At 35.9% G+C, this 101,715-nt stretch carries 92 protein-coding genes and 3 pseudogenes; 77 read left to right on the forward strand and 18 right to left on the reverse strand.

Translation table 11 applies throughout. The features are described from left to right. Positions 1-671: 671 nt before the first annotated feature. The 7 genes from ACTYA4_RS14740 to ACTYA4_RS14770 all read left to right on the forward strand — a co-directional run bounded on the left by ACTYA4_RS14740 (position 672) and on the right by ACTYA4_RS14770 (position 12,009). Positions 672-1,586 (forward strand): ABC transporter permease, encoded by a 915-nt coding sequence (locus ACTYA4_RS14740; RefSeq protein WP_443481347.1) that lies wholly within the window; start codon positions 672-674, stop codon positions 1,584-1,586. Positions 1,587-1,599: 13 nt separating this feature from the next. Beyond that, positions 1,600-2,481, forward strand: coding sequence for a carbohydrate ABC transporter permease (locus ACTYA4_RS14745; protein ID WP_443481309.1), 882 nt, complete (start codon positions 1,600-1,602; stop codon positions 2,479-2,481). A 267-nt stretch (positions 2,482-2,748) separates the two neighbouring features. Continuing rightward, positions 2,749-4,356, forward strand: coding sequence for an ABC transporter substrate-binding protein (locus ACTYA4_RS14750; RefSeq protein ID WP_443481308.1), 1,608 nt, complete (start codon positions 2,749-2,751; stop codon positions 4,354-4,356). Between the two features lie 273 nt (positions 4,357-4,629). Beyond that, on the forward strand, positions 4,630-6,105 hold the full coding sequence (locus ACTYA4_RS14755) for a glycoside hydrolase family 32 protein (protein ID WP_443481307.1): 1,476 nt from the start codon (positions 4,630-4,632) through the stop codon (positions 6,103-6,105). 450 nt (positions 6,106-6,555) lie between these two features. Continuing rightward, positions 6,556-7,434, forward strand: coding sequence for a radical SAM/SPASM domain-containing protein (locus ACTYA4_RS14760; protein ID WP_443481306.1), 879 nt, complete (start codon positions 6,556-6,558; stop codon positions 7,432-7,434). Positions 7,435-8,491: 1,057 nt separating this feature from the next. After that, the gene (locus ACTYA4_RS14765; RefSeq protein WP_445505703.1) at positions 8,492-11,035 is read left to right on the forward strand and encodes a glycoside hydrolase family 31 protein; all 2,544 of its coding nucleotides are present in this window, start codon (positions 8,492-8,494) and stop codon (positions 11,033-11,035) included. 131 nt (positions 11,036-11,166) lie between these two features. Beyond that, the gene (locus ACTYA4_RS14770; protein WP_443481304.1) at positions 11,167-12,009 is read left to right on the forward strand and encodes a peptidylprolyl isomerase; all 843 of its coding nucleotides are present in this window, start codon (positions 11,167-11,169) and stop codon (positions 12,007-12,009) included. A 396-nt stretch (positions 12,010-12,405) separates the two neighbouring features. Here the strand turns inward: ACTYA4_RS14770 and ACTYA4_RS14775 are convergent, their stop codons facing one another. Next, the gene (locus tag ACTYA4_RS14775; RefSeq protein ID WP_443481303.1) at positions 12,406-12,831 is read right to left on the reverse strand and encodes a YhfM domain-containing protein; all 426 of its coding nucleotides are present in this window, start codon (positions 12,829-12,831) and stop codon (positions 12,406-12,408) included. 54 nt (positions 12,832-12,885) lie between these two features. Continuing rightward, positions 12,886-12,990: a topoisomerase DNA-binding C4 zinc finger domain-containing protein gene (locus ACTYA4_RS14780; protein ID WP_443481346.1), complete on the reverse strand. Its 105-nt coding sequence runs from the start codon at positions 12,988-12,990 to the stop codon at positions 12,886-12,888. A 479-nt stretch (positions 12,991-13,469) separates the two neighbouring features. Between ACTYA4_RS14780 and ACTYA4_RS14785 the strand changes: the two genes are divergently transcribed. From ACTYA4_RS14785 to ACTYA4_RS14800, 4 genes are all read left to right on the forward strand, one after another. After that, positions 13,470-15,611, forward strand: a complete 2,142-nt coding sequence (locus ACTYA4_RS14785) for a TerB N-terminal domain-containing protein (protein ID WP_443481302.1) — start codon at positions 13,470-13,472, stop codon at positions 15,609-15,611. Continuing rightward, entirely contained in the window at positions 15,601-16,914 is a 1,314-nt protein-coding gene (locus ACTYA4_RS14790) for an ATP-binding protein (protein ID WP_443481301.1), read from the forward strand. The genes ACTYA4_RS14785 and ACTYA4_RS14790 overlap by 11 nt, the downstream gene beginning before the upstream one ends. A gap of 6 nt (positions 16,915-16,920) precedes the next feature. Beyond that, positions 16,921-19,047, forward strand: coding sequence for a DEAD/DEAH box helicase (locus tag ACTYA4_RS14795; RefSeq protein WP_443481300.1), 2,127 nt, complete (start codon positions 16,921-16,923; stop codon positions 19,045-19,047). Between the two features lie 253 nt (positions 19,048-19,300). Continuing rightward, positions 19,301-19,783 carry a hypothetical protein gene (locus ACTYA4_RS14800; RefSeq protein WP_443481299.1) on the forward strand — a complete coding sequence of 161 codons (483 nt, stop codon included), beginning with the start codon at positions 19,301-19,303 and terminating at the stop codon, positions 19,781-19,783. A 210-nt stretch (positions 19,784-19,993) separates the two neighbouring features. Here the strand turns inward: ACTYA4_RS14800 and ACTYA4_RS14805 are convergent, their stop codons facing one another. From ACTYA4_RS14805 to ACTYA4_RS14820, 4 genes and pseudogenes are all read right to left on the reverse strand, one after another. After that, positions 19,994-20,323: a hypothetical protein gene (locus tag ACTYA4_RS14805; RefSeq protein WP_443481298.1), complete on the reverse strand. Its 330-nt coding sequence runs from the start codon at positions 20,321-20,323 to the stop codon at positions 19,994-19,996. Then, positions 20,320-20,619 carry a hypothetical protein gene (locus tag ACTYA4_RS14810; RefSeq protein ID WP_443481297.1) on the reverse strand — a complete coding sequence of 100 codons (300 nt, stop codon included), beginning with the start codon at positions 20,617-20,619 and terminating at the stop codon, positions 20,320-20,322. The genes ACTYA4_RS14805 and ACTYA4_RS14810 overlap by 4 nt, the downstream gene beginning before the upstream one ends. 178 nt (positions 20,620-20,797) lie before the next feature. Continuing rightward, on the reverse strand, positions 20,798-21,916 hold the full coding sequence (locus ACTYA4_RS14815; protein WP_443481296.1) for an RNA-guided endonuclease InsQ/TnpB family protein: 1,119 nt from the start codon (positions 21,914-21,916) through the stop codon (positions 20,798-20,800). Positions 21,917-21,984: 68 nt separating this feature from the next. After that, positions 21,985-22,077 (reverse strand): annotated as a pseudogene (locus ACTYA4_RS14820) (MerR family transcriptional regulator); the annotation flags it as partial. Between the two features lie 313 nt (positions 22,078-22,390). On the opposite strand from ACTYA4_RS14820, the gene ACTYA4_RS14825 reads away from it, so the two are divergent. The 5 genes from ACTYA4_RS14825 (at position 22,391) to ACTYA4_RS14845 (ending at position 30,991) form a co-directional block, all read left to right on the forward strand. Continuing rightward, positions 22,391-22,945 carry a thioredoxin family protein gene (locus tag ACTYA4_RS14825; RefSeq protein WP_443481295.1) on the forward strand — a complete coding sequence of 185 codons (555 nt, stop codon included), beginning with the start codon at positions 22,391-22,393 and terminating at the stop codon, positions 22,943-22,945. 340 nt (positions 22,946-23,285) lie between these two features. After that, the gene (locus ACTYA4_RS14830; protein WP_443481294.1) at positions 23,286-25,802 is read left to right on the forward strand and encodes an AAA domain-containing protein; all 2,517 of its coding nucleotides are present in this window, start codon (positions 23,286-23,288) and stop codon (positions 25,800-25,802) included. A 93-nt stretch (positions 25,803-25,895) separates the two neighbouring features. Further along, positions 25,896-27,839, forward strand: a complete 1,944-nt coding sequence (locus ACTYA4_RS14835) for a DNA/RNA helicase domain-containing protein (protein ID WP_443481293.1) — start codon at positions 25,896-25,898, stop codon at positions 27,837-27,839. Positions 27,840-27,849: 10 nt separating this feature from the next. After that, positions 27,850-28,149 (forward strand): nucleotide pyrophosphohydrolase, encoded by a 300-nt coding sequence (locus ACTYA4_RS14840; protein WP_443481292.1) that lies wholly within the window; start codon positions 27,850-27,852, stop codon positions 28,147-28,149. A gap of 31 nt (positions 28,150-28,180) precedes the next feature. Beyond that, complete coding sequence (locus ACTYA4_RS14845) at positions 28,181-30,991, forward strand: DEAD/DEAH box helicase (protein ID WP_443481291.1); 2,811 nt, start codon at positions 28,181-28,183, stop codon at positions 30,989-30,991. Between the two features lie 35 nt (positions 30,992-31,026). On the opposite strand, the gene ACTYA4_RS14850 is transcribed toward ACTYA4_RS14845, so the two are convergent. After that, positions 31,027-31,419, reverse strand: a complete 393-nt coding sequence (locus ACTYA4_RS14850; RefSeq protein WP_443481290.1) for a (deoxy)nucleoside triphosphate pyrophosphohydrolase — start codon at positions 31,417-31,419, stop codon at positions 31,027-31,029. Positions 31,420-31,631: 212 nt separating this feature from the next. Here ACTYA4_RS14850 and ACTYA4_RS14855 point away from each other — a divergent pair, with 212 nt between their 5' ends. The 7 genes from ACTYA4_RS14855 to ACTYA4_RS14885 all read left to right on the forward strand — a co-directional run bounded on the left by ACTYA4_RS14855 (position 31,632) and on the right by ACTYA4_RS14885 (position 34,594). Further along, positions 31,632-31,889 carry a hypothetical protein gene (locus tag ACTYA4_RS14855; protein WP_443481289.1) on the forward strand — a complete coding sequence of 86 codons (258 nt, stop codon included), beginning with the start codon at positions 31,632-31,634 and terminating at the stop codon, positions 31,887-31,889. After that, a complete protein-coding gene (gene istB / locus ACTYA4_RS14860; RefSeq protein ID WP_443481288.1) occupies positions 31,886-32,641 on the forward strand; it encodes an IS21-like element helper ATPase IstB in 756 nt (251 codons plus the stop codon). Before ACTYA4_RS14855 ends, istB begins: the two co-directional genes overlap by 4 nt. Beyond that, positions 32,638-32,838, forward strand: a complete 201-nt coding sequence (locus ACTYA4_RS14865) for a hypothetical protein (RefSeq protein ID WP_443481287.1) — start codon at positions 32,638-32,640, stop codon at positions 32,836-32,838. Before istB ends, ACTYA4_RS14865 begins: the two co-directional genes overlap by 4 nt. Positions 32,839-32,999: 161 nt before the next feature. After that, positions 33,000-33,320 carry a hypothetical protein gene (locus ACTYA4_RS14870; RefSeq protein ID WP_443481286.1) on the forward strand — a complete coding sequence of 107 codons (321 nt, stop codon included), beginning with the start codon at positions 33,000-33,002 and terminating at the stop codon, positions 33,318-33,320. 59 nt (positions 33,321-33,379) lie between these two features. Beyond that, a complete protein-coding gene (locus ACTYA4_RS14875) occupies positions 33,380-33,667 on the forward strand; it encodes a hypothetical protein (protein WP_443481285.1) in 288 nt (95 codons plus the stop codon). 137 nt (positions 33,668-33,804) lie between these two features. Further along, complete coding sequence (locus ACTYA4_RS14880; RefSeq protein ID WP_443481284.1) at positions 33,805-34,170, forward strand: DUF7225 domain-containing protein; 366 nt, start codon at positions 33,805-33,807, stop codon at positions 34,168-34,170. Between the two features lie 10 nt (positions 34,171-34,180). Further along, complete coding sequence (locus ACTYA4_RS14885) at positions 34,181-34,594, forward strand: DUF6998 domain-containing protein (protein WP_443481283.1); 414 nt, start codon at positions 34,181-34,183, stop codon at positions 34,592-34,594. A 580-nt stretch (positions 34,595-35,174) separates the two neighbouring features. Here the strand turns inward: ACTYA4_RS14885 and ACTYA4_RS14890 are convergent. Then, positions 35,175-35,603 carry an ester cyclase gene (locus ACTYA4_RS14890; RefSeq protein WP_443481282.1) on the reverse strand — a complete coding sequence of 143 codons (429 nt, stop codon included), beginning with the start codon at positions 35,601-35,603 and terminating at the stop codon, positions 35,175-35,177. A gap of 61 nt (positions 35,604-35,664) precedes the next feature. Continuing rightward, complete coding sequence (locus ACTYA4_RS14895; RefSeq protein WP_443481281.1) at positions 35,665-36,246, reverse strand: TetR/AcrR family transcriptional regulator; 582 nt, start codon at positions 36,244-36,246, stop codon at positions 35,665-35,667. A 434-nt stretch (positions 36,247-36,680) separates the two neighbouring features. Between ACTYA4_RS14895 and ACTYA4_RS14900 the strand changes: the two genes are divergently transcribed. After that, a complete protein-coding gene (locus ACTYA4_RS14900) occupies positions 36,681-37,928 on the forward strand; it encodes an MFS transporter (RefSeq protein ID WP_443481345.1) in 1,248 nt (415 codons plus the stop codon). Between the two features lie 560 nt (positions 37,929-38,488). Here the strand turns inward: ACTYA4_RS14900 and ACTYA4_RS14905 are convergent. Next, positions 38,489-39,382: a LysR family transcriptional regulator gene (locus tag ACTYA4_RS14905; protein WP_443481280.1), complete on the reverse strand. Its 894-nt coding sequence runs from the start codon at positions 39,380-39,382 to the stop codon at positions 38,489-38,491. A gap of 207 nt (positions 39,383-39,589) precedes the next feature. On the opposite strand from ACTYA4_RS14905, the gene ACTYA4_RS14910 reads away from it, so the two are divergent. The 10 genes from ACTYA4_RS14910 (at position 39,590) to ACTYA4_RS14955 (ending at position 50,530) form a co-directional block, all read left to right on the forward strand. Then, positions 39,590-40,051, forward strand: coding sequence for a DinB family protein (locus ACTYA4_RS14910; RefSeq protein WP_443481279.1), 462 nt, complete (start codon positions 39,590-39,592; stop codon positions 40,049-40,051). A gap of 664 nt (positions 40,052-40,715) precedes the next feature. After that, a complete protein-coding gene (locus ACTYA4_RS14915) occupies positions 40,716-41,678 on the forward strand; it encodes a tRNA dihydrouridine synthase (RefSeq protein WP_443481278.1) in 963 nt (320 codons plus the stop codon). A 648-nt stretch (positions 41,679-42,326) separates the two neighbouring features. After that, positions 42,327-43,340, forward strand: a complete 1,014-nt coding sequence (locus ACTYA4_RS14920) for a LacI family DNA-binding transcriptional regulator (RefSeq protein WP_443481277.1) — start codon at positions 42,327-42,329, stop codon at positions 43,338-43,340. A 275-nt stretch (positions 43,341-43,615) separates the two neighbouring features. Beyond that, positions 43,616-45,001, forward strand: coding sequence for a sugar ABC transporter substrate-binding protein (locus ACTYA4_RS14925; RefSeq protein ID WP_443481276.1), 1,386 nt, complete (start codon positions 43,616-43,618; stop codon positions 44,999-45,001). A 131-nt stretch (positions 45,002-45,132) separates the two neighbouring features. Beyond that, positions 45,133-45,990: a carbohydrate ABC transporter permease gene (locus tag ACTYA4_RS14930; RefSeq protein ID WP_443481344.1), complete on the forward strand. Its 858-nt coding sequence runs from the start codon at positions 45,133-45,135 to the stop codon at positions 45,988-45,990. A gap of 16 nt (positions 45,991-46,006) precedes the next feature. Further along, positions 46,007-46,903, forward strand: a complete 897-nt coding sequence (locus tag ACTYA4_RS14935) for a carbohydrate ABC transporter permease (RefSeq protein ID WP_443481275.1) — start codon at positions 46,007-46,009, stop codon at positions 46,901-46,903. Beyond that, positions 46,900-48,009, forward strand: a complete 1,110-nt coding sequence (locus ACTYA4_RS14940; protein WP_443481274.1) for an ABC transporter ATP-binding protein — start codon at positions 46,900-46,902, stop codon at positions 48,007-48,009. Before ACTYA4_RS14935 ends, ACTYA4_RS14940 begins: the two co-directional genes overlap by 4 nt. Before the next feature lie 25 nt (positions 48,010-48,034). After that, on the forward strand, positions 48,035-48,862 hold the full coding sequence (locus ACTYA4_RS14945) for an inositol monophosphatase family protein (protein WP_443481273.1): 828 nt from the start codon (positions 48,035-48,037) through the stop codon (positions 48,860-48,862). Positions 48,863-48,877: 15 nt separating this feature from the next. Next, on the forward strand, positions 48,878-49,603 hold the full coding sequence (locus tag ACTYA4_RS14950) for a glycerophosphodiester phosphodiesterase (RefSeq protein WP_443481272.1): 726 nt from the start codon (positions 48,878-48,880) through the stop codon (positions 49,601-49,603). Positions 49,604-49,615: 12 nt separating this feature from the next. Next, positions 49,616-50,530, forward strand: coding sequence for a hypothetical protein (locus tag ACTYA4_RS14955; RefSeq protein WP_443481271.1), 915 nt, complete (start codon positions 49,616-49,618; stop codon positions 50,528-50,530). Between the two features lie 80 nt (positions 50,531-50,610). Here ACTYA4_RS14955 and ACTYA4_RS14960 read toward each other — a convergent pair. Both ACTYA4_RS14960 and ACTYA4_RS14965 read right to left on the reverse strand, forming a co-directional pair. Further along, positions 50,611-50,757 (reverse strand): annotated as a pseudogene (locus ACTYA4_RS14960) (zinc ribbon domain-containing protein); the annotation flags it as partial. A gap of 52 nt (positions 50,758-50,809) precedes the next feature. Then, complete coding sequence (locus ACTYA4_RS14965) at positions 50,810-51,100, reverse strand: helix-turn-helix domain-containing protein (protein ID WP_443481270.1); 291 nt, start codon at positions 51,098-51,100, stop codon at positions 50,810-50,812. A gap of 686 nt (positions 51,101-51,786) precedes the next feature. On the opposite strand from ACTYA4_RS14965, the gene ACTYA4_RS14970 reads away from it, so the two are divergent. The 20 genes from ACTYA4_RS14970 (at position 51,787) to ACTYA4_RS15065 (ending at position 73,460) form a co-directional block, all read left to right on the forward strand. Continuing rightward, positions 51,787-55,071, forward strand: a complete 3,285-nt coding sequence (locus ACTYA4_RS14970) for an SNF2 helicase associated domain-containing protein (RefSeq protein ID WP_443481269.1) — start codon at positions 51,787-51,789, stop codon at positions 55,069-55,071. Positions 55,072-55,458: 387 nt separating this feature from the next. Then, a complete protein-coding gene (locus tag ACTYA4_RS14975) occupies positions 55,459-56,328 on the forward strand; it encodes a YitT family protein (protein WP_443481268.1) in 870 nt (289 codons plus the stop codon). 436 nt (positions 56,329-56,764) lie between these two features. Further along, positions 56,765-57,358 carry a cell wall hydrolase gene (locus ACTYA4_RS14980; RefSeq protein WP_443481267.1) on the forward strand — a complete coding sequence of 198 codons (594 nt, stop codon included), beginning with the start codon at positions 56,765-56,767 and terminating at the stop codon, positions 57,356-57,358. A 188-nt stretch (positions 57,359-57,546) separates the two neighbouring features. Next, positions 57,547-58,113 carry a Uma2 family endonuclease gene (locus ACTYA4_RS14985; protein WP_443481266.1) on the forward strand — a complete coding sequence of 189 codons (567 nt, stop codon included), beginning with the start codon at positions 57,547-57,549 and terminating at the stop codon, positions 58,111-58,113. A 318-nt stretch (positions 58,114-58,431) separates the two neighbouring features. Further along, complete coding sequence (locus ACTYA4_RS14990) at positions 58,432-58,974, forward strand: sigma-70 family RNA polymerase sigma factor (RefSeq protein ID WP_443481265.1); 543 nt, start codon at positions 58,432-58,434, stop codon at positions 58,972-58,974. Then, the gene (locus ACTYA4_RS14995) at positions 58,961-60,022 is read left to right on the forward strand and encodes a DUF4179 domain-containing protein (protein ID WP_443481264.1); all 1,062 of its coding nucleotides are present in this window, start codon (positions 58,961-58,963) and stop codon (positions 60,020-60,022) included. The genes ACTYA4_RS14990 and ACTYA4_RS14995 overlap by 14 nt, the downstream gene beginning before the upstream one ends. 162 nt (positions 60,023-60,184) lie before the next feature. Continuing rightward, the gene (locus tag ACTYA4_RS15000) at positions 60,185-60,916 is read left to right on the forward strand and encodes a FadR/GntR family transcriptional regulator (protein WP_443481263.1); all 732 of its coding nucleotides are present in this window, start codon (positions 60,185-60,187) and stop codon (positions 60,914-60,916) included. A 23-nt stretch (positions 60,917-60,939) separates the two neighbouring features. Then, the gene (locus tag ACTYA4_RS15005; RefSeq protein WP_443481262.1) at positions 60,940-62,157 is read left to right on the forward strand and encodes a M20 metallopeptidase family protein; all 1,218 of its coding nucleotides are present in this window, start codon (positions 60,940-60,942) and stop codon (positions 62,155-62,157) included. 77 nt (positions 62,158-62,234) lie between these two features. Further along, positions 62,235-63,908: an ABC transporter substrate-binding protein gene (locus tag ACTYA4_RS15010; RefSeq protein ID WP_443481343.1), complete on the forward strand. Its 1,674-nt coding sequence runs from the start codon at positions 62,235-62,237 to the stop codon at positions 63,906-63,908. Positions 63,909-63,973: 65 nt separating this feature from the next. Continuing rightward, positions 63,974-64,930 carry an ABC transporter permease gene (locus tag ACTYA4_RS15015; RefSeq protein ID WP_443481261.1) on the forward strand — a complete coding sequence of 319 codons (957 nt, stop codon included), beginning with the start codon at positions 63,974-63,976 and terminating at the stop codon, positions 64,928-64,930. Between the two features lie 18 nt (positions 64,931-64,948). Beyond that, complete coding sequence (gene opp4C, locus ACTYA4_RS15020; RefSeq protein WP_443481342.1) at positions 64,949-65,875, forward strand: oligopeptide ABC transporter permease; 927 nt, start codon at positions 64,949-64,951, stop codon at positions 65,873-65,875. A gap of 15 nt (positions 65,876-65,890) precedes the next feature. Further along, positions 65,891-66,877 carry an ABC transporter ATP-binding protein gene (locus tag ACTYA4_RS15025; RefSeq protein ID WP_443481260.1) on the forward strand — a complete coding sequence of 329 codons (987 nt, stop codon included), beginning with the start codon at positions 65,891-65,893 and terminating at the stop codon, positions 66,875-66,877. Further along, positions 66,870-67,835, forward strand: a complete 966-nt coding sequence (locus tag ACTYA4_RS15030) for an ABC transporter ATP-binding protein (protein WP_443481259.1) — start codon at positions 66,870-66,872, stop codon at positions 67,833-67,835. Before ACTYA4_RS15025 ends, ACTYA4_RS15030 begins: the two co-directional genes overlap by 8 nt. A gap of 27 nt (positions 67,836-67,862) precedes the next feature. Then, positions 67,863-68,312, forward strand: coding sequence for a hypothetical protein (locus tag ACTYA4_RS15035; protein ID WP_443481258.1), 450 nt, complete (start codon positions 67,863-67,865; stop codon positions 68,310-68,312). Between the two features lie 142 nt (positions 68,313-68,454). Continuing rightward, positions 68,455-69,033, forward strand: coding sequence for a hypothetical protein (locus ACTYA4_RS15040; RefSeq protein ID WP_443481257.1), 579 nt, complete (start codon positions 68,455-68,457; stop codon positions 69,031-69,033). 475 nt (positions 69,034-69,508) lie between these two features. Beyond that, complete coding sequence (locus ACTYA4_RS15045; protein ID WP_443481256.1) at positions 69,509-70,489, forward strand: ABC transporter substrate-binding protein; 981 nt, start codon at positions 69,509-69,511, stop codon at positions 70,487-70,489. Beyond that, positions 70,486-71,178: a GTP-binding protein gene (locus ACTYA4_RS15050; protein WP_443481255.1), complete on the forward strand. Its 693-nt coding sequence runs from the start codon at positions 70,486-70,488 to the stop codon at positions 71,176-71,178. Before ACTYA4_RS15045 ends, ACTYA4_RS15050 begins: the two co-directional genes overlap by 4 nt. Positions 71,179-71,183: 5 nt before the next feature. Then, positions 71,184-72,230: an ATP-binding cassette domain-containing protein gene (locus tag ACTYA4_RS15055; RefSeq protein ID WP_443481254.1), complete on the forward strand. Its 1,047-nt coding sequence runs from the start codon at positions 71,184-71,186 to the stop codon at positions 72,228-72,230. Between the two features lie 344 nt (positions 72,231-72,574). Further along, positions 72,575-72,778 carry a hypothetical protein gene (locus ACTYA4_RS15060; protein ID WP_443481253.1) on the forward strand — a complete coding sequence of 68 codons (204 nt, stop codon included), beginning with the start codon at positions 72,575-72,577 and terminating at the stop codon, positions 72,776-72,778. A gap of 1 nt (position 72,779) precedes the next feature. Beyond that, positions 72,780-73,460: a type II toxin-antitoxin system VapC family toxin gene (locus ACTYA4_RS15065; protein ID WP_443481252.1), complete on the forward strand. Its 681-nt coding sequence runs from the start codon at positions 72,780-72,782 to the stop codon at positions 73,458-73,460. Between the two features lie 105 nt (positions 73,461-73,565). Here ACTYA4_RS15065 and ACTYA4_RS15070 read toward each other — a convergent pair whose 3' ends face one another. Beyond that, positions 73,566-75,311: an ABC transporter ATP-binding protein gene (locus ACTYA4_RS15070; protein WP_443481251.1), complete on the reverse strand. Its 1,746-nt coding sequence runs from the start codon at positions 75,309-75,311 to the stop codon at positions 73,566-73,568. A 426-nt stretch (positions 75,312-75,737) separates the two neighbouring features. On the opposite strand from ACTYA4_RS15070, the gene ACTYA4_RS15075 reads away from it, so the two are divergent. From ACTYA4_RS15075 to ACTYA4_RS15085, 3 genes are all read left to right on the forward strand, one after another. After that, positions 75,738-75,917 carry a DUF3934 domain-containing protein gene (locus tag ACTYA4_RS15075; protein ID WP_443481250.1) on the forward strand — a complete coding sequence of 60 codons (180 nt, stop codon included), beginning with the start codon at positions 75,738-75,740 and terminating at the stop codon, positions 75,915-75,917. A gap of 552 nt (positions 75,918-76,469) precedes the next feature. After that, the gene (locus tag ACTYA4_RS15080; RefSeq protein ID WP_445505704.1) at positions 76,470-77,069 is read left to right on the forward strand and encodes a cell wall hydrolase; all 600 of its coding nucleotides are present in this window, start codon (positions 76,470-76,472) and stop codon (positions 77,067-77,069) included. A 153-nt stretch (positions 77,070-77,222) separates the two neighbouring features. Further along, positions 77,223-78,071: an aldo/keto reductase gene (locus ACTYA4_RS15085; protein WP_445505705.1), complete on the forward strand. Its 849-nt coding sequence runs from the start codon at positions 77,223-77,225 to the stop codon at positions 78,069-78,071. Positions 78,072-78,246: 175 nt separating this feature from the next. Here ACTYA4_RS15085 and ACTYA4_RS15090 read toward each other — a convergent pair whose 3' ends face one another. Beyond that, on the reverse strand, positions 78,247-79,248 hold the full coding sequence (locus ACTYA4_RS15090) for a zinc-dependent alcohol dehydrogenase family protein (protein ID WP_443481247.1): 1,002 nt from the start codon (positions 79,246-79,248) through the stop codon (positions 78,247-78,249). 324 nt (positions 79,249-79,572) lie between these two features. Beyond that, positions 79,573-80,547 carry a YczE/YyaS/YitT family protein gene (locus ACTYA4_RS15095; RefSeq protein ID WP_443481246.1) on the reverse strand — a complete coding sequence of 325 codons (975 nt, stop codon included), beginning with the start codon at positions 80,545-80,547 and terminating at the stop codon, positions 79,573-79,575. A gap of 277 nt (positions 80,548-80,824) precedes the next feature. On the opposite strand from ACTYA4_RS15095, the gene ACTYA4_RS15100 reads away from it, so the two are divergent. From ACTYA4_RS15100 to pduL, 10 genes are all read left to right on the forward strand, one after another. Then, complete coding sequence (locus tag ACTYA4_RS15100; RefSeq protein WP_443481245.1) at positions 80,825-81,283, forward strand: hypothetical protein; 459 nt, start codon at positions 80,825-80,827, stop codon at positions 81,281-81,283. Between the two features lie 580 nt (positions 81,284-81,863). Further along, positions 81,864-84,236, forward strand: a complete 2,373-nt coding sequence (locus tag ACTYA4_RS15105; protein WP_443481244.1) for a polyprenyl synthetase family protein — start codon at positions 81,864-81,866, stop codon at positions 84,234-84,236. A gap of 401 nt (positions 84,237-84,637) precedes the next feature. Then, positions 84,638-85,204 carry a helix-turn-helix domain-containing protein gene (locus tag ACTYA4_RS15110; RefSeq protein WP_443481243.1) on the forward strand — a complete coding sequence of 189 codons (567 nt, stop codon included), beginning with the start codon at positions 84,638-84,640 and terminating at the stop codon, positions 85,202-85,204. Positions 85,205-85,224: 20 nt separating this feature from the next. Then, positions 85,225-85,812, forward strand: a complete 588-nt coding sequence (locus tag ACTYA4_RS15115; RefSeq protein ID WP_443481242.1) for a LysE family translocator — start codon at positions 85,225-85,227, stop codon at positions 85,810-85,812. 66 nt (positions 85,813-85,878) lie between these two features. After that, positions 85,879-86,022 (forward strand): small acid-soluble spore protein SspO, encoded by a 144-nt coding sequence (gene sspO / locus ACTYA4_RS15120; protein ID WP_443481241.1) that lies wholly within the window; start codon positions 85,879-85,881, stop codon positions 86,020-86,022. A 252-nt stretch (positions 86,023-86,274) separates the two neighbouring features. Then, complete coding sequence (locus tag ACTYA4_RS15125; protein WP_445505706.1) at positions 86,275-86,790, forward strand: sigma-70 family RNA polymerase sigma factor; 516 nt, start codon at positions 86,275-86,277, stop codon at positions 86,788-86,790. Next, positions 86,790-87,839: a DUF4179 domain-containing protein gene (locus ACTYA4_RS15130; RefSeq protein ID WP_443481239.1), complete on the forward strand. Its 1,050-nt coding sequence runs from the start codon at positions 86,790-86,792 to the stop codon at positions 87,837-87,839. Before ACTYA4_RS15125 ends, ACTYA4_RS15130 begins: the two co-directional genes overlap by 1 nt. A 236-nt stretch (positions 87,840-88,075) precedes the next feature. Beyond that, the gene (locus tag ACTYA4_RS15135) at positions 88,076-89,302 is read left to right on the forward strand and encodes a M20 metallopeptidase family protein (RefSeq protein ID WP_443481238.1); all 1,227 of its coding nucleotides are present in this window, start codon (positions 88,076-88,078) and stop codon (positions 89,300-89,302) included. A gap of 82 nt (positions 89,303-89,384) precedes the next feature. Further along, a complete protein-coding gene (locus ACTYA4_RS15140) occupies positions 89,385-89,588 on the forward strand; it encodes a hypothetical protein (protein ID WP_443481237.1) in 204 nt (67 codons plus the stop codon). A gap of 193 nt (positions 89,589-89,781) precedes the next feature. Further along, positions 89,782-90,351 (forward strand): phosphate propanoyltransferase, encoded by a 570-nt coding sequence (gene pduL, locus ACTYA4_RS15145; RefSeq protein WP_443481236.1) that lies wholly within the window; start codon positions 89,782-89,784, stop codon positions 90,349-90,351. Between the two features lie 119 nt (positions 90,352-90,470). Here the strand turns inward: pduL and ACTYA4_RS15150 are convergent, their stop codons facing one another. Next, positions 90,471-91,175 carry a DUF421 domain-containing protein gene (locus tag ACTYA4_RS15150; protein ID WP_443481235.1) on the reverse strand — a complete coding sequence of 235 codons (705 nt, stop codon included), beginning with the start codon at positions 91,173-91,175 and terminating at the stop codon, positions 90,471-90,473. A gap of 422 nt (positions 91,176-91,597) precedes the next feature. Here ACTYA4_RS15150 and ACTYA4_RS15155 point away from each other — a divergent pair, with 422 nt between their 5' ends. Beyond that, a complete protein-coding gene (locus tag ACTYA4_RS15155) occupies positions 91,598-91,819 on the forward strand; it encodes a hypothetical protein (protein ID WP_443481234.1) in 222 nt (73 codons plus the stop codon). A gap of 229 nt (positions 91,820-92,048) precedes the next feature. Here the strand turns inward: ACTYA4_RS15155 and ACTYA4_RS15160 are convergent, their stop codons facing one another. Next, positions 92,049-92,657, reverse strand: a complete 609-nt coding sequence (locus ACTYA4_RS15160) for a LysE family translocator (RefSeq protein WP_443481233.1) — start codon at positions 92,655-92,657, stop codon at positions 92,049-92,051. Positions 92,658-92,772: 115 nt separating this feature from the next. Here ACTYA4_RS15160 and ACTYA4_RS15165 point away from each other — a divergent pair, with 115 nt between their 5' ends. Both ACTYA4_RS15165 and ACTYA4_RS15170 read left to right on the forward strand, forming a co-directional pair. Next, positions 92,773-93,207 carry a hypothetical protein gene (locus ACTYA4_RS15165; RefSeq protein ID WP_443481232.1) on the forward strand — a complete coding sequence of 145 codons (435 nt, stop codon included), beginning with the start codon at positions 92,773-92,775 and terminating at the stop codon, positions 93,205-93,207. Positions 93,208-93,508: 301 nt separating this feature from the next. Then, positions 93,509-93,793 carry a DUF3784 domain-containing protein gene (locus ACTYA4_RS15170; protein WP_443481231.1) on the forward strand — a complete coding sequence of 95 codons (285 nt, stop codon included), beginning with the start codon at positions 93,509-93,511 and terminating at the stop codon, positions 93,791-93,793. A 278-nt stretch (positions 93,794-94,071) separates the two neighbouring features. Here the strand turns inward: ACTYA4_RS15170 and ACTYA4_RS15175 are convergent, their stop codons facing one another. Beyond that, the gene (locus ACTYA4_RS15175; protein WP_443481230.1) at positions 94,072-94,503 is read right to left on the reverse strand and encodes an Lrp/AsnC family transcriptional regulator; all 432 of its coding nucleotides are present in this window, start codon (positions 94,501-94,503) and stop codon (positions 94,072-94,074) included. Positions 94,504-94,827: 324 nt separating this feature from the next. On the opposite strand from ACTYA4_RS15175, the gene ACTYA4_RS15180 reads away from it, so the two are divergent. The 7 genes and pseudogenes from ACTYA4_RS15180 (at position 94,828) to ACTYA4_RS15210 (ending at position 101,689) form a co-directional block, all read left to right on the forward strand. Continuing rightward, a complete protein-coding gene (locus tag ACTYA4_RS15180) occupies positions 94,828-95,982 on the forward strand; it encodes a serine hydrolase domain-containing protein (RefSeq protein ID WP_443481229.1) in 1,155 nt (384 codons plus the stop codon). A gap of 195 nt (positions 95,983-96,177) precedes the next feature. Next, positions 96,178-97,299, forward strand: coding sequence for a tyrosine-type recombinase/integrase (locus tag ACTYA4_RS15185; protein WP_443481228.1), 1,122 nt, complete (start codon positions 96,178-96,180; stop codon positions 97,297-97,299). A gap of 14 nt (positions 97,300-97,313) precedes the next feature. Further along, complete coding sequence (locus ACTYA4_RS15190) at positions 97,314-99,428, forward strand: tyrosine-type recombinase/integrase (RefSeq protein ID WP_443481227.1); 2,115 nt, start codon at positions 97,314-97,316, stop codon at positions 99,426-99,428. Then, positions 99,421-99,801: pseudogene (locus ACTYA4_RS15195) on the forward strand (DUF6262 family protein). The gene ACTYA4_RS15190 and the pseudogene ACTYA4_RS15195 overlap by 8 nt, the downstream one beginning before the upstream one ends. Positions 99,802-99,945: 144 nt before the next feature. Further along, entirely contained in the window at positions 99,946-100,368 is a 423-nt protein-coding gene (locus tag ACTYA4_RS15200) for an SRPBCC family protein (RefSeq protein ID WP_443481226.1), read from the forward strand. Between the two features lie 42 nt (positions 100,369-100,410). Continuing rightward, the gene (locus ACTYA4_RS15205; protein WP_443481341.1) at positions 100,411-100,791 is read left to right on the forward strand and encodes a VOC family protein; all 381 of its coding nucleotides are present in this window, start codon (positions 100,411-100,413) and stop codon (positions 100,789-100,791) included. A gap of 460 nt (positions 100,792-101,251) precedes the next feature. After that, positions 101,252-101,689 carry a DUF3995 domain-containing protein gene (locus ACTYA4_RS15210; protein ID WP_443481225.1) on the forward strand — a complete coding sequence of 146 codons (438 nt, stop codon included), beginning with the start codon at positions 101,252-101,254 and terminating at the stop codon, positions 101,687-101,689. Positions 101,690-101,715 lie beyond the last annotated feature (26 nt).

A 101,715-nucleotide genomic window follows, 5' to 3' on the forward strand; every position in this document is an offset into this window, starting at 1 on the left:
TCTCTGATAAAAGGGGTTTTCCGAAGCTTATCACTCACTTTCCGCGGACGAACTGGCATGCCTCCTCGCTCGTACCTCACTGCAAGGTCTTTCCAGCCCGTTTTTTCGCTGGTGTCTCGCAAATTTCTTTCCAAAATCAACATTATCGTTTAACAGAGCCACTATTTTAAAATAAGGATGTGTTCAAATTCTATTGTTGATTTTGGGTACTAGGTTGATTGGAGCGGAAGGCGTGAGACTCCTGCGGGATAAGCGAGTCAAAGGGAGACCCCACAGGAGCAAAGCGACGAGGAGGCTCCCGGACCGCCCGCGGAAAGCGAACGCCTGAAGCGGAAATCAACAGAGTCTTTTTTTATCCGAAAATTTTAAACAAACGAAACCAAATATATTGAAATCTTCTAATATTGGAATTTGTTATATTTAAAGCAGAAAGAAACTTGCTAGCAGTTTATCAAAAATAGTCTAATTATATGATGATACACAAGCATTTTTTATTAAAGTAAATTGTAATCGCTTACAAAATACCAACTGTGTAGCATATTGGAAATTGGCCATTCCAATTTATCATAGGACTATTAAAAAATCATTTCTAATTTGAAGATAGGAGGGAGAGGCAGTTGGATCCATTAATAGAGATTCCAAAAGAAGAAACAGCTACTCAATCAAAAACGATTAAAAAATTCAAAAAGAACTTGGCGTATATAAGAAATAATTATTTTCTATATCTGCTGATTGCGCCAGCCGTAATCTTAACGATCGTATTTAAGTATATTCCAATGTATGGAGCAATAATTGCATTTAAAGATTTTAGTCCAATAAAAGGGATAACAGGAAGCGAGTGGGTCGGTTTAAAGCATTTTGTGAAATTTTTATCCTCCCCAAACTTTGAAACCATTTTTATGAGTACACTGAAACTAAGTTTATTTGGGCTTATTCTTAGTTTTCCTATTCCAATTATTCTAGCATTAATGATCAACCAAGTACGTAGAGCTTCTATTAAGAAGAACTTGCAGCTTGTATTGTATGCCCCAAACTTTATTTCGGTAGTAGTTATTGTCGGAATGCTGTTTATCTTTTTATCGCCAACAGGACCAATTAACAGCTTAATCAGCTATTTTACAGGAAAGCCGCTCATGTTTATGGCAGAGCCGGAATATTTCCGATCCATCTATATTCTTTCTGGAATATGGCAGACAGCAGGATGGTCTTCCATCATTTATGTAGCAGCACTGGCGAATGTAGATCCTGAACTTCATCATGCAGCGACTATTGACGGAGCAAGCTTGCTGCAGCGTATTATTCATATCGATTTGCCCGCGCTTAAGCCGCTGATGGCAGTACTATTTATCCTAGGTGCAGGAAGCATTATGGCAATTGGTTTTGAAAAAGCCTATTTAATGCAAACATCGATGAACATCCCAACATCGGAAATTATTCCTACCTATGTATATAAAATCGGGCTGCAGGCAGGAGATTATTCTTTCTCATCTGCTGTAGGATTATTCAACTCTGTTATTAACGTCATCTTGCTTATAATCGTGAATGCTATTGTAAAAAGACTAAATGAAGGAGAAGGATTGTATTAAGGAGGAAAAAAAGATGCATATAAAGCATACTGGATTTGATCGATTTATTATTACCTTAAACAGCATCCTATTATGTTTAGCTGTACTCGTTGTACTTGTTCCATTAGTTTATGTGACGATCGCTTCGTTTATGGATCCCACTGTCTTGCTCAATAAAGGACTTTCCATAAAGCCTTCTGATTGGAGCTTAGAAGGATACAAATTAATCTTGTCAAACGATGCGATGATCCGGGGGTTTTTTAACGCCATTCTCTATTCGGTTGGATTTGCAGTTGTAACGGTGGTTGTTTCGATCTTTGCTGCATATCCATTATCCATCGATGGTTTTGTCGGCAAAGGATTTTTCATGACCATGTTCATCATCACGATGTTTTTTAGCGGCGGGCTAGTTCCAACGTATTTAATTGTAAAAGATTTAGGAATGCTCAATACAATCTGGGCAATTATTATTCCTGGAGCAGTGAATGTGTGGAATATTATTCTCGCAAAAACTTATTTCAAAGGACTTCCATATGAGCTGCATGAAGCTGCGAAAGTGGACGGTGCCAATGATTTGCTGATTTTCTTTAAAATTGTTCTGCCTCTTTCCAAACCAATTATATTCGTATTAGCGTTGTATGCTTTTGTCGCACAATGGAATTCTTACTTTGATGCAATGATTTATTTAGAAGATCCGAATCTACAGCCGCTGCAGCTTGTATTGCGGTCCATATTAATTCAAAACCAAGCAGATCCTGGCATGATTAGCGATCAATTAGCGATGGCAGAATTGAAAAGGCTTTCAGAGATGATTAAATATGCAGCAATTGTTATTTCCAGCTTACCATTAATAGTTATGTATCCATTCTTCCAGAAATATTTTGAAAAAGGAGTAATGGTAGGTTCTTTAAAATAAATGATATTTACTAATAGCTTATTGGATTTTTATGAAATTCAAAGCAGCTATCAATTAAATAAAAAGGCTGTTTCCTCAAAGTTTGTTGTTTTTATATAAAACTTAGCAGCCTGCATACACGTAGACTCCTGTGGGAATGCGAGAAAGACGAGACCCCGCAGGAGCGTATGCGACGAGGAGGCTCGACGCTCGCTAAACGGACGAAGTGTATGCAGGCTGCGGTTTAAAAGCGAATAGCCAATAAAAAAAGATGGGAGATCACTATTTATGAAAAAATTTAATAAAGTGATGCTGACTGCATTTGCATCAGTATTGTTAACAGCAGGATGTTCAGATAAAAATGAAAGCGCTTCAAATGACTATAAACTATCAAATGTCGAATTTCCGTTAAAAGAAGAAGTAACATTGAACTTTATGACACAAAGTTCTCCATTAGCTCCAAAAGATCCTAATGATAAATTAATTTTTAAAAGATTAGAAGAACAAACAGGAGTCCATATTAATTGGAAAAACTATACAAATGAGTCGTTTGTAGAAAAAAGAAATATTGCGATCGCCAGTGGAGATCTACCTGATGCCATATTTGATGCTGGATACGGAGACTATGATTTATTAAAATTGGCAAAAGACGGGGTTATTGTTCCTGTTGAAGATTTAATTGAAGATCATATGCCGAATTTGAAAAAAGTATTAGAGGAAGCACCAGAATATAAAGCAATGCTGACAGCTCCTGATGGCCATATTTATTCCTTCCCGTGGATTGAGGAACTCGGCACAGGAAAAGAAGCGATTCAAGCAGTTGACTGCTTCCCTTGGATTAACAAAGAGTGGCTCGATAAATTAGGGCTGAAAATGCCAAAAACAACCGAAGAGTTAAAAACAGTATTAAAAGCATTTAAAACACAAGATCCAAATGGAAACGGCAAAGCAGACGAAATTCCAATGTCCTTTAGAATCAATGGCGGCGGTGAAGATTTAGCATTCTTATTTGGATCATTTGGATTAGGGGACAACTGGGATCATACGGTTGTCACAAATGATGGAAAAGTTGTCTATACACCAGCAGAGGAAGGATACAACGAAGCAATCAAATTCTTTAATGAGCTATACAAGGAAGGATTAATTGATGTAGAGGCATTCGACCAAGACTGGAATACGTATCTTGCAAAAGGAAAAGACAACCGCTACGGCCTTTACTTTACTTGGGATAAAGCGAACATTACAGGCATGAATGATAAATACGATTTAATGGGTCCGCTAAAAGGTCCAGATGGACAAATAAACGTAGCAAGAACAAATGGAGTGGGCTTTGACCGCGGAAGAATGGTCATTACTTCTGAGAATAAAAACTTGGAGCTAACAGCTAAATGGATCGACCAATTATATGATCCACTTCAATCAGTACAGAACAACTGGGGAACATATGGTGATGATAAACAGCAAAATATTTTTGAATTGGATAAAGAAGCAGGCATGTTAAAGCACTTGCCATTGGAAGGAACTGCACCAGTTGAATTAAGACAAAAAACTAGTGTGAACGGTCCGTTGGCAATCCTAGATGAATATTACGGAAAAGTAACAACAAAACCAGATGATGCTGCATGGAGATTAGATTTAATGAAAAAAGTGATGGTTCCATATATGAAAGCAGATAATAATTATCCGAAAGTATTCTTCTCATTACAAGAATTAGATAAGCTTACTTCTATTGAAACAGATTTAAGTGCATTTGTTAATAGAAAACGTGCTGAATGGATTACAAATGGCAAAGTAGAAGAAGAGTGGAATGATTATTTAAAAGAGTTGGACCGTCTTGGTTTACAAGAATGGTTAAAAATTAAACAGGGTGGATACGATCGATTTCATGCTCAATAAGTAAAAGGAGAGAGCTGTATAAAGTGTGCAGCTCTCTGGTTATGGAGATTAAATATATCTTTAGGCTATGTTAAAGCTCATTGTTAATTTTGGCACGATGTTGATCTTCGTTCCAGGCGTGAGACTCCTGCGGGAAAAGCGAGTCAGAGGGAGACCCCACAGGCGCACAGCGCCGAGGAGGCTCCCGAACCGCCCGCGGAAGGCGAACGCCTGAAGCGGAAATCAACAGGCAAGTTTAACAGAGCCTATCTTTAAAAAAGGAGTGTGTTTATCATGTTAAAAGGATATACAGAAAAATTCCGACCTCAATTTCATTATTCCCCAAAAGAGTGGTGGCTGAATGACCCAAATGGACTCGTTTATTTTAAGGGAGAGTATCATTTGTTTTATCAACACCATCCGGCAGGTAGGAAATGGGGGCCAATGCACTGGGGGCACGCTGTAAGCAAAGATTTAATCCAGTGGGAGGAGCTTCCGATCGCCCTTTATCCCGATGAATATGGAGCGATATTTTCAGGAAGTGCAGTAGTGGATTGGCATAATACAACCGGTTTTTTTCCAGATGAACCAGGGCTTGTAGCAATTTATACAAACCATAGCATGTATCCGGGTTCAGACCGCCCTTTCCAAAGACAAAGCATTGCATATAGCAAGGATAAAGGGAGAACATGGGAAAAGTATGTAGGAAATCCTGTATTAACAGATGAAAGCATTACCGACTTCCGCGACCCTAAAGTATTTTGGCATGATGAAACAAAGAAGTGGGTGATGATTTTAGCAACAGATCAGACTGTTACCTTCTATACGTCACCTAATTTAAAAGAGTGGGAGTATGCAAGTGAGTTTGGAAAATCAGCCGGCGCACATTTTGCTTTTTGGGAATGCCCTGATCTTTTTAAGTTATCAGTGGATGGAGATCCAGCAAAAGAAAAATGGGTGATGATTGTCAGTATTGGCGATAATCCAAATGAAAAAGAAGGGTCGAGAACTCAATATTTTATTGGCAGTTTTGATGGAAAAACATTTAAAAATGATCATGCAGATGAAACGATTCTTTGGTTGGATTACGGCAGAGATAACTATGCAGGCGTCAGCTGGTCAGACATACCGAGCAGCGATGGAAGAAGAATTTATATAGGATGGATGAATAATTGGCGCTATGCTAACTATTTGCCAACAGAAAAATGGAGAGGCGTCATGACACTGCCTAGAGAGCTGCAGCTAGTTTCAACAGAAGAAGGAATTCGCCTTATACAGAAACCAGTGGCAGAGATTCAAAAGATAAAAAAAGAAAGAAGTTATGTTGTGAAAGATGCTCTGATTTCATCGAAGCCGCTTCCTATTGATTTAAATCATTCATTACTAGAATTAAATATAGAATTTGAAAGTATTAATTCTAGTAAATTTGGAATAGAGCTTTATTATAATGAGCAGGAAAAAACAATTATTTATTATGATACGCATAAAAATATATTGTTTGTAGATCGAACAGAATCGGGAGAAAGTGATTTTTCAGATTCATTTTCCACTGTTCAAGAAGCCCCATTAAAAAATAAACATAATCGAGTAAAACTTCAATTATTTATAGATATATCGTCAATAGAGGTATTTGCCAACGATGGTGAAGCTGCCATTACAAGTTTAGTGTACCCAAAGAATGAGATAAAAAAAGCTATCTTGTTCTCTGTAAACGGAGAGACAAAAGTACCTTATTTAGAATGTATGGAGTTGGATTCTATATGGAAATAAGTGTGATTTTTATTTGGAATTAGTGCCTGTCCCCAATGTCATCAACTTAAGATTCTATAAATTGTAAACTCTATTTATGGGACACCCTTTATGTAAAAGAAATACCCAATTTGTTTGGAGAGGCGTCCGCTCGACTCCTACGGGATTAGCGAGAAAGACGAGACCCCACAGGAGCAAAGCGACGAGGAGGCTCGGCGCTCGCCCCGTGGAAAGCGAGCGGTAAGCCTCGGAGAACAGAACCGAAACCCTTACTTCCTAATCAGATACGTATTTTCCAGTTTTTTGAAACTTAGCTTGATGACATTGTGCTTGCCCTCAACTGAATAGAAAATGGTAATATTATTTTCCTTGAATAAGCATGTTTCCATTTATGAAAAAGTATGCTGTAATAAGGGATAGAACAATATTTTTATCCTGTTCTAAGTAGTGAGAGAATTGAGGGATTTGTGGTTGAAAAAGTTTAAGAAGTTTTACTTAGAGATTACTAGTGTATGTAATCTCGCATGCAGCTTCTGTCCACCGACAGAACGACAGAAGCAATTTATTTCTGTAGAGGATTTTTCTAAGAGATTAGACCAAATTAAACCGCATACAGACTACATTTATTTACATGTTAAAGGGGAGCCGCTGCTCCATCCTAAAATAGACCAATTGTTAGACTTAAGTCATGAAAAAGGGTTTAAAGTTAATATTACAACAAATGGAACATTAATTAATAAAAAGAAGGAAAAAATATTAAATAAACCTGCAATAAGACAGATGAACTTTTCTCTTCACAGCTTTGATGGCCATGCCGGCTCTACTGATAAGGAAGGATATGTGAGGAGTATACTTTCTTTTATTAAAGAAGCAACGAGTCAATCAGATATGATTGTTTCGCTGAGACTATGGAATCTCACGCAAGACAATGCGACGAATCTGGAAAGACAACGAAACAGACAATTGTTGGAAATTATTGAAAAAGAATTTGATTTAGACTATAAAATTGAAGAAAAAGTCACACCAGGAAGCGGCATAAAAATTGCAGACCGCATCTTCATTAATCAAGATTACGAGTTTCAATGGCCAGCGCTGCATGAAGAAGAGGATGACGGGAAAGGCTTCTGTTATGGCCTTCGAAATCAAGCAGGTATACTAGCAAACGGAACAGTTATCCCTTGCTGCTTAGATGGAGAGGGAGTCATCAACCTTGGAAATATTAATGATGCCTCATTTTCTGATATTATCGAAGGGGATAGAGCAAAAAACCTTGTAGATGGATTTTCACGAAGAGTGGCAGTAGAAGAACTATGCAGGAAATGCGGATATCGCAAAAGATTTGGAAAATAGACAGGATTGAGTAGTTAGATAGATTTATTTCAACCGATACGATTCAAAACAAAAGCGATGAGAAACCACTCTCATCGCTTTTGTTTATTTCACGGAGGCTTAAATGAAAAAACACATTCCTTGCTTTTGGTAGAAGATCAAGGAGAGAGAGAAAGATGGCTAAAGTGAATGCTTGTCATCAGTCGAAGTTTGTTTTATTTTGTCGGTTATTTCCCGAGAAATCAAAGACTAGTTATCAGCTATTTCACTACTTTTATTAAATGTTATCATTTTCTAAAATAATATTACAATTTTCGACTACAATTGATCATTCTCTATTTAGCCTAATTTAATGTTCTTATTTTGAATTTCAGTGGAAGGTGCATTATTTCGATGGAAAACAAAAAAAAAATCCCACCCTATAAGGATCTATATAAAAGCAACTGTATAAATCCTTTGTTTTCTATTAATTCCTTTTTAAGGGAAAAATATTTTTTTGGTGCCCTATTTCAATTATTAAACAATAAATAAGAGGTTGATATTCTAGAGTAACAGCTAGTAGAGCATAAAGTCCTTTAGTGCTCATGCTCTATATTTTTTCTATGAGTATTCATTTATTGAGTTAATTTAATCGTTTCTTTTTCTATAGAAAAAGGAACAGAATATGAGATGAAGTCAATATCTACGCTGTTTTATTCATCATTCAAGGATGGTAGAAAATATGTTTTTCCAATTTTGAGAGCGTGTTCAAAGAATCATAGGAGTTTTTTCCGATTGTTCCAATTTATTAGAATTGTTACTTTGAAGATGAGCAAAAGAGAACCGGTTCCATTTGGGTAAAGATCATTAGAGTGGGGGAATATAAAAAATCAATTTTGTGTTATCGATCTAGATTTATGAGCTTGCTCGTTTTTAAATCAAAATAGAGAGGGGAAAATTTATGAAACTAAAAAAGAAGAAATTAAAGAAAAAGTATACCGCTATGGCACTTGCTGCTTCAGTAGTTGCAAGTGGAACGATTACACCTCTAATTCCTAAAGCAGCGGCTGCAGAGTGGGTACATGAACCCGGAGCCCAAATGTGGGAAGGGAAGATGGTTGATGAGAACGGCAATGTGCAATTTGTGCATCCGGAAAGACCGCTAGATAAAAGCAATCTGCAAAAGCCAATGACGGTGCAAGGAATGGAAAAGCTTAATAATGGAGTTAAACTGAATTTGGGACAACAGGACGCTTATATCCGCTTGTTATCTCCTGATATGTCTAAAGTATCCATTTTAAATAAAGGCGATAAAGAATTTAACTCTGTGAGCATCGCCAAAACCAAATGGGACACTCCAAAGTTCCGAATCAAAGAAGACAACCAAAAGATTCTTTTGGTTTCAGAGAGCTTAACCGTTGATATTCAGAAGAGTCCGTTTGCGGTCAAATATTTGGACAAATCCGGAAATGTGATTAATGAAGATGGTAATCAAGGTGTTGGCTACGAAAACGGAAAGCCATACATATTTAAGAAAACGGATAAGGATGAAGCTTTCTACGGCTTCGGTCAGAAATTGGACGGATTAAACCATCGAGGCCAGGACATTCGAGTGTTTAACCGAGAAAATGATCAGACTCCAACATCACAATATACGTTTTCATCCTTTCCGTTTTTTATTGGTTTAAAAGGAGATAAAGCGTACGGAATGTTCTTCGATAATACATATCGTTCCTATTATAATATGGCAAAAGAAAGCGACGATTACTATTACTTCTGGGCTGATGGTGGAAAACTGACATATTATTTCATTAATGGACCAGAGATCAAAGACGTTGTAGACCGTTATACTGATTTAACAGGAAAGATGCAAATGCCTCCAGAATGGGCGATGGGTTTCCATCAATCGGCTTGGGGCTATCATCAAAAAGACGTGGAGCAAGTAGCTAAAATGTATCGAGAAAAGAATATTCCAATCGATGGTGTAATGCTTGATATCGAATGGATGGACGACTATAAAGACTTTATGTGGGGCTCCAAATTCCCTGATCCAGATGGAATGCATAAACGATTGCACGATTCAGGCTTCCATTCTACAGCAATCATCGATCCGGCTATTCGTGTTCCTGATCCTGGCCAACCGGAATACTTCTATTACACCGATGGAACGCAGAAAGATCTTTGGGTTAAAAATGCTGATGGCACGGACTATTTGGGTAAAGTTTGGCCTTGGGGAGTACCATCGAAATCCGTATTCCCGAATTTCTTGCAGCAGAAAACCCGCGATTGGTGGGCTCAGCAGCACTCAACGATGTTTGATAGAGGTGTAGACGGCATTTGGAATGATATGAATGAACCGGCTAATTTTAGTACGAAAGACTATTGGTCTTTACCGTTAGATACTGTTTTTGAAACAGACGAAGGCGTAAGAATGACGCATGAAGAAGCTCATAACATTTATGCGCATACTGAGGCACAAGCTACAGATGAGGCATTCAACACCTTAAAGCCAAACACTCGTCCGTTTATTTTGACACGTGCCTCATTTGCGGGATCCCAGCGTTACGCAACAGCTACATGGACTGGTGATAACTGGAGCAGATGGGAATTCTTAAGAGCATCGATTTTCCAAGACATGAATGTCGGTTTGGCAGGTTTCCCAATGGTCGGAAACGATATTGGCGGATTTGCGAAAAATCCTTATATAGGAGCTGTCCCTACACCAGAATTGTTTGCACGCTGGGTTGAGGTAGGTGCTTTTTATCCATTCTCTCGCGACCACTACAATAATGATGGAAAAAGTCCTATGGAGACAGACGCTAATCATAGTTTAGCTTGGCAAAGACAAGAGCCATGGCAGTTTGGCAAAGAAGTAGAGGACATCAGCCGTAAATACATTAATATGCGTTATGAATTGATGCCTTACCTGTATAACGCGTTCCAACGTGCACATGAAGAGGCAAGTCCAATTATGCAGCCGCTTGTATACCAATTCCAAGAGGATGCAAAAACACATAATATCCAAGATCAATTTTTGTTCGGCGATTCGCTTATGATGGCACCGATTGTCTATCAAGGTGCAACGTCCCGTGACTTATACTTGCCAGCAGGCGTAAAATGGGTAGACTATTGGACAGGCGAGGAGTTTGAAGGCGGACAAACAATTAAAAAAGAAGCCGATCTTGCAACTCTTCCAATCTACGTGAAGAAAGACTCGATTATTCCGCGCCGCGAAGTTCAGCAGCACACTGGTGAAAAACCGCTTACGAACTTGACGCTCGACACGTATCTAGAAAATGAAGCAATGTACAGCTTCTATGAAGACGATGCCAACACAGAGGATTACACAAGAGGCGAATACAATGTGACAAAATTTGAAGTAGAAAAGAAACGCAACAAGATTACATTCAAACAAAAACAAGAAGTAAAGAACTACAAAGATTCTAAAATTGAGCAGTATACATTGAAATTAAATAATGCAGAAAAACCTTCAAAAATTAAAGCTGGCCGCAATAAGTATCAAGAAGTCGGTTCATTAGCTGACACGCAAGGAAAAACAAATACCTACTTCTATGATGCAAACACAAAAGTACTTTATGTAAGCATCCCAGCTGATGAGAAAAAAGAAGTTCAAATTCGTTAATTTACAATCAGCATAGGTTGAAGAGGGGACTAATGAAATATTAGTTCCTTCTTCATTTGAAGCTGTAAATTAATCTGAAGAAAAGAGTTTAACAACAATAATGTAATTATACAATTAGGAGTGTTTTATAGATGAAAAAATGGTTGGCAACCCTTGGATTAGCAGCTGGAGTTCTTTCTCTTTCAGCGTGTAGCGCTAGCAACTCAGATACGATCGTTCAATCAAAGGCAGGTAACATAACGGAAGAGGAATTTTACAACGAATTAAAGGATAAGGCTGGTTCCCAAGTTTTGAAACAAATGGTTAGCATGATGCTTCTTGAAGAAAAATATAAAGTGACAGATCAAGAAATTAAAGACAAAATAGCAGATTTTAAAAAACAATCCGGAGGTGAGGAGGTCTTTAAACAGCAACTCAAGCAAAATGGGTTCAAGGATGAAAAGGAATTGAAAAAGTATGTGAAACAAGAATTGTTGGCAGAAAAAGCAGCAATAGACGGGGTGAAAATTTCCGAAAATGATGTAAAAAAAGAATTCGAGAACAAGTATAAAGAGGAAATAAAAGCAAGTCATATTCTTGTCGCAGACGAAAAAACTGCGAAGGAAGTAAAGGTAAAGCTTGATAAAGGAGAAGACTTTGCCAGTCTTGCAAACGGCTATTCCATCGATACAGGTACGAAAGCGAATGGCGGCGACCTTGGCTACTTTGTCAAAGGAAAAATGGTCCCTGAATTTGATGCCGCTGCATTTTCACTTAAAATCAACCAAATCAGTGGCCCAATAAAAACACAATATGGTTATCATATTATTAAAGTAACAGATAAGAAAACAAACAAATTAGAAGACAAAAAAGCGGAAATTGAAAAGGAACTAAAATTAGCAAAAGCACAGCCGCTTGATGCAACTATTTCAAAGCTTCAAAAAGAAGCAGACGTTACAATTGAAGATAAAGAGTTAGAAGATGTATTGAAGTAACTACTTTAAGTATGCTTATGTAAATAGGTTTAAATGACGAAATAGTCAATGTGTTTTGATTTTCATCGAAATACATTGGCTGTTTTTTTTGGCATGTTGAGGGAACCACTGATGCTACTGAGGATTTTATTGTTATTGATGAAATTCATTCTTTTATTAAATGGTAAAGGAATGTGATTAGCCTAATGATTTTCCTGAAAATACAACGGCAAAAAACGGTTTGAACCATTTGAAGATATGCGGTTGCTAACAAGAGAATATAAAGCGATTATCTTTTGCAACAGCAGAGGAGCTGTCGAAGAAACAACAGTTCACCAAGACTTTTATACAGAAATGGGGTCTGACCCCAGGTAAGTCTAAATACTAGTACGGATCCTCTATGTGCGTTACGTCCTTCTACTCGGTTACATATTTATTTAAGTCTTCGATAAGATTATTAGGCAATGTGTAAAGGGTATTTGTGTCTTTATCATTCATAATCGAGCCAGAATCAGAATTTAGCCATAATGAATATGTAAAAATCTCGTTATCTTCAAATGCGATGGTGAGAAGATAGTCAGGTGCGGCAACATTGACAATGCCGCTAACTTTTTTCGCTTTATTAATCGCATTAACAAATGTTTGTAGTTCGACTTTATCTTCTTGTTTATAAGATATTTGTGATAATTTAGTATCGTTCGTATCTTCACCAATTTTTGTAATAGTAGCACTTTCAATCACTTTTCCATCTAATTTAGTACTGTCGTTATTGCATCCGATTAACGACAGTATTAACAGTGTGGTTATGATGAATAAACTGAATTTCCGTATGAATGATAACAATTTAATTTGCCTCCTTATTCATTAACTTCTAGTATTTATTTTGAAACGGGAATTCTAAACAGCCTTCGTAAATCGGCACTTCGGAAACCCACTGCATCCAGTAAATGCCCCATTTTTTCCTTTTCTTACTATTAATTGACTTCCACAGCGAGGGCAAATATTCCTTTTTACCTTTTGTTTATTTCATCCTTTACCATATTTGTGGTTCTATTGTAACAAATAATATTGATAATTTTACCTTTAGTTAGTTAAAATTTACTGTAAAATGGTGTGGGTTTTAAGTAATTACCCTAGTCATCCTGCCAAAAATAGTTAATAATAGAACTAACAGCAAACGTTAAGGAATGATCAAAATGATAGTCTACGAAGCTACGAAATCAGAATTTTTGGGAGGTTTGTTTCATGATGAATAAGTAAATAATATATGCACGAACTATCAAAGCAGCAAAAACTAGCAGATGAAATAATCTGTAGTACATACAGGACTTTTATGACAAGAGGACAAAAAGTCTGCTTTATTTATTATACAGATCCAAACTTAGACTAATATATACAGGATAGACATCGAATAAGCAATCCACATTTTCAAGAAAATGAATTTATTACGATAAAGAAAAAATAATTGAGGAGTGTACATAATGGTTGCAAATCTAATAAAAGGACAAAAAGTGGATATTACGAAAACGAATCCTTATCTAAATAAATTAATAATAGATGTTAGCTGGAATGGGTCGAACGGAGTAGAATTGGATGCTTCTGCTTTTATGCTTGGAGAAAATGGGAAAGTATTAAGAGAAGAAGATTTTGTTTTCTACGGAAATGATGTATCAAAGTGCCAATCTGTATCGATGCGACAATCCTCCTCTCAAACAACGAATCAACAACTAGACATTCACCTGCAGCAAGTACCCAACGATATACATACCATTTCTTTTTGTTTAACGGTCTATCAATCGGAAGAAAGAAACCATTATTTCCGTGATGTTTCGCAAATGATAATAGGTGCATATGACGGATTAAGTCAGCGGCCATTCTTTCAATTTCCTTTGGATTTTTCTTTAGATAAAGAAAGTGCTATTGTTTTAGGTTCTCTCTATCGCCATAATGGACAATGGAAATTTCATGCGGTTGGCAGTGGCTTTTTTGGTGGACTAGCCGCATTATGTGAGGATTTTGGCATAGAGGTAGCGGAAGAACAGCCTATAGTAGAAGAACAAGAAGAGATAGAAGAGCTGCCGTTCGAGACAAATAATCTGGATAAATATGACCATTTGCAAACACCAAGAGAAATTCTAGTGATGATTGAAAAGTTAAAAATGCCGAAAAAAGCAGGAAGTAATTCCTTTTTTTCCTATGAAGTGTATTCTTCTCATTCGAAATTTATGGAAGATTCCATTAAATATGCAAATGTAAAGGGATCGCCATGTAAAGAAATACCTTTTCAAACCTATTGGGCAACTTTTAATGAGTTAAATCCTAATCAATTAAAATGGTATTTATTTTGGAGAGAAGAAGCGGCAAAAGGAAATTACATGGAAGTAGATTTAAGCTATATTTTTCTTTTTGCCTATGAATTAATTAATTACACCTATCATCAAAGTGCTTCTTTTAATATAAAAATGCTGATACGTCTTTATGAACATTATATAGACATGTATGAAAAACTAGAAAACTGTTTACCACGATGGATTGCCGATATGCTGTATGAATTAGAAGAAATAGATTTAGCCAAAGAATGGGATCAGCAAACAACAAAAGTGCCAAATCTTTATGGGAAAATTAAATATAATAAACATTCCCTTGAACAAATAACGATTCCTGCTTGGAAGCCGTATATTCGCAATTACCGGGAAACGATTTTTTTTCAGGCACATAAAAACAAAGTGTATAAAATCTTCAAAGAAAATATGCATTTAATAGAAGAGCATGTTCAAAGCAGTGGCAGAGAATTAGAAGATTACTGGTTTGAAAGAAAACAAACAAGGGATGTAAGAAACCTGTTTACTAGTGCAGTAATTGGGAGAGAAGTAAATCCTATTCATGTGTATTACCAACAGTATAAAGAAACCGAGAATTTATATAAAGAAGTAACTAATATTTTCCGACTTTCTGAAAATATTGCTCGAAAATTAAATGGCGAATCAAAAGAAATTAAAGTGGAGCTCGAGGTATTGCCGCCTGATATGAAACACATGATGTTAAATAAATATCAGCACTCTTCTTCACCGATTAACAGGTTCCAAGTAGTTCAAGAGAAGGAGGCTACAAATAAAGGCAGCAAAATTCCTCCTAAGCCAGAACAAAAAGAAGTTGAAAGAGAGTCTAAATTCAGTCTGAATTTAGATACAAATAGAATTAAAGAATTAAATCAACAAAGCACAAGATTGCAAAATATCTTTGAAGAACGAGCAAGTACATATAGAGAAGATCGTTCCCAGTCATTCTCATCTATAATGGGAAACACTATTAATCAAATGCATATAAGCATGCAGACCAATTATAGATCTAGCTTAGATCCTGATTTTATAACGGAGCTTTCTACGATGGAAAAAGAATTTCTACAGTTGTTTAAAAACGGGAAGCTATTACAGGAAGATGCAAAAGTATTCACGAAACAAAGAGGAATGATGCTTGGCATGTTTTTATCTTCTTTAAATGAAAAAGCGAATGAATTTTTAGAAGATAATTTGATAGAGGTTCAAGGGGACGAATTGGTTGTTTATGAAGAATTTGAACAAATAGTAGTAAAAGTAAAGGAGAATTCAGTGAATGAATATTAAAAAAAGAGATTCTACTGCTATTTTAAATGCATTATCTGGGGGAGTTGTTCCAAGCCGTGGACTACAATATATTATGGTTGGCCGGACAAAAGAAGCAGAGCAAATTTTAAAAGATTTACATAATGTGAAAAATGGTGCTTCGATGATTAAATTTTTTATCGGTGCTTTTGGAAGCGGAAAAAGCTTTATTCAAGCAATGATTGAGCAAATCGCCTTTGAAGAGAAATTTGTTGTTGCAAAGGCTGATTTTACGCCGGAAAGAAGATTGTATGGAAATGAAGAAAAGGCGGTTGCTCTTTATACAGAATTAATGAGAAATTTATCGATTGCTACCATGCCAGAGGGTGGTGCATTGGAAACAATCCTAGATAAGTGGATTAGTGAAATCCAAGCAAATATCGTGACAAAAAAAGGCTATCCATCCGTTCAATTTGAGAATCCTCAATTCGTCCAGGATGTGGAACAAGAAATGACGGCTGTTATCGTTAAAATGGATGAGTTAACAGGAGGCTATGATTTTGCCCGTATTCTAACGCTTTACTTTCGGGGCTTTGTGGAAGGCAATAATGAGCTGCAGCGGAAAGCATTACGTTGGCTAAGAGGAGAATACCGAACAAAAACAGAAGCACGCCAAGATTTAGGCGTTCGCGATATTATTCACGATCAAAACTACTACCATTATATAAAAGTAATGTCCCAGTTTGTGAAGCAGATTGGCTATTCAGGTCTCGTTGTGAATTTTGATGAAGCAATTAATTTATATAAAATTACGCATCTGCAAACGAGAGAAAAAAACTATGAAACGATATTAAAAATATACAATGATACATTACAAGGTTCAGTAGAAGGGCTGTATATTACCTTTGGAGGTACACCGGAGTTTTTAGAGGATGAAAGAAGAGGGTTGTTTAGTTATGGAGCGTTAAAAAGACGTCTCGAAGCTAATCGTTATGAAACAGAGGAGTACAGAGATTATTCACAGCCAGTGATTACATTGACACCATTAAAAATGGAAGAAACATATGTGCTTCTATTAAAATTACGGGACATTCACAGCATTCATTATGGATATAACAGTACAATAACAGATGAAGAAATGATGGTGTTTATGCAGCAGGAATACGACCGGCCAGGAGCTGCTCAATATTTAACTGCAGGGGATATTATTCGTTCCTTTTTAGGAGCCTTAACGATTCTTTATCAAAATCCAGACTATGATCGAAGTACTATTTTTGGTAAAAAAGAGCGGGAGGAGTCTTCCTCTGCATCGATTCAATCCCGTTTTTCTAGACTGGAGGGGTGATGTGGAATGAGTGCTTTTGAACAATTATCTCCTTCGATGCAAAAGAAAATATGGAGTATGAAATGGACAAATTTAACTCCCATTCAAGATCAAACCATCCCAGTTATTATGAATACAAATGATGATGTGATTGTATCCTCAGGAACTGCTTCTGGAAAAACGGAAGCAGCTTTTTTACCAATCCTTTCTTTGGTAGAAAAAGAAGCAGAGCATCATATAAAGGTTATGTATATTTCTCCATTAAAAGCGTTAATAAACAACCAATTTAATCGGATTGAAAAATTATGTGAATACTGCGACATTGCGATTCATCGCTGGCATGGAGATGTAGATGCACATAAAAAGAAAAAAATCATCAAAAGTCCAAGTGGCATTTTGCAAATTACGCCAGAATCAATCGAAAGCTTATTTGTGAATAGGACAAATCAAATAAAACAGATTTTTAAACAAATAAGTTTTATCGTAATTGATGAAATTCATTCTTTTATTGATACGGAAAGAGGGGTTCACCTACGTTCCTTATTATCCAGAATGGAACAGTATACAGAAACGGCTCCACGCATAATCGGTTTATCGGCAACGATTGATAATTTTGATTTAGTAAAAAAATGGGTCAATGCGAAAAATCCAAATAATGTAGAAATAGTGAAAGCTGAAGGAAATGATAAAGGAATGCAGTATAGCCTGATGCATTTTCCAGCAGATGAAAGCGGCAAAAAAACGGTAGAATTATTTGAAGATATGCGGTTATTAACAAGAGAATATAAAGCGATTATTTTTTGCAACAGCAGAGGAGCGGTCGAAGAAACAACGGTTCAATTAAATAAATTAGCAGCAAGAGAGGGAGTAGGGGAAACTTATCTTGCCCATCATTCTTCCATTGATAAAAAAGAAAGAGAATATGTAGAGAAAACGATGTCCGATACAAGATTGCCAAAGAGTGTTGTAGCCACTAGCTCTCTTGAATTAGGAATCGACATTGGTGATATAGATATTGTCATTCAAGAGGACAGCACTTTTACTGTCTCTTCCTTAAAACAACGATTAGGTAGATCAGGAAGAAATGCAGATTCTGACCATATGCTCCAGCTTTATACAACAAATGATGATAGCTTGCTGCAATCACTAGCTGTAATGGAGTTGGCAAAAGAAAAATGGATTGAACCGGCAACAGGGTATGAAGCCGCATATGATGTCCTTTTTCAGCAAATTATTTCGATTTGCCAAGAACATAACGGATTGATGTATACAGATATATTAGAAACACTAGAAAAGAACCATATCTTTATGGATTACGATACGATTGAGATACAAAAGTTAATAAATCATATGATTGAAAAAGATTATTTAGAGCTAATCAAGGGTTCCCATGAATTAATCGTTGGCATAGAGGGAGAAAGAATACTGCGAAGCCAAGATTTTTATTCCGTTTTTCAAACAGCCGAAGAATACGAAGTGCTAGAAGGGATCAAAAAAATCGGAAAGGTAGATAAAAGCGGCTTTTATAACATAGGGGACAACTTGATTCTGGCAGGTAAGCTCTGGAAGATCAAAGATATCGACGACGAAAGAAATAAAATATATGTAACCAAAGCAGTTGATGGGAAAAAGCCAGTCTATCAAGGTGGAGGAAGAGCCATCCATAAACGAATCGGCGAAAAAATGATGGAGATTCTTTGCTCAGAGAATCTATTTCCCTACGCAAATGAAGCAGCAAACATAGCACTAGCCGATATCCGAAAAAAATACCAGTTTGCGAACATTACTCCCAAGCAACGAGTGATATGGAGAGATAGACAATCTTATTTATTTGAAACATATACAGGAACAATTATTTCGCAAACATTGGTATGGATGCTCCGGTATTTTGGTGTAGACGTCGAAACAATTGATGGGATAGGAAGAATAACGTTCGCAACTAAAAAAGATATAGCTTCTACCCTCATGCAAATGAAGAACAAAGAATGGCAGCGAGATGAGCTAATTACATATACCTTTGCAGATGAAGAATTTACTTCTAAGTTCTCTGTTTATTTGAATGAAGAATTGCAGAGGAAGATGCATATGGAGAAGAGGATTGATATTGAAGGTGTATTGGAGTTCTTGCGGGAGTTTGAGGTAGTGGTTAAATAGAAGGGGTCTCCTTGAGAAACGAGTAATATACATTTAGTGTTCCTGTCTCTCAGTTGGAGAATAGAGTAAGCAGAAAATCAAATTCAAAGGATGCTAAAGTAATGTCTTATAAGGGATGGCATAAGTTATTACTTTAATAAATGGGAAAATCATTGTTAATGGGAGCATAGGTTAATTTAGTTTATTGTGAAGAAAGTAATCAGAATGACGAAAAATACAAAGAGGAAATTAGACAATTTTAGGCGGGATGAAAATGTTAATAAGAAACAAATTTTTTCTTTTTCTATCAATATCTATTTTTTTAGTTATATTAGCATTAGCAGTAATCCAAGTATTTCATTTGGATGAAAGCGAGTATGACGCATACCGAAATGGAGTAAATATTTCAGTAACAAACCTCTATAAATCAGAAACTCCAGAATTAGAATTATATCTAGAAGGTGAATATAATATTCCTTTAATCAAGTTTCCAAAGCTAAGAAATGGTGAAACTCTTTCCTATAATATCAAGTATGTACCACCCAATTCAGATTATAATGTGAGGGCTTCTTATAATAAAAATGGAAAGAAGTACACAGCATTTCTTGCATATATTGATGGTGGTATTAAAAAGACAGTTGTAGAAATAGATATCAACTCTTTAAACGGTGAAAAAATAGTTTATTCAGTAAAAAACTCGTATAGTTTAGCTGATCCAGGTGGAGAAAATAGGGAGTTTGAAGAGTTTAAAGAATAACCTGACAAAAAAAGAACGCTTTAGGAAAATTGAGGATGCTCTCCACCGTTTTCCTAAAACGTTCTTTTTCACATTGGTTTATCGTAAATAGAAGGTGAAGCCCGTGATAAGCTCAATTTTGTTATATAAAATGTAACAATATTTATTTATATATAAAGTACACTAATATAGTAGTAAATAGATCTAGGAACCTGAGTGACAGGTGGCTCTTTACATAACTTTGCCACCTATTCCTGTTGTTAATCCGACTTTAATGGTCCCTTTCATCACTTTATCCAAATGCCACCACCATTCGTCATTAGGCTGATTGGATAAGTTAAAATCATATGCTTTTTTAATATGTCGGTACATCTTGTGTACATTCTTGAATAGGTGTGCGTCATATTCAGCAAGAAGTTGTTGTTCTTCTAAGCTTAATTCATGAAACACCGTTTGAATTTCACTTCTATTGTGCAACATCTGTACACTTTCAAATGGACTGATTTCAAAATCGTTAACATCTTCACCGTAATTAAGAATATCCTGCATATACATACTCATTCCAATACCTCCCTTACTTTCCCTAAATATTTATAACCTTTATTTGGATGTAAATAATTTTTTGTATTATTACAATAAAAAGCAGTATCCACTATTCTGTTAGCACCAATAATCACGATCCAATAACCATCATCAAAAACAAAGTATTCCTGCTCAAAAGTTTGCAAGTGATAGAGATGAATGTCGTTATCAATATTATTCATTATATTCATAATCAAGTTGCTGTAGTCTTTAAGTTCCCAGTCAGCTGGTATTTTGTTTTCTGTTCTTTCGTTTATGAAAATGATAAGTATCACTTCTGGGTTTCCATTTTGGAACGCCGTTGCCAAAACCTTATAAAAATCTATAAAGTTTGTTTATTTCCCTGTTCTTCGTGTCCGATTTTGCCGAAGCTACTTTCGTTTGATATAACACTCCGAGGGCGTAAATTCGGATACAACGAATCCTACATATTAGCAAGTAACGTTTAATGTGTTAATTTGCTAATTGATAATGTGATAAGTTGATAGAAGCGTTCAAATCTCTATCCATTACAAGACCACAATCACATTGATATATTCGGTCAGATAGCTTTAGATTCTTTTTAACCGTTCCACAACATGAACACATTTTAGAAGATGGATACCATTTATCAGCCTCCACAAATTCAATCCCATGCTTCTCACATTTATACTGGATTTGTCGTTTGAATTCGTATAAGCCTTGTTTGGCAATCGATTCAGACAAATGCTTATTCTTCATCATTCCTTTAATGTTCAAGGTTTCCATGACAATTCGATATGGTTTGGTTTTCACGATATCATTAGTCGTTTGATGAAGATAATTGGTTCTGATATTCGATAATCTTCTATGTAGGTTCCGCACATTCCTTTCGATTTTTAAAATGTTGCTCGTTTTGACAAAACGGTCTCCCTCCTTATTCAGCTTATATTTCCGAGAAACTTGAATCTGCAACCTGCGAAGGCGTTTTTCTGCCTTTTTTACTGCTTTTGTTTTGTTCATGTTTTTAAACTTTCTACCATCTGAACATACTGCTAGTTCTTTCACGCCAACATCAATTCCAAGCGAAACATCTGTTAATTCCGTTGATTTTATTCCTTCTTCCATTCCAACAGACAAATACCAGTACTTACCATCAAAACTGATTCTTGGATTGAAGTACTTTACACCCTTTGGCAAAAGTTCAGATGTTTTAATCCAGCCAACTTTTTCAATTAATACTTTATTCTTTTTGACTTTTAACTTGATAGGGTCATTATAAAAAGATGGTATTGATTTTTTCTTGCTTTTGAAACGTGGTTTATTTGCTTGATTATTAAAGAATTTCTTATACGCATCACAAGCATCTTTGATTGCTTGTTTTGTAATATTATTTGATACATCATACAACCAAGAATATTCTTCCGTTTGTTTTAAAACAGTCAATTCTTTACGCAGGAATTCATCAGATATAAATTTACCACCGTTCTTATAATTTTCTTCTTGTTTCCCTAATGTCCAGTTATATGCCCAGCGAGCTGTTCCTACTGATTTCCAAAGCTGATGTTCCTGTTCTTTCGTTGGTTTTATCCTTATTTTCTTTGCAAGGATCACTTTTCATCAACTTCTTCATCATCTTTTTGTCGCGAAATAACTGTACAATACCCTTCTGTCGCATAATATGGTTTGAAAGTATTTTGTTTTTCCCAATTTCTTAATGTTTTTGTTGTTTTTCCTATCCATTTAGTAAATTCATCTATTGAATAGTATCTCATTAATCTCACCTCTTAGTTTTATTATAAAAATAAAGAATATAATAAAATAAGAAGTTTTTATGAACTTTTATAAACTACCTTTGACTGTTCTTTCCCCTCTTTTATTTGTTTTATCTATTATATCTTTAATCTGGACTTTTAGCGACGGTTTCAATCATGCTCCTCCTTAAGGATAGTTCTTTATCATATAGATACGATTGCCAGGTACCCCAACGGACAAAAGTTGGGAAAATGTCTTAGTAACCTTTTTCATCAATCACTTTCGTTTCGTATGGTATAGTAGGTCTAGGACAACATTTTTAGGAGGCTTTTCATGACAACATTAAATGAATGGTATGACAAGGGTACAACGATTGAAGCATACATAGATGCTATGACAACAAACAAAGAGAACTTGCAAAAGATTTACGAAGGGTTTGAGTTTCCTAGTGATAATGCATTCTTCGATGAGCTGCGTCGAAAAGAACTACGAGTTATTGTGCTTACAGAAGATTGGTGCGGAGATGCCATGATGAACGTGCCGATTTTATCAAAGCTTGCAGACAAAGCGGGGATTCGAGCAAGTGTGCTTTTAAGAGATAGCAACTTAGAATTGATGGATCAATATTTAACAAATGGAACCGCACGAGCTATTCCAATCTTTGTCTTTATTGATAAAGAAGGGAAAGAGCAAGCAGTGTGGGGACCGCGGGCGCCTGAAGTACAGGCCTTTGTAACGGAACTTCGTGCAGATCTACCTGCCAAAGATGATCCAACATTTGAAGAAAAGCAACAAGCCGTTCATGAGAAAATAGTGGATACTTATGTGAATAATACGGATATGTGGTCTTATGTATATGCAAGCCTAAAAAGTAAATTGCAGGGGTAAGTGGGGGGCAGAGCAACGGATGGTTGCTCTGCTTTTCTTTTTGGGAAATGAATTCGTTGTTATAGTTAAATTTAACTAGTCAATATGCATAAATTAGTTAATAATAGTAGTAATGTAATATCCATTTAATAGAAAATATTTATACGATAGAAGAAAATGTATAAGATGCTCCATTCATTATTCCTAATGAGATAGCAAGAGGTAAAACCTAAGTTAAATGAGAATGATAACCTTATTTTTTAACGGAAAGAATTGAACAAAAGTGTTTACTAATCCAAAGAGATTAATCCTGAAACCTGCAATTTATGTAAAAAATATTACATTTGGAGTGTATATAAAAGTGGAATTTTCAGATGAACAAACAAAAGTATATGAATCAAGAAAACGAGAAACGAAATGTATAAATGATAAAACTTCAGGTAGTACATTTGAATATTTAAAAGAACTTGCCAATCAATTGAATAAAAAAAGCCAAAATATTAACGAAATTACTTTTTTAGGAAAGCAGTATAATGAGATATCACCTCCTAACCCAACGAGTATTCTTTCCACATATTTAGAAGGAAAAAAGATAAGACAGTTAAAAAAACAAGAACAATTGATTTTCCCTTTTGGCTTTAATAATAGTCAGAAGTTAGCAACAGAATGTGCTTTTTCTAATCAGCTTAGTGTGATTGAAGGACCACCGGGTACAGGGAAAACACAAACAATTCTAAATATAATTGCGAATGCCATTATAAATAATCAAACAGTTGCAGTTGTTTCTAATAATAATGCTGCAACAGCGAATATTTTGGAAAAGTTGCAGAAGTATGGTGTCGATTTTATTGCTGCTTATTTAGGGAATAAGGAAAATCAGGATAAATTCTTTGCTGAACAAAAAGAAGCATATCCGGATATGAACAATTGGTCGTTGTCCCAAGATCAGTATCTACAAATCAGAAGCAATTTAAATGAATCTAGTAAACAATTAAATGAGATGCTAGAAGATCAAAATAAACTAGCCAAATTAAAACAAAGCTTAACGGATCTGAAAACGGAGCATAAATATTTTCAGCAATATTATACGGCATTGGATTTTCAAACCTTTCAATTTCGAACTTTTTTCCGATTTAGTGCAGATAAAATATTAGCAATATTGCAAGGTTATATACGTAATATAGAAGCAAACGGAAGAGTTACGGTGCAAAGTAAAGTATACAACTTGTTCGTGCATGGCGTGTACAACTTTCATATCTATAAACACCCTCCAGAAGTTGTGATTACTTTTTTATACAAAATGTATTATGAAACGAAATTAAGAGAAATGAACAAGCAAATTGATACTCTATCAAAAAAGCTTAAAAATTTCGAGTTTGAGAAGGAAATGAAAGCCTATGCCCACAATTCTATGGTTTTATTTAAAGCAAAATTAGCGGCTAAGTATAGAAATGGAACAACAAGAAAAATATTTACAAAATCCGTTCTTTATTCTGCCGTTGATTCTTTTCTTAGCGAGTATCCAGTAATACTCAGTACAACGCATTCTTTAAGAAACAGTGCAGGGAAAAAACATTTATTTGATTATATGATTGTAGATGAAGCTTCACAAGTCGATCTCGTCACAGGTGGTTTAGCATTATCTTGTGCAAAAAATGCCGTAATTGTTGGCGATGTAAAACAGTTGCCAAATGTTGTTTCAAGCAAGGATAAAGAGAAAGCGGAACAAATATTTCTAAACTATCAAATAAAAGCAGCTTATGATTATGGGAATCATAGCCTATTATCCTCCATTTTAGCGTTATATAAAACTATCCCGAAAACGTTATTAAAAGAGCATTATCGCTGTCATCCGAAAATTATTGGTTTCTGTAATCAAAAATTTTATAACAATGAATTAATTGTTTTAACAAAGGAACAAGCGGATGATATGCCACTTATTTTATATAAAACAGTTAAAGGAAATCATGAAAGAGAAAAGTTCAATCAACGGCAGATAGATGTAGTATTTAAAGAAATTATTCCAGAACAGAAGTTAAATAAAGGAAAGCAAACAGTTGGAATTATTTCCCCCTATCGAACGCAGGTGAATGAACTGCAAAAGGAGATAGAAGATAGAAATTTACAAGCGGAAGCGGATACTGTCCATAAATTCCAAGGAAGAGAAAAAGATGCCATTATTTTAAGTACCGTCGCAAATAATATTAAAGCGAATGATTTTGTGGATCAATCTAATTTGATTAATGTGGCTGTATCACGTGCTGTCCATCAATTAATCGTTCTAACAGCAGAAAATAGTGAAGAATGGAAAGGAACAAATATTGGAGACCTAGTAAGATATATTCAATATAATAATTTTGAAATTATTGAAAGCCAAATCTATTCTGTTTTTGATCTCCTTTATAGCAGCTACTCCGAAAAGCTGTTAGAAGTGATGAAAAAAAGTAAAAAAGTTTCACTTTATCAATCTGAAATCCTAATGAATAGAGTAATAGAAAAGGTGTTAGATTCTCCAGAATTTCAAGGATTAAGCTCGGTTATCCATCAACCTTTAAGCATGTTAATTAGAGATCCGTCCAAATTAACGAAGGAAGAATATAAGTATGTAAAAAACATACTAACACATACAGATTTTGTTATTTTTAATAAGGTGGATAAGATGCCTGTTTTAGTGGTGGAAGTAGATGGACATGCCTATCATACAAATAATATAGCGCAGCAAAAGCGTGATCATATGAAGGATGAGATTTTAAAAAAATATAATATTCCATTTATCCGAATGAAAACAACAGGAAGTGAAGAAGAAAAAAGATTAAGAGCAAAGTTATCAGAGATATTGAAGTTAAATGTTAGCGATACTGACTATGTTGTAAAATAATAAAGAAAAAGGTAACTTTAACATCTAATACATAGAAACTATTCCAAAAATAGTTAATAATAGAACTAACAGCAAACGTTAAGGAATGATCGCATGATAGTCTACGAAGCTACGAAAACAGAGTTTATCAACGATGTGTTTAACGATGAATTAGTAAATAATATTTGCAATAACTATCATTCTAAAATTGGCAAAATTAATGAGCGGGAAGTTAGGGCATGGGATAATTCGATGCAATATATGTACCGAATTTTGAATGATAACGAGATACCAGACAATGCTGGTGTAGCAATTGAGTTTAAAATCCCGCATACGTCAAAACGGGTGGACTTTCTTATTTCAGGAAAAAGTAAGGACAAGAACTCTGTGGTGATTGTGGAATTAAAACAATGGGAAAAGGTTGAAACAGTAAAGGGAAAAGAAGCCATTGTTAAAACTTTGATTAATAGAGGAATTCGAGAAACAACCCATCCTTCTTATCAAGCATGGTCGTATGCTGCTTTAATAGAAGATTATAATGAAAATGCCCAAAATCATAACATGCATTTTTATCCTTGCGCGTATTTACATAATTACTTAAACCAAGGTGAAACAGATCCATTAACAGATAGCATGTATGATTATTATGTAGAAAAGGCACCGGTTTTTATAAAAGGGGAAGCAAATAGATTAAGAGAGTTTATTAAAAGATACATACAGGTTGGGGATAATAAAGAAAATCTCTATAAAATAGAAAACGGAAGAATCCGGCCTTCGAAATCATTACAAGATTCTTTAAATAAGATGCTGCAAGGCAATAAAGAATTTGTGATGATTGATGAGCAAAAAGTGGTTTATGAACAAGCTTGTTTTTTAGCAAAAGAAGCAGTACGAACTGGAACAAAACAGGTTCTAGTAGTAGAGGGAGGGCCAGGCACAGGGAAATCAGTTCTTGCTATTAATCTACTTGTTGAATTAACGGGGGAAAATATGGTATCCCAATATGTAACAAAAAATGCAGCACCCCGTAATGTATATGCCAGAAAGCTCAAGCAAGATTTTCGCAAAGGTCATATTGATAATTTATTTAAAGGTTCTGGAAGCTATGTGAATGCAGAGAAAGATGATTTAGACGTATTGATAGTCGATGAAGCCCACCGTTTAAATGAAAAGTCAGGCATGTTTCAGCATTTAGGGGAAAATCAAACAAAGGAAATCATTCATGCCAGTAAGCTTGCGATCTTTTTTATCGATGAGCGACAAAGAGTCACCCTTAAAGATGCAGGAAGTTTAGCTGAAATTAAAAAGTTTGCTAAAAAAGCAGGAGCAAATCTTCATAAAATGAAGCTAGAATCACAGTTTCGATGCAACGGTTCGAATGGCTACCTAGCATGGCTGGACGACTTGCTGCAAATTCGAGAAACAGCAAATAGTGATTATATGGGTAGTTCCTATGATTTTCGTATTTTTGACAACCCAAATGAAATGCGTGCTGAGATCGAAAGGCTTAATAAACATACGAATAAAGCCCGCATTGTTGCAGGATATTGCTGGGATTGGAAAAAAGAAAGCAAAAATAATCCGAATTATTATGATATAGACTTGCCAGCATTCAATTTTAAAATGAGCTGGAATCTAGGCAATACCGAAGCTTGGGCAATTGACGAAAAATCAGTAAAAGAAGCAGGCTGCATTCATACATGCCAAGGACTCGAATTTGATTATGTCGGCGTTATTATTGGCGATGATTTGAAATTTGAAGATGACGCCATCATCACTGATTTTACGGAACGAGCAAAAACAGATACTTCTTTAAAAGGAATAAAAAAGATGATGAAAGAAGAACCACAAAAAGCAAAACAACTAGCAGACGAAATCATCCGCAATACATACCGAACGCTTATGACAAGAGGACAAAAAGGCTGCTTTATTTATTGTACAGATGCAAATTTAGCTCAGTACATAAAGGAAAGACACCAAATAAGCAATCCACCATTCCAAGAAAATGAATTCTTTAAAGCAAACAAAGTAGCAGAGCAGCCAACAATATACGAATAGGAGCAGCATAATGGAAAAACTAATAAAAGACGTACTAGCATTTCGAGACGAACGAAACTGGAAACAATACCATAACGAAAAAGACCTAGCCATCTCCATTGTCCTAGAAGCAAGCGAACTTTTAGAAAATTTTCAATGGAAAACAAGTGAGGAAGCAAAAGAAAAAGATATGCAGAATATTAAAGAAGAGATGGCGGATGTGTTGATTTATTTAATTCAATTGGCGGATAAGCTTGGTATTGATTTGGAGGAGGAGGGATTGAAGAAGATGATGAAGAATCGGGAGAAGTATCCAGCTCCAAGTAAATAAAGAAATATAATATCGGAGGGGATCTCATAGAATGGTAGAAAAAGAATTAATCGTTAATTCAAAGAGTGGAAATTTATTAAACGAGCTAATTACAGCAATTAATGAGTGTCAAAGGTTTTATTTTAGTGTAGCATTTATTAATTTTAGTGGATTACAACTTTTGTTAGATTCGTTTAAAGAAGCGGAGATAAAGGGGATAAAAGGTAAAATTATTACATCCACTTATTTAAATTTTACAGAAAGTAAAGCATTAAGGAAAATAAATGAATTTAATAATATCGATCTTAAAGTATTTGTGACAGATAAAGAAATCGGTTTTCACACAAAAGCTTATATTTTTGAATATAGTGATCATTATAAAGTGATTATCGGTTCATCTAATATTACCCAAAGTGCTTTAAAAAGTAATGTGGAGTGGAATGTGAAAATCATTTCAAAAGAAGATACATCTTTTATACATAATGTACTAAAGGAATATAATAAGCTTTGGGAAATTACTACAGAAGCTGATGAAAGCTTTATTAATGATTATGAAAGTTTTCTGCAAACTATTGTAAACAACACAATGAATCAACAGCAACTTATTTATGAAAAAAGTGAATATATTGTTCCGAACAGAATGCAAAAAAGAGCCATGGAAAATCTTAAGCGAATACGTTCTTTTGGAGAAAAGAAGGCGCTTGTAATTGCAGCCACAGGAACAGGAAAAACCTATATGTCTGCTTTTGATGTAAAACAATATCAGCCAAAAAAACTACTATTTATTGTACATAGGGGAGAAATATTAAAAAAAGCAAAAGAAACCTTTGAAAAGCTCTTACCAAACGAGCAAATTACCTTTGGATTACTCACAGGAAGTCATAAGGATAAGCATGCTGATTATATTTTTACTACTATTCAAACGTTAAAAAATTGTTATGAAGAGTTCGGTAAAGATCATTTCGATTATATTATTTATGATGAAGCACATCATGCAACAAGTCCAAGTTACCAGTCTGTAATTAATTATTTTACACCAAAATTTACTTTAGGAATGACTGCAACACCTGAACGAAGTGATCATCATAATGTGTTTGATCTTTTTGATAATAATGTGGCGATAGAAGTTCGCTTACACGAAGCGCTTGATGATGAATTGGTTGTTCCATTTCATTATTTTGGGATTACTGATATAGATGAAGTGAACTTAAGTAATGTTGATATTAATGATATTGCAGAGATAACAAAGCGATTAAAAATCAATGAACGAGTTGATTTTATTATCGATAAAATGTTCTTTTATCAGCATGATGGAAAAAAAAGAAAATGTTTAGGGTTTTGTGCCAGTATAGAGCATGCAAATTACATGAAAACAGAATTTAATAGTAGAGGGATTAAAAGTGTTTGTTTAACTGGTGAAATGAGTGTTGATAAAAGAACGTACTATATTAATAAATTAGAAGATGATCAGGATGATTTAGAAGTTATTTTCTCAGTAGATATTTTTAATGAAGGGATAGACATTCCTACTGTTAATACGGTTTTAATGTTAAGACCAACTAATTCACCGATTGTTTTTATCCAACAATTAGGGAGAGGGCTTAGAAAGTATAATGGGAAAAACTTTTTAACCGTTTTAGATTTTATTGGAAACCATAGTAAATCCTTTTTAATCGCAATCGCCTTAAATGGAAGTAGATACTATGATAAAGAAAGTCTAAAGGTTGCGATTGCAACGGGTTTTTCTAATATACCTGGCTGTACACATATTCAAATGGATCGAATTTCTCAAGAAAGAATATTGGCCCAAATAGATAAAGAAAATTTTAACTCAATGAAATATTTAAAAGAGGAATATTTTGAGTTTAAAAAAATGAACAATGGTCAAGCTCCTTATTTATTAGTAGATTATTTAAAATATGATGGTGCGCCGGATCCAATCAAATTTATTGATAGAGAAAAAAGCTATCTCCAATTTGTAGCTAAAGTAGAAAAGGATAATCGTTTAAAAGGATTACTGGAAAATAAAGATTTTGAAAGTGCTTTAAAAGAGCTATCAAGTAAACTGCCTGTAAAGCGTATATATGAGTTTGCAATTTTAATTGCTTTGTTTGAAAAGGATGAATTATCAATTGCAGATGCAAAGCATGAAATATTGAAATTTGTAAAAAAAGTAGATGAGGATAGTATTCTTCATGCATTTGAATGCTTAAATCAAACATATTATGATAGTGTGCAAAAGAAGGGGAAATTAAAGCTTTGTGATTATGAAAATGGTAAGCTTTATAAGACGGTTTCTTTTCAGCAATTATTACAAAAGGAACAATATAAAGAGTATCTTGTAGATATTGTGACGTATGGAATTTTCCGTTATGAAAAAGAATTTAAAGATACTTATTACGGAATACCACATTTTAAACTATATGAACAATATCAAATGGTGGATGCAGCTTTATTATCAAATTACCGTAAAATACATAGTTCGTTTAGAGGCTCTGGCTTACTAACTAATGGAAATGATTATTTTCTATATATTGATCTCCATAAAGAAGAGAATATAAAGGAAAGTATCAATTATAAAGATAAAATTATCGATGAAAATACGTTTCAATGGCAAACACCAAATAGCACTAGCCAAAGTTCCGATAGAGGGAAAAATATCATCAATAATAAAGATAGAGGAATCCATTTACATCTTTTTATAAGAAAATATAGAGAAATAGACGGAAAGATAGAGCCATATATTTATATTGGCAAAGGAAATACAGTAGATTTTGAAGGTGAAAAGCCTATCACAGTAAAAATGCAATTAGAGCATACATTACCAACAAATATATATAATGAATTTGTCATCAAAGTATAAAAAAATGCTAGGTCCTGCACCTAGCATTTTTACGTTTATTCATTTATTAATGCAGAAACCGCTGGAATATCAGCAGGTGCCCATTTTAAGGAATCTAAGTTTTCCCTTTTTAACCAAATAAGTTTTGAATGCTCACTAGCAGTTGGAGTACCTTCTACAATTTTTGCTTTAATACATATTAAAGTGATAATAAAAGTATCATACTCATGTGTATTCTCGTGAAATAACTCCGTTGCCTTAATACTGCATCCCAATTCCTCCGTAATTTCCCTCTCTAAAGCCGAAAAAATATCCTCATCCTTTTCCACTTTCCCACCAGGGAACTCCCACATATTTGGAAGTGACATTTTGGGAGAGCGAAGAGCACATAATATTTCATTTTGTTCGTTTTCGATGATTGCTGCGACAACGTTTACTGTTTTTTTCAATTTATAAAGCCTCCTGATAATCTTAACATTATAGTAATGATAGCATTTTGAGGATAAGGTTTAAACAATTTATCCAGTTTTCTACAAACTCGGACCATATGCCTGATAATCACCGATTATATCTAGAATATAATCCTGAAAATAATCGAAAGTGGGCAGAAACGATTGGACCATTTATGACTCAATTTGTTTCTTATATCTTGGAAATGAATGTGGAGAAAAAAGCATTAAATATCCTTAGCACACTAAGGAATCTATCTACTAAATACACAAAGAAAGAAATAGAAAAAGCAACAGAAACTTTACTTGAAATATCAACAAACCCAACAATTTCTGTTTTAAAAAGCGTACTGGAGAGAAATAAGAAGCGAAAGCAAACTCAAAAAATGGATAGGAATAGTCACGGCTCGAACTCTGATGACTTTGGATTTGTACGTGGGGCTAAATACTTTGGGAGGGATAATAAATGATGAACCAAGAAACGTTACGTAAATTAATAGAAATGAAAATGGGTGCGATGGCAGAATTATATCAGCAACAATATCAGAATAAAGATTACAAAAGTATGGATTTTGATGATAGATTCAATCTCTTAGTAGATTATGAGTATGATAGACGTAAATCAAATAGACTTGAACGATTAATTAAACAGGCGACATTCAATGAACCAACGGCAGCTATTGAAGATATAGAATATCATCCTGATCGTAATCTAGACAAGAACCTAATACTAGAGTTAGCAACAGGAAATTACATTCAAAATCACCATAACATTATTTTAATGGGAGCCTCAGGAAACGGAAAAACGTGGATATCAAATGCCTTTGGGGTTCATGCATGCCGCCAATTCCACAAAGTAAAATATATTAGATTACCAGAATTACTTGATGAATTAGCTGTAGCAAAGTTTGAAGCAGATGGTAGCTTCCGTAAGTTAATTCAAAAATATAAAAAGATCGATTTATTGATACTAGATGAGTGGTTATTAACAGAGCTTACAGAGGAAAATGTACTTCATGTGTTGGAAATTATTGAAGCAAGGTTAAAGAAAGCATCTACTATTTTCTGTTCTCAATTTTCGCCAGAAGGATGGCACTCGAAACTAGGTCAGGCACAAATAGCAGATGCGATTCTTGACCGAATCGTTCACGATTCATATAAGATTTTAGTTGATGGAGAAGTTTCGATGAGAGAACGTCATGGATTGGTGGTATCTCAATGATTCCAACAGAAGTTGAAAATCGTATAGCTAGGTATTTTTTTCATATGTATTTACCCGATGAAATAAGGATGGAAGTAGAAGATAGACTATTACCCTCCTGCATATGGAATGAGGAGGAGAATTTAGATCAAGATGAACTCGTTCGTTGGGCAATTAAGATTATTGACAAGCAATTAGAGAATAAAAGATTTAAATAATACAACAAAGAGCCATTGGAACGAACTCTGTTCTAATGGCTCTTAATTATTTTGTTCTTTACTAACACTGGCTCTCTTTCCCGCACTTACTGGCTCAGATATCCGCAAACAGTGGCTCAAAACTCCGCACTGTTGGCTCAATCTATCCGCAATACTCATGAATGGTACAAAACAATAACCGCCAAAGAAGCAGTACCATTTTTTTACCAGTATTTGATGGTAAAGAATATCGAAAACGTATTGATTTTTCCGATAAAGAAACGAAGAAGTTATGGGATTATAACGAAGAAAAGGTAGCTAGTTTAATCTCACGGATGCCAATGTCGAAGTGGAGCGGTAGTTCAAAAGGATTGGTTTCTTTTGAAAATGATCAATTTATTTTGAACCTGCAAATGGAGAAAAATGAGGAAGAAATCATTTATCAGTGGACGAAGGAAATTTGTACATATCGGCTGCATTGTCATTTTGAGCGGAAGGGGTAGCTATCCAATTATTGATGGTTTGAGTACTATCTATAATATTTATTTGATAGGAGAAACAAATGCTAGCCAAAATAAAAAAAGTGAAGTTTCAACCAGAATATAAAAATCCAATTTATAAGGTAATTCTTGCTTGCCCTAATGGGAATCAACTGTATATTAAATTTGATTATACATTTGCAGTAAATGCTTATATGCCATTAAGTGTGGAATATAATGGAGAAGAAAAAGGGGCGAAACTTGCTTGGTATACAAATGAGGTTGAAAATATGACTGTTCAAGAATTTTTAGAGGAAATAGCAGGAAAAATTAATAAGAAATACAATTATAAATTAAAGATATCAAAATAGGGATAATTAGGTAATTTGTTAACGGATAGTCATTTTTTTCGGGCTTGGCATGATTTGTTAGTGTGTTGGTAAAAGCTTTTCGGATCCAGTCAGCTAGTCACACCATTGGTAAAATACCATTGATAGGAGGTGCGAGAATGTCCATTTACGAACAACTAATTCAAACTTTACATAATAGAATCAACGATGTAGTTACCCCTGCTGAAGTAAAAAGCATGCTTCAAGACGAATACGGAACAAATCCTGCGAGTGTTATCTTATCTGACTATTGCTATAATCGGTACAATAACGGAATTGCTTTTAATAAGCATCTTTTTGAATATATTACTAGAAGCTCCTACAAATATCTAGGAGAAAATGTAACGTATACTGGTTTTATTTTTCATAAGCCAAAGGGGTGTGATAGAGAAAGCATTATCGGAGAATGGGTCAGTGGTGTTAAGACATTACGTGAAAAGAACCTTACAGATATTCCCTTGGAGAAGCAAGCTGAGTTTTATTAGTAGAGAACAAATGATAAATCTTTATAATGAATATAATCAAATACTAAGATATGAAATGAATGTCTTAAATTGTAAACCGACAGAATTGCGGCATTTAATAGGGAGAATCGGGGAGTTTATCTGTGCAATTGAAACAGGTGGCTCCTTGTCACGGCAAACGAATCAACATGGGTTTGATGTGATAAGCAATAATAGAAGGATTAGTGTGAAAACAACCGCACAAACAAATGGTTTTATTTCCATCAACCAACGTACCTTTGACGATTTCGATGATTTTTTTGTTGTACAGTATAAGGATGATGATTTTAAAACAATTTATTTTGGACCAAAAGAAGAAGTAAAAAAGATTAGTAGAGTGTCTGGAAGTAAATATGAAGTGGATATTAATCAGTTGAAAAAATTGGATGGTCTAAGAGTTTGTTGAATGATGCTGTTTTCGTTAGATTATGGTTGTCAGACACTGCATTGCAAAAAGAAATTTGTTCATATGGAGTGCCTGTCCTCCGATTTTTAAAGCTAGGAGACAGGCACAGATTTTCAAACTATTGCATCCTACTAAAAAACACATCAACATCCTCAACCTTTGAAACAAGATTAGGAATATCTCTTAATGAAAGATTGGTTAAACAGCTTTTTAAATAATAAGTTTTTTAATTTTATATCTAGAAATACAGTAACCATCTATTCTATGATTTTTTAGAAAGGCTGTTTTCTCAAAGGTTGTTGTTTTTACGTAAAAAAATGGGAGAAGAAGTACTTAGCAGCCTGAATACACGTAGACTCCTGTGGGAATGCGAGAAAGACGAGACCCCACAGGAGCGTTTGCGACGAGGAGGCTCGACGCTCGCCCACGGAAAGCGAAGTGTATTCAGGCTGCGAGTTTAAATGCAACAATCTTTACGAAAAGAGCGTTTAGAAATAATAAAGTTGTATAATTACGGAAGGCGTATCGCTAAGAATAGCCCTTTACTTAAAAAAATCGTTGTATTTTCTATACGAATTAGTTAACTACTGAAATTTTTATTCCGCTCCAATTGACTTTGAATTCCTAATCTATCAACTTGAATCCAATACTCTGAAATTTTTTCATCTTCTATTTTATATACTGCACTTGCTTTTTCAATTATTGGGAGTCCTGTAGGTTGATATCCTTCGATTTCTCCTACGTGTGTACCTACTTGTTTCCAACGTACATATACTTTATTTCCTTGTACTAAACATTCTTGAATTTCCAAAGAAAAATTACCATATACTTCAATCATCTCTCTTACGTGTTCAGCATAATCTTGAGGCGTTCTGCAAACTGTTTGTTCTTCTTCAGATATAATTTGATGTGCCAATACTCGTTCTGCCATTAATTGATTTGAATAGTCAAGGTTGTTACCTGAACGTACTTCTTTAAAAAATTTTCTAACAATTTGTTCTGGCGTCATTTAAAATCCCCCTTATTAATAAACGCAATGCTAAACTTATCACAGCTTATTTTTAATCTAACTATTTTAATAATGATAATATCACGGCTACAGAGTTATCTATAAATGAGCGCTCTGGACGAGATTTCATCATTACTGTAAGTCCAATTAATGAAGTGACTAGCGTCTGTGCTAACGCTTTAGCATTTAGATCATTTTGAAATTCTCCTGTCTGAACACCTTGGACAATTAATTCTTGAAATAAAACCGAAAGATACATCTGATGCTCCCTCGTCAGAATTTCAAACTTTTCATTTTGAGAGGCAAGTTCTACCATTGTGTTAATACAAAAACATCCCTTGCTTGGACTTTCTTTATATTCCTCTTCTACTAGATTTTCAAAAAAAGTACGAATTCCTTCTTTTACAGATGGCTTATTTTGAAGTTTTGTTCGAATACGGGAAGCATGTAACTTTGTATATCTGCGCAATGCAGCTTCAAACAACCCTTCTTTGTCACCAAAAGCAGCGTATAAGCTTGGACGTTGTATCCCCATTCTGGCAGTTAGGTCACTTAATGAAGTAGCTGAATACCCTTTCTCCCAAAAAAGCTGCATAGCAGCATCTAAGGCTTTTTCTTCATCAAACTCACGTAGTCGAGCCATAATAATCCTTTCTCTCCTTTATCGTTTTTAAAATTTAGGCTATGTTAAAGCTCATTGTTGATTTTTGCACAATGTTGATTGGAGTGGAAGGTGTGAGACTCCTGCGGGAAAAGCGAGTCAGAGGGAGACCCCACAGGAGCAAAGCGACGAGGAGGCTCCCAGACCGCCCGCGGAAAGCGAACGCCTGAAGCGGAGATCAACAGGCAAGTTTAACACAGCCAAAATTTTAATTATTAACAATGAATTTTATATACTTATTGGTACATTATAATCTTATTTAATTAATGGGGGAGTGTCAAATTTTAAAAGAATAAAAATCAAACGTTTTTCTAAAATCCTTGACATTGCAACATTAAAACGATTATATTTTACTTGTGATAATTATATACTATTCGGTATGTAATTTTGAATAGTACAAAAAGGGGATGAAAATGATGAATGGTAAAGAAGAAATAACAACTAATCTTAATCGTCATAACGGTCAATTACAATCACGTTTCAGTACATCGATGTCTCGCTCTATGACTCTATTATTTGCAATAGCCTGTGGAATGGCTGTTGCTAATATATACTTCGCTCATCCGTTGCTTGATGCTATTTCAAATGAATTTAAGATTGATCACTCAACCATTGGGGTTGTTATTACGATCACTCAAATATGTTATGCACTTGGATTGCTCTTACTAGTTCCGCTTGGTGATTTCTTCAATCCTCGATTACTTATTATTGGTCAAATGCTACTTACAGTTGTCGCTCTAATTATTATTGGTATTGCTCCCACGAGTACAATACTTTTTATAGGTATGGCTATAGTGGGAATCCTTGCAACTGTTACACAGACACTCGTCGCATATGCATCAACATTGTCTAATCCTACAGAACGTGGACGCATAGTAGGTTTCGTTACAAGTGGCGTTGTAATAGGAATCCTCCTTGCGCGAACATTTGCTGGAGCATTGACAGACCTGAGTGGTTGGCGTTCCGTTTATCTTACTTCTGCTGTACTTATGTTCTTCATAGTTGGTTTACTATACCGAAAATTACCTGATTTTAGGAGCGAACGAACAGCTATGTCTTATCCCAAGTTGCTGCGTTCTGTCCTCTTGTTATTCGTACAGGAAAGGATCTTACGTATCCGTGGAATATTAGCATTTCTAATTTTTACTTCCTTTAGTATTCTATGGACTTCATTAGTGTTACCTCTTAGTGCTGCACCATATCATCTCTCACATACTGCTATTGGAGCATTCGGCTTCGCTGGAGTTGCAGGAGCATTAGCTGCTGCGAAGGCTGGGCGTCTGGCCGATCGAGGTTTAGGACAACGAACCACTGGCATTGCTCTGCTTTTATTAGTAATATCTTGGTTCCTCATTAGATTGATTAATTACTCTCTATTACCATTAGTTATTGGTGTTATCCTTCTTGACCTAGCGGTGCAAGCTGTACATGTCACCAACCAAAGTATGATTTTTACAGTACGTCCTGAAGCAAGGAGTCGGCTTACTGCGAGTTACATGATTTTTTATTCTATTGGCAGTGCAACAGGCGCAATTATTTCAACCAATATTTATGCAAGCTATGGATGGAATGGAGTATGTCTATTAGGTGCTTCTATCAGCGCTTTTACTCTTTTATTTTGGGCAATTACCCTCCATCTGTCAGAGCAGGTTAAAGGCGAATAATCTCAATTATATATTGTTTTACAAAGAGCATGGTTAACTTGCTAAGGTGTTATGAGAAGGCTGTTTTCTCAAAGTTTGTTGTTTTTTACGTAAAAAAATGGGAGAAGAAGTACTCAGCAGACTGAATACACGTAGACTCCTGTGGGAATGCGAGAAAGACGAGACCCCACAGGAGCGTATGCGACGAGGAGGCTCGACGCTCGCCCGCGGAAAGCGAAGTGTATTCAGGCTGCGAGTTTAAAAGCAACAATCTATACGAAAACAGCCTATGAGAAAAATAAAGTTTCTGTAATAAACTGTCTTCGCTGTTCCAAGAATTGGAGTCATTGTAACCAATATTGCCGGTATAATTGGTAACGCTGCAAACCATAAAATTAAAGGTTGCAGCGTTTTTACTAGAGTATATAAGACCAAAAAAATGAAACTTATTAAACAACTGTATTATGTTTTAAACGTCTGTATTGTAAATTTTGCCGTTAAAATGATAAATGGGGGTGCAGATATTCTCACCTTTTAGGAACTTTTAGCTCATGCTTCTCCAGATTAAACATTATTGTTATTCAACATTTTATTGTTTGTTTTAAACAGTTAATAAATGTCTGAAAAACTTTGAGAAGGGATTTCTCTTTTCTATAGAGTAATTGACTGTAAAAATTTAGATTCTTATCATGTAAAGAAATCGCCTTTATCAACTGATTATTTACGTTTTTTTCTACTGAATAAAGTGGTAAAAAACCAATCCCCCACTTATTTTCCACAGCTTTCTTAATTGTTTCCACGCTACTAAGCTCCATTGATATGTTGTGAGAAATGTTTTCCATTTTAAATCTTTCAAGTAAAAAAGCACGATACGTACACCCTTCATCGGTTAAGATGAAAGTTTCATTCTCTAAATCATGTATAGCAACTTCAGTTTTACTTGCAAAGGCATGATCATGAGGAACAACAATCATCATATCTTGTTTTTTTATGTAAAGGCTTTCTATTCCAGTAACTTGACATGGAAAATCCAAGATAAGTCCGAAATCTATCTCTTTTTCTTTAACCATTCTAATAATGTTTTGCTTATAATCCGGAATAATACGTATATGAACGTTGGGATAGATTCTTTTAAATTTTTCTAGTAATTCAGGGAGAAAATAGATGGCTAATGTCTCAATTGTTCCTATTGAAAGTGTTTTGATTTCCTGTTCTTTTAGAGCCAGATGTGATTCTTGATGAAGGGATAGTATTTTTTTTGCGTAATCAAAAAGAAGTTCACCAGAAGAAGTAGGCTTCATGTATTTTCCTTTTCTTTCTAGTAAAACAATTCCTCCGTACAGTTCCTCAAGCTTTTGGATATGATTTGTAACGCTAGACTGGGCATAATCTAATTCAATAGCAGCACGAGTATAACTTCCACTATTTACTACTTGAACAAAAGTTTTAAGGTATAAAAATTCGATATAAATCAATCCTTTTTTATCAATAATATTGATAGTTATTATCTATAATTATCTAAGACTATGATGTTGTAAACAAGATATAATTTAATTAGAAAGAAAATTCAATATTAAAGGAGATCATAATATGACTGTAAAACCAAAATTTTTACTTTCTTTACAAATTGAACCGGCTAGTCCAATTGTTGATTATCGATATTTCATGAGGGGAGTAGAATTATGCAAAAAGTAGTTGAGGGAATCAATCATTGGATAAACAGATTACCAGAAGAATACAACTCTATGTCTGAAAAAGAAATTTCTAATCGACCATTACCAAATAAATGGTCTAAAAAAGAGATTTTAGGACATCTATGTGACTCTGCCATAAATAATATGGAAAGATTTATAAAAATTCAATATGAAGAACCATTGTATGTTATTCAATCGTATAATCAAGACCAATGGGTAATCGTTCAGAATTATCAAAATAGACCACTTCATGAAATAGTAAACCTTTTTCAGACATTAAATAAGCAAATTGTTAATATTGTTAAGAATATTTCTAACGAGAAGTTATCCAACCTATGTGATATAGGAAATAATCAACATAAAACACTAGAGTGGCTTATACAAGATTATCTTGAGCATATGGAACACCATATTCACAATCAAATCTTAATTGAAAATAACGGCTTATAAATTCAGTTCTTATTCAAGTAACTGGCGCGATTGTGAAACAAAAAGTAAAAGGGATGATACATATTGGTAAAATATGTATTACCCCTTATTTTTTATGACTTTTTACGATTTAGGTCTTGATAATTTTTTAAACAACTTCAGTTCTTTGTCACAGGGACGACCCGAAGGAACAACAAAACATAAAAAAATGGGAATTTTGTTTTCTACATTTACACATTGTGAAGCGGTCGCGTGGTTGGAGCTGGTATAATAGAAAAGCAGTTGATATAGAAAAAATCTATACCATCTGCTTTTTTGTTTATCCCACTCTTAACGGGCAGTAAGACCTCCACCTCAAGATGCTGAAGAATCGAGGAAGCTAGGTGGGGGACAACTGCCCGTAAAAGTCCGATAAGTTCAACTAACCATCAGTGGGGGATGAAGAAAACCCCCACTGATGGAAAGGTTCACTTTATAAAAATACCATTCAGGACCGATTTTCGTTAAAATAAACATTGTCGATTTTCACAATAGTTTTTCACAAATTATAAATGTCTAAATGTACTTGTGTTTGATAATAAGTTATTAAGCATGATATAAGTGTAAAAGAAGTGGAACATTTGGCTTTATATTTTTTGTCCGAGAGTTTGAAGTTGTATTCATAGTGAGAGGATTTGAGTTTGAAATGATAGATAATTTTTGGCGTGATTTACCACGACCATTTTTTGTACTTGCACCAATGGAAGATGTGACAGATGTTGTTTTTCGTCACGTAGTAAGTGAAGCTGGTCGACCGGATGTATTTTTTACAGAGTTTACAAACTCGGATAGCTATTGTCATCCAGATGGCATAAAAAGTGTGCGTGGCCGTTTGATTTTTACAGAAGATGAACAGCCGGTGGTGGCACATATTTGGGGGGATAATCCCGAATATTTCCGTCAAATGAGTATTGGCATGGCAGAGCTAGGATTTAAAGGCATCGATATTAATATGGGCTGCCCTGTACCTAATGTGGCATCGAGAGGGAAGGGGAGTGGCCTTATTCTGCGTCCAGATGTTGCGGCAGAACTTATTCAAGCAGCAAAAGCGGGCGGACTGCCTGTCAGCGTGAAAACACGACTTGGCTATAAGAATGTAGATGAGTGGGAGGAGTGGCTAACGCATATTTTAAAACAGGATATTGCGAACCTTTCTATTCATTTACGTACAAGAAAGGAAATGAGCCAAGTAGATGCGCATTGGGAGCTAATTCCGGAAATCAAAAAATTACGTGACCGTATCGCACCAAATACGCTGCTAACAATCAATGGAGACATTCCTGACCGTCAAACTGGGATGCAGCTTGCAAAACAATATGGTATTGATGGCGTTATGATCGGGCGAGGTATTTTTAAAAATCCTTTTGCTTTTGAAAAAGAGCCAAAAGAGCATAGCAGTAAAGAATACCTTGATCTTTTAAGACTGCAGCTTGATCTTCAAGATCAATATGCGGAAGCACTGCCACGTTCAATCACAGGGCTTCATCGCTTTTTCAAAATTTATGTCAAAGGATTCCGTGGAGCTGGTGAATTAAGAAATCAATTGATGAACACGAAATCAACAGATGAAGTGCGTGCATTGCTTGATAACTTTGGAAAAGAATGTTGATGGGACGGGAACAGTGAAATGATGTAACGCTCAAAAAGTTAGAGAAAAAATGAATCACATCAACTCATGTGTACTTATTTTATTCAATTAAAAGTTCCTTTGCAGCCTGCAACTTTTGTTTTGATAAAGTCTGTTTTCTGAAAAAAAAAGGTCTTATGTTATCATTCAACGTTGTTCTACCAGAATGTGCCGCTTGAGTCTATTTCTAAAAGGGTGGTGTTTTCACCAGTTCAGCGACAGCAACTAATTGATAAAACGGCTTGATTGAAGTGGAAGGTGCGAGACTCCTGTGGGATTAGCGGGTAAGATGAGACCCCGCAGGCGCAAGCGCCGAGGAGGCTCATCGCACGCCCCACGGAAAGCGAGTATCCTGAAACGGAAAGCAAGCCCCTATTCCTATGGGCGAAAATAATGTATTTTATTTTCCCTCTACTCGATTCGGAAAAATCGGCTTTTAAATTTGTGAAAGCGTCTACAACCGAAGAGAATCTGTCCAGATAGGATTATTTTATAGTATATAGCGAAGATCATTTGGAATGATTACCCATAATTTCATAAAATCTTAACATAGTTTTAACAACATCATCATGTAAGCGCGTTATGATAGATTGATGACATTATTAGATAGAGAAGGTCGGGGGTCGTTGTATGAGTTATACAATTATTGACATTGCTTCAAGGGCAGGGGTTTCTAAATCGACCGTTTCACGAGTGATCTCTGGCAACGGATATACGAGTGAACAAGCTCGGGAGAAGGTTTTGAAGGCGATTGAAGAGCTCCAATATAAACCAAATGGAGTAGCAAGAGCGATGGTTTCGCAAAAGACAAACAATATAGGCGTCATTATCTACCGGCAGCACCATCCTATCGCATCTCACCCTTTTTATGGAAAAATACTAGATGCGATTCTACTTAAGGCGGAAAGTCTGAACTACTCAGTATTTGTCACAACTGATAGGGAAATGTCTTTAAGGTCTGCTGATTTCATGCATGAAAAAAGGGTTGATGGACTTATATTAATCAGCCGGCTGAGTCAAGAAGTGATAGGCCACATTGAAAGCTTTCAGGTTCCTTATTTAATTGTGAATGGAACGACTGACAAGAGTGACGTCATCCAAATCGTCAATCAAGACTATAAAGGTGGAGCGATGGTTGCAGAGTATTTGTATCAATTAGGTCATCGCAATGTTTTTGTGATCGCTGGTCCTCAAGCGCACCGAAGTCACTTGCTCCGATTGCAAGGCTTTTGTGAGAGGTTCAAGGAACTGGGTGTTGAGGTTTTATCAAAAAATATTTATTATTCTCCGACTTCGGCTTATGAAGATGGCTATAAGGGACTCCATCAAATTTGGCCGCAATTCATCGGACAAAGACCAACAGCTATTTTTGCAACAAACGATATGTTAGCGATGGGTGCTGTGAGAGTCTTATTAGAAAAAGGAATAAAAATCCCTGACGAAATAGCAGTAGCTGGCTTTGATAACATCGATTATGCGAGCATGTGCTATCCTCCTTTAACAACAGTTCATGTTGAGAAAATGAAAATGGGAGAGGATGCAGTTACCTTGCTTGATCGTCTTATTAAAAAAGACACGGTAGAACCTTTCTGTATGGAATACGAACCTAAGCTGTTCGTTCGATCATCGACTCAAGGTGGGTGATTTCTAATTTCTTTTTATCTTCTCCCTCTATAAAATTAGTAAGCTCTAAAAATAAAGAAAGTTAATATTTCATAAACATACTTTTACATGAACTTAAAATTCCCATAATAAGAGCTAAACATATCTTCTGTACATTTATACATGTAACGGGGACAAGCAAGACATAAAACAAATTGAGAAAGAATTGGTGTGGGAACGTTCCCTTAATTTTTGATTCCCCCTTTCTTTTATGGGAACGTTCCCTTTTTTACAAAAATAACACAGAGGTGAGAAGGATGAAGAAAAAGGCAGTTGGTATCTTATCTACAGTTGTTCTAGGTATAGGAGTTCTTGCAGGATGTGCTCAAGAAAGTAAGCCTACTGAAAGTGAATCGAAAGAACCAGAAACAGTGATTATTGAGGCACAAACAGCTGGTCAAGAATTAACTCGTGTAGAAAATCTAGTAAAAGCAGCTGACAAATTAAATGCAGAGCTTAAGGAAGATGGGAAAAATACACAAGTAAAAGTCGAAACAAAATCCTTTGATGGTAGCTGGGAAGATTATGCTAAGCAATTTATCCTTGCGTTTAAAGCAAAAAAAGAGCCGGATATTTATGCAACAGGTCATGAAAATCTTGGTTGGCTAGCAGATGGAAACTACATTCTTCCTTTAGATGATCTAAAGAAATCAAAGGAATATAAGGATGTATTCCCTACTCTTTGGAAAGCTGTTTCTTATAAAGATAAAGTTTGGGGTGCTTTGCAGGATACGGAAGCTCGTCCGGTTTTCTACAATAAAGATATTCTAAAGGAGCTTGGATGGAGCGAAGAGCAAATTAATAAGCTTCCGGAAATGGTTAAAAAGGGAGAATTTACCCTTGAAGACATGACCAAAACAGCTGAAGAAGCGGAGAAAAAAGGGCTAGTGGAAAATGGAATTGGCCACCGTCCAGTAGATGGTCCTGACTTTCAATATATCGCCTATAATTTTGGCGGAAAAGTTTATGATGAAAAAGACAATAAAATCGTTTTTGATAAAGAAGCCGTTTCAAAACAATTAAACTACTATGATGAACTTGCACAGAAAAAATTACTTCCTGAAAATTTAACAACGATGGAATGGAACAATGTGCATAAACTGATCGTCAATGGAAAAATCCTATTTTACTATGGCGGGATTTGGAACGTATTTAACTGGAGCCAAGATAATTTCCATGAGCAACTTGGAAAAGTAGATGCAAAATGGTCCAATGAGCATTTCGGGATGATGCTAATTCCAGCTGCTGAAAAAGGTGGAAAACCACTAACATTATCTCACCCGTTTGCTTATACAGTTTCTTCACAAACGGAACATCCAGAGTTAGTAAAACGTTTATTAGAACTAGTTTCAGATCCAGCTCTTCAAACAGAGCATAACGTAAAAACCATGCATCTTCCTGTAACAAAAGCAGGTGCTGAGGATCCAAATTTCAAAGCAGATATCACTTTAGGTAGTGTTGCTTATATGTCTGAATATACAACATTCCTTCCGAATCATGAAGCATACCCTAAGTATTCAAAAGCGGTATTTAACGCGATTCAAGCTGTTGAGTTAGGAAAGAAAAAACCTGAAGATGCTATGAAGGATTTAGAAACTCAATTGAAAAACGATCTTGGTGATCAATTGAAAATCCAAGAATAAGGATCGTTTGCTTCAAAAAAAGATACTTAACAAAAACAGCTGGCTCTTAGCATATGTCTGCTAGGGGCTGCTTTTTCAAGGAGGGTTAGCATTTGGGAACCTTTATTCATAAATGGAAGCTGCCTGCCATCATGTTGGGACCGTTCTTCCTTTTAATTACCCTGTTCTTTTTTATTCCTGTTCTTTTAATCGCTATTTTGGCTTTTACTGGGATGGATTCTGCCATGAGATGGGAATTTAACGGTTTATTGAATTTTAAAAAGTTAATAAGCGACCCGAATATTTGGCTTGTTTTAAAAAATACGATCGTTTATGTGGGATTTACCTTATTAATTAATGTGTTTTTTGGTTTAGCTTTAGGGATCTTGACAACTTATTTTATTCAGAAGGATTCTGTGGGTCTTATTTTTCGGACGATTTGGATGTTACCTCGTATTTCTCCACCGGTAGTGTATATTTTGCTTTGGTTATGGTTTTTTGACCCAAGTGAATACGGAGTATTAAATAGCTTGAGAGCCCTTTTTGACATGGCGCCAGCTGAATGGCTGATTTCTCATCCGATGGAGGCGATTATTGTAGCTAATGGATTCATTGGAGCTTCATTCGGAATGATTATTTTTTCATCGGCGATCAAATCCATTCCACAGGATTTGTTTCAAGCGGCAAGAGTGGACGGTGCTTCACAATGGTCAATCATTAAAGATATTATTATTCCGTCGATTCGCTGGCCTCTTATGTTTGTAACGATTTGGCAGTTTTTATCCTTATTAACATCGTATGAATATATCATCTTACTGACAAAGGGCGGTCCATTATTTGAAAGTGAAGTACTGGCTTTGTACTCCTATCATAAAGCCTTTCAAAATTTTGAGTTTGGCTATGGTTCGGCTGTTTCGTTAGTACTTGTGATCCTTGCTTTACTCTTTACTTTTATTATGTGGAGATGGTTTGGGATGAAAAAAATGCTTGGTTCTTCAAGAATTGAGTAGGAAAGGAGACTTGAAAATGGATGTAACTAGTTCTCATAAAGAAACAAAAGCTGTAAAGCCCTTTGCACTTAAATGGAAGCAGCGTCTTCCTTATTTCATTGCTTACGGAGTGCTTGGCATTACGACCATGCCAATTATTCTTATGTATTTATGGCTGTTAATGCGTTCTTTTTCTGAACAAATGAAATTTGGTTTTATCCCTGTTTCATTTACGCTTGAAAATTGGACGTTTTTATGGACAGCTGTAGAGCAGGGTGGGACTGTTCTCCCAAGTATTTGGCTCGCTACGTGGAATTCTTTTCTATTTGCGGGAAGTTTAACTGTTCTTGAAGTGATCATCGGTGTGATGGCTGGGTATGCGTTAGCCCGTATCGAATTTCCTGGGCGCCAAGCGTTGATGAAAACGACTTTGATTTTACATGCATTTCCTAGTGTAGCTCTTCTGATTGCCGTATTTTATATCCTCAATTTTATGGGATTATTCGATTCGCTTTGGGGAGTCGTATTAGTAAAAACAGCGATGCAGATTCCGATGACAGCATGGATTGTGAAAGGTTTTTTTGACGATATACCATGGGATGTAGAATGGGCAGGGATGATTGACGGCTGCAGCCGGATTAAGGTTTGGTATACGATTGTTCTTCCACTTGTTAAGCCTGGAATTGCAGCAATCAGTATTTTTTCATTTCTATCTGGCTGGTCTGAATTTTTATTGCTGTATACCTTTATTTTAAACGATCAAAATGTGACCTTGTCCGCATATCTTCATAAATTAATGAGTGATCCAAATATGGTGGACTATGGGCTTTTGTGTGCTGTTTCCTTGTTTTATATGCTGCCAGTCTTACTATTTTTCATTTTTACGCAAAAATCATTAATGCAAGTTAGTGCTGGAGGAGGTAAACGTGTATGATCATTGAAATGAAAAATATTTGTAAATCCTTTAATCATCAAACGAACACCATCAATGATTTAAACTTAACGATTCATGATGGAGAACTTGTTGCGTTACTTGGACCAAGCGGCTGTGGTAAGTCTACAACCATGTTAATGATCGCCGGTATTTATAAACAGAATAGTGGTGACTTATATTTTGACGGTCAGCTAGTGAATGGTGTAGAGCCAAAGGATCGCAATATTGGCATGGTGTTTCAAAGCTATGCTTTATATCCTCATATGACTGTATTAGATAATATTGCTTTTCCGTTAAAACAACAGAAAGTAAGCAAGGAAAAACGATATGAAAGAGCCAAAGAAGCAGCTGAAATGGTACAGCTAGGGCACTTACTAGATAGAAAGCCAAGTCAATTATCAGGAGGCCAGCAGCAGCGTGTGGCTTTAGCTCGTGCGATTGTAAAAAAACCAAAGGTTCTTCTATTAGATGAACCATTATCGAATCTAGATGCCAGATTGAAAATTGAAATGAGAAAGGAAATTTCTCGAATTCAAAAAGAACTTGGCATTACAACGATTTTAGTTACCCATGACCAAGAAGAAGCGATGACGATGGCTGATCGAATTGCGGTTATGAAAGAGGGAGAAGTCATTCAATACAGCACGCCGATGGATTTATATAAAAATCCAAAGGACTTTTTTGTCGCTCAGTTTATTGGCACACCACCAATGAATTTTATCCAAGGAAAACTAACTTCAACGGATCAAAAAGCTGAGCTCACATTCTCAAAATCAACGCTTTATTTTGATCGGTCACTACTTGATATAAGTACGAATCAATTGGATGTCACGATTGGGATACGTCCACATGATCTTAAATTAGGATTAGAAGGGGAAATTCGGATGAATGGGACGGTTCAACTTATTGAACCGATTGGGCATTCTCAAATGATCAATGTCAATATTGGTCATGAACAGGTTTATTTTTTTGTCGAACCTAATATGAGATTAAATATTGGGCAAGAATTGGTCCTATCAACCAATGTTGAGTCCCTGCATATTTTTGAAAAAACTACTGGAAAAAATGTAAGGAAAGATCTTGTGAAGGAACTTGTCCGAAATTAATAGAGAGAAAATAGAGGATAAAAAAATGACATTAGAAATGAAACAGGATTTAGAATACACCTTGTATCATATGGCCATTGAGTATGCGAAGCAGGCTGGGAGCTTGATTAAAGAAAATATTGGAAACATGGGAGAGGTTGTCCAAAAAAAGAATGCTTCAGATCTAGTCACAGAAGTTGATCAAATGACGGAAAAGATGCTTCGTCAAAAGATTAAACAAGATTTTCCAGATCACTGGATCCTCTCTGAAGAGGATTGCGGTCAAGCAAATTCTTATCAAGCTTTTCAACAATTTGATTCTGGTTACGGATGGATAATAGATCCGATTGATGGTACAACCAATTTTATTCATGGTATTCCATATTATTCAGTGTCAATAGGAATTGTAAACAATAAAGAACCAGTGATTGGTGTTGTTTTGAATCCAATGACAGGTGAATTATATACGGCAAGGAAATCAATGGGTTCATTTTTAAATGAGCAGCCGCTTCGTGTTGGACAAGAAATGAAATTAACAGAAGCCATTGTGTCGACTGGATTTCAGGCTAATGACTTTAAAGTTGGTTCGCGCGTTCTTCAGCAAATGGATAAGCTAGCAGGGAATAGCCGAAATATTCGGATGTTTGGAGCTTCTAGTCTAGATTTGTGCCAAGTAGCCTCTGGCAGATTAACAGGATTCTGGCATGAAGGTTTAAATCCGTGGGATACAGCGGCAGGAATTTTGATCGTAACGGAGGCTGGAGGAACAGTTACAGATAAAGATGGAAACCCATACAAGCTCTTTCATGAATCGCTCGTAGCCTCTAATGGTAATATCCATAATGATCTTTTGAATACGATCAAACTTAAATAAAGACAGGTGGTTAAATTGAGAAAACCATTGATTACAGCTCATACTGGCTGTATGAAGACACCCCCCAATTCCATTCAATCCGTCATCGAAGGGATAAAATCTGGGGCAGATGTGATTGAAGTAGATGTAAGATCTACAAAAGATGGAAGTGTTGTTCTGCTGCATGATGAACATTTTCATACACAACACGGAATGATTCGCGTCCAAGATGTAACATTCCAGGAATTGAATGATCTAACTCAATCGGATAAGGTGGTTTGCCTAGAAGAGGTTTTACCGCTCATTAAAGAAAGTAATCGAGTGATCAATTTAGATGTAAAAGAAGATCATGCGATCGATCCAATGATTAAGACAGTCGAACAATTTAAGATGAGAGAATCTTCTATTATAAGCGGATGTGAAAAGGATCGAGCTGCTTTTCTAAAGGGAAACTATCGACCTTATCAAGTTCTCTTAAATGCTAGTAAAAGCTTATTTGAAGCTAATAAGGAAGATTATGAATCTTTTATTAAGGAAACTTTTCAGGATGCGATTGCAGCATCATGCTGTGGAATCAATATTGACTACCGCATTTGTCTTGAAGAGTTAATAGCTGCTGCCGCATTACGCTGTTTGCCCGTTTTAGTTTGGACGATTAACGAACCTCGTGAAATGGAAAAGTACGTGAAACTGGGTGTTCACTCGATAACGAGTCATGAAGTTGAAACACTAATGGAGTTAACGAACAAGCAGAAAACTTAGGGGGAATCCATTTTGATCGATACTTTTCTTGACGAGTGGAAGAAAAGAAATGAAAAAATCTCGGAATTAATGAACAATAAGAAGATTGCAGAACTTGATTTTTATGAACACGCGATTTATCAGCTGGAGCTTTTAAAAAAGGCAGACCCAAACCAAGTGGGCTATGTATCTAAACAAGCAGAGTTTTACCATTTAGATGGACAGCTTCGGAAAGCTGGCGATCTGTACCGCAAAGTACTAGAAATGGAGCCGCTTATTCCTTTAACTGAAAAGGATGAACGCCTCATTCACAAGTTTTGCCCAATTTTAATGATTAATCCAAAAGAATGCTTCCCACTTAAGGATATAGTCGTTGTTCATCATCCTTCTAAGCCTGTGATTGGCTATCATTTATTTTGGGAAGATGACTATGATTTTCCAGATGACTATGAACCTTGTGATCATGAAGAGGTTTGGGTCGAATATGATCCTGAATCGGAATCGGTAACAAATGTGATGTGCTGGTTCCATTCCCGTGTATTAGAGTCAGAGGATGCGGTAAAAGAGGCACATAATAACAATCAGAGGGCAATCATTCAAATCGAGTGGGGGAAGCATGGCTCACTTTTATGTGGATGGCAGCAGATGAACGAACCATTGACAGGAATTCCAATTCAAGAATGGCTTCAAGACACCTATGAACATGTGAAAAATGGCGGTCGTGTTCCTCTTCACCCGTTAAAAAGATTTTGGACAAAAGGGTTCGAAGGAAGCTTTGAGGAATATATTGATTTTTCCGTTCCCATCGATCCTTTGGCATGGCTTCATAAAAAACCGCTCATGTTTAAAACAGAATGGGTGAATGCTGTCATATTCACTCAATCATTGTTGTACAATTTTCACCCTAAGATGGAATGGCCGGAACGATTCTATCGTTCTATCGAATAGCAGGGAAATCTATTGGGATTTTTGATCAAAAAAAGCTAGGTTTTACTCGTAAAGAGAAGAAGACCTAGCTTCTGTATTTATTAATTCGATCGCTCAAGCTTATGGATATTTCTCGTCAAAAGACCTGCTATAAATTTAGGCATACCGAATTCAATGATCTTCTCTTTTACTCTTTCTTTCATTTCCTCTACTGTGATGTTAGGCAACGTAAAGGCTCCATCCTGATAGCAGTGGCTGCATGTTCAAGAATGGGAAGAGCTTCACACTCGTTTCTCCCCTTTATTTATCTTCGTCTAGTTCTACGTCCCAATCTTCGGTATAATTCTCTCCAAGAAGCTCTTTTATATTACCCTCTGTATCGTCTGCTTCTTCTTGCGATTTAAAGTATTCAAATTCCTCTGCAGGAATAAACCACTTTCCCCGATGTCCAGATAATTGTTTTCCAGAAATCTTCCCGTCTTTAATCCAGTTGCGAACGGTTTCGGTAGTTACACCATAGAAATCAGCAACGACTTTTGTATCTACAAATTGTACGCCATTTTCTTCTGTTGTAGATTCAGAAAGTTTCACAATCGAATCAGGTTTAGCGACTTGTATAGATACGCCCGGGCATCCTATTGCCTTTTTTATGATCCTATTTATGGGATACGCTTTATTTAAAAGAAATACCGCATTTGTTTGGAGAGGCGTCCGCTCGACTCCTACGGGATTAGCGAGAAAGACGAGACCCCACAGGAGCAAAGCGACGAGGAGGCTCGGCGCTCGCCCCGTGGAAAGCGAGCGGTAAGCCTCGGAGAACAGAACGGAAACCCTTACTTCCTATTTAGTTGCTTATTTTCCTGTTTTTTGAAGCTTAGCTTGATGAAATTGGGTCAGATGAAATTGGGGTCAGACCCCTAAAAAAGACAGATTGTATGATTTGTCTTTGGTGGGAGGACGATGAATGTTTAATTAGTGGGAATAAAGAGTCTGTCCCTCAGGACTTTAAAGCAACGAGGAAAGGCATCTTATCGGAGGGAAACAGATACAAGTTGATTTTTAAATTAATGACAGACACCATAAAAACCATTTGTCTTTCACAAAAAGGCAAACGGTTTTTATGGTGTCTTTTTCATAGTAGGAATTAAACACAGTGCTATTGGCAAATATGATAATATACTATGTTAATATGATAGAGTAAACTATTTAAGGTAGTTTTAGTCTTGTAGTTACTATCATATTTATCGATATTTTTGTTTGGAATAAGGAGGAGTGGAATGGCTAGTTCATTGCTTCGTTTAAATATAAAGCAAATGTTTTCCGCGAGTAATTATCAAAATGGAAAAAGGTATTTTAGACAAGGAAAGGTACAAAACTTATTTTGTGACGAAAGCAAAGGTAGATGGAGTGCGACTGTATCTGGATCAAAGAGGTATCAAGTGGTGATTCAGGAAGTAGAAAATAAGTATAAATGTTCGTGTAACTGTCCAGCTTTTAATAACTGGTATGATGAAGAATGTAAGCATATTGCCGCAGTTTTGTTTGAGATTCAGGAATCAGGAGCGATGTGGCAGTATGAGGAACCTGCGAGAAAAAATAGACTAGAAGAAAGGCAACAAATGCTGGAGAGACAACAAGCGGAGCTGATGAGACAGCAGCAAGTAAGGCAATCTGCTTATGTGAACCAGCTTACAAATCAGTTTATCGATAAGTTTTCTACCTATTATCAAGAGACTATACAACAAGAGAAAGTGGTGGAAAAGCAACCATTAATGGTGGAATGGATTTGTAAGATGCATAACAAAAAATCTATCACTTTAGAAATAAAGGTAGGGCTAAAAAGACCGTATGTTTTGAAAGATATAAAGAAATTTTTGGAAGCGATAAAATGGAAAGAGCAGTATCCATTTACAAAAAACTTCACCTATGACCCTACAGAATATACTTTTTCAGAAGTAGATCAAGAAGTGATTAACCTATTGCAAGAGGGACTCAATTTTGAAAAAATGTATCAAAATTTACAATCTCCTTATTATGGATCCGGATTAACTAATGATGTTCGTGCAATTGTTTTATCTCCTATGATTGCAGATAAGGTTTTACAAAAGCTTATGCAGGGGAATGTGCAGTTGTATCATAATGGACAATTATATAACCAATTACAATTTCAATACGACGAGCATTCCTTTCTTTTTCAACTTGAAAAGGCAGAGGGTCAAGATTATCAACTGAATGTAGCTGATTTATCAAAGGGGAGTTATTTTCGTTTTTATGGTTATTTTGTGAAAGAGGATTCAATCTACAAAATTTCCGAAGAGCAACAACCCTTTTTGGAAGAGTTGATTACGTTAGTAGAACGTACGAAGTCGCCTATTTTGCCGATCAGCAAGGAGCAGGTGGAACCGTTGCTGTCTTATGTAGTACCGATCATGGATGAGGTCGGAAAGGTTCAAGTGGCGGATAATATTTCGAATAAGATTATAAAAATTCCACTTCAATCCCATCTATATGTAGATATGAAGGATCAGTTATTGCGAGTGGATTTGGAATTTCGCTACGGAGAGCATAAGATGAATCCATTTCAGTATATTCCCCCAAAAGAAACGATTCTTATTCGCGATACGGAAAAAGAACAACTGATTATGAGTGTGCTTGAATCAAGTTCGTTAAAATCGAATGGAGAGTTTTTATATACAAAAGAAGAAGAAGGAATTTTTGAATTTGTTTATAAGATTCTTCCACAGTTGGAAGAGAAAGCTGCTGTTTATTTAACAAGCGCAGTGAAAAATCTTATTTTGTCAGAATCACATGTGCCAGTTACTAATATTGACGTAGATGCTTCTGGTAATTGGTTGGAAGTTAATTTTTCAATGGAAGGAATAGACCAGAAAACGATTCAAAAAATCATGAAAAGTGCAGTGGAAAAAAAGAAGTATTATCGCTTGCCGTGTGGAACGTTTGTATCGCTTGAATCGGAGCAGTTTCACACGATTCGTCATCTATTTGTTGAAATGAATCTGCCAGTCGCTCAATTGGAGAAGGAAGCGATTAAACTGCCCTTATACAGAGGAGTTCAATTGGAAGAATTAGTATCTGGAGAAAATACGAAGTCTGGAGAACAATATCTTCAATTGCTGACTCGATTAAAAAATCCAGAAGAGCTGAACTTTGGGGTAACTAGCTCCTTGCAGGCAGAGCTGCGTGATTATCAACATTATGGATTTCAGTGGTTGAGTACATTGAAATATTATGGGTTTGGCGGGGTACTCGCGGATGATATGGGATTAGGGAAAACACTGCAAAGTATTGCTCTTTTATTGTCAGATAAAGAGAAGCAGAAAGAAAAGAAGCCAGCCCTTATTGTTGCACCAGCATCACTTGTTTATAATTGGAAAAATGAATTGAAAAAATTCGCACCATCTTTAAAAACAGAAATTATGATCGGCTCTCCGACAGAAAGGAAGGAATTATTTCGACGTTCAGCAGTAGCGGATGTTTGGATTACCTCTTATCCTACTTTACGTCAAGATATGGAGGAGTATGTGGATCGTGATTTTCATACCCTTATTTTGGATGAAGCCCAGGTGGTCAAAAATTATGCAACAAAAACAGCGAAAGCAGTAAGCAGCATTCAAGCAGAAACGCGTTTTGCTTTAAGTGGAACCCCAATAGAAAATTCGCTTGATGAATTATGGTCTATTTTTCAAATTGTTATGCCTGATTTTTTTCCAAATCAAAAAAAGTTTAGAGAGCTTTCACCAGAAAAGGTAGCAAGCATGATCAAGCCTTTTTTATTGAGAAGGATGAAAAAGGATGTTTTGAAGGAATTGCCAGATAAAATTGAAACCCTTCACGTATCAGAGCTTACAAAGCATCAAAAGGAGCATTATCTTGCTTACTTGGAAAAAATGAAAGAGGAAACGGAAGAGTCGCTTAAAGGAGAAGGGTTTCAAAAAAGCCGGATGAAAATTCTTGCCGGTTTAACGAGACTTCGTCAATTATGCTGTCATCCTTCTTTATTTTTAGAGACGTACAATGGTGACTCTGGAAAGCTGAAACAATTAGTAGAGATTGTAGTGAATGCTGTTGAAAATGGAAGGCGATTATTAATTTTTTCCCAATTTACAAGTATGTTGGATATCATTAGTCGTTCTTTAGAAAAAGAAGGCTTGAGTTTTTTCCGTTTAGATGGACAAACCTCTTCTAAGGAAAGAATAGAATTAGTGGAGCGTTATAATAAGAAGGAGACAGCCATCTTTCTTATTTCTTTAAAAGCTGGAAATACAGGGTTGAACTTAACGGAAGCCGATACGGTCATTCTCTATGATCTTTGGTGGAATCCAGCAGTGGAGGAACAGGCGATTGGCCGAGCGCATCGCATGGGTCAAAAAAATGTGGTTCAAGTCATTCGACTTATTACGAAAGGGACTATTGAGGAAAAAATGCATGAATTGCAGCAAACGAAAAAAGAACTTATTGAAACTATCATGGAACAAGGCGATCAAGATAAAGCTTTATCACGAATGACTGAAAAAGATATAAGAGAAATATTGAATATATAAATTGGTGACAGGCATTTTAAAAAGACATTTGTCTATTGGTGCCAGTCACCAATATTCAAAGGAACAAGAGTTTATTTATAATGGTTTCAGAAAAATCAAACTACAGATTAATTAGTAGCTATATTCTAATAAAAAAACGGTACTTCATGTAATAAATGAATTTCCCAATGTTCCAGAAGAATGGACGGTGGACCTTTTAAAAGAGGTTTTTCCCAATATTAAAAGAACTCTCCCCCTCTATTCAATATAAGCAAGCTTCCTTAATAAAATCTAGAAAAAAAGAAGTTCAAAGCAAAAGAGAACACTTGAATAAAGTACAGTGTTAAAATAAAACATAAAGGAAGGATCAAATTACATAAATAATGCTGAAACGGGGAAAGGAATTAAATGAGTATAATAACAAAGAAAAAAAGCAATAAACTTTTTAAATTTTCACGTGCATTTTTGGTGATTATTGGAGGGATTATTACTGCTTATGGATTAGAAGCTGTTTTAATCCCAAACTCTGTATCAGATGGTGGTGTAACAGGTCTAAGTATCGTTGGTTCGCAATTTGGCTTACCATTAGGGCTTCTAATTGCTGTATTAAATATCCCATTTGTTTTTTTAGGATATAAACAAATTGGGAAAAGTTTTGCTATTTATTCCGTAATTGGGATTGCTTCACTAGCCGTTAGTACGAGTCTTATGCATCATGTATCACCGATTATTGAAGGGGATACGTTGCTCGTAACCGTTGTTGGTGGGATTATTATAGGTTTTGGAATGGGGCTAGCTTTACGTAATGGCGGCGCATTAGACGGAATCGATATGTTAGCCGTATTACTTTCTCGGAAATTACCGTTTGGGACTAGTGACCTTATTCTATTTTTAAATATGTTTGTTTTTATTGTCGTATCAACGGTGTTTGGTCTTCAAGGGGCTATTTTATCCGCAATTGCTTATTTTATTGCGTCAAAAGTGATTCACATTGTAGAAGAAGGTTTAAGTGGTTCGAAAACCTTTAAAATTATTACTATTCATCCTGAATTAATGGTGGAAACGATACGTGATCGATTAGGCCGTGGAGCTACGTATACACTAGCACTTGGTGGTTATACACAAGAAGAATTTAAAGAAATAACATGTGTCATTAACCGTTTGGAAGAAAGTAAAATGAAAGAAATTATCCGTGAGATTGATCCGAAAGCTTTTGTCGCGATTTACGATGTTTCCGAAGTAAAGGGCGGGAACTTCCAAAAACGAAATATTCATTAAATACTAGTTAGCACATAAACTGAAAATAATTGATAGCTGGAAAAAGAGGGACTAATAATAGTTCCTCTTTTTCGATGTTAGGGAAGAAGACTGGGCTGGGGTAAGTGCATAAATCACTAAATAGCAAAAGAAGAAATAAGCCTATTAGGAGTAATTTTCCGAGTAGGCTTATTTTTGTTTGAGACAGGCGTCGATTTTAGTCTCTCTGTTACATAATGTTACCATACTGTAAAATTCGGTCCTCATTTTTCTATAAGAGAATGTTATTGGAAATTCTAATGGTATGGATAATAATTCCTTTAAAAAATCGATCCCTTTATTACCATAGGTTTAAAATAGCAAACTTGCATTTTCCATGTTTTGTACCATGAATGAAAATATTACATCTGATAGCCTAATAGAAGAGCAAATGAAAGACTGCTAGGAGGCACAAGGAATGAAAAAATTTAAAAAATTAATAGTAGCCGCTGGGTTAATCGGATCTCTTTCCGCATTTACGTTAACCAATCAAACAGAGGCAGCAACAAATCACACGATACATAATGGTGAGACATATTGGAACATAGCAAAGGGATTCGGCATTCCAATCAATAGTTTAATGAATGCAAACAATAGTAAACCGCTAATTGCAGGTGAAACAATGATCCTACCAAACTCTACTATTTCTGCTGCAGATAAAGATTTAATGGCACGTTTAGTGCATGCAGAGGCAGTTGGGGAACCTTATGCTGGAAAGGTAGCTGTTGCTGTTGTCATACTGAACCGTGTAAAAAGTGATCAATTCCCTAATACAATCCGTGAAGTCATCTACCAAATCTCAAACGGACATTATGCATTTACTCCTGTACAAAATGGACAAATCAATCAGCCAGCTGATGCTGCTTCTAAAAGAGCAGTAAACGAAGCGATTGCTATAGGTGAATCAGGAAAGGGATCTTTATTTTTCTTCAATCCTAAAACGTCAAGCAGCAAGTGGATTTTATCACGCCCTGTTACAGTTGAAATTGGGAATCATCGTTTTGCTAAATAAGTAAGGAATGAAAGGATGTCTTCCGAAGGTCCTAAACCTTTGGAGGCATCCTTTTTATTTTTGGAGTGAGGGACAGGAACACATTTTTGGAATAGAAAATAAAGGAAATACTGTTACATTAAACTAGTGTACAGCTGTATTTTTTCAAGAATAGTGTTAGACTATTCTTAATGATGGAGGTGTCTCATATGAGTGTAAATCAGCCTTATTCAAAGAAAGTGACATATGCTGAATATTTAACTTGGCCTGATGAGCCGCGATACGAAATCATTGATGGCATTCCTTTTTTGCAAGCTGCGCCATCAAGACAGCATCAGGCGATTGTAACGAAATTAACTGGTGAACTATATACATTTCTTAAAGGAAAAACTTGTGAAGTGTATGCAGCTCCTTTTGATGTTCGCTTATCAGCTACAGAGGATGAAGCAGAATGTCAAGTGGTACAACCAGATATTAGTGTGGTTTGTGATGAGAGAAAATTAGATAATAAAGGATGTAAAGGTGCTCCAGATTTAGTTGTGGAAGTCTTATCTCCTTCCACTTGGCAAAGAGACCGAATTGAGAAATTAAACCAATACGAGAAATATGGGGTAAAAGAATATTTATTAATTTATCCAAATGAAAAAGTATTGGAGCAATATGTTCTCGGAGAAAATAATCGGTACAGTACACCATCTATCTTTAATGAAGAAAGTATTTTTCCTTTTTATATCTTTCCTGAATTCAAAATAAAATTGCATGAAATATTTTCTTGAAAAGCTGATTCTTTTGGGTTGGCTTTTTTGCTTTATTTATGATTAATAACTTTAAATTAATTAAAGATAGCCGGTGGCGCTATTTATGTTGTTAACAGGCATTCGGCGTTATTGCCATCCTAGTTTAGTCTAACAAAATAAAGTCGTTGATTTAATCATTATTTAAACAAGAAGTAAAGATGCCTATTATAACTCCATACTTGTTTGGAAGGAAATTTAGATAAATAATCATCACACTTTTCTTTTAAAAATTTTTATAAAAAGGAACCACATGGAAGGATGCATCGTCTAACGTTTGTAAGGGAAGGAGGTTCATCAGTGGATACAAATAAAGAAAATAAGGAGACTATTTCTCATTTATCGAAAAATGAAAAACTTGTCTGGTTAATGGATCAGTATGGAGATATGGTAATACGGCTAGCTTACACATATGTAAAGAAAAAGGAAGCAGCGGAAGACATTTCTCAAGAAGTATTTGTCAGCTGTTATAAACATCTAGATGAATTTAAGGAAAATGCATCTTATAAAACTTGGATCTATAGAATTACGGTGAACAAATGTAAGGATGTCTTAAAAAGCTGGCATTTCAGAAACATCTTTAACAAAGATACAACAAAATTACTCTCCCCTATTCCTGTGAAAGAATCAGTAGAAAGAAATGAAGATATATTTAATAAAGTTTTAGCTCTTCCTGTTAAATATCGAGAAGTTATTATCTTATATTATTATGAAGATATTTCCATCCGAGAAATTTCTGACTTGCTAGGGGTTAAAAGTAATACAGTTAAAACACGATTACATAGAGGTAGGAATGCGTTAAAAATAACATTAGATGAGGTGAAAATGCATGAATCCTTTTAAATATCTAAAAGATCATCAAGGAAACTTCCATTTTACGGAGGAGCATAAACAAAAAGTATTAGGAAGAGTAATAGAGGAATCAACACATCCTCTAAAGGAGAGAAAAAGCAGGAAAAGGTGGATGCCGTTTATCGCAACAGCTGCTGCACTATTTCTCCTGTTTATTGGATCAACCTTTTTTTCACCAACGATGGCAAAGGTTGCAGCAAAAATACCTTACTTTCATTATTTTATGAAGCAGCAGAACGATAAAAATGCAATTTATAAAGTGCTTGGAGACGTAATGCGAAAATATAATTATCCATTTAATCAACTAGACGATGTTTCTATCCCTGATAGAAGGATTGTATTATCAGTTGATATGTCAAAAGAAGAATTTCAGAAACAAAAGGAAGCTGTTATTAAAAATATCAACTCAGAACTTATTAAACAAAATTTTGGAAAATATTCGATTACGCTTAAAAGAGAAAAAATAGTCAATAAAATACCAGATAATAATCAGTTGAAAGAGGAAGAGAAGTATGCAGAGAAAAGCCAAGAGCTGCATGAAAAGGTTCAACACTATTTAGATAAAAATCATTTTGTTACAGCATTTCCAATACAAGTTAGAATAAATCAGATAGAAAAATTTGTGTATGTTTCTGTTCCAAAAACGGAGAAGAGGATGAAACAATTAAAAGCAGATTTGATAGATATTTCCAAAGAGTATGGAGAATTTACATTTAGAATTACACAAGTAGATATGAAAGCAAGAGAACAAGAATTAAGATGGGACAAGACAGGAGCTATAAGTATTATTGCACAAGGATTAATGGAGAATAAACAATTTAAAGTCAAGGGATTTTCTTACTCCTTTCACCCACTTCCATTGCAAATCAAAGTCAAAACATCCGTTTCTTCAACAGATGCAAATGCAAAAGAATTAGCACAAAGCATAGTAGAGGAAATTGATACGTTTATACAAACAGATGACTTAACTAAAAATTTGCGTAATGACCCATATGAGGTGACTGTTTTAAGCAAGGATAAGAAGAAAATAAATGAATAAGTAAAGAAAGTGTCAGGCACCCCAAATGAACATTTGTCCATTCGGGGTGCCTGGCACTTCTTTATGTAATTTTCAGAAAACGATAGCAATAAATAATTGATCATGATAATATTGATCTAAGGTTCAAACCTTAGACCATTAAAATAAAAAATGGAGGAGTTTATGAAAGTTTCTCTTGATGCTTTTCAGTTTCAAAAGGTTACGCCTATGCGTGTTAGTGACTTTATTTTAGAACAGTTGGAAGAAGCAATTATTTTAAAAGAGATTCTTCCAGAGGAACAGCTGCCTCCTGAGAGGGAGCTTGCTAATATTTTTAAGGCAAGCAGACTTTCGATACGAGAAGCGATTGCAGAGCTGGAGAAAAAAGAATTGATTGAAAGAAGGCTTGGCAATAAAGGTGGAACCTTTGTGCTGCCTGTAACATCTAAAGCACACCAGCGGACAATTGAGGAAATAAAGAACGACTGGAATGCCTTGGAAGAGCTGTTGGAGTTCAGGTCCTTTATAGAACCTGAGGCTGCCAGGCTGTCTGCATCGAGAATAAGCGAACAAAATATTGCTTATTTGAAAATGCTTGTAAATAAAAGCATGGAAGCAGATTGTACAAGGGAAATGTTCCGTTCCTTGGATGTGAAGTTTCATTTGCTGATTGGAACGGAATCACGGAATACCCATATTAAAACTGCTGTTAGAAAAATTCGGACCAAGCTGAATCCTGTATTGGATTTAATTCCGTTTAGCAAAGAAGTAACAAACAATACGTATAAGCAGCATTTGGAGCTTATACAGGCTTTTGAAGAGCGCGATGAAATAAAGGCGAGAGACATTATGCAAGCACATATCAGTAAAACATTAAGTGAGGTTCATACGAGAGTATTTGAATCGAACAAATAACCATTCATTTACTGGAGGAAGAAATGAATCCAAATATGCAAAATAAAAAAGATAATGCCGTTGACTTACTTGCGGAAGCAGAAAAAATAAAAGAGCAGGCAGTGGCTTGGAGAAGGGATTTTCACCAGCATCCGGAGATTGGATATGGAGAAATTCGAACTTCAAGTATTGTGTCATCCTACCTGAAATCACTAGGATTAGAGGTGCAAAGTGGAGTAGGAAAGACTGGGGTTGTTGGTCTATTGCGCGGACAAGAGGATGGACCAACGATTGCACTTCGAGCAGATATGGATGCATTGCCTATCCAGGATAAAAAGTCTGTACCTTATCGTTCCAAAAATGATGGATTAGCACATCTGTGCGGGCATGATGCTCATACAAGCATCTTGATGGGAACGGCGAGGCTTTTAACGAAATTAGGAAAGCCAAAACGAGGGAATATAAAATTTATTTTCCAGCCTGCTGAAGAAGGGCTTGCGGGAGCAAAGGCGATGATGGAGGATGGTGTATTGTTAAATCCGCCAGTGGATGCGATAGCTGCTTTACATGTTGCCCCAAATGTTCCGACAGGTCAAGTATCTGTAGCAAGAGGCTTAGCTTGTGCAGCAGCAGATCCTATAACGATTAAAATCATCGGAAAAGGCGGCCACGCAGCACGGCCCCATGAATCAGTGGATTCCATTGCGATATCCGCACAGATGATAACAGCATTGCAGCAAATTATTAGCAGAGGAACGAATCCGCTGGATGCGGCTGTTATTACAATAGGAAAGATTAAAGGCGGCACTGCAGGAAATGCCATTGCCCCAGAGGTAGAACTTGTTGGGACAGTAAGGACGTTAAATCCAGAAGTGAGGGAGCAAATTCCTCATCAAATCGAAAAGGTAATTAAAGGAATTGCGGAAATGTATGGAGCAGAGTATGCATTTCATTATGAAAAAAGCTACCCGTCTGTCATAAATGATGACCAAATGGCAGATTTCGTTTATCAGGCGTCTGAACAAATACTTGGGGCAGACAAATGCGGAGACGAAAAGCCTTCTATGGGCGGGGAAGATTTCGCTTTTTATACACATGCCATTCCTGGGGTTATTTTTCGATTAGGTGTATGCAATGGAGAGGAGTCTACACAATTTCCGCTGCATCATGAAAGGTTTGATTTAGATGAAGAAGCTTTGCCCATCGGCATCGCAATGCTGTCACAAATTGCCTTGAATTATTTACATAGAAGGAACCAATAAACATGATTTAAACATATAAAAGGAGATGAACCATTTTGGCAAAAAAGAGAAGGCTTTCTAAAGCAATACTTGCAACCATGTTAGGTAGTGCATTATATCTTGCAGGGTGCAGCGATGACCCAGCAAGCAATACGAATAATGGAGGTGGCTCCCTCAATCAAAAGGATGAATCGATTAAGGCAGCTGACATTTCTAAAATTCCGGCAGCTTCTAAGAAGAGAACGGATACATTTGTTGCTGGGACAACAAAGCCAGGCGGCGTGTTTAATCCATATTTCTATTCAAATGGCTGGGATGAAAATATTAACAGTGTGATCTTTTCTTCGCTGGTTAATATTGATGACAAAGGAAAACCATATCCGCAGCTAGCAGAAAAATGGGACATTTCTGCTGATAATTTAACGTATACATTTCATCTTAGACCAGATCTAAAGTTTAGCGACGGAAGTCCTTTAACTGCTGAGGATGTAGCTTTTACATTAACAATGCTGCACGATCCGAAATATGACGGAGCAACAGATATTAGTCTTGTACATATTAAGGGAGGACAGGCTTACAAGGAAGGAAAAGCGGATAAGATAGAAGGAATTCATGTAATCGATAATCAGACAATTAAAATTGAAACAGAAGAGGTCAACGCTCAAGCATTAACGATGCTAGGCGGGCCGGTCTTGTCAAAGGCTTATTACGGCAAAGAATATAAACGAGGAAATTTAGATTATATCAAAACGACGTTCCTAAAGCCTATAGGAAGTGGTCCATATTACTTAGAAGAGTATGTTGCTGGACAAGAATTAAGATTTAAGGCAAATCCTTATTATTATGAAGGAAAACCGGATACAGAAGAATTTATTTATAAAGTAACAGATCCTAACACAAATTTTCAATTATTCCAAACCGGAGAAACGGATTATGAGCGATTTGATGCAACGCCAGACAACTTTGAGCAGCTAAGCAGCTTAGGATTCGCGAATATAGATTTATCACAGGCAAGTGTTTATGGTTATATTGCTTTTAACAATAGCAATGAATTATTCCGTGATAACAAAGTAAAGCAGGCATTCTTCTACGGGCTAGATCGTAAAAAAATAGTAGATTCCTATTATCAAGGATATGCAACAGTTGCAGATGTTCCAGCATCCCCTGTTTTATGGTCGTATACCAATAAGGATGTAAAAAAATACGACTATGATTTGGAGCGGGCTAAAAAGCTGTTGGATGAAGCTGGATGGAAAGCTGGAAAAGACGGCATAAGAGAAAAAGACGGAAAAAAATTAAAAGTAACGTTTATCGGTTCGAAAACTAGGCCATTAAATGACACGATCATTGCCATGGCAACTGAAAACTATAAAAAAATGGGCGTTGACTTTGACGCAGAGCTGCTCGATCCTAATGCATTATTCAATAAAACCCAAAAAGGGGATTATGATTTAGCATTCTTTGAATCTTCCATGATCATCGATCCTCACGATAATGCGAAAAATTTCTTATCGGACAATCCGAATAATATTTCAAAATACAATAATCCAAAAGCAGATGAGCTTATTAAAAAAGGCATAAGCACGGTGGATATGGATCAAAGAAAAGAAGTTTACGGCGAATTATATAAAGAGTTAACAGAGGATCCTCCTGTTTTATATGTATACTATCGAAAATTCTTATTTGCTTCCAATGCTAGAATGGAAGGGTTAAAGACAAATCCATTTAATGGAATATCTAATAGTTTAAGCAAAGCAGAAATACAAAAATAATAGAGGCAGAACGGGTTAAATGCTAAAAGCACTGACTTTAGCATTTAACCATAAGGAGGGAAAAGATGGCGCGTTATGTAATGAAACGAATACTTCAAATGATTCCAACTTTATTTGGAGTATCCGTTTTAATATTTTTCTTATTTGCGTTAGTTCCAGGTGATTTTGTTGATTCGAATCAGAATATAACAGCAGAGAGAGCACAAGAATTAAGAGCATTGTACGGGTTGGATAAGCCGATTATCGAGCGGTATTTTATATGGGTGGGCCAGATGCTGCAAGGAGATTTTGGCTTTTCTTTAAAATATCAGCAAAATGTTACGGATGTGCTTGGAGATTATATTTGGAATTCCTTTCTCATCGCTTTTACTTCGCTAGTATTGACATGGATTATTGCACTCCTCGTTGGCGTAGTTTCTGCCACAAAGCAGTATTCATGGTTTGATGGAATCGTTACTTTTTTTGTATTTGCTGCAATGTCATTTCCTTCTTTTTTCATTGGTTTACTTTTAATTAAATTTCTAGCGGTAGATCTTCATTTATTCCCAGTTGCAGGAATGATTGAAACAGGAAGTGCAACATCGGGCTTTTCGTATGTTGTAGATGTAGCGAAGCATATGGTGCTTCCGGTAACCGTTTTAACCATGCTTAGTGTAGGATCGTTAACTCGCTACTTTCGAACCAATATGCTGGAAGTGATTAGACAAGATTTTATTCGAACAGCAAGAGCGAAAGGATTAAAGGAAAAAACCGTTGTATATAAGCATGCATTAAGAAATGCATTGCTGCCGGCTATCACTCTTTTAGCCTTTGAGCTGCCAGGACTATTCTCTGGTGCCATTATTACGGAACAAATTTTTAACTGGCCAGGGGCTGGGCATATTCATTTGGAGGCGCTTGGGGAAAGAGATTATCCTGTATTAATGGGATTCACGATGTTTTTAGCATTGCTTACGATTGTTGGAAATCTAGTTGCTGATTTGCTATACGGTTGGGCAGATCCGCGTGTAAGGATGAAATAAGGAGGAACGCGATTGAATATGAAAATAGAAGAAATACAAAAAAGCGTAAAACCGCTCCAAAAGAAGAGAACAACATCTTCGTCTCCTTGGAGGCTGGCTTTTAAGAGATTAAAGAAAAATAAGCTGGCGGTATTTGGTCTGTTTTTCCTGATTTTTATGTTTATTTTCTGTTTTATTGGCCCTCTTTTTTCACCATATGCAGCAGGAAATATTCACGTGGAGCTGATGAAGCAGCCTCCTAGCATGTACCACTGGCTTGGAACAGATGAGCTGGGAAGAGATATTTTAACAAGGCTGATGCTAGCGGGCCGAATTTCGCTGACTGTTGGCATTGCCTCCATGATACTGTCTGTACTTATTGGCTCCGTGCTTGGGGTGGTATCAGGTTTTTACCGTGGAATAGTAGATAGTTTTATCATGCGTTTAGCAGATGTACTAATGTCTATTCCAAGTTTGCCTTTATTGGTGATTATCGGTGCCATTCTTTCTGATTTAAAAGTTCCTTCTGAGTATCGAATTTATATTGTGATGCTTATGCTCAGTTTACTTGGATGGCCAAGCTTGGCTCGTCTTGTCAGAAGTCAGATCCTTTCCCTTAGGGAGCGGGAGTTTATGCTGGCAACAGATGTCCTTGGTCTTCGAGACAGAAGAAAGATGTTTCATCATCTTCTGCCTAATACGGTGCCCCTTCTGCTAGTAGTAGCAACCTTAAATGTAGCAGGCGCGATTTTAAGTGAGTCTGTTCTTAGCTTTTTAGGATTAGGTGTCGTTCCGCCAACAGCTTCATGGGGAAATATGATTGATGCAGCCAACTCCCTTGTCGACTTTCAAAAGCGTCCTTGGCTGTGGATTCCACCAGGTGCCGCGATATTTGCCACCGTTGTTTCTATTAACTTATTGGGAGATGGCTTAAGAGATGCCCTTGATCCAAAAACGAAAAGGTAGGTGCAGGTGAAGAAGATGAGTAATACCCTTGTAGAATTTAAACACTTAAAAACCTTTTTTCATACCGAAGAGGGCACGGTTAAAGCAGTAAATGATGTAACCTTTCGTATTAGAGAAGGTGAAACAGTATGTGTAGTCGGCGAATCCGGCTGTGGAAAAAGTGTAACTGCTTTATCCTTAATGGGACTAGTCGCTAGTCCTCCTGGTGAAGTAGTGAACGGAGAAATTTTGTTTAATGGAAAAAATTTATTGCAGGCAAGCGATAAGGAAATCAGAAGAATTCGCGGAAACGAAGTCTCCATGATTTTTCAAGAGCCAATGTCATCCTTAAATCCAGTAATGACCATTGGGGAACAAATAATCGAGCCAATTATGGAACACACATTGGTTAGCAAAAAAGAAGCAAAACAAAAAGCGATTAAACTAATAACATCTGTAGGAATTCCTCGAGCAGAGCAAATCATGAATGCCTATCCACATGAATTAAGCGGAGGAATGCTGCAAAGAATCATGATTACCATTGCCCTTAGCTGCAATCCCAAATTATTAATTGCAGATGAACCTACTACAGCTCTGGATGTTACCATACAAGCGCAGATTCTAGATTTATTGAGGAAAATAAAAGAAGAACATCATACTTCCATCATGCTGATTACACACGACTTAGGGGTTGTAGCCGAAATGGCAGACTATGTAGTAGTCATGTATGCAGGGAAAATTATTGAAGAAGCGCCTGTTTTGGAGTTGTTTAAAAATCCGAAGCATCCTTATACGCAAGGCCTGTTAAAATCCAAGCCTGTGTTTAATCAGCGGAAAAAACGACTTTATTCGATACCAGGACAGGTGCCGAACCCTGTTGATCTTGGAGAATTCTGCTACTTCCATGACCGTTGTGAGCATTGCATGGATATTTGCAGGGAAAAGCAGCCAAAGCTTGAAGCAGATGAGAATGGACATAAAGCAGCTTGCTGGCTGTATGAAGGAGGAAATAAGAATGGCTGATGCTCTACTTCAAGTGGATAATCTAAAAAAATATTTTCCTACTTCTACTGGATTTTTTGGAAAGAAGCAAGCGCCAGTTAAAGCAGTGGATGGCGTTAGTTTTACGATAAAACAAGGAGAGACATTTGGCATTGTAGGAGAGTCTGGAAGCGGTAAAAGTACGACTGGCCGGGCCATTTTAAGGCTGATGGATATTACAGAAGGGTCTGTCCTATTTAAAGGAGAAAATGTACATATGCTGCCGAAAGAGGAGCTTCGGCGCCTTCGTCCTAAAATGCAGCTTGTATTTCAAGATCCATACAGCTCGTTAAATCCAAGAATGCGGATTGGCGATTCGATTGGAGAAGCTTTGCTGGACCATGGAATGGCATCCAAAAAAGAAATTCGCGAAAGAGTTTTAGAGACACTGAACATTTGCGGATTGGCTCCTTACCATATAGACCGATATCCACATGAATTTTCAGGAGGGCAGAGGCAGCGGATCGGAATAGCAAGAGCCATTATTTTGAATCCGGAATTTCTTGTAGCAGACGAGCCTGTTTCCGCATTGGATGTTTCGATTCAGGCACAAATCATCAATCTTTTCAGCGATTTGCAGGAACAAAAAAATCTGACGTATTTATTTATATCACACGATTTAAGTGTGGTAGAGCATTTATGCACGAGGATTGCTGTAATGTATTTAGGTTCAATGGTCGAAATGGCAGATAGAGATGAATTATTTACGAATCCTCTCCACCCTTATACAAAGGCTTTATTATCTGCTGTGCCGATACCAGATCCTACGTTAAAAAGAGAGAGAATCGTTTTAAGTGGAGATATGCCAAGTCCGTCTAATCCTCCATCTGGATGTAAATTTCATACGAGATGTCCATGGGCAAAAGAAATATGCAGGCAGGAAGTCCCTGCATTCCGAAATGTTGGCGGACAGCATTTTGTTGCCTGTCATTTAGTCTAGGCTTAACGCAGAAGGGAGGATTTTAACATGGATAAAGTGGACATATCCCAGCCAATTGCTCTTTTTATTGAACAAGGTCGTGCCAATGGAATTGCCGATAAAGATTTAATACTGGCGCTTAAAGAGAAAAATTTTCATTTGCTTAAGCTGGATGAACAGGTGGATGCAGAACAAAAGCTCCGTTTAGCAGAAGAGTTGGGAAATGATTGGGAGAAAGCAATCAGTAACGGCTATCGAATTCGTTTTTTATCGATTCATGGGTTGAAAAACCTGTTGAAATTTAAATATAACAAAATAGTAGAGATAGACTATAAAGAGGAATATAATACGATTACTTTGTTGAAAATGAGTAAAGAGGATATCGCAAGCTTAACATCTATTATTTCAGGTCAATGGAACATCGTTCGAGAAGATAGTCATACATGTGATAGTGAATCGGAATGGATACAAATTAAGCTGAAAAATGAGCTGGTTTAGCAGCTTAAGGATACAGCTGTCAGGGGGAATGTTCGAAGAGTACTTTTTTAATGGAATCTCAGCACCCCCTGCGGAAAAAGGATGGAAAGAAATAGGCTTTTGATAGAAGAAGCGGATAGGTAAAAAATAGTGGAGGAACGATATGCTATATCTTAATCAATTAGAATATGAACATATACATTATCTTACAAACACGTTAAAGGGAGGGCTTGGCCCCGGAAAGGATAATGTCAAAACAGCAGGCTGTGGATTGTGCTGCTCCTGTATGGTTGTAGAAAACTTGACCCTTGATTCCTTTCCATTAGAAGAATGCTTGGAGATGTCCATCTCCTTAAAAGCGAATGAACAGCCAGGAACCGATATGATAATATTAGGTCCAGCCGTTGCAGAAAAATTCGGACTGGATCTTAAAATGACGAATAGTGCTGAGGAGCTGTTGGATCATTTGAGAAACGGCGGCATGGCCATTGCTAATACAGGTGGAGACAGAGAAGCGTATACGGGAGTCTTCAGCCACGGCGGACATTATATTACAGTGGTTTCGGCAAAAGGAAGCACCCTGTGTATTTTGGACCCATCTCTTTCAGCTGATAAGTATGAGGAAGAAGGCAGAAAAGGAAAAGTGAAAATCGACGGCAGCTTTATCTACTGCGATATTTCTATATTGGCAAAAGACTGTGAGAATAGAAATCCAGCATATTACTTGTTTAGTAGAAAATAGAGTGCCAGGCATCTCAAATGGAAAAATATCCATTTGGGGGCCAGACAATTGGAGGCATTTAGGTCTGGCCAGCAAAGGCTTTCAGCCGTAGAGCAAACCATCCGTTCTCACGGGTGGTTTTGCTTCGTGTGCTAGGAATGTTCAACGTGGTAGGTCATGAGATTGGTTTCATTATGTTGATATAGGATATTTCTATTAAATATTCAGAATACAAAGAATGTTCATTTTTTGAGCGCTTGAACGTGAACAAAATCCTTTATAATTGAAAATAAAGAACTTATCACAATGATAAAAAATCACTTTCACCAATAGTTCAATACACCCCTTTTTAGCTTTTCTTTCCAGAAAATTTTGACATAACCATAAGCATAAAAAGTTTCACCAGATGAAGGTGTGGCTTTTATTTTTACTACTTACTTTGTGCATATCTTCACGTACAAAAAATGATTTTCGCCATATAAAGGAGGAAAAAAGTATGGACCTTTCCACATTACAAGAACATGAGTTAATAGGGCTGTTGCCTTGTCCCCTAAAAGTTCCGTTTGAATCGTTAATTACCTCTTATGTAGAGGGGACACAGAATAAAAACCTTCGTTATTTAGTTAAATCAAATGCAAATACACAATTTGATTTTTTTCCATACCTTAAAGAGTGTCAAGAGATAAATCAAATGCCTGATATTATGATTGCACCAGGATTTAATTATTTTTTTCATAAAGAATTTAGAGAACGTTTTGTCGATAAAGGCTTTTTCCAATCGGTAGGAAGTCAAGAGCTAAACCCAAGTATTGATAACCTTCCATTGCAAGATCCCGAAGGACATTACAATATACTTTGCTTTAATCCTACCGTGATGCTGGTCGATCGAACGAACCATAAGGATATTCCTCTTCCAAGTCATTGGGCGGACTTGTTTCGACCTGAATATGAACGTTCTGTTGCAATCCGTGGTCATCAACACAGTGATTTTTGTGAAGGGGTTTTATTAAATATGTATAAAGAACATGGGGAAGAAGGCGTTCGTAAATTAGGAAGAGCGACCAAAATAGGTCTTCATCCTGCGGAAATGGTAAAGCTGGTTGGAAGTGGCAAGTCAGAAGCACCTATTATCAGCGCCATCCCTTATTCCTTTTCTAAGCTTGTGCGTTCGAAAAAGGATGTTGCCGTGATTTGGCCGGAAGACGGGGCCATTGTAAATCCTATGACGATGATGGTGAAAAGCAGCCGGCAGTCTGATGTAAATAATCTTGCAAAATTTTTGGCAGAAAAAGACGTAGGTGCATTTTTTTCTGATGCTTATTTTCCATCGTATCACCCTTTAGTGGACAATAAACTACCTGAGGGATCAACCTTTAAATGGATTGGATGGGATTTTATTGAAGAAAATGATATTGCTAGCTTAGCTCAACATTTGGAGGATGTTTTTCTTAAGGCTTACTGGGAGGGGAGACAATGAAAGTTGTTACGATAGCTGGCCCTCCTTCTTCTGGGAAAACATCGGTCATCTTGAAGGCGGCACAAGTATTAAAGGAAGAAGGATTAAAAATAGGAGTGATTAAACTCGACTGTTTAACGACACAGGATCATCTTATATATGAAAAAGCTGGTTTTGAGGTAAAAGTAGGTTTGGCAGGAAACCTATGTCCTGATCATTATTTTGTCAGTAATATCGAGGAATGCATCACATGGGGAATGAACAAAAAATTTGACTTATTAATGACGGAGAGCGCTGGTTTGTGCAACCGATGCTCCCCACATATTAAAGAGATTAAAGCAGTTTGTGTAATTGATAATTTAATGGGGATCAATACACCGCAAAAAATTGGCCCGATGCTGAAGTTAGCCGATTTGGTGGTCATTAGCAAAGGCGATATTGTCTCACAAGCGGAACGGGAAGTTTTTGCTTTTCGCGTTCGCCAAGTAAATCCTAAGGCAACTATTTTTCATGTGAACGGGATTACGGGACAAGGAGTTTATGAGTTAAGCCGACTGTTATTAGAAAATGAGGATCTAACTACATTAGATGGGAAAAGGTTAAGGTTTACGATGCCAGCAGCGCTCTGTTCGTATTGTCTCGGGGAAATTAAGATAGGAAATGATTTTCAAATGGGCAATGTAAGGAAAATGAATTTTGGACAGGAATGAAGCAGATGGAGAAGAAAAAATTGGACTATCAGCAAATAAAAGATTGGCAGCTTAGCCGTTTATTAGAGGAGTATTCGTACTTTGAAGAATTTTTTTCTGCGATGGCTTTACCGTTGACGCAAACAGATGTAAGCCTTCAACATTATTTTTTAGGACTTGATCGTGAATTGCTAGAAGATATCGGAATGGATCGAAACGAATTAATCCAGCGATTCGAATATTTTCTCGTACATATGACAGAACTTCAGCAGAGTAATCCAATGAAAGTGGACTCTGTTACCATCATAGGAGGACGAGATAAGGCAGGGGTTCCTGAAACGATTTCCTTAACAATGAAAACGGGTGAAATTGTATGTGTGGTTGGTCCTACAGGTTCTGGAAAGAGCAGGCTTTTAGCGGATCTGGAATGGATGGCGCAAGGAGATACACCTACAGGCCGAAAAATTCTCATCAATAATCAAGTACCCCCTAGTGAATGGAGGTTTTCTCTTGAACATAAATTAGTGGCCCAATTATCGCAAAATATGAACTTTGTCGTTGATATGACAGTAGAGGACTTTATAAAAATGCATGCCGAAAGCAGAATGATGCGTGATCCCGAAGAAAAAACGAAGATGATTATTGAACATGCCAATAGGCTGGCCGGAGAGGAATTTTCTGCTGCAACACCTGTGACATCGCTTAGTGGAGGACAGTCTAGAGCTTTAATGATTGCTGATACGGCTTTCCTAAGCATTTCACCGATTGTTCTGATCGACGAAATTGAAAACGCAGGAATTGACCGGAAAAAAGCGTTGGAGCTGCTAGTGAAAAAAGATAAGATCGTTCTTATGGCTACCCATGATCCAATTTTAGCGTTATCAGGCAGGAAGAGAGTGGTAATTAAAAATGGGGGAATCCATGATGTGATTGAGTCGAGCCCACAGGAAAAAGTGGTTTTAGAGGAACTAGAGCGTTTGGATCATCAGATGATGGCCTTGCGCAATCGGATTCGTTTTGGTGAAAGACTGGATGTCGATTTGAAAAATTTATTTGAAATGAATGAATCATGATAATGGATGTATGTGCCAGGAAATATGGATTGGAAATCATAAGGACTAAAAGAGTGTGTTCGAAAAGGGAGTGTTTGGAATAAATCTGGTCGAAACAGTAATGTTTCGAGTAATGGAGTGTATAGATATACGATATATGGGCAAGGGAAATATTATTTTGTAATATGGCTGCCTACCTCCTCCTTGTTAAAATTGTTATAACTTTCTGAATATAAAATGGCCGATGATGTGGAAAATATTGATAATGATTAATTGAGAATGTATAATAATATAAAGAATTCATACATATCTTTGAATACCGATTTTTATTTAAGGGAAAATTGGTGAGTAGGAGGTGTGACAATATGGTGAATGAGGAGAGTGATGACATGGAAATGACCGCTCCAACTAAAGTTAGAAAGAAAAAACAAAGCATCCTTGAACAAGCTAAGAAAAAATATGAAGATAAAGAAAAAACAAATGCATTAATTAATGTTGGTGGTTCATTAAGTACCAAACATAATTTTGATGTGATAGAAATCTCTAATGATTTAAGGGGTAAACACTAATATGCCATTCCATAGTGAAGATTACGGAAAAGATGTCGTTACCTTAAAAGGTGATGATATCTTTTTTCTTGATACAAATATAATTATTTCATATCTATATAAGGATTCACAGAAACATGAAGCTACCTTGCTTTTTATTAGGTATCTGATATACAAAAAAGTAGTACTATGTATTTCGGAAGTAGTTGTTATGGAGTTACTTAATGGATTAGCAAGAGAATTCTATGTTAGTGATCAAGTTTCAAGTGGTGGTGTTAGCCCGAGTAGTCATCGTAGAAGATGGGGGCAACATATAATAAAAAATGACCCTAGTACTCTTCAAACATATCATGAGAAAGCTAAAAAATTAATAGAACCATTTTTAGATATATGTATTATTGTCGAATCAGATGAAGAACAGGTTCGTAGGGCGTTCGATATTAGTATTTATACTCCTTTAGGTTCAGCGGACTCATTAATTGTAAGCAGTGCTATTGGAATAGAGGCTCTAGGTCTATTATCTTTAGATAGTGATATGGAAAAAGTTAATGAGCTACCAGTATATACAACCACTGTTAAGAATGATAGTTTTAATGGATCGATAATTCTTAGTAAGCTAGATAAAGAATTTAAGAACTACTTAATTAAAGAAATCGGAGATACAGAGTTTAATACTAAGTATCCACTATCTTCATCAAGTTAATTATTATTTTTACATAGTGTTATAAAGATTTTTTAAGATTTAAGTATCAGGCACCATGAATGGACAAATGTTTTTTTGTGGTGCCTGACACTTTTTCTCGGTGAATTAAGCTAGTTTAACCTTATGCAATTGCTGCTCCGCAAATTCACGATACAGGGAATGCGTGTTAAATAGCTGTTCATGTGTACCTTTTCCTGTTATTTTCCCTTTTTCAAGGAAGATAATTTGATCGGAATCGATAACAGTTGATAAGCGATGGGCAATAATGATGGTCGTTCTGCCTTTCATCAAGTTGCTTAATGCTTGTTGCACGACTTTTTCTGATTTGCTGTCAAGGCTTGAAGTAGCCTCATCAAGCATTAATATTTTTGGGTTTCTCAGGAATGCACGAGCGATGGCAATTCTTTGTCTTTGACCGCCTGATAATTTCATACCTCTTTCGCCGACTTCTGTATCAAATCTATTCGGAAGCTCTGATATGAACTGATCGGCATAGGCCATTTTTGCTACTTTTTCTAATTCTTCATCTGTTACGCTTCTTTCCAGCCCGTAGCAAATATTATCCCGAATCGTACCGGCAACAATCGGACTTTCCTGCGAAACGTAGCCAATCTGACTTCGCCAAGAAAGAAGGGTGAAATCATGAATGGACTTTCCTCCGATGGAAATAGAACCTTGCTGCGGTTGATAAAAACGTTCAAATAAGGAGAAAAGGGTCGTTTTGCCGCTTCCGCTTGGGCCGACAATGGCAGTGACCTTGCCTGCTTCCATCTTAAAGTTTATATCTTTTAACACTTCTTCCTTGTTATGATAATGATAATGTACATTCTCTACATGAAGGCTTTGATTCATATTTGGAGCTTGTCTTTCACCATCTGCTTCCTCTTCGGCATCCAAAATAGCACTAATACGTTCGGTTGCACCAGTAGCTTTTTGAAATTGTGTAAAGAAATTTGCTAATTGCGCCATTGGCATGATGATTTGGAAAAGATACATAATAAATGCAACTAAAGCTCCAGCAGTTATCGCACCTGAAGAAACACGCATGCCGCCATATCCTAAAATCAGTACAAGCAGTACCATCATCACAAGGCCTATCACCGGGGCAATCATCGCTTGCACTTTTGCTTCTTTTAAGCCGAATTGAAATAAGTTCGCAATACCTTTTTTTCCACTTTGATATTCTAAGTTTTCCGCATTGGATGCTTTCACAAGGCGTACTTCTGTCAGCACTTGTTGAAGTACGGTAGTAAAGTTTGCAGTCTCATCCTGCATGCCTTTTGAGATTTGATGCATTTTTTTCCCCAACGGTATTAAAATGCCAGCGGAAAGCGGGAGGCATATAAACATCAATAAAGTCATTTTCCAATCCAATACAAATAACACAATAATGGAACCAATAATCGAAATAATTCCTGTAATAAAATTAGAAAGATGTTCCGATATTAATCCTTTTACGACAGCAGTATCATTTGTCATACGGCTGACAGTTTCTCCTGATGGATGTTCGTCAAAATAAGATACAGGCAGTAGGAGTAATTTCTTCCAAAGCTGGTCGCGGATCCCTGCTACTACCGATTGACCGATACGATTTAATAAATAGATCGAAACGCCGCTAACCACTGCTTGAATAATAATGGCAAGCACAAGAAGTATAATTCTTTCAGGAGTTAGTGAATGAAGAGAAAAATCATTGATAAGATTTTTTGTAAATAACGGGACTAATAAACTCACACCCGTTGTCCCTAAACTTAATAATAAAGCAATGCCTATCATTAATTTAGAGGGCTTTGTCTGCTGTACTAATCGAATAAATTGGCGCCATCCAGGCTGTTTTTTTACTTCTGACATTTTAAATTCATCCTTTCAAACATCTTCTTACTAGAGGAGTATACGTCTAAATTATGAATTGAATATGAACTAATTCATTCAGCTTTATGTTTTTGCAAAGAATAGTTTCGTATTTCTATTATTTATTTTTCCCAAGCTGTATGATTCCCTGCAAAATCGCTTCTTTTCCCCAATTAAAACGTTCATAATTTTCTTCTCCGGACGGTAAATCTTCTTTTGCCTGTGCAATCATTGGATAGTCCTTTTCGTTTAACGATTGAAAATCATCTCTAACCTAGCGTGTATATTGTTTTGCTTCTATTATTCATTATACTTTCTTCAATCTTTATATGTTATATTTTATTATGTTTGGTTTTTTTTCTAAGGAAAAGTGATAGGAGGAACAAACTGCTAGTTAATTCTCTAAAGAAGGATGGAGTTGATTTAATGAGCAAGGCAAAGGGCAAGAGTGGAATAGGCAGAGGAACTGGCAAAAAAGGCTGGAACCGCTGGCAAGCTAGTGCAAATAAAGCAAAAAGTGCGAAACCTTATAAAAGCAAAGGCGTAAAACATGCCGATGGTAAAAAAACTGCCAGCAATACGAATGAAGGTTCTTCTGATAATTGATAAAAAGTAGAGGGAACTGCTGATTTTTTATAATAAGATTGCCTGCCCGCTAGTTTTAAACAGGAGGGCGGGCACTTGTGGACTATGTTGATGATAAAACAGAAGTGTTAAATAAGGTTGTTTTCTTAAATGTAGTTGTTTTTTACGTGAAAAAATGGGAGGAGAAGTACTCATCAGACTGAATACACGTAGACTCCTGTGGGAATGCGAGAAAGACGAGACCCCACAGGAGCGTATGCGACGAGGAGGCTCGACGCTCGCCCACGGAAAGCGAAGTGTATTCAGTCTGCGCGTTTAAAAGCAACAATCTATACGAAAACAGCCTTAAATAAAAAGTATATAAAATGGAAACAGAATTAGAACAATTTAGAAGACGATAAAATCCTCAATTGAACATCCCTGCAATAAACCTCATACAAAATTTTCAATTTCTTGTCGATGCTTATCGTTTAAATGGTAATTCTACCAATAATTATATAATGAGAAATACTTGTAAACCTGTTAGCCTTGTATATGGGCCTGTTAGGATTAAAAAAAGCAGGAGGTTTACAATTGATAAAATTATTTATATTAGCTATAACCATTATATTAATTAGTTCATATACTGTTTTTCCTATTACTCATATAAATGCTGAAGAAGTAGATTCTATTCATACTGGTGACACGCTAAAATTATTCGTGGAAAAATTTGGTAGATATAAGGATGAGACAAATTTATTAGACTTTCATTTTTTTAATGGAATAGAAGTAAATTCCCCAATGACGAGGTTCGAAAAGACAGATAATTCTCTTACAATCTCGACCGAGGAAAAGAACTTACTCGCTCGTCTTGTTCACGCAGAAGCAAAAGGTGAGTCATATGAAGGTAAAGTAGCAGTTGCGGCAGTTGTGTTGAATCGTGTGGAACACAAAGAGTTTCCCGATACAATAAAGGATGTTATATATGAAAAGAATGCATTTGAACCTGTTCAAAATGGTTCTATTCATGAATCTGCAGATGAGGAAGCGCATAAAGCGGTTCAAGAAGCTTTGGAGAGTCAAGGGAATGACGATGAGATGCTCTACTTTTACAACCCTGAAACGGCAACAAGTGATTGGATTTTCTCTCGTAAAGTTATTAAGACAATAGGTAATCACGCATTCGCTATTTAACAGGTACGTACAGCATAAAGCTGTGCGTTTTTTTTGTGTACTAACTTTAAATAAACTAGGCACCAATACCAGTTATTATTTTCCATGATTAGTTGCAGTTTGTTAGACTTACCTAATATTGGGTGCTAAACTGATAGTGTTAAGAAAGGGGAGATGATCGTGGTAAATGCAGTTCCAGAAATTACGCTTAATGATGGTTTGACAGTTCCGGCAATTGGTTTTGGTACATACAAGTTGAATGGAGCGGCGGGTGCTAACACTATTGTAAGCGCCATTGATGTAGGTTATCGTTTGCTTGATTCTGCCTTTAACTACGAGAACGAGGGAGCGCTTGGCGAGGCGGTTCGACGCAGCTCGGTTCCACGTGAACAGCTGCGAATTACATCTAAGTTACCTGGACGGCACCACACCTACGATGCAGCAATAACTACTATTCAGGAATCTATTTTACGGGCAGGATTGGATTATTATGATCTTTACCTTATTCATTGGCCAAATCCAAGCAAGGATTTATATGTTGAAGCTTGGAAAGCGTTGATTGATGCGAAAAAATGGGGACTTATCCGTTCAATTGGCGTCTGCAACTTTTTACCGGAACACTTGGAACGTTTAATTCAAGAAACCGGCGTTACTCCAAGTATCAATCAAATTGAACTGCATCCTTATTTTTCACAGGAAAAACAGAGAACGTGGTATAAGGAGCATGGGATTGTAACACAATCTTGGAGTCCATTGGGACGAGCGAATGAATTGTTGCAGGATAAGGATATTCAGGTTATTGCTGATGCTCATCAAAAGTCGATTCCACAAATTATTCTCCGTTGGCATATTCAGCTTGGTGCATTGCCGCTGCCTAAAGCTTCATCGCCAGGACGCCAGCTTGAGAACCTATCAATATTTGATTTCTCGCTAACCGATGAAGAGATGCAGCCGATTGCTAAGCTAAGCCACCCAAATGGACGGACATTTGATCAAGACCCAGCAGTATACGAAGAATTTTAGTGGAGAAGGAAGTTGTTAATTTTTTTAAGGATTTGGTTTCTTTTGATCTGGAAACTAAGTGCTAGTTACCGCAAAAGGACAATTGTCCTTTTACGGTAACTGGTACTTTTTTCTTTATTTCTGTATTGCGCAGCTTCAAAGTAAAGCTTTTTCTCTAGAGGAGTTTTTGAATGGATCACGCCTCTAAATTAATAACTGCTTTTGTGATTTTTTCATTGATGTTGCCAGCCAAAAAGTCAGGGACTTCTTCTAATGTAAATTCATGTGAAAGAAGTGGTTCGATATCCAACAGGGATTTATTAGTTAATAGTTGGATGGCTTCGTTCATGGAATGTGGGTTAATGAATGCACCTTTTATAGTTAACTCATTAAAAAAAATATCGTAGGAGCTAATTTGAATGACGTCATCTGGATTAGCGACGCCAAACATTAGAACTTGTCCACCTCGGCGTGCAGAAGAGACTGCTCGTTCTTGCGTTTTCGTCACGCCGACACATTCGATGACGATATCATATTTTTCCTTTATTTCGTCGTGATGAATTACACTTGTAGCGCCGAGTTTCTTTAGTTGGTCAATTTTTTTCGAATTACGGTTGCTGACATCCACTTTTTTCACACCGCGATTCGCCAAATATTGAATATATAATTGTCCTAAAAATCCATCACCGACCACTAAGACTGTATGATGTGTTTTAATATCGACTTGCTTTAGTGCATGGATCATGCAGCTGACTGGTTCCGCCATGGCTGCTTCTTTAAAACTAAGACTATCTGGTATTTTATATACATTTGTTTCCGGGACGTAAACATATTCAGCCATGCCGCCATCACGGGTTACGCCAACAGCTTCCATATTTTCGCATAACTGAGGCTTGTTATCATGACAATAAGAGCAATAGCCGCAAGGAATGTTTGGATCAATTGTAACACGGTCACCAACTTGAAGACCGCTTTTAACGTTTGGCCCTAGCTCGCTGATTACGCCGGAATTTTCATGACCTAAAATAACAGGGGGATTAGCTTGTGCTGAACCAGGCAATCCTTTGAATAAATGTTTATCTGTACCACAAATGCCGGCGTATTTCATCTTTATTTTGATTTCATTATTTTTTAAAGGTTGATCAGGAATTTCTTGAATTTCCATTTGTTCTGTTCCGGTTAAAACTAATGCTTTCATACAGTTAGAAAGACCTCCTTTATTTTTTTTCTTAGCAGAATCACAACAAAGAAAAACAACCGAATAGAAAAACGATATCCGGTTGTTTTTTTTCTTAAGGCTGTTTTCTCAAAGTTTGTTGTTTTTTACGTGAGAAATTGGAAGAAGAAGTACTCAACAGACTGAATACACGTAGACTCCTGTGGGAATGCGAGAAAGACGAGACCCCACAGGAGCGTATGCGACGAGGAGGCTCGACGCTCGCTAAACGGACGAAGTGTATTCAGACCGCGAGTTTAAAAGCAACAATCTATAACAAAACAGCCTTCTTAAAATAGGAAGTGATTAATGTGAAGTATCAGACTTTTGTTTTGAAGTTTCTCTATCTGGAGTTTCTGTATTTTCTGTTTGCAGTTTTGCTTCTCTTTTTCTCTTCCGCTCCTCATTTTTTAACATTCCGTATAGAGTAGCCGTGTTATTAAATACAGTTTTCATATGATTTAAGGTTGTACGTGTTTGGTTTACTCGTTGTTCCAGTTGTTCATCGGAATAATCGGAAAGTCTTTCTTGTGTGATAACCGTTTGATTGTAGCTGTATTTTACAAGGTTATACGTGTATTTTCCGATATTATCAATGCTAAGTCCGATTTTTTTCCCAGAAGGATGTCTTCCGAAGTCTACTAAACTCGCTACAAGATTTTTGCTAAAACGATGATCCCAGAAGGTGATTAATGGTCCGGCAAAAAAGGAGATGATAATGGTGGCAGGGCCAATAGGTCCCCCTGCAATTAAAGCACCAATCATAAACCCAATATCCTGAGCCATACGACAAAATTTATATTTGATATGTAATCGTTTTGATGCAATAGGGGCAAGTGCATCATAAGGGGCAACGCCAACCTTCGCGGTCATATAGATAGAAGTGCCAAGTGTAAAGAAGAGCAAACCGAGAATACCATTTACTATTTTGGTTAGCAGCGTTGTCTGATAATCAAACACATGGGTATAGAGGTCTGAAAACCAATCGATCATAAATCCAGCACAAACCATATTAATGATGGTGCCAATACCGATTCTTTTCCGGTCTAATAATAATACGATGACAATAATAATCACATTAACACTGAGCTGGAAGCTACCCAAACTTAGGCCAACTTTTTCTGAAAGACCTATATTGATAGCAGTAAAAGGATCTAGCCCCACATGTCCTTGCTTACATAAAGTCGCACCAATTGCCAATATAGCAACACCGATCAACGCCAATATGGACCTGACAAAAATTTCTGATTTATTACGTTGTTTATCTACATTTTCTGACAAAAGAATTCCCTCCGTGTAAATATTATGCCTATTATTAAAAAAAAATCAGCTTCTTTTATGGATATTTTGTTTTTTGTATATGATAGCAACTCCTAAAATTCAAAAGGAAAATTCCATAAAAGTCTATTTTTGTCTATATTTAATTGTAGCAGTAGAAATAGGAAGAAGCAAATTGGAAGGTGTTGGAGATTGAAAATGCTAGTGTTTGACCCTGGGTATAAGAAATAGTAATTTCTTTTCCTTTACGATAAAATAATGGACAAGGAGGTGAAATAAAGTGTCAGAACAAAGATTTGATAAATTAGAAGAAATGATCGCCAGCCTTATTGCAATAACTGGTAATTTAAACAAAAGTGTGCAAGAGCTTAAAGTAGAGCAACAATCGATGAAAGAGGAAATACATGGACTAAAAGTAGAGCAACAGTTGATGAAAAAGGAAATACAAGGATTAAAAGTAGAACAACAGTCGATGAAAGAGGAAATGAAAGCATTTAAAGAAGAACTAACCATATTTGGAAAAGAACAGCAATCCATGCGCAAAGACATCCAAGAATTAAAAGAAGGACAACAATCTATAAAAACAGAACTATTAGAATTTCGTACGGAAAATTTGAAAAGTCATCAAGTAATTCTCCGCCAATTAAATAAAATAGAAGCAGATCAAGATTATACTTGGGAAAAAGCTGCTCTGAATGAAAGAGAAATAGACCGAATAAAAAAACAACTTGAAGTATAATTAAGAAAAAATAAGACCATTTATCACATTTTTTATTGGGGTATTTTGTCAACGTATGAAGTTGCTTATGTAAATAAGTATCTCCCCTAAATATAAACCTTAATAAAACCCACGTTTTTTACAACAGAAATCTCACAAAATTAAAATTGATGTCTTTCCCCCAGTACCTATAGGATTAAGGGGCAGGGGGTCAGGCATAAAAGCGTATTCAATACGGTGAAGTTAGACTACTTATTTAGAAATTAGAAAAGTGCAACCTCTACTAAAAAACATCATTTTTAAAATAATACATAAACATTAATAACATTAATATATGCATTTACAGATGCAAAGGAATCATGCCTTTATAACCTTTCTGGTTATAAAGATGTTATCTTTAGATTATATTTAAATATATTTTGAAAGGCTGTTTTCTCTAAGTTTGTTGTTTTTTACGTAAAAAATGGGAGAAGAAGTATTCGGGCTGCGAGTTTAAAAGCAACAATCTATACGAAAAGAGCGTTTTGAAAAGAAACAAATGCTTGGGTTAAAATATTGGTTTGAATGACATAAGAGACCATGAAATAGAGGTATTTATCGTATGAATGAGGAGTTAATCAAAAATGCCGATGCATGCTACCGGCTGGCTGAGCAAAAGGCTGGTCACTATTTTCAATCACTGTATGAGCAAGTCAGGCAAAAGACTTATGTCCCTATCCTAACAAAAGATATCCAATCTTGGAAACACAATCATATTCATCATCATTCCATATTCTCCTTTATTTCACGGGGAAAGGGGAAGCCTGATTCAAAAGGGTATCACCATTATATTCAATGGCTGGATTACACAGGTAAACTCGATCATTACTTGGACCGTAGCATCTCCTATATTTATATGCGGGATTTGGGAAAATCTCTGAATTCACCTGATACTCAGACTAAAATTCGTCGTGTAGTGGACAGTTTAAAAACTCATCTGACAACAAATAGAGGTGATAAAACGGAGACGTTTAGCATGGTCGGCTTGTACAGGATGGCCCAGAAGGAAGGAGTTGAGTCTACCGTAATCTGGGTGATAAACAAACTAAAGAAGGTATCCTTTAATATTCCAGAGGGGATGGATGCAGCGCAAGCCCAGCGAAAAATTCTAAAAATTACTGCTGGAGTAGTGATGCACGAGATCGAAGAAATGGGAGATGGGATACCGCCTGAAGAACGTACGAAAAAATTAGATAAAGCGATTAAGCTAGGCTTTTACTATGGTTTGACCTATCCGTTTATTGACGACCTTCTGGATGCGAAAGTTTTATCCGCTAATGAGGAAAAACAATATTCCGATTTAATCCGTACCACCCTTATTACAGGATCTGTCCCTGAATTAGGAGAGTGGACTGGAAATAATGATCATCTGATTCAATATATTCATTCGGAACTCCGAGAGGCATTTGAGTATATGAAGGAAAATCATCGGAATGAGACTTGGAAATCATTTCTTGAGCAATCATATGTGTTTTTTCATTCCCAGGAAGTGGACCGTGAAAAGGATTTATCCAATGGAAGCTACACGAATGAAGAGCTTTACATACCGGTAATTTTAAAATCCTCTTCTTCCCGATTGATTGTTCGTTCCTTAATCAGTGCTCCTGAGGATGAGGGCTTTGACAGCCGGACATTCTATTATGGCATTTACAACCAGCTCGCTGATGATTTTGCCGATATGTTTGATGATAGGAAGGAAGGTGCGGTTACACCTTATACCTACTATTTAAAATATCATGATAAGCGGATGGATCTTATCAATCCCTTTGAATTATACTGGACGGTCATCTCTCATTTGATTCATCATGTCTATCACTCAGATGCGAAGACGTGTGAGGTGATTTTGGATCGTGCAATAAACGGTCTAAAACGATTTAAAGAAAAAATAGGAACGAAAAAATACAAGGAAGTGATGGAGCTGTTTGCTTCTGGAAATCCAACATTCAATCGCATCATCCAACAGATGGTTCGAAAAGCAGATGATGTGGATTTCTTTGATAAACTGCTTCGGGATCATATGATTAACACACTAAAAAAAGAACGGAAGGAACAGGAAGAATTTTTAGATACGATTAAAACTGTCCGCACTCAAATCAACAACATCTTAACGATTCCTAAAATCGATAATAATTCTTTGATGAAGGAGTGGATAATTGATGCTGCAAATTACAGTCTGGATGGCGATGGGAAGCGGTTAAGGCCAATCGTGGCTTGGGTTATGGCCGTAAACGAATATGGATTAAAAAGCTCAGCAATTGTGCCGCTGTTGAAATCATTAGAATATATGCATACTGCATCGTTAATCTTCGATGATCTGCCATCTCAGGATAATGCGTCGATCCGCAGGGGGCGTCCAACCGTGCATGAAGTGTATAACATTGCAATAGCAGAATTATCGGGTCTTTTTCTGACCCAGAAGGCGATTGAAGAACAAACATCACTTGACCAATTCGATGCGAAAACGGTGCTGAAATTAATTCAATATTCGGCCCAAATGACAGGGGAGATGTGCAAGGGGCAGGCGATGGACTTGGATTCTAGAGGGAAATTATTGACACTGGAACAATTAAATACAATCTGTTTTTATAAAACGGGGATAGGATTCGAAGCTTCCCTGATTATGCCTGCTATTCTCGCAAATGCAAAGGACTTAGAAATAAAAGTGTTGAAAAAATTTTCCTATCATGCCGGCATTGCTTTTCAAATTAAGGATGACTTGCTTGATGTAGAAGGCAATCTGAATTTACTCGGAAAAACCGTTGGAAAAGATGCAGAAAACGACCATTCAACTTTTGTGTCCATCCTTGGTTCTGTTGATGCCAAAAAAGCAATGTGGGAACATTACTGTCTCGCAATGGAATCGCTGCAAGAAGTGCCGCGCAACAGCCCTTTTTTAAAGCATTTATTGAATTATATGGTGCATCGGGACCGTTAAGGGTTTGTTAAATTCATGGTTTAATTTTACTTAATAGTTTGCGAAACGAAGTGTCAGTCTCCTTGAATAGACCAATGTCATTTTGGTGACTGATACTTTTTTTGCTGTATTTTTGTAGTTTTAATAAGGTGGGATAGTATAATAAATCAAAGAATATGATTAAAATTAATTAGAAAACCTTGATCGAAAATAAACATTATACGGAAAAACGACAGTAGAATTTAAATGAAAATAAAAATTGATAGGTTAATTTTTAGCTTTTTTATCAATCAAAATAAGAAAGGACAAGGTGTGTCATTTTAACGGCATACCTTTTCTTGTTTTTAGTGCTGACTACAATTTCGCAAAAATGTTTCATATATGATAAAATTTGTTTAACTTATAAAACGTCAAAAGGAAAGGTGATTTTTATCGAAGAGTCCATACATATTCGTATTGGCAATAATATTGAAAATATACGAAAAAAAAGAGGAATCAGTTTAGATAAACTTGCAGAATTAACAGGTGTTAGTAAAGCAATGTTATATCGTATTGAACAAGGAACTTCACAGCCAACGGTTACAATCGTTTGGAAAATTGCTTCAGGTTTAAACATCTCTTTTTCTTCCCTTTTAAAGGAGAATGAAACTAAAATTTCGATTGTTCAGAAAAAAGAAGCGGATATAACAGAGGATAATGGAAAATGTCTAGTATATTTATTATTTCCATTTGATCCGCAAACCCAGATGGAAATATTTACGGTTACTTTAAAAGCAACGGGCAATTACATTTCTGAGCCACATAATAATGGAGTTCTAGAATATATTACAGTCGTTTCAGGGGAATTGAAATTAAAGATTAAGGATATGTTTTATTGCTTAAAATCTGGTGAAGCAATAAAGTTTGAAGGCAATGTTACTCACCAATACATCAACGAAACAAATGAGGGCACTGTATTTCAGGTCGTAATGCATTATCCAGAAACTTAACTTTATTTAAGGAGGCAAGTATGTCCATATTATCATTTTTATTATTTGTTTTTGTCACTAGTTTTACGCCAGGACCCAATACTATTATGGCTATGTTATTTGCAAACAAGTATGGGTTAAAGAAGACCATTAGATTTTGTCTAGGAGTCGGTACCGGTTTCTTTTTGATCATGATACTGTGTATTTACCTTAATGTTTTACTTAAAAGCATTCTGCCGAAGATTGAACTGCTTATGACAATTCTTGGTGTAATGTATATGTTATATCTTGCATTAAAAATTATGATGGCTAAAAATGTTGAAAATGATACGGAAGAACAGAAAGACAATAACAATTTTATATCGGGCATCTTATTACAATTCATAAATCCAAAAGGAATTCTATTTGCCCTATCAGTAGTTTCAACATTTATTCTACCCTATGACCCTTCACATTTGGCCTTATTATTCTATTCCTTGCTTTTGGCTTTTATTGGTTTTGTTAGTACCTTTTGTTGGAGTCTATTTGGCTCTCTTTTTCAAAAATATTTATCTGCTTTTAGAAAACAATTCAACATTATTATGGGGTCTTTGTTAATAGTTAGTGTACTTTCTATTCTTATAAAATAGGTAGTTTAAAATGCGTACATAATTATTATCCATGTTAGGTAAAATACGTGATGGAGGTGCTTGAAGATGACCAAATCGAAGAAAAACTTGAATAGTGAAAAACAAGCTGTAAAAGGGAACTTGTCCAACCAATTTGATCATGAATTTGCAAATGAACCGCTGACAGCAGCGGAAAAGTTAAATAATAAAAAGACAAAAAAACGACAGTAGTATTTTTTGATGTTTCCAGCTATCTGATGGAAATGGAATTTTTTATCGTAGAAAAATAAAAGTCGACAGAAGGTTTATTTCTTGCTTTTTTTATCAATGATAATGGATGTAATGGGTGTGTCATTTGTGGCACACCTTTTTGATGTCTTTATAATTGTTCTTATATTATTTTAAAATAATTATTTTTTGTTTTTTTTGAAACGTTTTCGCAATTTGTAGTGTCTAACGGTTAGAAAAAGAGGCGGTGAGTACATGTCGATGGATAAAAAAATAAACAAGGCTAAAAGAGGAAATGAAAAAGCATTTCAAGAGTTAGTCGAAATGGAAAAGAGCAAGCTCTTTCGAATGGCTTATTTATACGTGAAAAATGAAGAAGATGCGCTTGATATTGTACAAGAAACAATTTGTAAAGCTTTTATTTCTATAAAGCATTTAAAAGAGTCATCTTATTTTTCTACATGGATAGCGAGAATTTTAATTAATACGGCAATAGATTTTATTAACAAAACTAATCGTTTGGTTTCACTTAGTGATGCGGATGGATATATTCATGATCAAAATCTTCACATGGAAGAAAAATTGGATTTAGTAGAAGCAATTAAGCGGTTGGATATGCATTATAAGACTGTGATTATTTTTAGGTACTATAAGGATCTAACAGTAAAACAAATTGCCGAAATATTAAATTGTCCAGAAGGAACGGTCAAAACTCGATTGCATAGAGCAATCCATCAATTGAAATCGGATTTAAAGGAGGGATGCATCTGATGAATGATTTTCTAAATACCAATGTAAAAAAAGAGATAGACAATATAAAAATTCCTGAAGACAAATTGAACCAAGTGATGAAAAATGCCATCAAAACAGGAAAAAGGAACCAACGAAATCTGCCCAAAAAAGTATTCTACATTAGCAGTGCAGCAGTGTTATTGTTTTCTCTATTTATTGGTTCTGCTTTTGTTTCTCCCGTAATGGCGAAAGTAGCAGCAAAAATTCCATACTTAGGACAAATTTTTGAACCAAAGGCTAGTATATCGGAAACCATTTCAAAAGAATTAAGAGCGGAAGGCTATAATACTTCTGTAATAGGGGTGATTTATCCAGAAAAAAAATTATATATCACGATTTATGGGTCTAAAGAGTATTATGATTCGGTGAAAAATGATGTAAAGAAAATAGCAAAGAACATCCTGCTTTCAAAAGATTATGATGCTTATACTCTACAAATAAGAAGAGATAATGGTAAGGATTCAAGACGACTTAAGGAAACAAAGATGTCAGAACAGGAACAGAAGGAATTCGAGAAAACGACGAAGGAATTTAATATTATTCATCCTGTTATTCAAAAGGAATTAGCAGCTAGGAATTTCAATGTAGCTTCTTCAATGAGTTATGATCCACAAACAATTATCCTATATATACCTAACACGGAGAATAGAACCGAAGAACTAAAGCAAGTAGTAAATGATATTTTTAAACGATATAAAATGGAACATGTTTCTTTAAGCATAAAAAAAGTAGATATGGTAAAAAGGGATCAAGAAAAAAGGTTGATTGACATCCTTCATATTATTGAGGAAGATTTAATGGGCAAAAAAGAATATAAAGTGCATATGCTAGGCTATTCTGTACATCTAAAACCACAGATTTTAGTGTATACCACATTGTCTAGTTCAGACAAAAATGCAAAAGAGTTTGGCAAGCAGCTTGAAAAAGTCATCGATGATTTTCTTTCATCTGATTCAATAAAAGAAAAAGTGAAAAATGATCCTTATGAAATTAAGATTTATAGTAAAAACAATCAGCGAATTAATTAGCTTGTTTTATTCAAAGAAATCAAATTAAACAATAAATCAGCATTTTTAAAAGACGTTATAAGTAAAAATGACTCCTTAAGCATTGTCTTTAGGGGTCTTTATTTTTGTTTTCAACGATTATATTTTGTATACTGTTTTTATATATTTAATTTTCGGAAAATAAAGAAAGATGATTGCAGTCGATAAATTAGACGACTGTTCAATCTTCTTAAAGCTACGACATAGGAGGAAGGTATATGCTGAACATTTGGAATCAACAATTGGAAGAAATGTTTGACAAAATGGTTGAATGGCGCAGACATATGCATCAATATCCCGAACTTACAAATCAAGAGTATAAGACTTCCAAGCTAATTGCTTCCATCTTATCTGGATATGGAATTGAAAGAAGGACAAATGTTGGCGGCATGGGAGTAGTCGGCATTATTAGAGGAGCAAAACCTGGGAAAACAATTGCATTAAGGGCTGACTTTGATGCGTTGCCTATTCAGGACGAAAAAGAAGTTCCATATAAATCTAAAATCGATGGTGTTATGCATGCCTGTGGCCATGATGGACATACTGCTATTCTTTTAGCAGTGAGTAAAGTATTGCAGGAAAATAGGGAACAATTAGCTGGAAATGTAGTTCTGCTCTTTCAGCATGCTGAAGAAGGCGGCGGTGGAGCGAAGAAAATGATTGCAGATAATTGTTTGGAAGAAGTAGATATTGTCTTTGGCAACCACTTATGGAGTTTAATTCCTACAGGAACGATTTCATATACAAAAGGATATACAACTGCTGCAGGGGATTTGTTTCAAATAAAAATAAAAGGGAAAGGGGGACATGGTTCTTCCCCCCACGATACGATAGATGCTATTGCTGTTGCCGGTCAGTTGATCAACCAGCTTCAATATATTGTTAGTCGAAGAGTTCATCCTCAGAAAACAGCTGTTATATCCATTGGATCTATTCATGCTGGGGATGCTGCTAATGTAATTGCAGATACAGCTGTTTTAAAAGGAACGGTCAGAACGTATGAAAAAGAAGTGCAGCAATTAGTAGAAGCTGCTATGAATGATGCTATTAAAGGCATATGCTTAAGTTCGCAGGCTGATTACGAATTTGATTACTATCATGGTGTATCAGGTGTTTACAATCATCCTGAAGAAACAGATGTATTTTCCAGTTCTGTTAAAGCATCTTTGCCAGAATTGCAAATTGAAGAGGCGCCTGCCCTATTAGTTAGTGAAGATTTTGCCAACTATCTGGAAAAGAAACCAGGTATGCTATTTTTTACAGGAGCAGGTAATGAATCAATAGATGCTGTTTATCCACATCACCACCCTAAATTCGATTTCGACGAGAGGGCGATGATTAATGGAGGAAAGGCAATGTTAGCGAGTGTAGATCATTATTTAGTAAAAAACGCCATAGAGACAGTTGCGCTATGTGAAACAGCAGGAAGTGAAGATAGACATTAATCTATTCTTTTATGAATGAGACTTTTTTATCGTACATAAAATTAAACCAAAAGTTTACCCTACTTTATAGGAGGTGTAAACAATGGTGAATAATAAAGATTCCAATATGCCTGACTTTGACAGTTTAGATGATCGAGTTATTGCAGAAGGCAATGAGCAGCCAGTTTTTTCAGTAAATACAAATCTGGACCCCAAAAATTCATTAGAGGACAATCCATATTTTGATAAAACAAAAAAGTACAGTAAAGAGGAATTAGAAAAATTTAAAAAGTTCTTCGGGGGTTAAAAATTGGTGCCAAGGTATGTCTATCAGATGCTGCCTTGGCAAAAACAAACTATTCGTACATACAAATTGAACTTTATACTAGCGGATGTAATTGAATAGCAGCAGGTTGACTGAATCAAATATAGGATGAAAATTAATTAACCATCATCCATTAGGGGAAAAGTAAAATACAATATAAAAAAGGAGTTCAAAAATGATGCAAATCCCTATTGGTGTATCGAACAGACATATTCACTTAACAAAAGAGGATTTAGAAAAGCTGTTTGGAGAAGGCTATGAATTGACTAGCAAAAAGGAATTATCACAGCCTGGTGAATTTGCGGCTGAAGAAACGGTGACGATAAAAACAGAAAAATCGGAGATAGCTAATGTGCGAATTCTCGGACCGATTAGAAAAGCGACCCAAATTGAAATTTCGAAAACGGATGCTTTTCACCTAAAGATCAATGCGCCAATACGTTCCTCTGGTAATATCGATGGTACGCCCGGAATAACTATTATTGGTCCAAAGGGGGAGTTGACGATTGATAAAGGAGTCATCATTGCAGAGCGCCACATTCATATGACGACAAAAGATGCTGAAACATTTAATGTGGAGGATGGACAATACGTTCGTGTGAAAGTGAGTGGAGAAAGAGAACTGATTTTCCATCAAGTATTAATTCGTGTAAAAGACACTTACGCTTTAGATATGCATATTGATACAGATGAAGCTAATGCAGCAGGGATAAAAACGGGAGATACGGGAGAATTATTAAAATAAAAAATGGTAATGGGTTTTTCTCATTGACTGAGTGATAGCGGGGATAGCAATAAAATGTGAAATTTTTATTGCTATCCTTTTTTAGTTTCTATGTTTAAGCAATATTTCTTAGGTGTCATTTATCTATACAAAAAAATTTTCAGATTATCCTCATGATCAATCGTTGCTAATAGGATATCATTTATTTTCGAATTGCAGCTAGTGTTAATTTTGTTTTTTAACCAGTCTTCATTTTTGCCCATTTGGTCTAGCTGCTTCTTATCAATTTTTCCATCTAGTATAATGGTTCTCGGAAATGTAAAGGGTTTTGTTGCTAGATGCATGACATCTGGTGTTACTGTTTGGTAGGCAGGGGATAAAAAAAACGAAATAGTGCCATCAGGCTCCCATAGAGCAAGGGAAACGTTTTGAACATCTTTAATTTTATTTTTACGCAGCTCTGACAATAAAATATCAATCGATATCCTTGCCCTAACTAAATTTTTATAATGAATTTGCCCATTTTCTATGATAGCATAGGGTGGTTTATCAAAAAAGATACGCAGCTTGTGCCATTTTAAGGTGGAATATACACCAATCAAATAGAGTGTCATGAGTACTGTTATCGTTATCATCGATCCTTTTAATCCTAGTTGTTCATCAGACAAAGGGTGGGCAATGACATTTCCAATAACTAATGAAACGACAAAATCGAGTAATCTTAACTGTGAAATAGATCGCTGTCCCATTATTTTTGTCACAAAAATTAAAAAGAAGAATGATACAATAGCTCTTAAAATCCATTGAATAGAAGTAAGCGATTCTTGACCGTGAAAAAAATCCATGAAAACCCCAATCCCTTTTTCTTTTTATTATCCACATACTCTTCTCCATTTATTACATTTAAGCCAGAGTATTGTTTTACAAAAACGATTCATGAATGGTTAAAAGTGTTCAGAATTTGTTCAGAGCAATTTTATATAATGATGAAATACATGGAAATGAAAGGTTTGAAATTATTAATAGATAAGGCTGTTTTCGTAAAGATTGTTGCTTATAAACTCGCAGCCTGAATACACTTCGCTTTCCGTGGGCGAGCGTCGAGCCTCCTCGTCGCATACGCTCCTGCGGGGTCTCGTCTTTCTCGCATTCCCACAGGAGTCTACGTGTATTCAGTCTGCTGAGTACTTCATCTCCAATTTTTTATGTGAAAATAACAAATTTTGAGAAAACAGCCATAAATAAAAAGCAGTTAAGGGGCGATTTCATGCATCAATCTATTATTCAATTATTTAATGTTGTAAAGGAAATTGATAAGCTAGCAATGGAGAATCCAGCTGTTTTTATGTTTTTGGAACAAAATCAACTTTTAGCTTCTATTAATGAGATTGTGATGGCGGGGAATGAAAGGGAAATAAATGAAAAAAACTTTTGCAGCTACTATTTTTTTAGTAATAAAGGATTTGCGCAAAACGATATGAAAGAATAGAAAAGTTAAAAAGTTTTTTAAAGATTAAGCAGTTATTTAAACTAAAGTCAGTGCCAGGGAACGCCTATATGACGTTTCCTTTGCATTAACTTTTTAATGAATAACAATAGGGGAAGGAGGAGGGTAGTTTAGGTTGTAAAAATTCATGTTTTCTTTATAGTCATTTGACTCACCCATCCAATACTCCTAATCCACTAAACAATTAATAGAGAACAAATAAATAGCATGCTTATCTAATTACCATCAAGATTGCTGCGCCAATCATCAATGCACCTGCTAATCGATCAAAATGTATCTTAAAGTTTGGGGAAGAGAACATTTTTTTCGTAGCTACTCCTATCAAACTATACCCGATCATAATAATAAGCATCATACAAACAATGATGAAACACAGTATAATATAGCTGTTTAATGTCACATTAGAGGCATCAACCACACCTGGAAGGAGAGCTATATAGAAAACAATGGCAATAGGATTAGAAAGAGTCAATACAAGACCCAATCCTATTTCAATAGTCAAATTTATAGGGTTTGAATTTTTTTTCATTTCAAAGACCTTACTAGCATTTCTCCATTTTTTAATGCCTAGCCAGAATAGATAGGCTGTTCCAAAATATTTTAACACCACGAATATAGGTCCAAGTATTTCCGCCAAGGCAGTTAAACCGAGAATTGCTGCTGTTAGCATGATTAATTTTCCAATAATAATTCCTAAAGCAAGAGGCAAGCTTGCAAAAGGTCTGCCAGACAGAGCTCTAGATAAAATTCCTAAAGTTTCTGGACCAGGTGTTGATGCAGAAGCTGCAAAAACTAAAGCAAAAATCGTGTATTCTGCCATGATCATAACCTCCAATTAAAATCCATTCCAGATTTATACTAAAAAAAGTGTTGTTTTCACTCTATTTTAAAGGGTGATGGATAGAACAGTTGAATCATTGTAGAACAGATTAATTATGAACATTAATCACACATATACTGCGATGGCTCAAATGTTCCTTATCAAAGAAATGGTAAAAACGGAAAAGTGGCGTATGGTTAGTGATGATGATATGGTGCTGAAGTCCGCAATAAAAAAGGCTTTCTCGGTTGAGATTCAGCAGGGAAAATTACATCATTTTATTAATACCTTTGACAAAACACTTTCGAGAGAAGCAGCTTTCCAGGAATTTATTGATTCAAATAAGTATCTAAGGGATTGGGCAGAGTCCAATGGTTTATCGGAACAATCTGATTATGAAATAGCTGTAGAATATTTGAAAAGGAGACTAGCTGTACACAAGTTTTACGAAACAAAAATTGCACCAGACGGGACCCATTATAATGTCCATAAATCAAATAAGATTGAACATCGCTATTGCGATGGCAGACCGCGGGAGCCGTTACATTGATGTTCTTACGGATTCCTCAAAGTTATCAAATGAGCATTTAGCCAAGACTCATTGTAAGAGCTAATGACAATTCAGTGAATGCCTTTTTGCAGGATATTAGGCGTAGCTTATCCATTTTGGAACGCTCTTTGGTAACTTCAAAATCCAGAGGTATTATCGTTATAAGTGTAGAATTATGATAAGAGTTTGTGAAGTGATTCTTAAACTAATGAGTGCATTAGTTGAATAAAAAGGGAACTTTTTTTATCTAGAATCGTAAATAAAGTATCGGGAAATAATTTCGGTTTTGGGAGGTTCAAAGATGGACTACGGATTATTAATTATTGGTATAGCTCTTTTACTTGTTTCATACTTGGCAGCTGTGAAAAAGCAAACGTGGTTATTAGCTGGGTTTAATGAAAAAAACATTAAAAATAAATCCATATTAGGTAAAGTTACAGGGGGAGCTTTTTTTCTACCGTTAGGATTGTTAGTAGTTATCCATAGTTTTATTGACTACCCTTATGAAGCAACTGTTATTGTAGTTGCTATGTTGGTTTTATTAACCATTACGCATGTATTTATCAATAGAAGGTTGCTCGATTAATTATTCTTAATGGTCCGTTGGTTGAACAGGCAGCAAAAATAAATAAAGAGAAGTGCTCAGTTCATATATGAACTGAGCTATTTTATTTCTTAAAACAAAAGGCACAGCATTTTGCGGTGCTTTTTGATATACATTTTACTTTACATTTTTAATTGCAAATTTACGTTTTGCGATAGGAAACGGAACCCGTTAACATAAGTTCCTCTCTTTTTTATACTGACATTGAACGTTTTTAAAACTATCGGAAATAACGTATTTAGGGATTTAATTTCTTATACTTAATTCGAAGGTAATAAAGGTTTATAGTCTATAGGTGAAGAGAGAGAAATTAAGGTAGTTGAATTACCATATTTCATACTTTCATTTTCAAATAATTCAATTGCTTTGGTTGAATCTACAACTACCTTAATTAAATAATTATATTCTCCACTTATTCGATGACATTCAACAACTTGTGGATTCTTTTCACAATAATCCACAAAGTTATTGCACTGAGTTGTACGGAAAAGAATAAATGCTACAGTGAGTTTACCGATTTTTTCATTAGAAACAATAGTTCTATAGTTTGTTATAACCCCTTGTTCTTCCAGTCTTTTCACTCTTTCAGTTACCGCTGGCTGCGATAAGCCAATTAGTTTACCAATCGAAGTCATTGATAACCGAGCATCTTCCTGTAAATGTATGAGAATATCTTTATCAATGCTATCCATATTAAACCCTCTCCTTATATATTGCATGTATATTAGGATTATACACTTAAAATTATAAACGCTAAAAATAAATGACTTTTAAAATATAATGATAAATTCATTTTAATTTTTACATATAGAATATTAAATAATGATAAATCGATTAACGAATCATCTTTAGAAACATCCGGTTATACATATGCTTATAGTTTATAAGGAAATAACATTTAAAAACTTTGTTTTAAAATTATTTTTCTGGAAATACCTTTTTATTTATATTCATTCCTTGGATTTGCTTTTATATAATTAAGGAGTGATAAAGATATATGAAAGGTGTGTGTAAAAATGTTTGCTACAGACAAAGAAATTTCGCTCTTGAATGATAGAGTAGATCAAGTAATTAATGATTCAATCTTAAGTAATAATATTGTTGGGACTGTGACCATAGTTAGTAAAGGTGGTGAGATAGTTTATAAACGTGCAGCAGGATATGCGGATAGAGAAGAAAACAAAGAAATGAAAGAAGATTCGATTTTCCGCCTTTCATCTGTGACCAAACCAATGGTTTCTGCAGCAGCGTTAATTTTAGTCTCAAAAGGAATAATACAATTAGAGGATGAAATAACAAAATGGCTTCCATATTTTCAACCAAAATTATTAAATGGTGATAAGGCTAAAATTACAATCAGACATTTACTTTCTCATACAGCTGGTTTAACGTATGGATTTTTGGAACAAGAAGGAGGAGCTTATAAGAAAGCCGGTGTTTCAGATGGAATGGATCGATCAGGACTTTCTCTAGAAGAGAACATGTACAGACTTTCCACTGTACCATTACTGTATTCTCCTGGAACAAAATGGGGATATTCTATAGCTACAGACGTTCTTGGTGCAGTAATTAGCAAAGCTACTAACACTTCATTACCAGCTTTAGTGAAGTCATATATTACTGAACCGTTAAATATGATTGATACAACATTTCATGTTAAGGATAATAACAGAATAGTTACCCCATATTTATCTGGCTCACCAATCCCAAAACGGATGGAAGAAATAGAAATAGCACAAGTTTTTGAGGGAACTGCAGGGATTAAATTTGAACCCGCACGATCTTTTGATAAAGATGCTTTTCCATCAGGGGGTTCTGGAATGAATGGTTCAGCATTAGACTTTATTAAATTTCTTGAGGAGTTAAGAGCCGGGGAATCTTTAATACCAGCAGAAATAAAAAAAGAGATGCTGCGAATACAAACTGGAGACCTCGATCTAGATAATTGGCCTGGTAGAGGGTTTGGTTTAGGATTTACTATTTTAAAGAATCCCAAAGAAGCAAATACCAAAGAGTCGATAGGTACGTGGAGGTTAGGCGGAGCATATGGACATTCTTGGTTTGTTGATCCAATAAAAGAGATTACAGTAGTATCTTTTACAAATACTGCTTTTGAAGGTATGGCAGGACAGTTTACAATTGATTTATGTAATGCAGTTTATTCAGTATAATAGATGAAATTTTTAGGTTGCTACGGTTAACCGTACTATAATAAATAGTGGATGCTATGTTTAATATTACATAGATTATCCACTATTTTTTTATATATTGTAATCTCTATACATACCATTTTTATTTGGTATTAAATGTATAATATATAATTGATACATGAATATGGAATTATATTGTAAGGGGAGAAGTTAATAATGAGGGTTCAAGAAGTTCTATTAGAGAATGGAAACAAACGGTATATGCTTTTAGATCGGAGTGGAGTTCCTATTCTTCCTGTATTAAAGTACATTAAATATTTAGATACGACAGGTAAAAGCAGCAATACACAAAAAACCTACTGTTACTCATTGAAACAGTATTTTACTTATTTAGAAGAAACAAATAAAGATTATAAATACATAGGGCTAGAGGACTTTGTGGAATTTGTTGCTTGGCTAAGAAGCCCATACGAAAGTACAAAAGTTACTTCTCTTAAACTAATTAAAGCAAAGAAAACGGAAAAGACAATTAACCTGACGGTTACGGCTGTTACAAATCTTTATGATTACTTGTACAGAAATGAAGAACTACAAAATGACATGGTTGAAAAGTTAATGAAACAAATCTTCACAGGGGGAAGATTACGTTACAAGAGTTTCCTACATCATATAAACAGAGACAAGCCTTCTGTACGAAATGTACTGAAACTAAAGGAACCTCGTAAGAGAGTTGAAACTTTAACGAAAGAACAAGTACATCAAGTATTCGAGGCAACAACGAATATAAGAGATAAATTTCTTATTCAAGTGTTATTTGAAACAGGGTTGCGTATCGGAGAAGTCCTTTCTCTATTCATAGAAGATTTTAAGGTGGATTATCAAAAAGGCCATCGTATTCGATTGGTGGATCGAGGAGAATTAGAAAATGGGGCAAAGCTAAAAACAGGCGAACGAGAGATTTTTGTATCTCAAGCATTAATGGATTTATATGATGATTATTTGTATGAAGTTGTAGATGAATTGGATTTTGATACGAACTTTGTCTTTGTAAAGCTGCGGGGGAAGAACATTGGAAAACCAATGACATTTGGAGATGTAGAAGCCCTTTTTAAGCGTTTGAGGAAGAAAACAGGGATGACCGTTCACCCTCACCTATTTCGTCACACACACGCAACGATGTTCTACCAGAAAACGAAAGATATTAAACAAGTACAAGAACGCTTGGGGCATTCTCAAATTCAAACGACGATGAACCTATACCTTCATCCTTCGGAGGAGGAAATTCGTGAGGATTGGGAAAAAGCACAGCAAGCATTTGAGATAAACAAAAAGAACTGAAGGGTGTTAAGAGGATGGAGTATATTCAACAGGTGCTTACAAGGAAATTGGGCCTCCACGAACGATTACAACAAGAGTTGTCAACATATCATATGAGAACAGTTCATAAAGATGGCTCTATCATAATGGAGCAAGTGAAGAACCCTTATTTTTTAGTCAATGATACATGGAATGTTGACTTTTTAGGTGAGATTAGGCAGTTCAAAGAAATGGTAGAAAACTATAAAGGCTCAGCCCAAAATGTTTATTTCCAATTCACGAGCCCTAAGGTCAACTTAGAAGTGAAGTATGTATGGTATCACAGGCTATTTAAAGATGAATGGTCTCTAGGAACTGTTTTTAATGGACAATCAAAATGCTTGTCTAAATTAACTTTGTTCATGAATCAAAAATACCCTACTCTCCATTCCCTACTTGATTTGGACATTGAAAAAGCAGATCGAGAATGGATGTTTTGGTTAAAAGCGCAAGGAATTAAGACACAAAGAACTTCAAAACACATGACCTGTGGCAAATACAAACACAAAACGCCCGTAGTAAACTTTTTGCGACTGTTACATTCAAGTTTTTTTGAACTAACGGACATTTGTGAAGAATGGGAAAAAGACAGATGGGACGTACGAGTTCTACATGATCAATATGGGATTGATTATGTTAAGAGCGATTCTAATTATTATATTGATTTCACGAAAATCGAACAGGTAAGAATGCGTCAGCAAGTTAAAAAATACATCAAGCAACGCTTACTAAGTAAAAATAATTTTTCTTGGAGTACAGCACGAAATTACTTAAAGGTTTTACCAAAATTCCTATCTTTTGTGTTTTCGCTCGAACCAGCTTGGAATGATTTAAAAGGCTTGAAACGTTTCCATATGGAACAATACATTCAGTGGATGCATGAATACGCCAAAAGCAACCTAACACAAAAGAATGCACATCCTGAAGCGTATATATCCGAGGTACTAAAAATAGTGGGAAAGTTTCTCGAAGACATTCAACGGTATGAATATGACATCGCCCCTGAAATTCATGTAAAATTGTTACTTTTTCCAGAAGATAAGCCGAAACGAAGAAAAAAATCAATTGACCAAATTGATTATATTCCTGACACTGTATTGGAACAACTATTCACTCACATCAATGACTTACACAAAGAAGTCATTCCTGCCGTGTGGGTTGCCTTTAAAACGGGATTACGCATTTCAGATGTATTAGGCTTAACCTCTGATTGCTTAGAAAAGCTAAATGGCAAATACTCAATTGTAACCGACATCGAGAAAACCTATGTGAAAGGACATAGAATTCCCATTGACGAAGAATTGGCCAATATCCTTGCGGTATTAATTCAACAATCAAAAGAGAATAGCAATCAAGACAATAATCCCGAAGATTTTATCTTTATTCGCTATCGTGGTTCCCGTAAGGGGAGACCATTTTCTCAAAATTGGGTTCAAATGCAGTTAAATGGGTTAGCAAAACAAAAGAATATTGTCGATGAGAACGGAGTTGTATTTCATTTTAAACTCCATCAGTTCCGACATACATATGCCGTTAAAATGTTAAACGGTGGTGCGGATATTTTAACGGTACAAGAATTATTAGCCCATGCCTCCCCTGAAATGACCTTGCGATATGCAAAATTATTGGATGATACTAAAAGAAAAGCATTTGAGGAAGTCATAAATCAAGGGGTGTTCAGTTTTGATTTGAACGGGGAGGTACAAGAAATCAAGGTTGGCGAAGATATTCCTAATGATGTTTTGGATGCCTTGTGGCAAGATCATAAATTAAATGCGATGGACAACCCCTATGGAACTTGTCACGCTCGTTTAAATGGCAATTGCCCTCACATGGAAGCACCGCCTTGTCTAACGTGTAACGGTGGAAGTCCTTGTAAGGACTTAGCCATCGGCTTTTCAGAATTAGATGTAAAAAAATATGAATTACTCATTCAAACAACTTCCAAAGCCATTGATATATCAAAGCAACGTAGTCGTGAAGATATTGCAGAGAAAAACAAAAGAAACTTAGAGCGCTATAAGGGGATTTTAAGTACAATTCAAGAAGGAAACATAATTTTTGGTAGACAAGATCGGATGAAAAGAAAGCAAGGTGTAACGAATGGCTAAATATGACCGTTTAGCCCACATGAAGAGCATCCACGCCCAACGGAAAGCTAACACCAATCAGAAAGTAGACGAAGCCATTTAAAGGCTCATACGAGCTAATGAAAGAATAAATTTTAACAGCGTATCAAGTGAATCAGGTGTGACGAAAGCAACGCTATACAACAATGTCGATATTCGTGAACGGATTGAAGTATTAAGGCAACAACAATCACAAGCACCTACACCAAAACAAGTTAAGCGAGAAATGAATGAGAGCAACAAGGATGCTCTTATTGAATCACTGAAACGGAAGGTCAAGAAATTAGAAGATGATAACAAACAACTTAGAGAGCAGTTGAAAGTGGCTTACGCAGAGGTGTATAAAAAGTTTTAGTATTGATTGGAGAAAGGTGCCCTTCCTGTTCGTCTTTTTATTCCACAAAAGGGCCATATTGCGGAACAAGAGAAGGAATTATTAGAAAGTAAATCGAAATAACAGTCACTAACAAAAAATCGTTAAAGATTGGGAGGTGAAGAAATGGATAACCATAGAATTATTGGACAAACGAAAAGCGTTGGATTTCAAGTAGGGGTTAGAAGGACTTTCCCTATCTCACAGGAGAAAGCTTGGGAGTTTATTACTTCTGAAGAAGGATTGAATTTATGGTTGGGAGAAAGTACTAGCATTATTCTTAAAACAGGTCAGAAATACATTACGAAAACAGGGACAGGGGAAATCCGGGTTGTTAAACCGTTACAACAGCTTCGTCTAACTTGGAAAAAAGAAGAATGGGAAAGACCTTCTACTGTTCAAGTCCGTATTATATCGAAAGTAAGTAATAAAACAACGATTAGTTTTCATCAAGAGAATCTCTCCGATAAGAATGTTAGAGAAGAAATGAAATTATATTGGGAAAAAGTTCTAGAGGGAATAAGAGAAAGATTGCAAAATTCCATTTAAATACAATTTTAAAACCTGAATATTTAAAGGAGGATTTAGGTGATGAATCCATTTAGTCACATCGACCTTAGAGTAACTAATCTGGAGAGAGCCTTGCCGTTCTATGAGAAGTTTCTTCCTGAGCTTGGGTTTACTCAAACGTTTCACAGTATAAATTGGAAAGTGTTTACTGCCGAAGGGAATCTTCCAAGTGTAGCTTATTTCGCTATTACTGAAGACTCTACACATAAACCTAATGGAAATCTCATTGGGTTTTGGGCGAAAGACCGCGAGGAAGTTGACAGGCTTGCCCAACTTGTTAAAGAAATTGGTGGGAAGATTACCAGTGGCCCTAAACTATTTCCAATTAGCCCTACTTATTATGCATTTTATTTTGAAGACCCCTGTGGAAATCAATATGAAATTGTCCATCGTTTGAACTGACAAAATATTAAGACTCACTATACAAGGGACAAGAATGTTAACAATCCTTGACAACGGTTAAGGATTGTTAATTGAACAATACCAGCTAATATCAGCTTTTTGTTTATTCAAGAAAAGGGCGCATTTCTGGAGCGAGAAATGCGCTCTTCTTAATGGATTGGGCCTTTTAGTGGAAGAACAGCCATTTCATAGTTTGGCTTGATTATTCTTTTAATCTAATTCTTAAGACTGACATTTAAATAGACTCTGGAAGTATTGAAATAATGAATACTAAGTGGTTAAATTTACTTATAATGGTAATATAAAAAAGTAATCAAAAATTCTTGGGGGAAATAATAATTATCAAAAAAGTTATTTTGTTATTTTTGTTTGTCTTGTTCTGTTATCCCTCATAATGAAAGGAGTTACTAAAATCAAAAACAATAATGATCGTCATCCTCTGGACAAAACAGAGAGGTGGTTGGTTTTTACTGGTTATGCAGCTTTTGTTTGGTCGACTCTATTCGGGTTAATCCACATTTACTGGGCTGCAGGAGGCACTTTAGGATTTGAAGGCAGGACGATGGGCGAAGTGTTATTCATCATTAATCTGATTGCAATTGCCCTATGTATAATTGCTGCATTTACTGCACTTGCACTTGTTCAAGCATGGGGACAAAGGTTTCCATCCTGGTTGTTGCTCACTTTAGCATGGGGAGCGTGTGTGGTATTGGGTTTGCGCGGTGGTGCAGGGATAATTCAAAGCTTGTTAGAATCAGAATCACTTTCTTTACTATTAATAATTGTTGAACCGTTTTTCTTGTTAGGAGGTATCATATATGGACTTCTTGCTTTTCTTTACATTTATACCTCCAATAAAGGGAGAAAAATAAAACATAACGGGATAAATATGAGGTAAACCTATAGTTATTCAAGAAACTGGCC

The organism is Niallia yueguangensis (assembly GCF_052663115.1).

What these genes read in the sequence shown, in the direction of transcription:
- ACTYA4_RS14745 (WP_443481309.1), top strand. Translation starts at nt 1,600, where the DNA reads ATGCATATAAAGCATACTGGATTTGATCGATTTATTATTACCTTAAAC.
- ACTYA4_RS14750 (WP_443481308.1), top strand. Translation starts at nt 2,749, where the DNA reads ATGAAAAAATTTAATAAAGTGATGCTGACTGCATTTGCATCAGTATTG.
- ACTYA4_RS14755 (WP_443481307.1), top strand. Translation starts at nt 4,630, where the DNA reads ATGTTAAAAGGATATACAGAAAAATTCCGACCTCAATTTCATTATTCC.
- ACTYA4_RS14765 (WP_445505703.1), top strand. Translation starts at nt 8,492, where the DNA reads ATGTGGGAAGGGAAGATGGTTGATGAGAACGGCAATGTGCAATTTGTG.
- ACTYA4_RS14770 (WP_443481304.1), top strand. Translation starts at nt 11,167, where the DNA reads ATGAAAAAATGGTTGGCAACCCTTGGATTAGCAGCTGGAGTTCTTTCT.
- ACTYA4_RS14785 (WP_443481302.1), top strand. Translation starts at nt 13,470, where the DNA reads ATGGTTGCAAATCTAATAAAAGGACAAAAAGTGGATATTACGAAAACG.
- ACTYA4_RS14790 (WP_443481301.1), top strand. Translation starts at nt 15,601, where the DNA reads ATGAATATTAAAAAAAGAGATTCTACTGCTATTTTAAATGCATTATCT.
- ACTYA4_RS14795 (WP_443481300.1), top strand. Translation starts at nt 16,921, where the DNA reads ATGAGTGCTTTTGAACAATTATCTCCTTCGATGCAAAAGAAAATATGG.
- ACTYA4_RS14800 (WP_443481299.1), top strand. Translation starts at nt 19,301, where the DNA reads ATGTTAATAAGAAACAAATTTTTTCTTTTTCTATCAATATCTATTTTT.
- ACTYA4_RS14805 (WP_443481298.1), bottom strand. Translation starts at nt 20,323, where the DNA reads ATGAGTATGTATATGCAGGATATTCTTAATTACGGTGAAGATGTTAAC.
- ACTYA4_RS14825 (WP_443481295.1), top strand. Translation starts at nt 22,391, where the DNA reads ATGACAACATTAAATGAATGGTATGACAAGGGTACAACGATTGAAGCA.
- ACTYA4_RS14835 (WP_443481293.1), top strand. Translation starts at nt 25,896, where the DNA reads ATGATAGTCTACGAAGCTACGAAAACAGAGTTTATCAACGATGTGTTT.
- ACTYA4_RS14840 (WP_443481292.1), top strand. Translation starts at nt 27,850, where the DNA reads ATGGAAAAACTAATAAAAGACGTACTAGCATTTCGAGACGAACGAAAC.
- ACTYA4_RS14845 (WP_443481291.1), top strand. Translation starts at nt 28,181, where the DNA reads ATGGTAGAAAAAGAATTAATCGTTAATTCAAAGAGTGGAAATTTATTA.
- istB (WP_443481288.1), top strand. Translation starts at nt 31,886, where the DNA reads ATGATGAACCAAGAAACGTTACGTAAATTAATAGAAATGAAAATGGGT.
- ACTYA4_RS14865 (WP_443481287.1), top strand. Translation starts at nt 32,638, where the DNA reads ATGATTCCAACAGAAGTTGAAAATCGTATAGCTAGGTATTTTTTTCAT.
- ACTYA4_RS14870 (WP_443481286.1), top strand. Translation starts at nt 33,000, where the DNA reads ATGGTACAAAACAATAACCGCCAAAGAAGCAGTACCATTTTTTTACCA.
- ACTYA4_RS14875 (WP_443481285.1), top strand. Translation starts at nt 33,380, where the DNA reads ATGCTAGCCAAAATAAAAAAAGTGAAGTTTCAACCAGAATATAAAAAT.
- ACTYA4_RS14880 (WP_443481284.1), top strand. Translation starts at nt 33,805, where the DNA reads ATGTCCATTTACGAACAACTAATTCAAACTTTACATAATAGAATCAAC.
- ACTYA4_RS14885 (WP_443481283.1), top strand. Translation starts at nt 34,181, where the DNA reads ATGATAAATCTTTATAATGAATATAATCAAATACTAAGATATGAAATG.
- ACTYA4_RS14890 (WP_443481282.1), bottom strand. Translation starts at nt 35,603, where the DNA reads ATGACGCCAGAACAAATTGTTAGAAAATTTTTTAAAGAAGTACGTTCA.
- ACTYA4_RS14895 (WP_443481281.1), bottom strand. Translation starts at nt 36,246, where the DNA reads ATGGCTCGACTACGTGAGTTTGATGAAGAAAAAGCCTTAGATGCTGCT.
- ACTYA4_RS14900 (WP_443481345.1), top strand. Translation starts at nt 36,681, where the DNA reads ATGAATGGTAAAGAAGAAATAACAACTAATCTTAATCGTCATAACGGT.
- ACTYA4_RS14910 (WP_443481279.1), top strand. Translation starts at nt 39,590, where the DNA reads ATGCAAAAAGTAGTTGAGGGAATCAATCATTGGATAAACAGATTACCA.
- ACTYA4_RS14915 (WP_443481278.1), top strand. Translation starts at nt 40,716, where the DNA reads ATGATAGATAATTTTTGGCGTGATTTACCACGACCATTTTTTGTACTT.
- ACTYA4_RS14920 (WP_443481277.1), top strand. Translation starts at nt 42,327, where the DNA reads ATGAGTTATACAATTATTGACATTGCTTCAAGGGCAGGGGTTTCTAAA.
- ACTYA4_RS14925 (WP_443481276.1), top strand. Translation starts at nt 43,616, where the DNA reads ATGAAGAAAAAGGCAGTTGGTATCTTATCTACAGTTGTTCTAGGTATA.
- ACTYA4_RS14930 (WP_443481344.1), top strand. Translation starts at nt 45,133, where the DNA reads ATGTTGGGACCGTTCTTCCTTTTAATTACCCTGTTCTTTTTTATTCCT.
- ACTYA4_RS14935 (WP_443481275.1), top strand. Translation starts at nt 46,007, where the DNA reads ATGGATGTAACTAGTTCTCATAAAGAAACAAAAGCTGTAAAGCCCTTT.
- ACTYA4_RS14940 (WP_443481274.1), top strand. Translation starts at nt 46,900, where the DNA reads ATGATCATTGAAATGAAAAATATTTGTAAATCCTTTAATCATCAAACG.
- ACTYA4_RS14945 (WP_443481273.1), top strand. Translation starts at nt 48,035, where the DNA reads ATGACATTAGAAATGAAACAGGATTTAGAATACACCTTGTATCATATG.
- ACTYA4_RS14970 (WP_443481269.1), top strand. Translation starts at nt 51,787, where the DNA reads ATGGCTAGTTCATTGCTTCGTTTAAATATAAAGCAAATGTTTTCCGCG.
- ACTYA4_RS14975 (WP_443481268.1), top strand. Translation starts at nt 55,459, where the DNA reads ATGAGTATAATAACAAAGAAAAAAAGCAATAAACTTTTTAAATTTTCA.
- ACTYA4_RS14980 (WP_443481267.1), top strand. Translation starts at nt 56,765, where the DNA reads ATGAAAAAATTTAAAAAATTAATAGTAGCCGCTGGGTTAATCGGATCT.
- ACTYA4_RS14985 (WP_443481266.1), top strand. Translation starts at nt 57,547, where the DNA reads ATGAGTGTAAATCAGCCTTATTCAAAGAAAGTGACATATGCTGAATAT.
- ACTYA4_RS14995 (WP_443481264.1), top strand. Translation starts at nt 58,961, where the DNA reads ATGAATCCTTTTAAATATCTAAAAGATCATCAAGGAAACTTCCATTTT.
- ACTYA4_RS15000 (WP_443481263.1), top strand. Translation starts at nt 60,185, where the DNA reads ATGAAAGTTTCTCTTGATGCTTTTCAGTTTCAAAAGGTTACGCCTATG.
- ACTYA4_RS15005 (WP_443481262.1), top strand. Translation starts at nt 60,940, where the DNA reads ATGAATCCAAATATGCAAAATAAAAAAGATAATGCCGTTGACTTACTT.
- ACTYA4_RS15010 (WP_443481343.1), top strand. Translation starts at nt 62,235, where the DNA reads ATGTTAGGTAGTGCATTATATCTTGCAGGGTGCAGCGATGACCCAGCA.
- ACTYA4_RS15015 (WP_443481261.1), top strand. Translation starts at nt 63,974, where the DNA reads ATGGCGCGTTATGTAATGAAACGAATACTTCAAATGATTCCAACTTTA.
- opp4C (WP_443481342.1), top strand. Translation starts at nt 64,949, where the DNA reads ATGAAAATAGAAGAAATACAAAAAAGCGTAAAACCGCTCCAAAAGAAG.
- ACTYA4_RS15025 (WP_443481260.1), top strand. Translation starts at nt 65,891, where the DNA reads ATGAGTAATACCCTTGTAGAATTTAAACACTTAAAAACCTTTTTTCAT.
- ACTYA4_RS15030 (WP_443481259.1), top strand. Translation starts at nt 66,870, where the DNA reads ATGGCTGATGCTCTACTTCAAGTGGATAATCTAAAAAAATATTTTCCT.
- ACTYA4_RS15035 (WP_443481258.1), top strand. Translation starts at nt 67,863, where the DNA reads ATGGATAAAGTGGACATATCCCAGCCAATTGCTCTTTTTATTGAACAA.
- ACTYA4_RS15040 (WP_443481257.1), top strand. Translation starts at nt 68,455, where the DNA reads ATGCTATATCTTAATCAATTAGAATATGAACATATACATTATCTTACA.
- ACTYA4_RS15045 (WP_443481256.1), top strand. Translation starts at nt 69,509, where the DNA reads ATGGACCTTTCCACATTACAAGAACATGAGTTAATAGGGCTGTTGCCT.
- ACTYA4_RS15050 (WP_443481255.1), top strand. Translation starts at nt 70,486, where the DNA reads ATGAAAGTTGTTACGATAGCTGGCCCTCCTTCTTCTGGGAAAACATCG.
- ACTYA4_RS15055 (WP_443481254.1), top strand. Translation starts at nt 71,184, where the DNA reads ATGGAGAAGAAAAAATTGGACTATCAGCAAATAAAAGATTGGCAGCTT.
- ACTYA4_RS15060 (WP_443481253.1), top strand. Translation starts at nt 72,575, where the DNA reads ATGGTGAATGAGGAGAGTGATGACATGGAAATGACCGCTCCAACTAAA.
- ACTYA4_RS15065 (WP_443481252.1), top strand. Translation starts at nt 72,780, where the DNA reads ATGCCATTCCATAGTGAAGATTACGGAAAAGATGTCGTTACCTTAAAA.
- ACTYA4_RS15070 (WP_443481251.1), bottom strand. Translation starts at nt 75,311, where the DNA reads ATGTCAGAAGTAAAAAAACAGCCTGGATGGCGCCAATTTATTCGATTA.
- ACTYA4_RS15075 (WP_443481250.1), top strand. Translation starts at nt 75,738, where the DNA reads ATGAGCAAGGCAAAGGGCAAGAGTGGAATAGGCAGAGGAACTGGCAAA.
- ACTYA4_RS15085 (WP_445505705.1), top strand. Translation starts at nt 77,223, where the DNA reads ATGATCGTGGTAAATGCAGTTCCAGAAATTACGCTTAATGATGGTTTG.
- ACTYA4_RS15090 (WP_443481247.1), bottom strand. Translation starts at nt 79,248, where the DNA reads ATGAAAGCATTAGTTTTAACCGGAACAGAACAAATGGAAATTCAAGAA.
- ACTYA4_RS15105 (WP_443481244.1), top strand. Translation starts at nt 81,864, where the DNA reads ATGAATGAGGAGTTAATCAAAAATGCCGATGCATGCTACCGGCTGGCT.
- ACTYA4_RS15115 (WP_443481242.1), top strand. Translation starts at nt 85,225, where the DNA reads ATGTCCATATTATCATTTTTATTATTTGTTTTTGTCACTAGTTTTACG.
- sspO (WP_443481241.1), top strand. Translation starts at nt 85,879, where the DNA reads ATGACCAAATCGAAGAAAAACTTGAATAGTGAAAAACAAGCTGTAAAA.
- ACTYA4_RS15125 (WP_445505706.1), top strand. Translation starts at nt 86,275, where the DNA reads ATGTCGATGGATAAAAAAATAAACAAGGCTAAAAGAGGAAATGAAAAA.
- ACTYA4_RS15130 (WP_443481239.1), top strand. Translation starts at nt 86,790, where the DNA reads ATGAATGATTTTCTAAATACCAATGTAAAAAAAGAGATAGACAATATA.
- ACTYA4_RS15135 (WP_443481238.1), top strand. Translation starts at nt 88,076, where the DNA reads ATGCTGAACATTTGGAATCAACAATTGGAAGAAATGTTTGACAAAATG.
- ACTYA4_RS15140 (WP_443481237.1), top strand. Translation starts at nt 89,385, where the DNA reads ATGGTGAATAATAAAGATTCCAATATGCCTGACTTTGACAGTTTAGAT.
- pduL (WP_443481236.1), top strand. Translation starts at nt 89,782, where the DNA reads ATGATGCAAATCCCTATTGGTGTATCGAACAGACATATTCACTTAACA.
- ACTYA4_RS15150 (WP_443481235.1), bottom strand. Translation starts at nt 91,175, where the DNA reads ATGGATTTTTTTCACGGTCAAGAATCGCTTACTTCTATTCAATGGATT.
- ACTYA4_RS15155 (WP_443481234.1), top strand. Translation starts at nt 91,598, where the DNA reads ATGCATCAATCTATTATTCAATTATTTAATGTTGTAAAGGAAATTGAT.
- ACTYA4_RS15160 (WP_443481233.1), bottom strand. Translation starts at nt 92,657, where the DNA reads ATGGCAGAATACACGATTTTTGCTTTAGTTTTTGCAGCTTCTGCATCA.
- ACTYA4_RS15165 (WP_443481232.1), top strand. Translation starts at nt 92,773, where the DNA reads ATGAACATTAATCACACATATACTGCGATGGCTCAAATGTTCCTTATC.
- ACTYA4_RS15170 (WP_443481231.1), top strand. Translation starts at nt 93,509, where the DNA reads ATGGACTACGGATTATTAATTATTGGTATAGCTCTTTTACTTGTTTCA.
- ACTYA4_RS15175 (WP_443481230.1), bottom strand. Translation starts at nt 94,503, where the DNA reads ATGGATAGCATTGATAAAGATATTCTCATACATTTACAGGAAGATGCT.
- ACTYA4_RS15180 (WP_443481229.1), top strand. Translation starts at nt 94,828, where the DNA reads ATGTTTGCTACAGACAAAGAAATTTCGCTCTTGAATGATAGAGTAGAT.
- ACTYA4_RS15185 (WP_443481228.1), top strand. Translation starts at nt 96,178, where the DNA reads ATGAGGGTTCAAGAAGTTCTATTAGAGAATGGAAACAAACGGTATATG.
- ACTYA4_RS15190 (WP_443481227.1), top strand. Translation starts at nt 97,314, where the DNA reads ATGGAGTATATTCAACAGGTGCTTACAAGGAAATTGGGCCTCCACGAA.
- ACTYA4_RS15200 (WP_443481226.1), top strand. Translation starts at nt 99,946, where the DNA reads ATGGATAACCATAGAATTATTGGACAAACGAAAAGCGTTGGATTTCAA.
- ACTYA4_RS15205 (WP_443481341.1), top strand. Translation starts at nt 100,411, where the DNA reads ATGAATCCATTTAGTCACATCGACCTTAGAGTAACTAATCTGGAGAGA.